Here is a 115,343-nt window from a genome sequence, read left to right on the forward strand (position 1 = left end):
CCTTCCTTAGTACGAGAGGACCGGGAAGGACGCACCGCTGGTGTACCTGTTATCGTGCCAACGGTAGACGCAGGGTAGCCAAGTGCGGAGTGGATAACCGCTGAAAGCATCTAAGTGGGAAGCCCACCTCAAGATGAGTGCTCTCATGGAGTTAATCCAGTAAGGTCACGGGAAGATTACCCGTTGATAGGCATCAGGTGGAAGTGCAGTAATGTATGAAGCCAAGATGTACTAACAGACCGAGGGCTTGACCTCTAACATTGATGTTTCATATAAAGACAAGTTGCTGTGCAGTCTTCAGGGTTCTGTTATGTAAACCCTACGGTTTTTCCTGGTGCTTTTGGCGCGGTGGAACCACACCGATCCCATCCCGAACTCGGAGGTGAAACGCTGCTGCGGCGAAGATACTTGGTGGGTAACTGCCTGGGAAAATAGCTCGGTGCCAGGGTAATAATAAACAGTGAAGCGTCTTTCTGTGCGAACAGGGAGGCGCTTCGCTGTTTTTGGTGTTAGTTTTGTTTAAGGAAGAGCCGGGATTGGGGGATTGGGGGATTTGGGGATTGGGGATTGGGGTACTACAAACCTTGGGGCTAAAGCCCTGCTACGAACCTTTGGGCTAAAGCCCAACTACGAACCTTTGGGCTAAAGCCCAACTACGAACTTTTGGGCTAAAGCCCTAATCAATTTAGCTAGTGCTATATCATATACAAAAAACAAGCAATTCTTGTGTTTCCAGAAGCTTTTCTGCTTCAATACTTACACTTAAAAATATCGCGGTTGCCAACATAAAAGCAAAGGAGAGCCGGTTATGTCTCGTCAGCCAGTCTCTAACGGTGATGTTCAGCAAATGCCTCTTCCCTACGCTGTCCGCAACGAAATCAACCAGCGGCAGAATAACGAGGACAGTTTCCAAATTTTTGCCATCTCTTTGGGGTGGGGGCGAGCGCTCCTTCCTGTATTAGCTGTTGCCGATGGCATGGGCGGACACTCTCACGGGGAGGATGTCAGCCGCGAGGCGCTGCGCAAGATCAGTCTGACTTTATTTGAGCAGCTGAGTGTCGCGCCCTCTCTCAATCAGTTGCAGCCACCGGCACCCCCTGATGCTAAAACTCTATCGGTGGCTCTGCAAACTTCTATAGTGCAAGCTAACGATTATGTCCAGCGGATGGTGGACGTGAATCGCTGGGGGAAAGCCGGCTCGACGGTTGTGGTTGCAGCGATTCTGGAAAACACCGCTGTGGTGGCTAATTTGGGCGACAGCCCCCTGTTTCACTATCGGGCAAAAGATGGGAACCTCACTCAAGTTACGGAAGAGCACACGCTGGCGGGTGCGCTGCTGCGCGCGGGGATAATTTCTCCTGAAATGGCTCGCTCTCACTCTGGGCGCAACCAACTAACATTATACCTCGGCTCCCCCCACCTCCCCCCCGATTTGCCGCCGCGTCAGGTGGCGATCTCACCGGGGGATTTGCTGCTGCTGTGCAGTGATGGCGTCAGCAGCGCTCTCGAATATGAGCAAATTGCCGCCATTCTTGCCGGCTCTGATTTGGAAGAGATGGCAAACCGGCTGCTTGCGGCGTCGCGGGATGCCGGTGAAACTGATAACCAGACGCTTATTTTGTGGCGTCATCCGGAACGGAAAACCCCTGCTGATACAATTGTAGTGCATTCTTATACGACAGTGCAGTAACTTAAGGAAATTTTTAGAAAGTTTTGGGCTAAAGCCCAACTACGAACCTTTTGGGCTGAAGCCCTACTGCGAACCTTTTGGGCTGAAGCCCTACTGCGAACCTTTTGGGCTGAAGCCCAACTGCGAACCTTTTGGGCTGAAGCCCTACTGCGAACGGATGTAATCTATGTCTTTTCCCACTTTACAGCTTATGGTTAGCGGGCGCATTCCCGTTAAAATTGGTGGAGTTTCCCAAGTTGAAATCCTCGAACTTCTCGGCACCGGCAGTTTCGGTTCTGTCTGGAAAGTCGCCGACTGCGCTACTAAAAAAGTTTATGTCCTCAAAGCGATCCAGGGACTCAAACCGGACAGCATTCTGGGCAAACGGGTGCGCTTGGAAGCTGAGGTTTCTATTCCCTCTAAATACATTGTACCGGCAATTGGGCTGCGCGAATGGGACGCCAGCACTTTCCTGATTCTATTCGACTATTATCCGGCTCAATCCCTCGACAAAATCCTGGAAACCGGCACCCTCACCAGCGCCCAGAAACAGACTATCTTCCAGCAAACTCTCCTGGGTGTCTCTGACGCCCACCGCTGCAATATTGTCCACCGCGACCTCAAGCCCTCTAATATTTTAGTGGGCAGCGATGCAAATGTCAAGATTATTGACTTTGGGGTTTCCAAATTTAAGGGCAAAAACTTAACTGTCAGCGGCGAAATTATCGGCACTATCCCTTACATGGCTCCGGAATTGCTGGTGGAAGGCGCAAACATTGCTGATGGGCGGGCTGACATTTATTCTCTCGGACACATCCTTTATGAATTGGCGATGGGACAGCATTTTTGGACGCGCCAAGGCTGGTGCCGGCTCGAAGACTGCGCCGCCTATTTCAACCAAACACCCCGCCCCACTGAGGCAATTGATTCGAGCGATTTTCGCTGCGACTTTTACCCGCAGGCTCATCGCGTGCTGCGGCGTATGGTTAAAATTAACCCTGAGGAAAGGTACGCTTCTGTTGACGAGATTATCTCTGAGTTGGGCTATCTGACTAAATTGCCGGCAATCCCAGAACATCTGCCGCTGCGTTACCCCCTATTGATTGTGGAATCCGGCACGAATAAGGAGGCGCGGACTTTTGTAAATATTGAAGACGGCGGGAGGATGGTTTTCGGGCGGGCGGATATTGCCGGTGCGGATGAAAGTATCAGCCGCCGGCATCTTGAATTCACTCGTTCTGGCAACCGCTACTTCCTGCGAGATGCCGGCAGCAAAAACGGCACTCTGCTGCGGGGCAAACTTCTGGATGACAAGCCGGTGGAAATCTATGACGGCGACAGGATTAAAGTCGGTGATGTGTTTTTGCGATTTGCCCTTTCTTCTCCCTAACTTAACCTGCTGTAGGAACTGGAACTGTAGCAGATTGTAATAACCTCGTTCCCAGGCTCCGCCTGGGAACGATAATTTTGAGGCTCTGCCTCCCCTTCCTAATAAACTATAATAGAGTGGGGGCAGTTTGATTAATCTTCTAACCTGTGCTATAAATATCTCTCAATAACCCGCCCCTACGTTTCCGCAAGGAGGAAAAATCATGAAAAAATGCAGCCACTGTGGGGCAGCCAATATCGACAGCGCTAAGTTTTGCAACGACTGCGGCACTGCCTTACCGGCACCCCTGGCAAAAACGGTTAAAATTCCCCCACCCCTGGAAGCCGGCAGTTTCGCTGAAGCCCTCAAAACTAAAGCCCAAACCTTGGAAAATAAACGCCGGGCAGATATTATGTTTGTGCTCGACTGCACCGGCAGCATGCGCGGCGAAATTGACGCTATCCGCGATGCCATCACCGCCTTTGCTGACAGCATCACCTCTGATGGGGTGCGCTGCCGCGTTGGTTTGATTGAATTTCGCGACAGATTGATTAAAGAAGAACACCGCGCCCTTTCCTTTGATGGCGAACCTTTTACCAGTAACCCCGCCGTTTTTCGCCGCGAAGTTGCCAAACTCACCGCCACCGGCGGCGGCGACGATCCGGAAAGCAGCCTCGATGCTATTATGCTAGCATTGCGCCAGCCCTTCGCTGCCGGCAGCAACAAAGTTATCGTCTTGGTGACAGACGCCCCGCCCCACATCCCCGATAAGGACACCAAAAGTATGGAAGAAGTCTTGCGGGCAATTGACAGTGCCGGTGTGGGGCAATTCTACTGGGTGGGGCGCACTCTAGACGCGAAAAGTCAAGTTTATCTTCAACTCCTGCAAAGCAGGCGGGGTATGGCTTTTGATCTGGGCAAGGGGGATGATTTCCGCAGCCGTGCGGAACATTTTAAGCGGACTTTGATTGCTCTGGGCAAGACAATCTCTACCGCAACCCTCTAAGGCAATCCCCGTTTTACTTTCGTTCCTGGGCTGCTGCCTGGGAACGCAGGTAATGAGGCTCTGCCTCAAAGGATATGACAGTTGAATGTGACAGAAATTTTCCGGCACGACTTGCACAAACAGCGAGACTTGTGTTAGGCTTTGTACAGTGGGAAAGATGCGGGCATATAAGGTCAGAATGGCCCAGGATATTTTCTGAACCGCAGAGGCGCTGCGCAATCGCTGGGGGGAGAGAATAGAACAGAATCCCGGTTTCTTTAAGAAACCGGTATTCTGAATGCCATTCTGAATGCCACAAAACCGGCACCCCCACTTCCCCCACCGGCACACCTGATGTATAATCGCCGTATCGGCGTTAATCGGATACTGCCCATGCGCTGCCTGAACCCAGACTGCTATAAAGACGGAATTGCCCTCAAGGCAGAAGTTTGCCCCAACTGCGGGGTGCATCTGCCCTCCCTGCTGCGCGACGTGCTGCCGAACAGCACCCAGCTGAAATCGGGAACTTATGAAATAGATTACGCTTTGGGGCGAGGCGGATTTGGCATCACTTACCGCGCTCACCACACTCTCCTCGAACAGCTACTGGCTATCAAAGAATTTTACCCCCAAGAGTGTGCAGTTCGCAACGGGAAAACCGGCAGTTTGAGCGTGCCCCGCACCCAAGAAGAAGCTTACCAGCGGGGGAAAGAGCGATTCCTGCGCGAAGGGCGGATTTTGGCGAGGCTAAGTCACCCCAATATTGTGGGGGTGCGGGACTTATTTGAAGAGCGCGGTACGGCTTATCTGGTAATGGAACTTATCGCGGGGAAAACCTTGCGGCAGGAGTTAGACGCGCAACCGGGGAAAAAATTGCCCGCCAGACGAGTTGAGGAAATCATGGGGCAATTGGTGGCAGCTTTGCAAGCGGTTCACGATGCCGGTGTGTACCATCTGGACATCAAACCGGAGAACATCCTGCTGGCACCAGATAGTCGCCCAGTGCTGGTAGACTTTGGGGCGGCGAAACAAGAAAGCGGTGGCAAAAGCACCAAAAGCAGCACTCGCTCTTTTTCCGAAGCTTATGCCCCACCGGAACTAATTGGCGGAAAGCCGGTGGGTGCGGAAAGTGATATCTTTGAACTGGGGATGGTGCTGTACGAAATGCTCACCGGCACCCGCCCCGAACCCGCCTTCAGTCGCGTGCTTATGGGCGATAATTGGAAAGCTGCCGGTTTGGGAGAACCTTGGCAGACTTTGGTAGCGGCGGCGCTAGTTTTGCAGAAAGAAAAACGCCCTTCAAGTGTGCGCAAGTGGTGGGAACAAGCTGGGAAAGGAAAAGTAAGAGGTTTGTCTCTCAGTTCATTCGCCTTCGACACGGTGACAGTAGATGCGCGGGGGCGAGAAACCAACCGCAGTCGCCGGCAAGCTGAATTTTTCCCCCAAGACTTGGGAGGCGGGGTAATCCTGGAAATGGTTTCCATTCCGGGGGGAACTTTTATGATGGGTTCGCCAAATTCGGAAGAAGGGCGATATGACAGTGAAAGTCCGCAACACGGGGTGACAGTGCAGCCCTTTTTTATGGGAAAGTACGCCGTAACTCAGGCGCAGTGGAAAGCTGTCGCAGCTTTGCCCAAGGTAAATCGCGACTTAAATTCAGATCCGTCTCAATTCAAAGGCGCAAACAGGCCGGTGGAATGTGTATCGTGGGAAGATGCGATGGAATTTTGCGCCCGACTGTCCAAAAAGACTGGGCGCGACTACCGTTTACCCAGCGAAGCTGAGTGGGAATACGCCTGTCGCGCCGGCACCACAACGCCTTTCCACTTCGGCGAGACAATTACGACTGATTTGGCTAACTACGACGGCAACTATACCTACGCTTCTGGCCCAAAAGGCAAGTATCGCCAGGAAACAACGAACGTCGGGAGTTTTCCGCCCAACGCTTTTGGTTTGTACGACATGCATGGCAATGTCTGGGAGTGGTGCGCCGATTATTGGCACGAGAATTATGCCGGTGCGCCGGTTAATGGGAGTGTCTGGAATTCTGGCGAAAACGAAGATCGCCGATACCGGTTGCGACGTGGGGGTTCTTGGTACCACAATCCCAGGTATTGCCGTGCGGCTTACCGCGTCAGGGTCGGGCCGGAGTTCAGGAATGGCGTTATCGGGTTCCGCGCGGTCGTTTCTGCTGTCAGGACTTAGTAGCCCTTTACCCTTTTCCCCTTTTGCCCTCTGCCCTTCTTTCCTTTTCCCTCTTCCCTCTCGCGCGAAGCGCGTCGCGATTTTTTTTTAAAAATGGCCTACTATCTTTTTAGCGGACAATGAGCGAATTACCCATTATCCAGAAAACCTATGACTTAGTTAAATGGTATGTCCCGATTCTAAACCGACTCCCACGCCAGTACAAATTTACTGTTGGCGACCGGATGATAATTGGACTTTACGAACTTTTAGAAGGTCTGATAACAGCCCGATACGCCAGAGACAAATTAGCCCAGCTGGAAGTGCTGAACGTAAAAATAGACATCCTGCGCCACCAAACGCGCTTGCTGTTAGATTTTCACGAGATGTCAACTGAAATTGCGCCACTTAATGTGATGTGTGGTGGGTTACGCTACCGCTAACCCACCCTACAGATAGAAGCTTTGCGTAAGTTCAGGTGTCGCCTTCCCCCGCCAATAGGGTTTATATGCCGGCACCTATTCCATTATTCTCAATATAGCACAACTCCAGAAGATTGTGCGATTTTTGGGAAAATTTCTGTCACAATGAAGCGGCACAATTGAGTGGGCAAAGCCGCCCCCAGAGATGCCGGCGCAATCGCTGGCGGGAAAGAATAGAACAGAATCCCGGTTTCTTTAAGAAACCGGGATTCTGAATGCCATTCTGAATGCCAAAACCGGCACCCCCACTTCCCCCACCGGCACAACTGGTGTAAAATTGCCGTATCGGCGTTAATCGGTATGTGCTCATGCGCTGCCTGCACTGCTTAAAAGACGGAATTGCCCTCAAGGCAGAAGTTTGCCCCAACTGCGGGGTGCACCTGCCCACCTTGCTGCGCGACGTGCTGCCCAATAGCACCCAACTGAGAGGGGGAACTTATGAAATAGAATACGCTTTGGGGCGAGGCGGATTTGGCATCACCTACCGCGCTCACCACACGCTTCTGGAACAGATTATCGCTCTCAAAGAATTCTACCCCAAAGATTGGGCAATTCGCAACCCAAGCACCGGCAGTTTGAGTGTGCCCCCCACCCAAGAAGAAACTTACCAGCGCGGGAAAGAGCGATTCCTGCGGGAAGGGCGGATTTTAGCCAAGCTCAGTCACCCGAATGTCGTGGGAGTGCGGGACTTATTTGAAGAGCGCGGTACGGCTTATCTCGTCATGGAACTAATAGCAGGTAAAACCCTGCGGCAGGAATTAGACGCGCAACCGGATAAAAAATTGCCCGCCCGCCGAGTTGCAGAAATAATGGAGCAATTGGTGGCAGCTTTGCAAGCGGTTCACGATGCCGGTGTCTACCATCTCGACATCAAACCGGAAAACATCCTGCTGACACCAGACAGCCGCGCAGTTGTGATAGATTTTGGGGCGGCGAAACAAGCTGCAACCGGCCAAAATAGCAGTGGGAGCACCCGCTCTTTTTCCGAAGCATACGCCGCACCGGAAATTATTGCCAGACAGCCGGTGGGTGCGGAAAGTGATATCTTTGAACTGGGGATGGTGCTGCACGAAATGCTCACCGGCACCCGCCCCGAACCCGCCCTCAGCCGCCTGCTGATGGGCGACAGCTATCACCCTGCCGGATTAGCAGAACCCTGGCAGAATTTAGTAGCGGCGGCGCTAGTTTTGCAGAAAGAAAAACGCCCTTCTAGCGTGCGCCAGTGGTGGGAATCTCTCACCCCCTCACCCCCCAACCCTCTCCCCCAAGAGGAGAGAGAAATTAGTATTCCCCCCACTCCCTTTTTGGCAGAAGCGGGTAAAGGCGGTGAGGGCAAAACATCTGTCGCCCCCTCAGCCCCAACCCCTCTCCCCCCAGAGGAAAAGGGAGGTAAAGGCAAATCACCTTTGCAAATTTTTGAATTCGAGGTAGTGACAGTGAATGCGCGGGGGCGAGAAATCAACCGCAGCTGCCGGCAAGCCGAATTCTTTCCCGAAGACTTGGGAGGCGGGATAATTCTGGAAATGGTGTCAATTCCAGGGGGGAGTTTCCTGATGGGTTCGCCGAATTCTGAGCGAGAGCGATATGACATCGAAAGTCCACAGCACAGAGTCAGCGTGCAACCTTTTTATATGGGCAAATATCCAGTAACTCAGGCGCAGTGGAACGCTGTCGCCTCCTTCCCCAAAGTCAGCCGCGACTTAGATCCCGATCCCTCCCAATTCAAAGGCGAAAATAGGCCGGTGGAATGCGTGTCGTGGCAAGATGCTGCCGAATTTTGCGCCCGACTTTCGCGAAAAACCGGGCGCAACTACCGCTTACCCAGCGAGGCGGAGTGGGAATACGCCTGCCGTGCGGGAACCGCAACGCCTTTTCACTTTGGCGAAACAATTACAGCTGATTTAGCTAACTACGAAAGTAACTACACTTACGCCTCCGCACCGAAAGGCAAATACCGAGAAGAAACAGCGCCGGTGGGGAGTTTTCCGCCGAATGCCTTTGGGTTGTACAACACCCACGGAAATGTCTGGGAGTGGTGCGCCGATCCGTGGCACGATAATTATGCCGGTGCGCCGCCTGATGGGAGTGTTTGGGAAATTGGCGGAAACAAAGATCGGCGGGTGCAGCGTGGCGGTTCTTGGTATAGCAGCCCCAGGGATTGCCGTGCGGCTTCCCGCAACAAATTCGTGCAGCATTTCGGGCGCGACAATGTGGGTTTTCGCGCAGTCGTTTCCTTGGGGAGGACTCCGTAAGTTTTTTTTAATAAACCGCGCCCGTGAGGGATCGCCAAAGAAAGAGAAGTGAGAGGATTTTCCAAATTGTTTAGAACTGCTATAAACCCGCCCCGGCACCACCGGCATCCCCATGCCAGGATTATATATAGCGAGTCTAAATCATTCGGTTAGACCTCTGGCTAGTTGACCAGGTTCCTGGCGATTGAAATCGCGGCTATACAGACAAAGCCCGCCTACGCGGGCTAAGAGTATAGCAAGATTCTCAAAATGTGCGGGTTTTTTTTCGAGGAAAGACGAGAAAGGCGAGAACAAGGGTTCCCAGAAAGCTCCCCTCCCCGTTAACGGGGAGGGGTTGGGGGTGGGGTAAAACCCCCTATCAATTCGCCAACAGTCTCTTGAAATTCACTGCGACAAACGAAGTCCGCCTACCCAACGGGCACGGGCTTCGCCCAACGCGGACTTAAGAGAAGCTTTGCGTAAGTCCTGAATCTTAAAACCCTTGCCTTGCGGGTTTTGTCTGTATGGCTGCGGTTACCCTGCGGGAAGCCGCCAAGGGCGTCTACAACCGCCCAGAGACTGCGGGACACAGCTTAAGTTTACACTAATGATCCCCGTGCCCGCCCTCTTCCGGGATTACCACTCCCCTTGGCCCGACCTTATATGCCGGCACATTTTCCATCATCCCTATCCTAACACAAATCCGGAGAATGCAACTGCCTCTCTCCAAATTTCTGTCCTCCCAACTGTCACATTTTCCGCCAACCTCACCCACCGGCAGGCAGCAGCCACATCCTATTCCTTGCCCTTCACTTCCAGCATAATCACCGAATAGGAAACCAACTCATCAACCCCCAGGAAAATCCCCCCACTCAGCACCAGAAGCATCCCCGACACAAACAAAAAAAGCGGCAACCCATGAACCGCCGCACTGTCAATAGCAAAAAGCAACCCAATCGCAAAAGAAGTCAGCACAAACAAGCCCACAGCCACCGTGCAGCAGATAATCGAATTGCGAACATACCAAGCTCGCCGCAACAGCTTATTCAACTGGTGGTCGATACTCAAGCAGCGAATATCATCATACTGGTCATGGTCAACTCCATTATTAATCTCCCGGATAATTTTGCGCTTCTCCTCATTCAGCGCCCTAATCCTGGTGTAAAGCGAACCTTGCCTAGCATTCAACCCCAAAAAGAACAAGCCATTCGACGAAATCATTACTGCCGGTGCTAGAATAGATTGAATCGCTTGAGTTGCAGTTAAAGCTCCGCTATCCATATTCCTCCTTTCACTAAAATGCCGGCGTGGGAAACCCCACCCCACAACCCCCTCCCCGCATGCGGGGGGAGCAAGAAGAAAGAGTTTTCCTAAGCCTTGCAGTGCGCAGCGCCACAATCCTTCAGCTCGGATTATGTCACTTTTGAATCGGGCATCGAAATCGAAAGCGCCCAGACAATCTTCATAGCCCGCGAAGGCGGGCTTCGTTTGTATAGCCGCGATTTCCAATCGCCTGGAAACTAGCAAAAGTGACATGCTCCCCCTTCCGCTTCGCGTCTTCGCGGTTCATTCCCTCACCAACTCCAAAACCAAATCCGCCAATTCAGCAGTCGCTCCCAGCGGTTCAGCCAGATAGAAACTCACCTCCGGAAACCGCACCCGCAACCCCCCCACAGATTCCCCAATCGCATCTGTAATCCCGCCGGCAAACAGAAAATAGGGCAGAATCCCAACCTGCCGGCACCCCCCAGCCACCAACTCTCGCACGCGCTCCTCCAAACCAAGCCCAGCAGACCAAAACGCCGGCACCGCACCGAGCTGAGCCGCCAATTCCCGCACCGGCTCGTTCGCCCCCGCCCGACTGCTGCCGTGCGACAGTAAAATCCAAGCCTCAGCCGCCCTTTGCTCCATTCGCTCCGCCAGCAAAAATCCCAGTCGCGCATTATACCCCAAGTGAGGCCGCAAGTCAACTGTCACCTGAGAGCCAAGCGCTTGCTGCGCCAGCGCCACCTCTGCCGGTATGTCTTCCATGACGTGAACACCCGGAAGCAGGAACAGCGGGATCAGCTCAACCCGCCTCAACCCCAGAGAGCCGGTGCGCCGCCCAAACCGCACGAGTTGCTCCCACAGCGGTGCCGGTGCGAGTTCAAGCGTGCCGGTGCCCACCACCGGCGGGGGAGCCGGTGTCAAACCCGCCTTCCGCTCGCACAAGAGCGCAGCTAACGTATCGAGAGCCACTTGGGGGCGCGGATCGCGGCTGCCGTGAGCCACCAGAAAATAAGCCGATTGCAATTTCAACAGAGATTTCTTCCAATCAAACCTGCCAAATACGAGTTTGCCTTAACTTAACCTTACTGCAGAAAAATTTTTGTAACGGTTGAAACAGAGTGAGAGATCACTTATAAAGAAAAATTTAAATCACAAGAAACCGGGTTTCTTGAAGAAACCCGGTTTCTGACCCTTCGCGTGAAGTCCTCAGACTTCTCTTAAGTCCGCGCAGGCGGACTTCGTTTGTAAGCCCTTGAATTCCATTCGCCTGGGAGCTTAATGTGACACCAACGAGAGTGAGCCCGCCCTCACTTAAGAGCGGGTGTGCATCGGATCGGCAATATAGCGGAAAGTAGGTTCAGAGTTCCAGGGTCCGCGCTCATCAACCTGACCATTAGAAGACAAATTGAAATACAGATCCACTGTTTCATCGGGCTGGATATTGCCGAACATCGGATCGGTTAGCTTGCCGAGAGAATCCAGCGCCTTCATAAACATCTGCGTGTGGGAAATTTCGCGGGTGAGCAGAAACACCAGAGTGTCTTTCGTCCCCGCATCCGGTGCCAGCTTAACCAATTCTTCATAAGTCTGCCGCGCTCCACCTTCAGCGGCAATATCAGCCCGCAAATCGCGCACAATATGCCCACCTTCATTCAGATACTTCGCTGACCAAGCAATCCCCTGACTGTCCAAAAAATGCGGTCCCATGCCCCGCACCGCAAACAGCGTGCTCCTGAAAGCTTCTGTCTGGTCTACATTCTTCGTGTGAGCTTCGATGAGCCGGCCAACTACTTCTAAATGACTGAACTCCTCAATAGCAATATCTTGCAGCATGTCCCGGATGCCGGCATGCTCGCAGTGGAAAGACTGCACCCAGTATTGCAGCGCTGCAGTCAGTTCGCCGGTGGCTCCCCCAAACTGCTCCAGAAGCAGCTGCGCAAAACGCGGGTTAGGCTCATTGATCTCAATCTTGTGCATCAGCTGTTTTTTGTGCAAAAACACGATTCGCTACCTCTCTAGTATGGGTCAGACGTAAAGCCAGGTAAACCGTCTCAAGAGTTTGCTCCCTGACTTGGGAAAGTTTTACCTGGCTTCAAATTCTTATCGCAAATCCATTGTGTTATTAAGCTTGAAATTGAAACGTCTGCCTCCAGACACAAATAGCAGCACCCACCTCTCTGCTATAAGGTAGAATCGCGCTCGCAGCCTCTCCCAGCAAGCAAACACTAGCGAAGATCGCACTGAGCCAGCCGCGCCGCCATCGCACCGGCATGCCGCCACCACTGCATCCCACCGGCCCAAATCCGCGACGGCAAGTGCCCCGCCGGCGCTTTCAGATTAAATTGCAGCTCCCTTTCAGGGAAAGGAGGATTGTAAGTCAGCCAGCCAACCTGTTCGCAGAACTTCCCGTAATCCTCACCGGCAGCTTTATAAATTCGCGACTGCACGCTGAAGCCAAAGCGACCCGAACTGTATTTCACCCACAGCCGGTCAATTGTCCGCAAATCCTCACAGGGCAAAGCCTCTATCTCATTAGTATAAAGACAGGCGGCGGGTGACTTCCCCAGCATCTTGCACAAAACCGCCCGAGTTTCCCGATCCGCTTCTTTCCACTTCTTTTACACCAGGAAATCCCGCAGTTTAGCATAATTTACTCCCACTTCCGAGACGAGCGCGTCCTGAGATTGAGCTGGTTTAGCCGGCGCGGGAAAAAGCTTTGCCAGCAGGGAATTGGGCTGGTGTGCCGGTGGGGGGGATTGCTGGGTGGCAGCGGTGTGAGCGGCAGCAGGTTTTGCCTGCGGATTCATATCTTTGAGCACCTCAGCTGCCGACGGGTATCGCCGGCTGACCGCATTTTGCAGCAACTTATCCACAACCTTACTTAAGCGAACCCGCCGCGTCTGGGAAGCCAATTCCCCCAAGCCGGTGGTGGGCAAATAATCGCGCCACGCCCAGCGGTCATTTTCCAGATCGTATAAAATAGAAGGAGACAAGCCGGTGAGCAGGTGAATGCAAGTCAGCCCCAAACTGTAGAGGTCACTTGCCGGCACCGCCTTGCCCCGGGTTTGCTCCGGTGCCATATAGTCCGGCGTGCCGATAATCGTGCCGGTTTGCGCCAGAGCGGTATCTGAGAAAAGCTTGGCAATTCCGAAATCGATGAGGACAAATTGACTGCGGTTGGCACCCCCGACATTCGCAGAGGGTGGGGGGGACCGGCGCATAATGTTAGCCGGCTTGATGTCGCGGTGGATCACCTGCCGGTCGTGAACATACTGCAGCACCGGCAGCAAATCCAGCAGCAGATCCCAAATCTGCTGCTCGCTAAACACCCCAGACTGCTTCAATTCCTGGGAGAGAGTCTGCCCCTCAACCCACTCCTGCACCAAATAGAGCCACCCATTTTGCTCAAAGTGCGCCAGCAAAGAAGGGATTTGGGGGTGCTTGCCCAATTCGTCGAGACGCACCGCTTCCTGGTAGAATAGTTCGATAGCTTTCTTAAACTGGCCGGTGCTCCCCTGCTGAAACTGCAGTTGCTTGACAGCGCACTTGGGTTGCGAGGGGATATCTTCATCCACCGCCAGAAAAGTTCTGCCAAAACCGCCTTTGCCAACCAGTCGAATCGGGCGGTAGCGCTCTCTGAGCAAGAGCTGAGATCCGCAGGTGTGGCAAACTCGGACGGCATCTGGATTGAGCGGTTGCTGGCATCCTGGGGCAACGCAGTAACTCATACCAATTTTGGATTTTGGATTTTGGATTTTGGATTGAAAAAGGTGGCAGGAAAGCCTTTCCAGCCCCAGGAAAAAATACTATCTATCCCAACTTGGAATCTGGAGCGCTTGTGCATTTATTTGACATTATACATCTCTATGCTGCGTTCCAGTATATGCCCGTAAACGTTAATTCCCCTCGTTCCCAGCCTCAGGCTGGGAACGCCCTCTGGAGGCTCTGCCTCCTTTCAAGGGAAAAGCAGGTTAAAAGCCTAACAGCTTATTTCTTCCCTGCTTTATAGGTATAAAAACTCTGGAACACTCCCACCGTTTCAAACTGGTAAGTGGGCAGCCCCGACAGCATTGCACTGAACCCAGCGGGCAACAGCCGGCTGACGGACACATCGGTTGTGTAAATGCTGAACACTAGAAAATCTTGCCGCTGGGTGCTGCTTTGGACAATGCGCTGGATATCCGACCGGCCCGCATCCACCGTTGAGGCGCATCCCTCCTGGAGGAAGGGGGCTTTCTGGCAGACATTCTCTTTCACGTACTCGGTCAACTTGTCCACTGCATACTCCTCGTAGGCAGGCTGAGTGGGGTTGGTGAGGGCCATCGCCACCCCCAGCCCACCCAAGGCCACTCCCCCCACCAGCGCAGCAATTGTCAACGGCTTCATAGGCATACCAAACCCGCTCTTTAAGTTAAGGCCACCAGTTTAGTGGCCAGGAGCGGGCATCCCTCCCAGGTTAACCCAAAAAATTTGCTGATTTCAATGGCGAGGGGGTAGACACACACCGGCAGTCGTGCTACATTAGAAAATGTGATGGCGAGCGTAGCCAAGTGGTTAAGGCAGAGGATTGTGGTTCCTCCACCCGTGGGTTCGAGTCCCATCGTTCGCCCTTTATATAGATGTGGCCTGCAGGACAGGCGTCCCGCCGATCAGAGTGCCGGCGCAGGCGAGACTGCCGGTGCCAGCGAGACTGGCGTGCCGGTGCCGGCACGGGGCGGGCGTGCCGGTTATAGTGGCTTCAAATCTTTACAATTAGAATACCTGGGATTCGTTGGCGGCAGCTTGTAAAACAAGACTTGGAGCGAGGAACGCACGCAGGGAACGAAAAATCGTGAATCTGGAAGTAAAAGAAGTATTCGAGAAAGGCGGGCCGGCCATGTGGCCGCTGCTGGCCCTGTCAGTCCTGTCTGTCGCTACAATTATGGAGCGGCTGTGGTTCTGGGCAAACATCGCGCTCAAAGAAAAGGCAATTGTCAATCGAGTGCTGGAAGCGGCTCGTCACGACTGGCGAATGGCCAACGAGCTGGCCAGACAAGCGGACGGGCAGCCCATCGGGCGATTTCTCCACGCGCCGCTGCGGCTGGCCAACCCGGAGCCAGAACTGTTCCGGCTGGCGCTGGAGGCGGCGGCGGACGAGGAGTTGGCCTCGATGCGGCGGGGGGACAAAATCCTGGAAGCAGTAATAGCTCTAGCCCCACTGTTAGGGTTGCTCGGCACTGTTCTGGGGCTGATCAACTCTCTGGGATCTATCCGTCTCGGCGATTTGGGAACCTCTTCGGCGGCTGGGGTGACGCTGGGAATCGGCGAGGCGCTAATCAGTACGGCCACCGGCCTGATTGTGGCCATTACCAGTCTGGCGTTCTACCGGCTGTTTCAGGCGTTTTTGTTCAACCAGGTGAAGATTTTCCGCAGAGCGGGGAATGAATTGGAGCTGCTGTACCGGCAGTTCTGGCCCACGGCGAGGGAGAATGGCACTGTGCTGGAAAAGAGTGACGCCCCCACCGAGCCGGCAGCGCCAATAGAGAATTCTGTCAAGCCGGAAAAAGCGCTCAAGCCGGCAGCGCCACCGGAGGAGCCCAGCGTTTGGGAGGACTCGAAGCCGGTGGAAGCTCCGGACTCGGGGGGCAGCTAGCCGTTTTAATCCCGTTGCCGGGATTCAGCTGGCCAAAAATCATCCGCTCCTACCCCCTGCTGAAATCATTGTCGCATTCATTTGGGCTTCTTTGCACAACGGGGATGCTCCCGTGCTGCCCCACCTGCAGCGCCGGTGAACACATCTGAGAAACCGGGTTCCTTTGGCCAACAGCAAGTGGACCTCACACCAGCGCGAAAGTTTGGCTGCCATTATTGCCAGCCCCCTCTTCCCCCCCATCCCCATAGGGGGCCCCGAGCCCCCCCAGCCCCCTCTCCCACAAGGGGAGAGGGGGAGTAAGAAAACGCTAGAAAACTCCCCCAAGATTGGGCCAACCAGCTGCACCATGAAGATTAACCTGGACTCTCCCGCTGAAGAAGCTCGGATTGAAATCATCCCTTTGATAGATGTAATTTTTTGCATTCTGACGTTTTTCATCCTGGCGGCTTTGCAACTGACGCGCCAGCAGGCGATTACTGTGGATTTGCCGAAGGCCAGCACCGGCCAGCCCCAAGTGCGGCAGATGCTGCTGGTCAGCGTCAGCGCCCAAGGTCAAGTCTACGTGGAACAGACTCAGGTGTTCAGCGCGGATCAGCTAACTCAGGCGGTGCGGGACTATCGCGCCCTGAACCCCACGGGGCTGATGGTGCTGTACGCTTCCAAGGATGCCAAATATAATGATGTGGTGCAGGTGCTCGACAGGATGCGCGAAGTGGGGGGCGACCGCGTTGCCCTGGCCACTCTGCCCGGTGCGGAGGTTAAGCCGGCTAATTCTAATCCTCAGACGCAGGTGATTCCTGGAGTTCCAAATTTGACTTTACCCCCTAGCGCCAGTCCAGCGGCTCCGCTCAATCCCCCGGCTGCTCCTAAGTCGGGGGCGACGTTCGATCCGGCGAAGGTGCTGCCGGCTGTTCCCGGACAAGTGCCCTCCGCCCCCGCGCCCTCCGTTCCCGCGCCGGCAATTCCTGCGCCAGCAATTCCTGCGCCGGCAATTCCTGCGCCGGCAATTCCTGCGCCGGCAATTCCTGCGCCGGCAATTCCTGCGCCGCCTGCCGGTGCCGGTGGGGGTGGGGGGGGTGCGCAGTAGTGCCGGTGTGTGGGAGAATTCCAGCAGCAGTATAGCGCAAAAGTAGTGCTTGCGCTAAAATGTTTTGGGGGGAAAGCATACATGGCTTCCAGACGCGATTTATCGCGTCTCTACAAGAGATGCCAGACGCGATAAATCGCGTCTCTACAAGAGTTAACCATAGTAAATAGGCAAGATGGATAAGCAAGATTTCGAGTTGAGCGAGAAAATTCGCCAGCAATTTGACACCGCTCCTTATCCCAGACAGGGGCTAGACGAATCCCCAAAAGATGACTATAATTTTCTCTATATTCACAACTTGGTGACTCCCTACTATTTAAGAAACAAAAAAATTATAGAAACAGAAGGGAAAGTTATTTTAGATGCCGGTTGTGGCAGTGGCTACAAAGCATTGGCACTGGCAGAAGCCAATCCAGGAGCGAAAATTGTAGGGATTGACCTGTCAGAGCAGTCAGTAAAATTTGCGCGGCAGCGGCTGGAATATCACGGGTTTGAGAATGCAGAATTTTATGCGATGCCAATAGAGTATCTACCGAGCTTAGGCATAGAATTTGACTATATCAACTGCGACGAGGTTCTCTATCTGATGCCGGATTTAGTGGCGGGGTTGCGGGCGCTGAAGTCCGCACTAAAACCAGAGGGAATCATCCGGGGCAATTTGCACAGCTTATATCAGCGGGAATCCTTATTTCGCGCTCAGGAACTTTTCAAAATGATGGGGCTGATGGATGAAAATCCGCGCGAGTTGGAGATGGAGATTGTGCGGGAAACGATGAAAGCCTTGAAAGACGATAGCAAGCTAAAGGCACAAACCTGGAAGCCTAGCTATGAAACCGATGACCAGACGATTCTATCGAATTTTTTATTAGTGGGAGACAGGGGCTATACAGTCCCGCAACTGTTCTCTGTCTTGAGAGCCGCTGACTTGGAGTTTGTCAGTATGGTAAATTGGCGGCAGTGGGAGGTGACAGACCTGTTCAAGGAGCCGGATGATTTGCCGGCGTTCCTGGCCATGAGCTGGCCCGAAATTGCCCTGGAAGACCGGCTGCACATGTATGAGCTGCTGCATCCCATCCACCGCCTGCTTGACTTCTGGTGTGGCCAGCAAAACCAGGCTCAGCCTTTTGTGCCGGTGGAGGAATGGACGGACTCAGACTGGCTGGGGGCGCGGGTGCAGCTGCACCCCCAGCTGAGAAACGCTAAGCAGCGCGAAGACCTGCTCAACTGTGTCGCCAACCAGCGACCCTATGAAATTAGCAAATATGTTCAGACCCCGGCTCTGGCTCCTGTTATGCTAGGGAACAGTATCGCGGCTTGTCTGCTGCCCCTCTGGGAGGGGGCGCAGCCGGTTCCCGCCCTGGTAGAACGCTGGCTCAAGGTTAGGTCGGTGGATGCCGTCACCTTGGAGCCGGTGAGCGAGCAGACGGCTTTCGAGGAGGTCAAGGGGCTGTTGAGCGACCTGGAAGCCTTTCTGTATGTGCTTTTGGAGCGCTCAGCTTGAAGGGGCAAAAAAATTTTGTCTGGGGGTGATATGAAACTGAGCGAAAGTGGGTAAGCTACATTATTTTGGATAAATAGCCATGAGAGCGCTTAAAGACGAGGAAAAAAATTTTTGCCGGTGGTGATATGAAACTGAGCGAGGGTGGGTAAGTTATATCCAGGAGAAAGAAATCGAGCATCCCACACCTCACGGAGACGTTCTATATGAAGACCGAATTTAAGGCCAAGTTCCTGCAACACCTGAACAAGAGAAAAGAGGACAAAGGTTTCACCCTGATTGAACTGCTAGTTGTGGTTATCATCATCGGGATTCTGGCTGCTGTCGCGTTGCCCTCTCTCCTCAGCCAGACGAACAAAGCGAAGCAGGTGGAAGCTAGAAACAACGTTGGTGCCATGAACCGGGCGCAGCAAGCAGTCTATACGGAAAAGGGTTCCTGGGCAACTGATATGACAGGTATGGGCGTTGGCATCAAAACCGACACCACAAATTATAGCTACTCAATCGCCGGACAGAGTCAGGATACCGGCATCGCCCATCTGGCCACAGCTAAGTTGAAAAACCTAAAGCCCTACGCAGGTCTTGTGTGGACTGTAACTGAAAACTCACAAAGTACTACCCGAGCCATCCTGTGTGAGGAACTCCAGCCGGCTACGGGAACTAGTCAAGCGCCAACTATTACTACTTATGCAGATAATAAAACTGACTGTTCAGGTATGTCTGTACTAGGCAAGTAGGGCAGATATGCCACCGGCATCCGTCTGAGGCAATCGCAGTTAATCTGCTGTTGTCTGGAGTGGGTAGTGTATGCTACCCACTCTGTTTATATTCCATCACCCGGCATTTTTATAAGTAATTTTTATGACTTCTGGGAGCAGTGCAACAATTTATGCTAATTGGTTAAAAGAAGCCAATCAATACTTCATCCAAGGAGACTACAGCAAGGCAATTAGCCTCTATGAACAGGCAATTGAGGCTGAACCTGATGTGAAGTCCCATTACTGGCACTTGGGGTTGCTGTTGCTCTTGCAGGGGCAAGAGGCAGAGGCTCACACAACCTGGCTGCTGGGAATGGTGGATGGCGAAGCGGAAGAAGTAGAGGAGTGGACAGGGGAACTCGTACAAGTCCTGCAAACAGAAGCCCAGCGGCGGGAAGCGCTGGAAGATAATTCGGTAGCTTGGCTGATTCGGGGGCATATCCGAGAGCTTCAGCCAGCAGATATTAACAACCTGCTGTATCTGATTGAACTAGCCATCAAGCTGGAAAGATTTACAGCAGATGAGCTAGATGCCTGGAAGTTAATTGAACTGTTGCAGGCAGAGGAACCTGCCAGCGCTGATGCCGATTTGCTACTTCAGGTATTAAAGAATGTTCTAAAATGCGCCCCGCTGCACCCTTCATCTCTGGAATTTGCAGAAGCTTGTCTGCCTTATGTTCACCAACATCGTGATTTTTACAATGTGATGCTCTACGCCGCCGTCGAAGTCGGCCACTCGCTGGGGAGACACACCATTGCAGCATCAATTGTAGAGTTGTGTCTGCGGGTGGATGCCAACCATACAGAAACCTTGCGACATCTCGCTACTTTTTCTCAAAATGCGGCTGACTATGCTAAAGGCATAGAGATGGCTAAACGGTGCTATTCTCTTGTTGAGACGCTGCCAGAGAAAGTTTTTGCAAATCACTTGATCATTCGAGGGCTTCTAGGAGCAGTCGGGTACTGGGAGGACGCCTGTTCTGCTTTGCAGCTGCAAGAATCACTGCTGTTGGAGCTTGTGGCACAAGAGCCGGCAGAACTTCCCCAACCTACGGTGTCTCGCATGCTGACTTCAGTGTACTTTTTCCCCTACTTTCGGGATCAGCCGCAGCAAAACAGACTGATTCAGAATCAGGTAGCGCGGCTTTGCCAGTCTTATTATATAAGTTATGCCAGAGAAGGAGTGGAGTCCTACTATCAGAGACATGTCAACAGGAAAAACAAGGAGACTGGTTCGAGAACGAAACCTTTGAAGATTGGCTATATATCTCATTGCCTAAAAAGCCATTCTGTAGGCTGGCTGGCTCGATGGATATTTCAAGATCATGATAGGGAGCGCTTTCAAGTTCATGCCTATCTTGTCGGGTATGGGGAGACAGGCGACCCCTTGCAAGAATGGTATGTAAATCAGGTTTACAAAGCTCATAAATTAGGAGCTGACAATCAGCAAATAGCTGAGCAAATTTATCAAGATGAGATTGATATTTTAATTGATCTGGACAGTTTGACTCTCGACATTACCTGTGAGGTAATGGCACTAAAACCAGCTCCTGTTCAAGTCACTTGGCTGGGTTGGGATGCGTCGGGACTCCCTGCTATTGATTACTATATTGCAGATCCCTATGTTTTGCCAGAGTCGGCTCAGGATTACTACACGGAAAAAATCTGGCGGTTGCCCCAAACTTATATAGCGGTGAATGGGTTTGAGGTCGGTGTGCCGACGCTGCGGCGCGAGCAGCTGGATATTCCAACTGATGCCGTGGTTTATTATAGCGGTCAGGGGGGCTACAAGCGGCATCGCGATACAGCGCGACTGCAGATGAAAATTCTTAAAGAAGTGCCGAACAGTTACTTCTTGATTAAAGGTAAGGCTGACCAAGAGTCAATTACAAGCTTCTTTATCCAGCTGGCAGAGGAAGAAGGAGTGGATGGGGAGCGCTTGCGATTTCTGCCAAGCGATCCCTCTGAGGCAATTCACCGCGCCAATTTAGGCATTGCGGATGTAGTTCTGGATACCTACCCCTATAACGGCGCTACTACGACTCTGGAAACTCTGTGGATGGGCGTTCCTCTGGTGACGCGGGTGGGACAGCAATTTGCTGCCCGCAACAGTTACACGATGATGGTGAATGCCGGGGTAACGGAAGGGATTGCCTGGACGGATGAAGAATATGTGGAGTGGGGGATTCGCTTGGGGAAAGATCCTGTCCTGCGGCAACAAATTTCCTGGCGATTGCGACAATCGCGGCAAACCTCTCCCCTGTGGAACGCGAAACAATTCACTCGCGAGATGGAGAATGCCTACGAGCAAATGTGGGCGATCTACATGGAAGGGGGTCAATAGTTAAGTAGGGCCGGTTAAAATATTTCAGAAACCCGGTTTCTTAAAAAAACCGGGTTTCTTAACCTCGGACACTCTTTTGGGTTTTTTCTGCCTGCTACTAGGATTTGACCGGCACTTACCTCAGTTCCCAAGCTCCCGTCTCTGACTGAACAGTCCGCTTATCGCTGAGGCTGTTCAAATCACATGAGGGAATAGTTTCAGCTTTCGCTTCCGCGATCGCCTGTTTGTTTTCGCTTTCCAAGACAATTCGAGCGTGGAGGCGGGGCAACAGGGCTTCCCACTGCATTTCACCCAGCTGTCCCACCAGAGAAATTTCTGGCCCATCTGTCACGTCTAAATCTTCCTGCATGAGAAGATTCATGGTAACGCTGGATAAAATGAGATTGGCATCTTCCTCAGAAATGTTGCTGGCATCGACCAGCAGAGTCATGCGACTTTTATCGGGGTGAGTGACAGCCGCCCTGATGACTCCCTCCAATTCCACACCTAGGGACTCTTCGGGCTGTGACCAATCTGGAAAAATGATAAAATTAATGTCGCTCAGCTTAAGAGGAAGGAGAGTCGCTTCAATCAGCGCAGAACTCACCTTTTGAGCCATTGATGACCAGGAAAACTTTTTCGCTTGTTCCAGCCCTGCTGCAATTAGTGAGTTGCGCACCTCTGGCTTTTGGACATCGCACAGGGCATTGGCCATTCCATTAACATCTTCATCACTCACATATAAGGCGGCTTTCCCCGCCACTTCCGGAATTGAGGCATTGGCACAAGTAATCACTGGGCACCCGCAGGACATTGCCTCCAGAACAGGCAGCCCAAAACCTTCGTACTTCGAGGGATACACCAGCGCTACCGCACCGGCATACGCCAATCTCAGTTCCTCATCGCTGAGTTGCAGCATGTGAACAGCAATCCCCGATGTGTGAGCTCTCAACTCGGGTGGCAGCAAACCGCCGCTCCCCGTGCAAACAATCTCAAAGCCATGTTTGGTGGCGAGCTGAGCGAGTCCTTGGAAAAACAAGATAGAGTTTTTGTAACTGCTCCCAACACCAACCCCAAGGAAGTAGGGTTTTGAGATGCCGTACTTTGTTTTAAACCGGCTGATCTCATCCGGGCTGGCTGGCGAGAAAATCTTTTGCACCCCACAGTGGGCTACGGTAACAGATTCCGGAGATATCTCGGGAAAAAACTTTATTAAGTCCCGCGCGGTATTTTCAGAAATTGAAATATACGCAGAGGCGTGACCGATACCGTAATGCTTCTCTCGCCACATGGGCTCTCTGAGGTCAGCGCCCACAATTTCGGGAATCATGTCATACGCCATGAAAACCGACGGCGCTGACAGGGGGGTTGTGTAGTAGGTTGAAATAAATAAGTCAGCCCCCTGTTCGTCGCAAACCTGCTGCAGCATTTCCCGATCCGCCGAGGTGCTGTTATAATCATAAGGAGGCACGAGAAGATACTTGATGCCCGGAACGGCTGGAGCAGTTCCGGCGCGATCGAGAACAACAATATGCTGAGCGAAACTTTTTCCCGCCCATTCTTCAAGCAAGGAGCGCCAGACACGGGCAATGCCGGTTTGATAGAACTGGAAGAATATAGCGTCAATCAGAATGGTGGGAGGCTGTGTCTTAGTTGCTGCCGGCTGGCTCTGTGACTCCTCTGGCTGCACAAAGCGCCAAACATTGCTGCTGGGTTCTTTCTGTGCGATTGGCACTACAGCGCATGACTCCGCCGTGTCAACCATCGTTGCGTCCCCCACCCAGGGAAAATACTCACGCAATAGAACGGGAAATTTAGTCTGCTCCTGCAAAGATGCCCACCAGGATACAGCATTGGCATAACCGTAGTATTGCTCTTTAAATTTCAACTGATCGGGTGTCACATAGGCAAAATGCTGGAAAACCAACCCCTGTTTTTCTGTTTCTTCATGTCGAAAGGGGTTGACTGCTGCCACATCCTGAAACTGGCCATCGGGTAAAGGTTCAGCTAATCTTGGGGGCTCGTGCGACGCCCAGCGCATTCCGGGTTTGAACCTCCAGGTGCGCAACCAGTCTTGTGCGGGATTCTGCGCGTAACAGTTCCGAGTGCTAATAACGAGCTTCTCTCCGACAAAATACCAGCACCAGTAGAAAGCAGCTGTTTTTTCAGGATTGTTGACGAACATCAGTCGCGCTTTACAGATTTGCTCGACTGTCCACAGTTCATCTACATCCACTTGCCAGAGCAAACACTCCTCCTGAATGTTTGCCAGCGGTGCGCTCACCATTTCGCGCTTCCCGTCCCAGAAAACCCCCGCCGGTTTGCGATAAATCGTGACATTTTCTGGATAGAGCTGCGCCAGTTCGTCCAGGTATTCTGTTGTGCCGTCAGTGCTGCGTCCGTTGCGGTGGATTTCATCAGCAATCCGTCCCCCCAGCTGCAAACTCCAGGCGGTATCATGTTTCAAATCTGCTACCCCTTCAACAATATGCCAGTGCCATTTGAAGGGAAGTTGCTTGAATATGTCAATATGGTAGCGGATGAAGGGTTCGCCATTCAGGACAATGGTAAAGAAATGAATGGGAAAGGTAGGAAAAGCAATGTAATTTTCGTAAAAAGAGTCTGAATCTATTGCTTCTTCCCCGATCTCTCCATTTTCAACGATGCGGTGACACTCATAACCATTTTTTAATAAAAACCCAAAAGTTTCTACAGCGCTTCGATTCAACCCCTCTAACATCTTGTGAGATATTTCAAACTGAATAAAGCGAATGGCTTTTCTCTCTAAAAGACCCACCGCCCCCCGCAGAGCATCACTTTCGGCACCTTCAACGTCAAGCTTTAAATAATCTATAAACTGAATATTCTGTTTTTCACAAAAAGAGTCTAGCGTTATGCTTTCCACTATTTCAGTTTTTATAATGGGGACATATTCGCTAGGATTAGCAGGATTCAGCATCTGCGGTTTGCCGATACTATTCCAAGCCGAGTAATCTTCTGGAAATTCATTCAATTCAATTGTTTTATTTTCCGAATAAACGGCTTTTTGGAAAATTTCTACATTTTTACATCCATATTTACCTATCCGCGCTTGGAGTTTCCTGAAAGTATTTGATGCAGGTTCAAACGCATATACTTTTCCAGAACTTCCCACCAACTCACTAAATAATATTGAGTAGTCGCCAATGTTCGCACCTATGTCAAAGACAGTCATCCCGGCTTGGACGATATTTTTGACGAGCAATTGTTCGGATTTTTCCGATGAAAAGTTAAAATTTGCTTCTCTCATATAAGAGTTGTCTCTTTTATTTTCTCTCCTTTTAAAAATTGCATACCCATTCCGAAGCTTTTTATTTTCATTGACCAACTGGTACTTATTGTCTGCTAGCAATTTTTTATATGTGTTGAAGTTTTTAAAGGTATTTATATCGTCAAGAAGAATTAATTTGGCTCCGTATATTTCTTCTAGTTCTGCATTACCAGTAAATTCAGAGCCATCTATAAGCACGACATCAAAAAATACGATGCCATTCTCTTCTTTAATTTTCTTGATTCCATTTCCAACCACTCCAGAGCTTTTTACATATTCAATATCCTGACGCAGCCAACCCAAAACTCTATCCAGTGGGTAGTAGTTTAGATTGCTCCTGGTTGAAGTGTAAAATTTTATTACTTCGCTCTCGTCAGGAAACTTTTCCAAAGATACCGATGAGACATTGTAACACCTCACAAAATCATCAGTGGCGTACCTTTTTTGTAATTCTGTGAAGCGAGCTTTTGAAACCTCCATGCAAAAAAGTGTAGGTTTGTTAGGATTTTTGCAAATGCCTGTTACAAATGCTTCTGTGCTTCCCTCCCCAGAAGACGAGCCGATTTCTAAAATAGTTTTAATATCTTCTTCTCTGGCTATTTTTTGAATGGCCGCGTAAAATTCATCATTTCTTATTTCGGCTGGGATAATGCGGTTGAGTTCAGAATTTGAAAGGTTATCGCTCACAATCGTTCCTCTATCTGTTTTAGCTAATCATTGTTGCGGCAAGGGCATAATTGAATTCGGCTGCACCTGAGCCAAAAACATTTTATCACCCGAGCAGTCAGAATGCAAATTTACCGACTTCTGCAATAGATGAATCCCCTCTTAGGAGCATTCACCTGCAGCCCCACACTCACTCAACTCCCCAAGACTTTCTAATTTTATGGCTGTTGCTTCCTTCTAATTTTTTAGGGCTTTTCCAGGACTGCTAAGATTCCCTGATTAGCAAACTCAGCTCTGCCAGGATAAAGCATTTCTAGAGTTTCCTGAGTCTCTGGGTCAATTGCATCCTCGAACATACCCTCCAGCCTATTCACTAAAAAATAACTTTGATTTATAAACCCTACATAATCTTCTGTAAAAAACCTATTTAATTTATATGAGGCGATTGGTACACATAATAGCTGATTAAATCAGCTGTTTCTTTATCGGTAACACTATACAAATAATCGCACAGTTCCGGCGGTTTCATAAGTAAATGTCCCCAAGGAGGAATGGGAGAATTACTAAACTCAAAGATTTGCCCTTGATTGTCTGTAATGTTCGGTATGTGATGTCCATTTCGGGATCGCCAAATAGGTGCGAAGAGGGAAAATAGTTTCCCTGAAGGCTTCAAACATAAAAACATTTTATCTAGCGCCAAGGGAAACTTATGAATATGTTCAAAAGCTGCAATAGAAAATATTAAATCATATTTCCCATAGTATTCCTCAGGAATATCTTCTATGTTCCCCAGAAAAAAATTGTACTTGTCTGACCTTCTGTTTTTGAAACCTAGCCCAGAAGCGTCCTTAATCTTATAAAGAATTGTGCCTTGGTGAGAAAGCCCACCCACTTCCCTAAGAGCAGCCTCGTAATCAGGCGTTTCTACAGCAGACCAAGAATTAACCTGGAGATAATCAAAAACAAACTCCTCAGGTAAGCTCCCCCCAACTTCCAGAACATCTTTTCCTTCAAATCCAACAAGCTCCTGGCATGCATGAGCGTAGGAAACGTGATAACTCAGGTTGAATTTAGCTTTACACTCTGAAAAGTTAGCTTCGGTTAACCTTTTACTCATCTATTCGCACCTCCTGCACTGGGCGATTCAGGGCGCTCGCCCCCACTCCCCTTCGCCGGCTGCCTCACCCGCTCCAACAGCGCCTTATAATCCTGCCGGCCTGGATACAATTTTACCAACTTCTCCAGCGGTTGAACAGCCCCCTTCGCATCATTCATTTGCAGCCTAACATTCACCAGCCCCTCCAGCGCGGTCTGATTCTCCGGCTCCCGCTCCAGAACCAATTCATAGCCTCGCGCTTGCCCTACCAGGGGCGATTCCGCCACCGGCACTGCTGCCGTTGAAGACTCGCTGCTCGGCTTCAGAGCACTGCTGAAAAGTTTAGCCGTGCCAAACACCACAGATCCACCAAACGACACGATTGATACCACCGCCATAATCCTCTGAAGGCGCTCAATCCGCTTGCGGCGGGATATTTCATACTCTTTCTCAGCCTGAACCATTGCCTATCCCTGCTAATACTGACTTCCCCGACAGCTAGACCTATCTCGCTCTAAACTAAGCTTACCCAACTCCTCAGGAAAAACGATCGCCTTTGCGCAAATAACCGGCTTTTTTCAGAAATATTTAAATCCGTCCTCAGCTGTCGCATCAACCGGCAAGAATAACACAATAAGTTACTCCCTTTCATCATACCACAAACCACCCAATTGCAACCGCAAATGTTCTGGTACACCGGCCACCTCAACCCCACCGGCACCCTGCAACTCCCCGCCGACGATCCCGCACTCCTCTACGGAGCCACCGCATTCACCACCCTGCGCGTCTATCACGCCTCCCTCGACAGCCCCCAAACCAACTGGAATGGCCACTGCCACCGGCTCCAAACCACCCTGCAAACCTTCGGGTGGCAGCAACCCGACTGGCACCGGCTGCGACAGGGCGCAGAAGCCCTCATCCCCACCTGGCCAGTCCTGCGAATCGCCATCTTCCCCGACGGCAGAGAACTCATCACCGGACGCCATCTCCCCCCTGACTTAGGCCACCGGCAGCAGAGCGGAATTCGCGCGTGGCTAGCCGACTCCCCCCAATTTTACCGCACCCTCCCCGCCCACAAAACCGGCAACTACCTCCCCGCCTGGCTCGCTTTGCAAACCGCCCAGCAGCGCGGTGCCCGAGAGGCCATCCTCACAGATGCCGGCGGTAACTGGCTGGAAACCAGCACCGGCAACCTCTGGGGCTGGCGAGACGGCAGTTGGTGGACGCCCCCCCTCGAAGCCGGCATTTTGCCCGGACTGATGCGAGCCCAGCTCACCAGCCGGCTGCCGGTCAAAGAAGAACCCTGGACACCAGACTTGGTAAAAGGATTTGAAGCCCTCGCCTACAGCAACAGTGTGGTCGAAGTCATTCCCATCCACACCATTGATGCCGGCACCGCTGAGCTTACCTACGATCCGCGCCACCCCGCTTTCCTGGAATTGCGCAGGTAGGGCCAACTTCCGTGCCCAGCCGGCTGGAAATATCTCTTAGCCCGCGCAGGCGGGCTTTGTCTGTATAGCGGCAGAATTTATTCTGCCGGATTGCGTTCTTGCCGGCACCGCTCTCGCTCACCTACCACCCATCCCACCCCGCGTTCGGTGGAATTGCGGGCGTAGAGAGCAATTCTTGGCCAGCCCCCTGGAAACATCTCTTAGCCCGCGCAGGCGGGCTTTGTCTGTATAGCGGCAGAATTTATTCTGCCGGATTGGGGTCATACCGGCACCGCTCTCGCTCACCTACCACCCATCCCACCCCGCTTTTCAGGAATTGCGGGCGTAGAGAGCAATTCCTGGGCTGCCGGCTGGAAATCTCTCCCCAGTCAGAGGTTGCCGGCACGCCGCGACCATTAAATTGAAAATAACTCAGGCCAGTGCCTCAGGGCTGGCTTTTCGCCAGCAGGGGTCAATCAGCCAAAAAATTTAGGTTTTCTATTATATCACATCAGGGCGCATCTTATTTTTTAAGCCCTTATAAAAAACGACCAGCTAAATCCACTAGCTGGCCCTCAAAATTTTCTACTTGCGTTGTCGTCTCAACAGGAGGATTGGCCTACTGCGCGTTCCCAAGCGTGCAGCGGGCCGTGAAATCTTAAATCTTTCCTAAATTTCATTGTAACAAAAAACACTAAAAATTTTTCACAATTCTTTATCGCTCCCTTCCATCTGGTTCACGTAGCGCCGGCCTTCTTGGGGACGCCCCCAGAGGATGCGCTCGTGCTTATACACAACCATACCAGGTTTTGCCCCTTTTGGCTTGTAGACGTGCTTCGGTTCAGTATACACCACCGGCACCTGCGCCGCTTCCCGGGCCCGGCTGTAGTGGGCCGTCACGTCAGCGGCAAATTGCAAATCCGCCTCTTCGGGCGCAGCTCCCGCCGGCAAGCGCAGCAGCGCGTGACTGCCGGCAATCTCTTGCGTGTGGAACCACAAATCGTAGTCCCCCGCCATACGAAAACTAAGTATATCATTTTGCCGGTTATTCCGACCCACCAGCAATTCAAATCCGCTCGGCGTCCTGTACCGGTAAAAATCCGTTGCCGGTGCGTCCGTCTGGCTGCGGTATTCCGGATTTTCCAAATACCCCTGGCCAATCAGCTCGTCCCGAATCTCTTCCAACGCCTTCAAATCAGCCGGCTCCCTATAACCCTCCAGCTGGGCAATCTCCATTTCCACCAGCTCCAAATACTCAATTTCCTCCCGCACCTCTGCCAGTAACGGCTCAACAGCCGCGCGGGCCCGTTTCAGCTTTTGGTGCCGGCGGTACAGAGCTTGGGCATTTTGCACAGCATTTTTTTCCGGTTCCAGAGCGATCGCCACCGGCTCCCCCGTTTCAAAATCCGGGAGGGCGATAGATTTCATCCCCGGCTGCCACGCCTGGAGGTTGGCCATCAGCAAGTCCGCCTGCTGCCGGTGCCGGTCTGCCTGATCCGACTGCTGCAAGCGCTCCTGAAACGTGCCAGCCTTCACCTGCAACTTTCCCAAAAGGCTGCTGATTTTCTGACTCAGCTGGTGGCGCAACTGCTTGAATTCCTGCTGGTTCAGCTGCTCAGTGTAGTAGCGGTTGAGCAATTCTCCCACAGTTGGGGGACTGTCATTTTGGATTTTGGATTTTGGATTTTGGATTGGGGAATCTCCCGCAAGACCGAGATCCCCAGCCCCACCGGCACCCCAGCCGATCACCGTGTACCCATCCTCAGCCGGCATCGGTTGAAACTGCTCTTTCTCCAAAGCGTGCAGCCATTCCAGCCACCATGAAAACAGCCGGTGCCAGTCACCGTCGCTCAGGGTATCAACCGGCTGTTGTGGATCGAGACCGGCAGCTCGCACCATCGACTCCACCAGAGAAGAGCTCAAACCGCGATAGCTTTTGAGCAGCTGCCGCCCCAGCTGGCCAGGGATCAGGCTGACTCGCTCCCGCCAGCGGTCAAAGGATTCGCTGGAGCTGGGTATGGGTTCAAGCAGTGCCGGCGGGACTTCGTAGGGCTGGCCGGTTTGAATCGGGCGCACCCTGGACTGCCGGTCGCTGACTTGATGGCCGGCGGTGACGATCAGGTTGTCCTGATTTGCCAGAATCACATTGCTATATTTGCCCATAATTTCCACATACAGGTGCCAGATGGCCTCCTCTCCGGGGCGTCGGGCGAACTGCAAGTCGGCGACGCGCTCCCAAGGGGCAATCGCCTCAATGGCCACCAAAGCCAAGCCGGCCAGCTGGTGGCGCAGCTGCTGGCTGAAGGTAAAGGTATCCGGCGTGCGGGGCGGGGGGCTGCCGGTGCAGAGGCGGGCGGCTTGCGGGTGCCAGGAAATGTCCAGCCAGCCGCGCCGGTCAAGAGTGCGCACGGCGATAGCGATGGTGTGCCGGTCGCGCTGGTAAACCTGTTCCAGACGCGCCGGCAGCCAGGTGGCCCGCAGCTCAGAGCACGCAGCAGTTAAGGTGGTGAAGTCAACCGTTCGCACAGCTTCAAGTGGATAGGATCTGTTTCCATGCTGGCAGATCCGTGGCGCAAGTTGGTAAAAAGCTGAAAAAAAGAGAAAAAATTCTAAAATCTCTCATTTTCTCGCTTTTTAGGCTTGTGAGTCAAGATTTTTGGGGATACCATTGAAAGAGAGTTGTTGTTTGCTCCTCAGAAGGCTAGGCGGTCAGTTTGTCATGGACAGTCAAATTCAGCTGATCAATATCGGTTTTGGCAACATCGTGTCTGCCAACCGAGTCGTGGCCATTGTCAGTCCAGAGTCTGCTCCCATCAAGCGGATCGTCAGCGACGCCAAGGAGCGAGGGCAGCTGATTGACGCCACCTACGGGCGCAGGACGCGAGCGGTAATCATTACCGACTCCAGCCACGTCATCCTTTCGGCCATCCAGCCGGAAACCGTGGCCCATCGCTTCGTGATGAATAAAGACGGCCAAATGGCCGGTTAATAGCAATTTTGGATTTTGGATTTTGGATGCCCGGATGGCCGGATTTTGGATTGAATCAGCCCCAGGAAAAACGGGCAGGCACGCCGGCCCATTGGTGTCAAATTAAGCTGTGTCCCGTAGTCTCTAGGCGGTTGAAACCGCAGCTACACAGACGAAACCCGCCTTCGCGGGTTTCAAGATTCTAGCTATTCTCTTAAGTCCGCGTAGGCGGACTTGGTTTGTGTAGCCGCGATTTCCAATCGCCGGGAGCTTAAGTTGACACCAGTGCACGCCGGCCCTGCCCCTACGGTAACAGGGCCACGGGGGCAGTCTCCGTGTGGCCCCCGCCCTGCGAAGACCGGCTCGGTGTTGCTTCCAACGCCCAGTTGATAGGAAGATGAAAGGAAGAAATTTCAACGTAGCGGGCGCATGAAAACCGGCAAACTGATTGTACTGACTGGGCCAAGTGGCGTGGGGAAGGGAACCCTGTTGCGAGCGCTGCGGCGGCGTCATCCTGAACTGTATCTCTCGGTATCCGTGACGACGCGCTCCCCCCGTGCCGGTGAGATTAACGGCAGACACTATTATTTTATTGACCGGCACCAGTTTGAGCAAATGGTCGCCGCCGGCGAACTGCTGGAGTGGGCGGAGTTTGCCGGCAATTACTACGGAACGCTGCGCCGCCAGGTGGAAACTCACCTGCAGGAAGGGGAGTGGGTGGTGCTGGAAATTGAACTGGAAGGGGCGCGGCAAATTCGCCGGTCGTTTCCAGAAGCGCTGCAAATCTTTCTCCTCCCGCCAACAATGGATGCGTTAGAAACCCGCATCCGCGAGCGGGGTAAGGATTCGGAAGAATCGATGGCGCTCCGACTGCAGCGCGCCAAAGAAGAAATTGCCGCTGCCGGTGAGTTTGACTTCCAGATTGTTAATGATAATTTGGAAAAGGCATTAGAGGAGATTGAAGCGGCGGTATTTGCGCCGGTGAGTTGCTGAATATTGCAGTCAGCAGGGTGCGTTCCCCACAGCGGAACGCACCCAAAGTTGTCTTTCGTCTGCCGGTGCTGCCGGTTGGCGATTGCTTGTGTGATATGAGTGGGGGAGAGAGAGGCGCTAGACCTCTGAACATCGGTGCAGCGGATACCCCTTTTCCCCTTAGAATTTGTAGGAGAACATCTAAATTAGAAAAACATGGCAAAGCTCTCCCCAGAAACTGCCGCTACTATCTGGAGTTTGAAACAGCAGTTGCTGGATATTGTTGATGAGGCAAAAACGGCAGAGTTTGTTCTGTTAGAACGTTTTGGAGAAACGGACAGGACTGTCATGGCTCTGAATGAACTTCAGGATATCGCAGAACAAGCTGCAGCTCGATTCTCCCAACTGTCAAACCTTCAGCTTAGGATTGCCGGCTCACAACCCGCTGTCGCTCCTGACATGCTAAGATTACTGGCAGAGGCGATTGCAACCTTACAAAACCGGGTGCCTGCTTTGCAGCGCAGTATAGAAGAAATTAAACTAGATTGGAGTTTGACATGAGTGAAATGCCGCCCGTGCCCGATCCAGAAAAGGTTAAGCAGACAGTGGCTAACTCCCGTCGCTCGCGCCAGGAGATGGAGTTGGCCGGTTTGCAGCTAGAACTTCTCATGGCTCAGTTAGAGCAAGAGAGTCAACAAAAGCGCATGAAGCAGTTAAACAAAGTGCTGAGTGTGCCTGACACAGAAGCGCAAATTTCGAGCAGAACTTAGCTTTTACCCCGAGTGCAAATGTGGCCGTTCGAGAAAGGTAACTGTCAGCATATCGCGTTTCTCAAATTAGTATGCTACACACAAACGGCTCCTAACGGAGCCGCTACGCTAACGGTAGGGGCGGAAGGGCCCGCCCCTACAAAAATGGCTTTATGGGCCATATTATATCAATCTGAGAACCGCTATATCTCGTTTCTCATTGAACACGGATTTTTAACCGCAAAGACCCCTAGATGCCTTGGCGCTCTTGGCGTCTTGGCGGTTTATTAAAAAATAATTCTCACAAATCAATTCTAACGGCTATATAATCAGCTGTTAGGCTTTTAATCTTCCTGTCTGCCCTTTGGAGGCAGAGCCTCCAGGACAGCGTTTCCAGCCTGAGGCTGGAAACGAGAAATTTCCCTCTAAAGACAGATGCCACCGGCACCCCAAAACTGCAACATAAAACCCGCCCCTGCAACTCATAAATCGCAGAGACGGGCTTTATAAAAACTCGCGGGGCAAAAAGCTCAAATTCTCAATCCGCCCCCACCGGCACTTAGCCGACTAGATTGCCGAAAGTTTGAAACACTCCCGACTGGAAAATCAGATAGAGGATATAAGCGAAAGCCGCACCGCCAATTCCACCGACGAGAAAACCGCCAGAAAATTCGCTCCAGCCTTCATCTGTGCCCAAGCCTTCCGGGGGATTGGGCGTCGTAATTGTCGCCACCGGCTTTTGCACGCCCACACTCCCGTACAGCGACAGGCACAGGGTCAAAATCACCACTAAAATTACAGCTTCAATCAACCCAACCACATCGGCCACCGGAGTGTTGCGGAACTGGCTCGTCCAGGCGAACGGGCCAAATAGCAAATAGCCGTGCGCCATCCCGACTTCTAAACCGCGACGGAAGGGAGACAGCCCTTTCCGGTACGCCGGCAGATTGTTAATCAAAGTCTTGGTGAAATCAGAAGCGCTCACCGGCGTGGCCAAATTGCCAATTTGCGGGTCGCCGGCTGCGGAAACCACTTCCCGATTCCTGGGATCTGCTGTTGCTGCCATGCTTTCTCCGTATTTATATAACGTTGTTGCAATATTTTAAGCTAAAAACCGGTTTCCCTGGCAGAATCTCTCAGAAATTTATAAAACTTAATTTTTCTCCGCCGGCACGGCTTCTCTAATTATGAAACCCGCGATCCGTGCGTGCCCTGCGGTCACGATGGGGGCGCTGGCACCCCCGCACGCGACTGCGCCTCACGACCGCGAGTTTCCGTGCTTCGTCAGGGGTCATATGCCGGCGGGCAAAAACCGCCAGCACCTGACAAATGATCCAGTACAGATGACAGGGGACTGAGCCCTTTACTGCATGGGGTGGAAAAGAAGGTCGGGGTAAAAGCGGTTGATTTCAATCAAAAGCCCAGCTGTGAAGCTCAGCCAAACTGCAGCCAGCACCGGCGCAGAGGAAAGAAAGCGCTGCAAGTCTTTCATGGGGGGATTCTCCTAAAAACGGTTAGCAACTCAAAATGGACTAGCGTGGGGACACGGGGATTTCATCGTCTTTGGCATACAGTTCGCCGCTGAGGGCGTCTTTGACTGCAGCGAGTGGCCAAGCAAAGCCGGTGAGCATTAACCCAACGGCCTTGGGCACATCGATGATGATTTCTTTCTCTTCGGGGTTCTCACCCTTGCGGATATCGATCAGATAGGCCCGACCGACCCAGCCAATCCAGCCAGCAATGTACAGAAACAGAATGCCAGGAATAATAAAGTCTCCCGCATGGCTCCACCGGCCATCAGCAATCAGGTGGGGCAGCCCCTCAGGACCGCACAGCGCTTGCGAGTAGCGCTCAAATCGCTTTTTCCCTGATTCGGGGTCAGCGGTGGTATTGCGAGCGTATTCAGCCCGTTGCTGGAAAGCCGGCGATTCGCTGCACGGCACTAGGCCCGCCACATCTGCCGAGGCGGCTGGGACAGCACAGATCCAAACACTAATGGCCATAATCAGACCCAACAATCGTCGCATCCAATTTTTTCCTTTTGTTACAAAATGTAAATTTTTGTGGACAACCTGCTGAGGTTACTTGTGCAGGCCGGTTGGCGCTGACATGAAAGCAATGATACTCCCCTGCGGCCTCTCAGGAAAGTTTAAGCTACTACAAGTACCTATTTCAAAACATTACCAGCCAATGGCAACGGTTTTAGCAATTGAAACAAGTTGTGACGAAACTGCCGCCGCAATTGTTAAGAATCGTGAAGTCCTCTCCAGCGTCATTGCTTCACAAATTGCAACACACCGGCAGTACGGCGGCGTAGTGCCGGAGGTGGCGTCGCGCCAGCACGTGGAAACCGTCAATGACGCCATTGCCCGAGCCCTGCAAGAGTCCAGCCTCAGCTGGGCCGACATTGATGGCGTCGCCGCCACCTGCGCCCCCGGTCTGGTCGGTGCCCTATTAGTCGGGCTCACCGCCGCCAAAACCCTGGCCACCGTCCGCAACAAACCCTTCCTCGGCGTCCATCACCTAGAAGGCCACATCTACGCCACCTACCTCAGCGAGCCCTCCTTGCAGCCGCCCTTTCTCTGCCTGCTCGTTTCAGGCGGCCACACCAGCTTGATTCATGTCAGAGATTGCGGGATCTACGAAACCCTCGGCCAAACCCGCGATGACGCCGCCGGCGAAGCCTTCGATAAAGTCGCCCGGCTGCTCGGGCTGGGCTATCCGGGGGGGCCGGCCATTGACCGGCTGGCCCAAAGCGGCAATCCCCAAGCCTTTCCCCTGCCCGAAGGCAATATTTCCCTGCCAGCCGGCGGCTATCACCCCTACGACTCCAGTTTTAGCGGCTTGAAAACAGCAGTGCTGCGCCTGGTGCAAAAGCTGCAGCAACAGAGCGACAGCCTGCCGGTGAGCGACATCGCCGCCAGCTTTCAGGACACCGTGGCCCGCTCCCTGACCCGGCGCGCCATTGCCTGCGCCCTGGACTTAGGTCTGGACACCATCGCCGTCGGCGGTGGGGTTGCCGCCAACAGCGGACTGAGAAAGCACCTGCTTTCCACCGCCACCGGCCACAATCTGCGGGTGCTGTTTCCGCCCCTAAAATTCTGCACCGACAACGCCGCCATGATCGCCTGCGCTGCAGCCGATCACCTGAATCGGGGCCACACTTCCCCCCTGACCCTGGGCGGACAGTCCCGGCTGGCCATCACCGGCGTCATGCAGCTTTATAGCAGCAGTCATATTGGTTAGGGCACGGAGGGAGCGCCTGCTCTACGTCGGGACAAGGTAGGATAGGCGATCATTCCGACGAGCGTGTCCGAACCTAAGTGACTATTGCTCTCCCGGTGACGCTCAATCAGGGTGCGGATTTGAGCGGCGACGGCCTCCGGCTGCTCCACGATCGCCTTCCGCCGTCGGGAATTTCAATCACATTGTCCCCATCCCCTGGAAACAGCGGGTGAGAGCTTGCCAGGTGGCGCACATATTTCGGCTCCATCATCGAGTCCCGAGCGCCGGCAATAAAATAAACCGGCTGCTTGACTTTCGAGACAACTTGCGGTATAATGTTAATCTTCTCTTCTGTAGTGGAATCGAGCAGCGCCCCCAAAGCCGCCTCCGGGTGAGGCATAACGAAATCTGCCAGACGCTGCCGGCCCCTAGAGCGCCAACCGGCCAATTCAACAGCGTCGCGACTGAGAAACCCGGTTTCTTAAAGAAACCGGGTTTCTGGGGCGTTCAGCCCCTAAAAACGCCGGCCTAGCAATCTCTGGCGCACGCTTTCGGCAATTTTGTGGCCCAGGTAATCGGGAATCAAGCTCTCGTTCGGGCCCAAGAGATAGAGAATCAAGCGGGTGCGCCCGCGCCAGACGAGCAAGTTGGCGTTCACCACCAGCAAGTCTTCTTGCCAGATGGCGTACATCACCTTGTAGAACAGTCCGGGCTGGTTATCCGCTTCTATCAGCAGCGCCGGCAGGTGGAAGACGGGATCGACGTAGAATTCAGTTTCCACGTCCTCGAGGCCAGCGTCGAGGTTGAATTCCACCGCCAGCATTTCTTCGACTTCAAAGTGCCCCGCCAGAGCCTCCCGAATCGCCCTGCAGACGTTTTCTGCAGTCTTGTCCGTCAGCGCTTTGCCCCCGCGAGACACCACCAGTTTGATAAACACCAGCATCGGCGGGCATATCTGGCCATACAGGCTGAGGCTGTGGATGGTCAGCCCGTAGGCAGCCAGGACGCCAAAAATGTCGCTCAGCAGGAACGACTGGTTGCGGTATGCAAAATGCAGGGCGCTTTTGTTGCCTTCCGGTTTCAGCTCAATCACGGCTTGCCGCTTTTTGTAAAGCTGGTAGGCGAGCTTCAGGTTTTGCAGTTGAATTTCACTGCTGACAAATTGCTCGTAGAACTGGGGAAACGCCCGGTTAAAGCGCTTGAGCAGTTCAAGTGTAGATGATTTTAAACCTGGAGCCATAATCGGGGGGGGAAACTCACTTGCCAGCTCGAATGCACTGGGGAGGACTGCAGCCCAGTTTCTGCTCAATCCGCACTCGCCCAAATCAGCGACGGACATCACTGCCCTTTTTTGATGGAAAGCTCCCTGCTTTTTTGGGGCGCACCGGCACAATCGCTATCCCGCTCTGCCGCACCCGCTTTAAGCGGGTGAAGCAGGCTTCCAGCACCTGCGCCGGCCTCTGGTGATGGACAGTTTTCCAGATGGATAGAGGCGTTTAAGTCTCTGTCAATCTCAAATCCGGACGGTCGCTCTGCTGTAAAGCCCGAGGTCAAGGGGCATTGATTTTTCAGGGTGAGATTGGCAGCATTGAGTGACAGGAAATACTGCCACGAAAGCGATCGTAGCCTTTAAACCGTACCGAGTGGGGGCGCGGCACTAAAAGAGCGTTTCCCCGAACGGTTGAACACCATACTGGCTCCATCCGCTGGACAATTTCTCCATCCAAGGGTCGTGAGGTTTGACGCGGTAAGCCAACAGTTTTTGAGTCCGTTTGCAGATAGCTTCACACAAACATTGTGCGCCTCACGCCACAGCACCTGCCGGCTGTCCCTCGCGTGTTTGGCCCTGGGAGTGGCCTGCTTGCTATTCTGCTTGAGCTTGTTACGAATCGCTTTCAGCGCCACACTCCTTCAAGTCGCTACAATTAGGCCGCATGGCTTGAGCGAGCCGCTCTCACCAATTCTCCTGAACAACAGCCGCACTGACCCCTTTTCCCATTCTAGGGCTGGATGGCTCTCACAGGTTCATAACTTTGGCGGGCCCTCCGAGGTCGCGCCCGGGCTGTCCCGCCACGGCACCCCTGAGCAAAAACACTCAAGTCTGGCGCTCCGGGGGGAATTCAACTGCCAGGGGGCGATGCGAACCGGCGGCCAACAGGTTTAGCGCCACTGTGGACTTTCTGCGGCCCGTATCTGGGAAGGTGCTATTATCTACAGGTGGCGCTAAAGTTTGGTGGCGTGAATCCCTCGGTCGGGACTGACACAAATAAATGCCTGCGGGCTTTTAGGTGCACACAACATCCTGATATAATGTTTTCAATACTACGTGGGGACTCTCGCGTTCCCCTCACCTCTAGAACGCGTCCGTCGCGTCTCTTGACGGTGCGGTAAATTCCCTCTCGCTGAATCAACAGCGGTCTTTTGACAGCACGTGTAGCCTGATTGGCTGCCGTGGTGTGCCGGGAAATAGGGAGCTGCTCTTATGCAGCCCCTACCAGATATTCCCGTCCTCTGCGCCTGAAGAATTCCCCGCGCTTCCCGCCGGGGGCAAGTCTCAATACCTTAAAGTCGCCGGCATGGGTTTTTGGAAAAACTTATTTAGCGGTTCTGACGCCTCTTCTGCCCCCGATGCAGTCCAAACTGAGGATTATGTTGCTGCAGGTGCAGGCGAGCCCGTCCCCCAGATCCTGCGGGATCGCAACGGCAATCCCTTGCGCATTTATTTCACCACCGACCGGGACATTGACCTCTACGAACTCGAAGAACTCTGCGATGCTGTGGGGTGGTCGCGGCGTCCGCTGCGGAAGGTCAGAAAAGCCATTCAGTACAGTTTTCTCGTGGTTTCGATGTGGGAGCAGCGAGGGGCCAAACGCCGTCTGATTGGCTTCGCCCGCGCTACCTCAGACCATGCCTTTAATGCCACCCTCTGGGATGTGGTGGTTCACCCTGACTGTCAGGGCAAAGGCTTGGGCAAGGCGATGATGAAGTTCCTAATCAAGAAACTTCGCAGTGAGGATATCAGCAACATTACGCTGTTCGCCGACCCCCACGTCGTGGATTTTTACCGAAATTTAGGCTTTATGCCTGACCCTGAGGGGATTAAAGGCATGTTTTGGTATCCAGAATAGGGCCAGGGGCTAGCCGTACAGTGCGCAAGGGACGCGCACCGCACTGGCCCGTTTAATGCTTTGGCCACTCGGTAGGGCGCGTCTGGGGTGCCGGACGCGCCGGTGGGGGGACAGCCGGCTGCGCCTCGGGCTGGCGCAACGCTGCCGACTCCTGGTGCAGCTGCTGCCGGCCATTTTGGATCACGCGCATCATTTCGCCCAGCTGCAGCTCGATATTTCTCAGCACCCGATCGGCGTAGTCGTCCGCACCGGCATGAATCTCTTGGCACTCCGCCATCGCCCGCTTCCGCATCTCCTCGATTTCCTGTCCGGCTTGCCGGCGCACCCGCTCAATTTCAGCGATCGTCTCCTCTCGGACTAGCTCGCACTCTTGCTGCACCTGCTGCCGGATTTGCTCCGCTTCCTGCTTGGCCTGCCGGAGCAGCCCCATTTCATCCAGAATCTGAGCGGCTTCCTGCTCAGCTGCCGCCAGGATTTCCTGCGCGTACCGCTCCGCCTGCCCCAGAATTTCCTCTCGGCGGCGCATAATTTCTTCCGCCTCCAGATAAGCTGCGGGCAAGTTCAGGCGCACCAGATCCAGCTGGTCGAGCACAATTTCTTCATCAATGAGAGTGCGTCGCGTCAGCGGGATGCGGGGGCTGTCGAGAATCATCTCCTCGAGCCGGTTGAGCTCCCGCTGGATATCTATGCCTCCGGGTCCACTCGGTCGTGATTCATCCTGAGGGCTGCTTCCTGTGAGGTCGGGATCGATCCGGGATGTGTCCTGGCGTAACATCGGGCAATCTCTAGGGCAACATGTTTGGGGACTAGATGATCGACAGAGCCACCAAATCTGGCGATCTCTTTCACTACACTACTACTTAAGAAACTGTACTCGTTAGAGGTGGCGAGAAAAACTGTCTCTATTTGCTCGTAGAGCGTGTTATTGGTGTGCGCCATCTGTAGCTCCATTTCAAAGTCTGAAAGGACGCGCAGCCCCCTGAGCAGCACTGTAGCTTCTCGCATTCTGGCATAGTTTACCGTCAGCCCTTCAAAACTGTCCACTTCTATGTTGGGCAGGTGTTGCGTGGACAGGCGAATCTGGCTGACGCGCTCAGCTATGGTGAACAGCGGCGTTTTGTTGGGATTGCGCACAACCGCCACGATCACGCTCTCGAACAGCTTGCAGCCACGCTCAATGATGTCGAGGTGACCGAAGGTAATGGGATCGAAGCTGCCCGGATAAATGGCGATCACTCGGTTTGGGGTTGGAGTTGTTGGTGTTCCTGATACATTTTCTCTCTCAGATTACTGCGAAACTGCACGAATACGCTTTCCCCTTGGCTTGCGAGCCAGGCAAGGCGCAGCGATCGTCCGCCCAGGGGCAATGGCTCCCCTTACGCGCCTATAACGGATATAACGGATGCAGGAGCCCTGATTCGGTAGCGGATGTAACGGACGCCCTTTTCTGGCGGGAGCGAGGGCAGGGGGCGTTCTGGCGCTCGGGCAGGCCGCCCGGACAGGCTGGGGCGCTCTCGCCAAAGCTCCGTGCCGGTGCCGGCCCCCCAAATTGTACCACCCTCCGCGCTCCTGCCAAAACACTTCCAGTTTGCCTCTCACGACGGCTGTCTCTGACTGTCCGCAACCGGCACCCCGGGTTTGCTGCCGGTGCGGTGCGCTCTCAAACTCGCCTTACAGGTTTATGCACCCATTTTTCAATATCGCAGACTGGCGCAAGCAAATCAAAAACGCCCTCTCCCGCTGCCTAATTCTCGGAACCGCTGTTTCTGCGCTCTTTTCTCTGACCGGCTATCTGGGCGGCTATCACCTCTATCTTGAACTGACCAGCCATTTCAAATTACAATATCTAGCCACCTGCTGCTTGGCCTTAATTTTCTTTTCTTTTACCCGCAAAAAAGTGTGGTGTCTTGTCAGTCTCTTCTGCATCGCTCTCAATCTTGCTGCCATCGTCCCCTGGTACATCCCCCAGCCCAAGAGTGCCGGCACTCCTGCGGGACTGGAGCTGCGGTTTTTCCTGGCCAATGTCCTGACTTCCAACCGGCGCTATCAGGACGTTCTCTCCCTCATCCAAGAAGAAAAACCTGAGATCGCTGTGTTTTTAGAAGTCAATGAGACTTGGGCAAAAAGACTGGACCCGCTTCGGGATATTCTCCCCTATTCTTTAGTATACCCTCGGGAAGACAATTTTGGAATAGCCCTTTATAGCTCTCTGCCTCTCCAGAACAAGACTGTCCAGCTGTTCCGAAATGAAATTCCCAGTTTGTCTGCCAGTGTCACCTGGCAAGGAAAAGTTATTTCAATTCTCGCCACGCATCCGCTTCCTCCCATCAGTCAAGGCTACTTTGAGTGGCGCAACAGCCAGATCAAAGAACTCAGCCAGTACCTCCAGCAGCTAAAAACCCCAAAGGTTGTGCTTGGAGATTTGAACATGACCGTCTGGTCGCCCTATTATAAAAGCTTTGTCGAAAAAACCAAACTTCACAACAGCCGCACCGGCTTTGGCATCCTGCCCACCTGGCCCGCTCAATCCCCCTTGCTGTTGATTCCGCTGGATCACTGTTTGGTCAGTGAGGGAATTCAAGTGTTGCATACCCGGACAGGTCGGAATGTTGGTTCAGATCACCTGCCGCTGATAACAGATACAGTCATCCTCCAGTAAAATTTTAGCACAATCGCCGGAGCTGTTGCCAGCGGCAAGAACGAGAAAATTGCCGCAACTTTTTCGCAACAGCTTTTCGGCGTCGGCGCAAGATGAAAGGGATGTTTTGGGCCAGTCAGGCTAAAATAGCAGGGAATATTTTTTCCGAAGGTGAGTCCCAGTTATCTATGTCTGCCCAATTCATACAAGGCTTGCTTGACCGCTTGTTTATCCTGCTGGCACTTACAGCTACGCTGCTTTCTCTGACCGGCTACCTGGGAGACGAGCGGGATTTTGCATTGTGCCGACATGGCGGTCAAGGACTGTTCCGTTTGGATCTCTTCCGATAGATCGCTGTTTGGTGAGTCCAGAGATTAAAGTTGTTAAATTTAGGAAATCTAGGAATAAGGAGTCGGAGCTTTTGCCTGTAATTGCACATGCGATCTCCGCTACTAAAGAGCGGGTTTATGATTGTTGTTGGAGCGGTTATACTTGAATTGTGTTAAGGAGTGTTTTAATAAACCGCCATAGACGCGCCAGCGGCTTCCCGCAGGGTAGACGCCAAGATCGCCAAGGAAGAGAGAGAGAATTTAAACTCGGGTTTATATGGTGTATATTTCAGGAAGATTTGGGGGAGCCCCGCCCTACAATTTTTTGCTGTGTGGGGGCGGGGGTGACAGGACAGAGCTGTGTGACTTTAAGTTCGGGTGAGCCGGCACCGGCAACTTTTCTTTGGGGTCGAACGGGCTACTTCAGCACTTTTACAGGTATAAGATAGAGCCAAGGGAGGTGAGAAGCTGTTAGGCTTTTAATTTGCTTGTCTGCCCAAAGGAGGCAGAGCCTCCTGGATATCGTTCCTTTGGCAGTCACTTCGGAACTGCGCACACCGCCACCGATGAAAAATCGCTTCGGGTGGCGGACGATCCAGTAGGGCTAGAGTCCTAGTACGAACCTTTTCAAGTCAGAGCCTGGGAATGGGGGAAAAGAAAAATAAGCCTAATATTCAGAAACCAGGTTTCTTTAATAAACCTGGTTTCTGGACGCCAAACTGTTAGATGTAATTGTGTCTTGTGAGACCGGCATTTGGCTTGTCCTTTCCTGGCGGTGCGGTAAAAAGCCGGCCCTTGTGGGGGTCATAGCGTTACCAGTCAACCTGCGCACGCTCGCGCACCACATGCTCGTACACAACTTCCGTCTGCTTGGCGATTTTTGCCCAGCTGAACCGGAGATCGAGCTCCTCGTAGGCGTTGTCAACGAGCCACTGGGCGTAACCGGGGTTTTTCAAGACTTCCAGAATGCCCCACGCCAGGGACTTGTAATTGTTCGCCCAGGTGACGATGCCGGTTTTGGTGTGGGTGACGACTTCTGGCAAACCGCCGGTGTCGGACACCACCACCGGCACGCGAGCGGCAAAGCTTTCGAGAGCCACAATGCCAAAAGGTTCGTAAAGGCTGGGAAAAACAGCGCAATCCGCCACCGCCTGAAATTTGTTGAGGTCGTCCTCGTACATAAAGCCGGTGAAATAGCACTTGTGCCAAATCCCGATATCCCAGGCGATGCGCTTGAGATGGTCGGTATTCCCCCCGCCAATAATCACAAATTTGACCTTGCCCCCCATTTCCCACAGCACTTTGGGAGCGGCGCTCAGCAGCACCTCGACACCTTTTTCGCGGGTCATCCGACCGACGTAGTAGACAATTTTCTCGTCATCGCCGGCAAACCGGCGGCGGAAGTTCCAAGCGTCAAAATCTTCCCAGCGGGGTTTTTTCTCGGGGCGGATGCCGTTGTAAATCACGTCGATTTTGTCCCAAGGCGTGCCCAATACTCGTGCCACCTCGCGCCGCATGTACTCGGTGCAGACAATCACCCGCCAAGCGTTGTAGGCCAAGTCGCCTTCTTTGCTGTGGATGTAGCGGTGTTCGTCGTTATAGATGCCGTTGTAGCGGCCATATTCCGTAGCGTGGATCGTGGCAATCAGGGGGATCTTGAAGTGGTGCTTGAGCGCCATTGCCGCATCCCCCACCAGCCAGTCATGGGCGTGTATGATATCAAAGGGCCCTTCTTCTAATATCAGCTTGCCCCCGTGACGCCCCATGCTGTCGTTCATCCGAGCCACCCACTCGAAGAAGTTGTGGCTGTGGCCAACCAGGACGCGGTGGACGTGGATGCCATCCACCATTTCATACAGCGGTGCGCGGCCAAACTCCACCGTGATTAAATGGACTTCATGCCCCAGCTTCACTATCTCGGGATATAACTCCGCCACATGGCGGCAAATGCCCCCCACGATTTTTGGAGGAAATTCCCAGCTCAGTACCAATATCTTCATAACCCTCACTCATTACTAGGATTTTTCATAACTTTACATAGCTTCATCAATTTTTATTAGCATATTTTTTCCAGAATGCCACAAAAAAATGGCGGCGCTGCAATTTTCCAGTCCGTGAGGCGGGTCAGGAGTCAGGGGTGACGGGGAGAGCGCGGTTCGGGGGGGTGCGAGAAGCGGATGTAAATTTCATCTTTTTTTAGGATTTCCGCAGCACCTTGACCTGTAGTGCCGGTGAATAACTCAGCCCAGCGATCGCTCGCGCCGGTCCTGTTTTTGTTCAGCTTTAACCCTCTTGCCCGGATCGTTCCCTTTTTCGGGGCTCCCCTCTACAAGAGTTTCCCCGCTTTCCCGCTCCATCACACTGCCGGTCCCTAATTCCCAGACGCTTGGCGGCTAGACTGGCTCTACCTGCCGGCGGAAAGCCTGCCATGCCGCCATAGCAGCCTTGTCGGAGGGGGCTCCCTTGCGCATCAAAATCACCCCATCTTGGAAGCCGACAATGCCATACTCCCCATCACCCGTCACCTGCTCGACTCGCTTCACCATGTCCCGCAATTGCTGGCGGTCAGCTTTGAAGGCGACCTGATACTGCTGCAGCTGCCAGAGGTCTGAGATCGCCCAGTCCACGGCTATCACTTCTCTAGCGTCATTGCGCAGCTGTAAAATCGGAAACCGGACGATTTCCCGCCGGCTTGACAAATGCGGCACAATGTACGTGCTGGCAGAGACGCTGGCACCTGCTGGAATTTGACCCAAAAATGACTGGATGTGAGCCACATGCTGCCACTGCCGGGCCAGCGACACGTACACCCAGGGCTGGTACGAGTCTGGAAACAGGAAATAAAACGTGCGGTTGGGGCTAGAGAGGAGGGTAAACAGCAGCGAAAGGCTCAGGCAAACCGTCCATAACCGCCGAAAAGACGGTTTTTTGAAGATTTCGGGGTGCCGGTGCCACCAGAGAATAGCCCCGTAAAACAGGCCGGGGACGACGGTCATGGCATAGCGAATGTTGATCGACAGGACGGACTCTCCCTTGCCGAGAAACAGTTTGAGCAGGGGGAATCCGGCCAAAGTCCAAGCGGCTGGGGAGACCGCCGGCACAAAGGCTAGGGGCAGCCACTGGCCTAGCAAATAGTTAATCGTGCCAAAGAAGGGCGTCAGCAGTTCTATCACCAGTCGCCAGGGGTTGCTGACGATTCCCCAGATGATTTCCAGGGTGGACGCTTCTGGGCCCTCCGCATACTGGCCAAACCGCTCGATCATGAACCGCCGGGAAATATCTTGCGAGAACAGGGGCATGATGGCGTTGGTGAGAACCAGCATGTAGCCAAAGCTCAGGGTGCAGACCGCTAAACCTGTGCGGGGATAGCGCTTGCTGGCGCTCATATAAACGCCGATGCTAAATAAGATGACACCGGCATCTTCCCGCACGGCTAAAATCAAAATAGCCATCGCCCAGAACAGCCACCACCAGCGTTTTTCCATCGCCAGCAGCAGGCTGAAGGCAAATAGGGGAATCTGGGAGATGTCGTGGAAGTTGGATAAAGTTGGGCCAAGCACCGCATTAGCAGCGTAAAAGCTGATGGCGATTTTGGCGGCAAGCGGCGGATCTAGATACTGTCTGGCTAAGGCGTAGAGCACTAGACCGGCGCTGGTGACTAATGTAACCTGCAGCACAGTCAGTGTTGCCGGTGAGGGAAACAGGGCGTACAGGGGCAGCCACAGCAACAGCGCAGGGGTGAAGTGCTGCCCGAGCCGGTGGTAGAAAACCTCTGGAACTTGGCCGGCGTGGACGACGTTGGTGGACAGGGCAGAAGACAGGGAGCTCTCGAAGAAACGACCGTGAGTGCCGTTCCAAAACACCTGGTTGAAAATGCCCTGGTCGTAGGAGGCGTAGAAGCTATAATATCGGTGCAGCGTAAAAATCAGGCCCAGGACAAAAAACGCCAGCGCCGCACCAACCACCGCGCCCCACGGATTTTTCTGCAAGCGAACAAGCATTACACCACTCACTTTGACATAATGTTAAGACTCTCATGTCCAAGTCAGTGATTCAAGAGGGAGCGTCCCGGTTGTGCGAGCGCAGCCTAAATGAATGCGACAATGATTTCAGCAGGGGGTGGGAGGAGAAGATTTTTGGCCAGCTGAATCCCGGAAACGGGATTGAAACCTTCAACACCCTTTTTCTGAAAAACCCACCCTCTGTAGCCCCCCTTTCCCCCCCATCCCCAGAGGGAGCCCCGAGCCCCCCGCTCCCTCCCCGGCAGTCCGGCACTTTCCCCGGGCCTGAAGCCCTATTTCATCCTTGCGGCAGATGGGCGAGAGGGTTATTTGTGCTGTGTTACTGGGTAAGTTATAAAATAATAAAGAAATAACAAAGGCGCAACTTGCTTATCCCCCACCGGCCTTCCCCACTAGCCGCCTAGCCGGCTAGCTGCTTCTCCCCTGTCCCCCTGGCCCAAAGGGAGCCCCCAGCCCCCCCTACCCCCCCTGCCTCTTACCCCCTACCCGCCTGTCACCGGCAATGGTTGATGAGCTCGCCTTGAAAAAACGCCTCCCCTCTCTACCTCCCTCGCTGGAAAGGGATTGCATGCTAGCAAATCCTGACAAGGTCACTAATTCTGAAGCGCCTCTGCAGCTGTTGCTGTTTGTGGACAAGCGTCCGAGTTCCCGAGAACAAATTCGGCAAATCCGCCGTTACCTGCAAGACGCCAAAACAGACTACCCCTTTGAACTTGAGATTGTCGATGTGGGGGAACAGCCGTATTTAGCCGAACATTTCAAACTGATCGCCACCCCAGCCCTGCTCAAAATCCACCCCGAACCGAGACAAACCCTGGCGGGCAGCAATTTGGTCGCGCAGCTGGAGAGTTGCTGGGGGCGCTGGCAGCGTTCGGCAGCCGATTACTTGCTGCAGTTAAATGCCAAAACTGAGGCGTCACAGCCCCCACCCCCGGAGATTTGCATCAGTTCTATCGCTTACTCGGCAGAAGTGATGCGCCTCTCGGACGAGATTTTTCGCCTCAAGCAGGAAAACGAAGAGCTCCTCGAGCAGCTGCGGTTCAAAGACCGGCTGATTGCCATGCTGGCGCACGAGCTGCGCAATCCCCTCACCGCTGCTTCCCTCGCTCTGGAAACCCTGGAGTCCAACACCGATCCCAACAGCGGACAGAGCCGGCTCACTGCCAAGCTGACGACTCAGTTAATCAAACACGCTCGCACCCAAACCCGCGTGATTGAGCGGATGATCTCCGACATCCTGCAAGCGGAGCGGGGGGCGAGCGCCCAGTTGCGCATTCAACCGCGAGCCCTCAATATAGGAGCGCTCTGTCAGGAGGTTCTCGAACAGTTCAAAGACCGGCTGAGCGCTAAATGCCAGGGGGTGAAAACCGACATCCCTGCGGATCTGCCCCGCGTCTATGCCGATTCAGAGCGGGTGCGCCAAGTGCTGGTGAATCTTTTGGACAATGCCATTAAGTACACCCCTGAGGGGGGCGCGATTCAGGTGTCGGTCCTCCACCGCACAACCCAAAAAGTTCAGGTCAGCGTTTGCGACAACGGTCCGGGCATTCCAGAGGAGAATCAAAAGCACATTTTTGAAGACCACTTCCGCCTCCAGCGGGATGAAATGAAGGAAGGCTATGGAATCGGTCTTTCCCTGTGCCAGCGCATCATCCGCGCTCACCACGGCCAGATTTGGGTGGACTCCGCGCCCTCTCAAGGCAGCTGTTTTCACTTCACGCTGCCGGTGTATCGCCATTAAAAATTAAAAATTATAACTCAAACATGGGGTGCGCAGAGTTTTAAATTTTTAATTTTTCAGTCGGGCGCGCTCCGGTGTTTTGCCTTTAATTCGCACAAAATCATGGGGCGGTCGCTCTCCGAGCGCTCCGGGCCACCCTTACGGGAAGCCTGCTAGCACTGTGGGGAGCGCCGCTCGGTCGGCTCTGCCCCCTTACAGCAACAAGCAGCATTATTAGCCCTAGCAGCCTAGCACCCGACTGCTGCGCCCGCAGTCTAGTCGGTGATTTTCAGCGTCCCCCGCCGCAGGCTGTAAAGTATCCGGGTGACGATGGCGCGCTCCTCTTCGCTGAGGGAACCCTCTAACAGCGCTGCCCTCAGCCGAAAGCAGTTAGTGTCTGTAATGTAGCCTGAGCGCATGCTCTCAGCAAATAATTCTTCGATTGTAGCTCCCCTAAATTGGTTTGTGAACGCTTCTTGGAAGAAATTACCCTGGAATTGCATTCTTGGTGCTGGAACTCAACATTACTTAGCATGGACGATTGCTCTCGAATCTGCGGCGATCGGATACGTTAACCCCTGGTGAGAGTTTGCCAAGAGGCCGGTGACGCAGCCTCTTGACAAATTGCGCTTCTTAGGGTAGGCATCAGGGCGTAACTGCCAATCTAAAATCCCAAATCGAAAATCCGGGCATCTGTCAGGCCGGTCAGGCCGGCTCTTGACAAATCGCGCTTTTTACGGTAAGCATCCGGGCGTGACCGCCAATCTAAAATCCCAAATCTAAAATCCGGGCATCTGTCAGGCCGGTGAGGCCGGCGCTTGACAGACAGTTTTTTTTGGAGTACACATCTTGAAGCGATCCCCACTCTAAAATCCAAGCATCCATGCATCCATGCATCCAAAATCTAAAATCTGCTGACCCGTACCTGCGCCACCGGCTTCCCATCTGAAATAATCCCCCGTGACCGTACCATCTAGAAAAAATGAAAAAAATTTTAGGGCTAGCTGTGCTGGGATTTTTGCTCGCTTGCGCCGGCACTTTGCGCAAAGCCTCTGAAGCTAGGGTAAATGAGCCTTGCTCGGTCGGCTGTGGGCCCGCCTTGAGCCAGACTCTCCCTGACACAAGCGTCTCCAGCGAAACTGCGTCTGCCAGAAAAAGCGCAAAAGATGGCAATTTCCCCTCCCCATCCCCCCATTCCCCCACCGGCACAAGCCAAATCAAAACTCACCGGCAGCATCTCGGTAAATTGGCTCAAGTGCCCGATGTCAGGAGCACAGAAGAAGTGGCGCGTTTCCAGCGCCTCATGCAGCGCGCACAGGCGGAGAAACTCCACGATCGCCCGATGAGCGAAATCTTGCAGGCGCTGGCTGAGCAATTGCTGGGCGCAGAGTACAAAGCGGGATTGCTCGACAAGTCAAACACCGAAACCCTGATTGTCTCCCTGACTCAATTTGACTGCGTGCTGTTTGTCGAAAGCGTGCTGGCGATGGCGCGGGGTGTGGCGGTGCGGGATTATTCCTACGACAGCTTTGTCAGTCGCATTGCTGACCAGCGCTACCGGAATGGCCAAATCAACGGATATTGCAGCCGGCTGCACTATTTTTCCGACTGGATTGTGGACAACGAGAAGCGGGGAACTGTTACCAACATTACGCGCACTCTCGGGGGCGTGCCGCTGAATAAAACGCTGAACTTTATGAGCCGGCACAAAAGCAGCTACCCACAAATGGCCAGCGACAACGCCACTTACCAGTGTATTGTTGGAGCAGAAGCCAAACTCGATGGCCTGAAATTTTATTACATTCCCCAAAGCCAGATTCGCCGCGCCTACACTCAACTGCAACCGGGCGATATTGTTGCCATCGCCACAGAAATTGAAGGCTTGGACGTCACCCACACCGGCCTGGTTTATCGCTCCCCAGACGGCAGCACCGGTCTGATCCACGCTTCCCCCAGTGGGGCGGTAAAAATTTCCCCCGATTTAGAAACCTATGTCGGGAAGGTCGAAAGTTCCACCGGCATTCTTTTGGCTCGACCGGCTGACCCCCGCGCTCTCAACCCCTGATTTGGCGGTGCGGTGAGGGCTCGGCGCTCCCCACTCCCCCGCACAGCCCGCAGGGCAAACGCCGGTCCCCCCAACAGACTGGCTTTCTGCCCTCCCCGCGCCCTCAGATTAGCCTTGATGTAAATTTTGGTAACATTTCCCACGCTCTAGGGTCTAAACCCTATATAATCAGGAGCGGGAAACTCTTTCCTGAACCGGGCCGAATTGATCGGGCTGTGCGACAGGAGAAACCCAAACGCCCAAATACTGACAGTGAATGTTGTGAAGCTGCGCTGGAGAATTGCAGTCATAATGCTGGGTGCTATCCCATTAATCACCTTGGCGATGAGGTCTGTCTGGGCTCAATCAGGAAACTGCCCTCCCATGTCAGTGATCTTTCAGCTGGAAGCAGAATGCCAGAATGGAGATAGCGATTCTTGTGGGGGACTCAGAAGAATTGAGCGCAGCGGCTGCTCTGTATTGGATGCGATGGCGGACAGAATTTTTAATGAACGGCATCCAGAATTGCGAGGCAGAAAAATCAGAGCGGATGAAACCGGGTTGGCGCAGGAATGGTTGAAAATCAGGAGGTGCGAGGCTGTAGTTGACCGCACTTTTTATCAAAGACATCCAGAGCTAAGAGGGAGGAAAATTCGGCATAATGAAACGGCTTTGGCGCGGGAGTGGCAGGAAATCAGGCATAATTATTATGGCTGTCAGTGAAGATTTTGGAGGTTATATTTTGGAGGCAAGGATTCCCCTCGTTCCGGGGCTGAAGGACTCGCCCCTAGCGTTCCGGAACGCGCCCCTGTCGGCGGAGCCGACTTTCCACCAGATGCAGCATGATTAGCCTAACAGCTGAACAGGTTCTTTAGGTGCGATCCTCCGGAACGCACCGGCTTGGGTTAAACAGTAAAATCCCTGAGAAGGGTGAGGGTATGAAACAACTAAACAGCCGAGTAAAATTTGTTACCTTATTTATTGCAACACTTTCACTTTTTTATGTAACTTTTCTGCCGGGGATAGCGCAGGCGCAACTGACAGAGCAATCGAAAGTCTACATTAACGGCATCGGACCGGTGCTCATTGGCATGACTGTTCCCGAAGCGTCAAGAGCAGCCGGTCGCCCGCTAGTTTCCACCGGCGACAGTGGGGGTGGGAGCAGCTGCTTCTACCTGAAGCCGGAAGGCAGTCCGAAGGCTGTCGGGTTAATGGTCACAGACGGTCGAATTTCCAGGATCGATATTTGGAGGGACAGCCGCATCACCACGCTCAGCGGCGCACGGATTGGGGATACGGAAGCCCGAATCAAGGCACTCTATCCGGGGAAAATTCAAGTCAGCCCTCATAAATATGTACAAGGGGGGCACTACCTGACGTTTGTACCGCAAGACCGCTCGGACAGCAACTACCGCCTCGTGTTCGAGACTGACGGCAATCGCGTCACTCAGTACAGATCCGGCAAACTCCCTGAAGTGGAATATGTGGAGGGGTGTGCGTAAGCGGAGGGGAAAATCATTTACAACGGCTACAGATGGCTGGAAGCATTTTGACAGGGTGCGTTACGCTTCGCGTAACGCACTAGTTTTATTGGACAATTTCACTGCGAGAGGATTTGCCAATCCGTGCCGGACTGGGAGAGAGCTCTGCCGGTGCTGATGGAACAGCTCCCCACCGGCTCAACAGACTGTTGAGAAGAACATCTTGCTGAGCGCGGAATCCCTCCAAGTTTTCCCCGCCATTCATAATCGCCACCCAGACAGGGCCTTGCTTCTGAGTGGGCATCGCTCCCGCGATGGAAGCGACACGATTCAAAGTGCCGGTTTTCACCACCGATAGAGTGGGAATTTTGCGCTCCTTCAATACCCCTAAATCCTTGCCGGCAATTGCGAACACATCTGCCACTGTCATATTATACGGCTGCAGGTAGAGCTCTATTGCCTGAAAGATGGCGACGGCGGCGCGGGGGGAAATCCGATTTTCTTCGCCCAAACCGGAACCATTGATCAGCTGGATTTCTGCAGGCGGTACCCCAGTTGCCTCAGCCACTTTTCGCGACACCACTTGAGCGCCGCCGGCAGCGTCTGCCAGCATTTGCGCCATCATGTTGTTGCTGTACATATTCATTTTTTTCAGCAATTCCGCAAGGGGGTACGAATAATGGCGCACGAGAGGCTGCACTGTGTTGGGTGCTGAGGGCATCACTTTCACTGCACCCTGAATTTCTACTGCCGGTCGCGGCGTCCCCGGTGGCAAACTCTTGTACTGGGTTTCCGCTTCCTCAGGCCAAAGTTCACTGTCGATCCCTTGCTTGAGCAAATTTCCTGCGGTCAGCGGATTGGACTCAAAGTTCATGTAAAACTTGCCGGCAATGACCAAATTGCCGGTCACCTGCTTAACGCCCATCTTATTTAAAAGGTTGCCAACGGCGATGGCTTCCTCCCAGACAAAGAAAGGATCTTCACCCCCCTGAATTACCAAGTCACCCCGCAGCACCCCGTTTTGAATCGGGCCGGTTGCCCCAATTTCTGTGACAAATTGGTGGTCGGGGCCGAATGTTTTCAGTGCGGCGAGAGTAGTTGCCGACTTGGTTACGGAAGCCGCAGGCAGCGGAACTGTCCCCTGGTAATCTGCGAGGAAAGTGCTGCCGCTTTGAATCCAGACGCCTTGATTTTCTTTATAAAACCCACCGGCTGCTATGCGGTTTATGAATTTCTGAACTTGGGCGTTAATTTCTGGATCTGGATTGCCAGGAGACAGGAGCAAAGGGGTTTTGAGCTTTTTGGCAGCATCAGCGCTGCTGTCTGCCGGCTGGGAAGAGTCTGGCTGAGCGGATACAGCTGTGACTTTCAGCGAGTCAGAAGGAGAGCAGCTCGCAACAAGTGCTAGCAGCGTTAGGGGGAGCGCTAAAGTGAAACGAAGGGTTTTGGGCATTGCTTTTTTGGGTATTTATTCGGTTCTGGTTGTCGCCCCAATAGCTATGGAGTGAGAAGCTGTCAGTTCCAACCTGTAAAGGTTGGGCGGTTCAGGGGGGCCAGCAGCTTGTTGCGCCGGCACCGGTCCTGGCGTGCCGGTGGCAACCTTTTGCTGAATGTGCCGAACTTGATAAAGTTTCACCGGCAATTCTGAGACTGTCTAAAACTGCTGGAGGTTCAACAAGGGCTGGCACACAAGCTACGAATCCGGTTAGTTTCGGAACATTCCAACTCTGCAAATATACTGGCCTGCTGGAATACAGTCAGCTTTCAGTTCAGGAATTTTTTATAAAAGAATAGCACAATCCGAACTCAACACTAGGGCTTGGCCGCTGCTGCCCCGAGGCCGATCCCGGACGCCTTGCAAATTTCTCTGAATTCTTAGAGTCTTTCTATTTTTATGTTATAATTATGTAATTTTATGAGCTGTCCCTGCTGCCATCCCAGAGGAATTTGCGGGGTGCGCTCTTTGAGGCACCCCGCAGGAGCTGGGGCTAAGCGGCTCCGTAATAGGACGGCTCGTGTTTCAATCCCGTTTCCAAAGATTCGCTGGCCAAAAATCATCCGCTCCTACCCCCTGCTGAAATCATTGTCGCATTCATTTGGGCCGATTTGCACAACGGGGATGCTCCCCGGCTCGTTACCGGGTTTCCATTTAATATTGCAGCCAATGCTAGGCTTCCGATCGGGGGAAACTGGCCGGTCGGCTAGCACGGCTTCGATTGCGGCGCGCAAATCTTTGCCGGTGACGGGCTGGTGATTGCTGGGGCGGCTGTCGTCGAGCGGCCCGCGACAGACCAGGTGCCGGTTGGCGTCGAAGACGAAGAAATCTAGCGTGCAAGCTGTGGTGTAAGCTTTGGCGGTTTCCTGGCTTTCGTCGTAGCACAAGGGGAATGTGTTGCCCAGCTCTTGAGCCATTTCTTTTAGCTTGTCGGGCGCGTCGTCGGGATAGGCGGCGGCGTCGAGCAGCGCTAATGGCGACAATGCCGATATCTTTGCCGGTGTACTCACTGCCAATGCGGGCGAGTTCTGCCTGTAGGTGCTAGACGTTGGGACAGTGCCGGCAGATAAACATCACCAGCAGGGCTTTCTTGCAGGCATTTGTGGCCAGAGAAACGGCCTGTCCGGACACGACCTCGGGCAGCTAGAAATCAGGCGCTGGGATTCCTAGCTCCAACATGGTTGAGGGGGTTGAAGCGTTTCAATCCCGTTTACGGGATTCAGCTGGCCAAAAATCTTCTCCTCCGACCCCCTGCTGAAATCATTATCGCATCCCAGTTGCGCAGAGCAAGCACAACTGGGATGCTCCCGTTAAAGCCACTGTATCAGCTCCTTATTGTTTGCGCAAATCGCGATGCGATTGTCCAGGGCTTCGGCGCTGCCTCTCTCAGGATAGCGGGGGAGCGGCGGCAGCGCAAGGTCGCCCGCCGGCGGGGCTGGATCTCGCCGATCCCCGTTCTGGGTGGCCGGGGCTGAAATCTACCCTGGGGGGGATTCGCGACACAGGCCAGGGCGATTAGATGGAAATTATCTGACCAATACAGAACAAGGCGATTGCCTGACCCACCTATGGTTGATGTCCCTCGCTACGATACCCCTATGCCGGTAGGATTAATGACTCCCGCAACTTTGAGTGTAGGTGCTACCACCGACACGGAACTCATTCATCTGTCTGGTTCCTGCATGTCTGTCAGCCGGGTGGCGGTGGCAATCTCTCAGGCGATTGAGCAAATCGGGGGCACCCTGGTGCGCAGCACCGCCGAAACCGACGGTTTGAACCGGCGTCTTTCCATCGAGCTGGTGCTGCCGGCACTTTCGAGACTGGAAGCCATCCGCACCGCCATCCACTCTGCCGGCGGCATTATCGAAAGGCTTCAGATCGAGTATGGCATCCGCCGGCCCGCCAGGGAACCGAATGCCGGCAGCCCGCCACACCCCCTCAACACCTGGTATGAGTTCCGCCCCAAACCCTGCACCGGCTGCCGGTACTATCATGGCCAATACTATGCCGGCAACTTGCTGGTCTGCGCCATTCATCCCTATGGCCCAGATGGAGACAGCTGCTGCGACCGGCAGGACTTTGAGTTCTAGCGGCTGGGCCGCGCAATTGTTAATAAAGATTATGATATTTACATCTATGTTAATTTTTATATAAACTTATAAAAAATCAGGGAAAACTCGGTGTCTGAGCGGTCGCGTAATGATCTACGATCCCAAAAGAAAGATAAAGAAATTCTATACAGGTGCTTGCAATGAATGCTGACCTGATGACCGCTCCCAGACCCTCCTTTACCAGAGACGAGGTTGTGCAGCGATACGCACAGGGGGCTAGAGATTTTAGCCGGGCCAGCCTGAGCAAAGCCGACCTGAGCCAAACTGACTTGAGTGGGGCATACCTGAGTGGAGCCGGTTTGAGCAAAGCCAACTTGAGCGGGGCCAACCTGAAGGGAGCCAACCTCAGCGGAGCTAGCTTGAGTGGAGCCAACCTGAGTGGAGCCAACCTCAGCGGAGCTATCCTGACTGCGGCGCACCTGAACTGGGCAGACCTGAGCGGAGCCAACCTGGCTGGGGCCATCCTGACAACCGCAGACGTGAGTGGGGCCAACCTCAGTGAAGCGCAGCTGACTGGCAGCCAGCTGAGCCAAACCTACCTGATTGGGACAAATCTCAGAGGAGCTGACCTGAGTCAAGCCAACCTGAGTGGGGCTAGCCTGAGCAAGGCAGACCTGACGGAGGCCAACCTGAAGGGGGCCAACCTGAGCGGGGCGAAGCTGAAGCTGGCGAACCTGAACCGGGCCTCTCTGACTCAGGCCAACCTGACTGGCACAGTCCTGAATTCCGCCAACCTCAGCGAGGCGCACCTGAACGGCGCAACGCTCAGGGAGGCGGATCTGTCGCAAACCAACTTGAGTCGGGCCAATCTGAGCAAGGCCGACTTGAGCAAAACAGACATGACCCGGACTTGCCTGAACCAGGCAAATTTGAGTGGGGTCAACCTGAGTGGGGCGGACTTGAGTGGTGCCAACTTGAGCGGGAAACTCCTGACGGGAGCCAACCTGAGTGGGGCGGACTTGAGTTTGGCTAACCTGAGCGGTGCGTACCTGATTCAAGCCAACTTGAGCCGAGCCAACCTGACGGGAGCCAACCTGAGTGGGTCGCAGATGATTAACACCGACTTGAGTCAAGCCGATTTGAGTGGGGCTAACCTGCACAAAGCCAACGTGGTAAACGCAGAGCGGCACGCAGTCAAGCTGAAGGGAACCACTATGCCGAATGGAAAAATTCACGACTGAGCGGATTTGGGATTTGGGATTTTGGATTTTGGATTTTAGATTTTAGATTTTAGATTTTAGATTTTAGATTTTAGCTTCCTAGCAGCCCTCAGATAGTCGATATTGCAGCAATTTTCCCTGAGCGGCCTGTCTGCCATTGGCCGACCAATTTTACACTCAGGCATTGTGAAGCCAATGGCTGTCTAATGCGCAAATGCTGGCTGCCGTAACATATGTAAATTAATAGGGGGCAGCTCACTCCACAACCCTGAGCAATCCCTTTTGCAAGCCGTCAAACACGCGGGCGATCAGCCGGCGATCTGCTGGGCTGAAGGAATCTTTACAGAGCATGGCCTTCATAAACCGCTGCTGGTCAGCGCGGGTAATTCTGTGACAGGCAAAGATACGATCGACGAGCTGTTCGATGGAACGTTGGGGTGCGGTGACTTGTGCTTGCATCGGACTTCATTAAACTTCTCTCTCTTTACTCTGCCGCATCAAACTAAAGTGTTGGGTGATTTTAATCCGTGGAAAACTGTGATATTTTTAGGGGCTTGAAGTGATGTAAATCACAAGGTAAATGTGATAAAATACAGGGTTTCGAGTGATCCCGGTCACTGCAAGGGGAGCCAATCCTGCGGTTTCCCGCCCCCAAAGCGAGCGCCGGCAATATAGCGGGTTTCTGTTGGATGAAGTACATGTCATAAACCCGGTTTCTTAAAGAAACCGGGTTTTGCCCTCGTTCCCTCGTTCCCAGCCTCAGGCTGGGAACGCCCTCTGGAGGCTCTGCCTCCTTTCAAGGGAAAAGCACGTTAAAAGCCTAACAGCTTATGAGCGCACCTATTTCGGCTGTGTGCTTGCGGCTGCTCAAGATACGGCTCATCCAACTATCAGGAACCTCAAATCCAAAACTCCAGCGGTTGAATTTTGTCGCATTGACGATACAGTGCCAAAATAATTTACTGGGGTCTTGTTCGATTTTAAAAAACCTCACTAACTTCGGCCTTTCAGGCAGAGTAACTAGCTCTTTTGTTTCCGGATTCATGTAGCGGAAAAAGGATTGGCCCTCCCCACCTAATTCCGCAGCGTCAAAATCAATCAGGTACATTCTCCAGCCCGGCTGGTTTTCATTCGTGTGCCAAACCCTGTAAGCCTTAGGGGGATACCACAAGCTTCCTGAAAACCTGATTTCAGCGTCAAAGAACTTTTCCAGACGTTTGACAAGGCTAACTTTCCTCATCAAATACTCTTCATAGAGCGGATGTTCGAGATGAAGATCCAAGTTGATTAAGTGGAAGTGGCGCTGGGTATATTCAGGTTCAGGGAGGGGGAGCTTTGGATTAAAGCAGGGCTCCATAATGTCCGAATACTGCAGCTGGAATTCTGGAGAAGCCGGGGAAAGAGAGGCAAAATTAAAATCGTCCTCTCGGAAGCTCTTTTCATACAGGTTTAGATCCACTGTACTGGGCTTAATCTTCAGTTTGTCCAGCTCTTGAGCTATTTCCTCAAAACCTGGGATTTCGGAAAATTCAAATTCATAGTGGTAGAACTGCGAACCCTTAGGAGAAAAACTCGCTCCAGAGTTTTTTGACGCAACGGGCTGACTGTTATTTGCCCCAACTTCTTTACCACTGTCTGGGACGTAAGAATTAGAGACTTCTGCTATGTCCTCCCGGGTAAAGCAGTAGCCGTACTGGGAGCCAAGCTTGATTAGCTCCTGAGTGCTGGTCATAGCCCGGATCTTCTCTTTTAACTCTTCCGTTTTGAAGATGGCTTGATAGAACTGTACAAAAGCTTCTTTTGACACAGGGGTTCTCCTACAAGTTTTCAGGATTTGTTTCGAGCGGATTTCAAGCATTTGTTGCCCCGGTGGGGCTAAAGCCAAACTACAAAGGGGAGACATTCTGAGAGCTTGTTCATCTCCTAGATGGCGCTAACTTTCCCTAACCTGAGCGCCCTGTGTTCCTTTTTCAACCGCCGTTGATTCTGTCTTGCTTTTGCCGGCCATTGCGGTCCTGAGCGCCAGAGATCGCTCCCTGTAAACCGCTGGATTATCAAAGGCTAAAGACAGATTAATCCGGCAGGATTCCTTGGCTTGATTCAAAAAGCTATAACTGTCCGTTTTGTGAAAAGTTTTGGCATCAAATAGGAGCGCTCGATTGTAGCGATAGCCGACACTCACCGTCTTGCCTCCTGTGCGTTCCTGAACATATTCCTCCGACCAAAGATAGGACAGAGACTCGTAAGATGAGCTATCTGATTCCCGTTTGACATCAAAGAAAACAAGACCGCCGCCAGAGGTGTCCAGGTTATATTCGTCGGGTGTCAGCCAGAGATTTACGGTGACAGAGCCAATATCCGAGTGGATTTTACCAGAAGCATTTTGCGGGTACAGGAGCGCCCAATGTTCCACTAGCTCGCAGTCCGAGAACATCATCGGGAAAGAAGCTTTGAGAGATTCGGCAATCGCAAAGATAGTGGGAATAGCGGGGCCCATATTGTGCGCCAGAGGGTGGCCTGTTGTGTTGTGATAGCGCCACCCTTCATGATGCAGTAACTCTTGATGCAGTTGCTCGCAAACACCAGGAGCGAGGAAGTCGTCCATGACAGCGTAATTGTAGGGCGAAGAAGCTTGATAGGCTTCTAGAACTGATTGCCAGTCCCGCTGAGCGAGCGTCTCTTGACTCACCTTTACTCTCCTTTCTTGAGGTTGAATCGTCCTTTTCAGCTAAATCGGTTTAGAGATTATTTTACCACCGGCGGCGGATCGAGCAGCAGCGGTGAGGGAACGCGCTGCGGATGAGCTAAGCGCAAAAAGTGCGCGCCAATCCCAGCCAGTCCCAGCATTAAACCGGCATACACATCGCTCCCTCCGGCACCGCAAATCCAGCGACGAGCCTTTTCAAAATTGCGCCACTGCGCCTGCGCTTGCACATTGGCTTCCATCTGCAAATAAGGCTCGTCCCTCAGCAGAGCCACCCGCAGCAATAGCTCAGCGTTCCCCGCTTTCCCGTGACACAGCGAATCATTTCCCAATTTGCTGAAATTCCGCAAAGTAGCATTGAGCGCCATGTAAGCATCCCGCAATATCGCGCCGTCAGTTTTCCCCAAAGCCGCCCAACTGGCAATCCGACTCAAACCAATCCCCGCCGCACCGCTGCACCAGGCATTCGCAAAATGCAGCTCATCCGGGTTGCCTGTCATCACTGATTTCCGCAAGTCATACCAATCCCGGTATTGCGAGTCGAATTGCCTCGCTTCATACGCAAAAGCTTGCCGTCCCGCCTCAATATATTCAGGCTGATTCGCGTAACATCCCAGCCTAATTAGCGCCCAACCAATCCCGCCGGCACCGTGAGAAAACCCTGTCAAATTCCCTCGCACTAACTCCGGTGGATTGTGAGGCCAACTCAGCGTGCCGTTCTCGCTCTTTGCGTGCTGCAGTAAGTGTTTAGCGCACTGGTGAGCCACATCAATGCCTTGACCGGCAGTCGCTCCTGCTAAACCCAACATCACCGGAATAATCCCAGCGGCACCAATCAGAATATCGAAGTGCCTGTCCTCACAGATGCGCGGTTTCAGCTCACCCGTCAAGCTCACAGCCAAATCCAGCAGAGCCGGTTTCTCCCAGAGCACAGCCAGGTGCGTCAGCAAGTAAATCAACCCCGCCACACCTTGGTACGCTCCAATCAGTGCGGTATTGCGGTGTTCTATGGCATATTCCAAAGCTCGCTCCGCCACTTGGCGAAATTCTGCCTGCGGTTCAATCGCATCCAAGTAAGCCAAAAATAGGCAGATTCCCGCTGTCCCCTCGTACAGATCGCCACTGATATCCGCGTGGCGTTTCCCCAAAACTGTATATTCATAAGTTTTCCAGGGAGCCTTGCTGCCGGCAGGTTGGAGTAACTCGCACAATTGCCAGCCAATTTGCTTGGCGTAATTCACCGCTGAAGCAATAAAATAGGGGCTGTTAATCTCCTCGGCGGACAAGCTGGCATAGATGTACTGGTTTTGCCGGATGCGGCTCTCTGCCGATAATTTCTCAATCCGCCTGACAGCATTTTCCAAGGGCGACATCGCCAGAGCGTCTGGCAGTGACAGCTGGTAATTATAAACCAACTCATTGCTGCCAGCCGCCTTAGCTGTGAAAATCGGCACATCTAATTGCCACATAGCCGCCACTTCCAGCTCGGCGAGCTGACCGTTCTTGTCCCACTCCCGCCGGTGTTCCAGCAAACTGCTGAAAATCAAATCCACTTCCAGGGGTTCGGCGAGACATTTTGGATGTCGAGCTGAAATCATTAATTTGGTATACGCTTGCGTCCCCCAGTTGATAAAGCGCACCAGTGAGGGCGCGAATAATTCTTTTAGCTCGGTTATGGCTTGAGTGGGGTTTTCTTGAAACCAGTTATAAACCCGGTTGAACCCCCCCACAATAGAGTCTTTATAATCCTGGGGAGTGACCAGCTGACCGCTGTAATAAATGCGATTTGTTGCTTCTCCCTCAACCCGAACGCCAACTTGATGCTCGACCCCCACAGCGAGTGACATGCGGTTCTGGTTAATTTGGGGCACAGCAAAGGTCAGCTCGTATGATTCGCCGCCGCTGTAGGCGCTCAGCTTCATCTCGCTGCCAGCACCGTCCCCACTGGCGCGCGGCCATTCCAGCATGACCGTTTTAAACACGGAATCAAACACTGTATCCAGCATTTTTTCCTGACCGCGCGGCACCACTTCCAAGACGGTTTCGCAGTCGCAGATGAAGGCGTTTCCCCTGGCGACCAGGATGTTTTCATAATGCAGATCGCCACCGCCAAGTGTGTGGAAGATCCCTAAATATCCGCCTAGCTGCCGGTAGAACCTCTCGACTTCCCTCTCGCTCTCCATGTGGTTTTGACCGGCAGGGATAAACTCTGCATAGCCATACCCATCTTTACACAGCACTCTATAAGTCGCAAATTCAACGACTCCCTCTTCAGTCAAAGTTTCCAGCAAGCCTTGCAGCGCCGCTTCCGATTTAATGCAGCGAGGCTTGTAGACGAGAGTTGCCGGTTCGGAATTCCCTAACGCCAGTTCGACGAGGACGACGCTTTTGCCCCCCGCATGGCTGTCAGATTTCCCCAACTTGAACGATTTGATTTCCGCAATTTGCCCGCCCCCAAAGAAAGTGGCACCTATTTCATCCCGATCCGCGGTCAGCCGGCGCACCACTTCTTCTCCAATTTCGCAGACAAAACAGGTGACTTGAGCGAGCCAGCGCCCCAGCACGGGAAACTTGCAATAAAAGCGGTGATAGTCGAGCCGGCTGCCAAAATTCTGTTCCAGGTAAGCAATATAAGCATCTGGCCCTTCAGATTTGGCGATATTGTTTTTAGCGCAGTAAACATTGATATCCGCTTCCAGCGCCCAAGCTAAAGCCATTTCAAAGCGATTGAGCAGGTGAAGCTGAATATCCGCCACCACTTGCGAATTAATTTTGTGGGTGCCGCCGGACAGATTGACAGCCTCGCACACGGCTTGCAACCTTTCGCCGGCCAGCCGCAGGAAGGGCTCGCAAACTTTTGCAAAGTTTCCGTAATAAATCTCGGGTTCGTACCAGCGACTTGCAGAAAACTTCTGTTGCGGCAAGTCTAGTGTTGCCAGCGCTGCTTGATAGACGCTCAGCCACTGGCTGTGGGGTTTGAGAAACTCTAGCTTTTCCGCATCGGACAAGTTCTCCCAATTTAATTCATATAACTTGTACTCGATTAACCGCTTTTCCAGGGTTTCCTTTACCGATATATCTACCGTTCCAGCCTCATAAGACTCTTTGAAGGGCCGCACAGCTAATTTGCCGGCCAATTTCTTCAGGTTCCAGCTATCCAAAGGGCTGAGCTGTGCGGGAAATGCCGCCGGTGCCGATCGCTTTTCTAGCTGTTTTACAATGAGAGTGCGCTCCGACAAGTTGCTAGCGCGACAGGCAATGTCTAAAAAAAGATTATTATCAAGCATTGCGAGCAAATTACAGCTGCCTAAAACTCATCCTAACTGGGCTAGCATCACACGGTTAAATCGTGTGATGCTAGCCTGGAAACATCCTCTCAGGCTATAGCCTAAAATCGGATGTTTGCGCCTAAATTACTTCGTTGTCCCGTCACAGACGATGGTAAAAGGACCGAAGCTACACGTGGCCCGGCACGCTACGGCTATATTTAATTCTCCCAAAGCATCGTCGAGCAACTCGAAGACCGACTGGTCCTGCTTTTCGACTGCTGCCGGCAGCGCGAGTTCCGCACCGGCTGGAATCCCAAAAGCTTCCGGATTGGCTAAAATCTCGTCGCGGAAATCGGCATCAATTGCCGCCTTTTGGAATAACTGTTCGAGGTAAATGACAGACGGTTTTTCGAGAGTAATAGACATCCTCTTTTCTCCAAACTTTTAGTTTTGCTTGTTGCTATTGGGAGTTTTATCAGAGCAAATTTGAAAACTCGGAATTCCCCAGAAACGACTTCTCAGCAAGCGCTGAGACAGTTTATTGCTGCCTGTCCCACCTGGTGGGGCTTTCGCTCCTAGGACTTGGGCTGGACGCTCAGCTTGATATTCAGCTTATCTTGGAGAGCTACAAACTCTTTAAGGGCTGCTGACATATTGTCTGAATCATTTTGCCAGTCCACCAGTTTCTGTTCGTCTTCTGTCAGTCCTCCCTGAGCCAAGAGAGACTCCAACCACGTTTTCAGGCCATCGGCACTTGTATCTGTAATTGGAGCAACTTGGCTTGTGGTCTGGCTTTCAGCCGCCTGTAACGACGCTTCCAGAAACTCCCGCAGCTTGCTTTGGGGCGACAGACACAAAAACATCGTCATCAGCATTTGGATTTGCCGAATCTCGTCAGTGCTTTGAACTTGGGTCATGGCAGTTGCGTTTCCCTACTCACTACGCTTACTAACTTACTGCAGCCAAATCGTAATGACATCTTTTTTGGCAATTTTGTTACAAAACTTAATATTCGCTCATTTTCCAGCGGTGCAGCGGGGCAAACCTATCTAAAGGTTATTGGCGAAAAGACTGCTCTTGGCTTAAGGTAGTAAGTTTGTTTGTGCAATTTTAAGTGGGTAAGGACAAGTGCTTATGGCGGGAAATGTCGCCGGCTCAAGCAGTACGCCTGAACCGAGCGGCTCTACTTGCGGTGGAAAATCCCTTTTTTGGGCACAGCGGCGGGCGCAGGGCGTGGGAAATCGGCTAAACTCCGCGTTCTAGGCTCTTTTTGGCAGCTGAAGGGCTCCAACCAACCCCCACCGCTAATAGCCTCGCCAAGGTCCCACACCTAAATCTTCCTTTAGGAAGATGCCAGTAATGAATAGCTGGAGTTATTGCGTTTTTCATATTAGTTAGGGAATGAGAAACCCGGTTTCATAGAGAAACCGGGTTTCAAAGGGCTGCTTCATCCCACTGAAAACCGCTATATAAGGGCGTTTTTTGTCGCGGCGACAGCAAAGCCGGTTTTCCTGTGGCTGCACGGCTTCACAATTTCTTTATAAACACGCGATTTCAGTCGCTGCCGGTGACTCAGGACTTGGGGATTCAACCGGCTGGCTGAGGGGTGAGGCACTGAGGGGGGGAGAGCCGTAAGGGGCAATGGCCAACAGGAATTCCGCTCCACCGGCGGCGGAAGTCCTGAAAAATTGTTTAATGTTTAATGTCTTGAATCTTTAATATGTAATTCAGGGCAGCCGGCAGGCGTAAGCCTTGGACTGTCAGGCGTGGCAGAGGGCGCTTGCCTCTCCACCCGGACGTGCGCCGCTTGGATCTCCAGGTTGCCGGTGCTCCCCGAAACCTCACCGCTGAGACTGACTTGCGCCCCATCGATCCAGGCGCTGAGTAAAAATCCTCAAGTTTCCGCTGTGTGGCCAGTGTTGCTGGCAAGATCCGCCCCTACAGCGCCACCGGCTTTCTTTGACGCTGCCGGTGGCAGACGCCAGAAACGAGCCGCCCATATTCAGGCCGGCCTTGGGGCCAAAAATTCTCCCGCTGGGGTTGATCGCAAATGAGCACAGATAAGTTAGCCCTGCCCTTGCCTCGCAGCGCCCCATCAACAGGGGAAACCGATCCGCCAGTCACCCGCGTGAACATACTCTCAATCTCCGGGGCGCTGTTATTCAAAACAGTGAGAGAGGTTGCCCCCAACTTGCGTCCCGCCGGCCCCTGGCGGCCACGGAGGGCCGCCCCTACCCGCTCCCTCCCAAAAGCGCGACGGGAGAGGGCCGGGCCAGTCCGCACAGGACAGCACTGCCGGCGCTGCCGAGTTGAGAAGCAACCTTATTCATACTTCAATCCCTCACAGGGACTCACACAAATTAATGCCGCACGCTCTCTATATCATCGCACATTCCCAGACGCTGCAGTGCGTTCCACCGGCTGTTAAAACCGCTCTAACTCAATTTTTCCGCTTGTAGAGTGCCGCCAACTCCCCCCAAATGCGATCGCTAAATGCTACACTCAACTTAATATAAAGTCAATCAGCTCTGCTGTGAGTTGGGCCTCGCCGGCCCCACTTGCTAGCCCTAAACTCAGCCAAAACAGGTGCGACCGATGGGAAATTCTGTAGCCGTAAATACTGACAGCTTTGAAGTCGAAGTCTTCCAAAAGTCTTTTGAGAAGCCGGTGCTGATAGATTTTTACGCCAACTGGTGCGGGCCGTGCCAAATGTTAAAACCGATGCTGGAAAACCTGGCTCGCGAGTGCGACTTAGTTGTGGCTAAAGTGAATACAGATGAAAACCGGCAGCTGGCTCACGATTATGGCGTGGAGGGAATTCCCGATGTGAGATTAATGCATCGGGGCGAGATTATCGACCGATTCGTGGGGGTGCTGCCAGAACCCCAACTGAGACAGTTTTTGGCTCAGCACAACATCAAGTCCGAAATTGAAGATCTCCAGGACTCAATTTTAGCAGACATCGCAGCGGGGAATGCCGCCAAGGCAGAAGAAACGCTGAGATATTTGCTGGACAAGTATCCAGAAAACCGAAAGCTGAGGATAGAAGCAGCTAAATTTTTTATCGATGTCGAGAAACTAGAGGTCGTCGATCAGTTACTGGCCCCGATTCAGGAGGATGATAGAGAATACTTTGCCGAAGCCCGAGCGGTAAAGCAGCTGGCGGCTTTCAAGCAAGAGTCCAAGAACCCAGAACTAAACAGCGAACTGGACAAATTGTTCTGGAAGGCTTCCTGCTGGGCGCTGGAAGGGAACTATAAAGAAGCTTTGGAAGCATTTCTAGAGATTGTCCGGGAAGACAGGAGTTATAAAAACGACGGTGCCAGAAAGGCGATGCTGTCTCTTTTTGACTTGCTGGGGGGCGATCACCCCTTAACGCAAGAGTACAGGAAGCTGCTGGTGATGGCGCTGTACTGACCGGCTGCTGTAGGGTGCGTTTCGCTTGTCCGCACCGCAACAGCCTCTTGGCACAAGTGGCAAACTCCTATAGTTGGGCTACGCTGAACTTGCGAACTTTGGGCTAAAGCCCAACTACGAACCTTTGGGCTACGCTGAACTTGCGAACTTTGGGCTACGCTGAACTTGCGAACTTTTGGGCTAAAGCCCAACTACGAACCTTTGGGCTAAAGCCCAACTACGAACCTTTGGGCTAAAGCCCAACTACGAACTTTGGGCTACGCTGAACTTACGAACTTTGGGCTACGCTGAACTTACGAACTTTGGGCTAAAGCCCAACTACAAACCTTGGGGCTGCGCTGAACTTGCAAACGGGCCACAAAATGGCCGGCAGTGGGGATTGCTCTTATATTCTATGCCCCTCCCCCGCATATCGGACGGTGTTGCCGGTAGGATAAAATAACCAGGCGAACAAAACGTAACAGCGCAGGGAAACTTCGGTGAAAGTCCGGGGCTGTGCGGCAGCTGTGAGCGAGGCTACTCTCGCAAGCCAGAATGCCTGTCTGTTACTTGTCCCCTCGATTTCCCGCCTCGCACGGGAAAGGAATTTAATCTTAATGCCTGATTTGAACACAACTGATTCGACTGGACCCGAATCCCCAACTGTGGAGTTCGAGTCGCTGCAATTGCCGCCCCTGCCGGTACAGCGCCCCCTGCTGCTGATCGGTCACGGAACGCGAGATGCGGAGGGACGTCAGGGCTTATTAGATTTTGCCGCCACCTACAGCGCCTGCGATCCCTCCCGCCCGGTGGTGCCCTGTTTTCTGGAACTCACCGGCCCTACCATTCAGGAAGGCGTAGACCAGTGCGTGGAGCAAGGCTATACGGAAATCTCAGTGCTGCCGGTGCTGCTGTTTGCGGCGCGGCACAATAAGTTTGACGTTACCAATGAGCTAGACAGAGCGCGGCTGCGCCACCCCGGGCTTAAGTTTCACTACGGGCGTCATTTTGGAATTGCGCCGGCAATTGTGGATTTGTGGCGCGACCGGCTTGGCTTTCTCGACACCCCGCAGTGGAGTCGCTCAGAGACTGTGCTGCTGTTTGTCGGGCGCGGTTCCAGCGATCCCGACGCCAATGGCGACGTTTACAAAATGGCCCGCATTCTCTGGGAGGGCAGCGGCTACCAAACTGTGGAAACCTGCTTTATCGGGATTACCCACCCGCGCCTGGAAGAAGGCTTCCGTCGCGCTCGCCTCTACGGGCCAAAGCGAATTATCGTTTTGCCCTATTTTCTGTTCACCGGCGTCTTGGTTAAAAAGATTTTCGACATCACCGCCCAACAGCAAGAGCAGCACCCGGAGATTTCGATGGTGTGCCTGCCAGAAATGGGGATTCAGCCCCAGCTGCTGGCGTTATTGCGGGAGCGGGAAATTGAAACTCAGCTCGGACAGGTGCAGATGAACTGCGAGATGTGCAAATTCCGGCTGGCGGCTGTTGCCGGTGGCGGTAATGGGCACAGTCACGAGCACCACCATCACGGCGAGCACGGAAACGGGCACCACCACCACCATCACCCTCACGGAAGTGGCCACCACCACCATCACGGCGCTCACGAACACTCCCACGCGCCGGCAGATCCCTATGCCGATGTAGGGGAGTACCACCAGCGGATTTGGCAGGTTCCCTAGCCGCCGGTCTGTCAAAAGAAATAGGTCTTTGGGTGCGTGCGCTTTGCGGGCGCACCCTATTAATGTGGGAGTTGAATGGCATCGCAATTAGGGAGCCCGTATCACCTAATTGCGTGTGAAATTAACCCCCAGAGGCGCGTATGGTAAAGAATCTTGAAGCCCTCTTAACAAATCTGAGCTTATCCAAGAAGTTCACTCTCCTGCTGAGTCTGGTTTTCCTGGGAGGGGTGGCTGTGAGTGGCGTGGCTTTGGCGAACATTCTCAATGAGAGGGCTGCGAGTGAAATTACCTCAAAGGCGCTGATTCTGATGGAAACGATAAACGGCGTTCGGGATTACACTAACCTTCAAGTAAAACCGGAATTAACAAGCCGGTTTAAGTCCGAAGAGTTTGTCCCACAAATTGTTCCTTTCTACTCGGCGCGTGAGGTTTTTGAAAATTTTCGCCAATCTCCAGAATACCGGGATTTTTTCTATAAGGCTGCGATGGAAAATCCCTCTAATCTGCGGGATAGAGCCGATAATTTTGAGACAGGCATTCTAGAGCGTTTCCGCCAGCACCCCCAGCTCAAAGAAAGGAGTGGATTTCGCTCCCTTCCGAGCGGTGAGCTTTTCTACGTCGCCCGTCCGATCGTGATTTCTGATGCCAGCTGTTTGGAATGTCACAGCACGCCAGACAGAGCGCCCAAGGGCCAGATTGAGCGTTATGGCTCGGTTCATGGATTTGGGTGGAAACTCAATCAAATCGCCGGCGCTCAGATTATCTCAGTGCCGGCCAGTAAAGTGTTCGAGAGCGCCCGCCAGTCGTTTTTCCTGCTCATGGCGATTGTGGCTGCGGTGTTTGCGGCTGCCATTTTTATGGTAAACTACTGGATGAAACGATATGTTGTCCGCCCCCTGGACCGGATGGCAAAAGTGGCGGAAGACGTGAGTGTCGGCAACATGGATGCTGAGTTTGAGGGGATATCCAGCCACGATGAAGTGGGGAATTTAGCCGCCGCCTTCAGCCGGATGAAAACGAGTTTAGCCATTGCTATGAAAAGGCTGGCTCAGTACCGGAGCGGGCAGGGCGGGTAACAGCTCACTCAAGCAGGCGCTGCCGAAATTCGGAGGCTTGTTGAGAGTTGGGAATTTCTGCGGCTAGCGTTTCAACAAATTGCTGAGGGGATGATTGCGGAACTAGGGTCAGCGTATCTTCGAGGATAAAACTGGCCACAGGCCCAATACAGCGAGCCAGCTCTTGCAGGCACCGCTCTATAAAAGCTGGGTCGAGTGAGGTCAGGCCGGCGGTTTGAGGTGCGGGTGCGGGAGAGGGTTTGAGCGGACTGACAGCAGTCGTCGCATCATCGGGGGCGGCTGCGCCAAGGTACTGACTCACCGCCATTTCGAGCTGGGGTGTAACTCCCGACAGGGCGTCGAGGACTTTTCGGGCTGACTCGTAGCGATCTTGGGGCTTGTCGGCTAGCATTCTGTCGAGAATCTGAGCCAAGCTATCGCTGACCGGCACATAGGAGCGCCATTTCCACTCTAGGGAATACCCGTCTCGCAACAAGTTAGGCCGTTTGCCGGTCAGGAGTACGGCTGCGGTGACAGCCAGCGCATAGAGGTCACTGCAGGGGAAGCACTCACCCATAGTGATTTGCTCCCGTGGGGCGTAGCCAATTTTTCCCACCAGTGAAGCTGGGTGCCGGCTGTGGGCACCGCTGCTGGCGTGAATCTGGGTGATTATCTCCTTAACCACACCAAAATCAATCAGCACCGGCTTCGATTGGTTGTGGGGCAGCATAATGTTATCGGGAGCAATATCTCGGTGAACGATCTTTTGCCGGTGGATATAGTCCAGCACTGGCAGCAAATCCTTCAGCCACTGAATCACTTCCGCTTCCGAAAAAGCTTGCCCTTTATAAAGGCGCTCTTCGAGCAAAGTCGAGTAGGTTTTGCCATCTACATAATCTTGCACGAGGAACAGCCGCTCGTCCTCCTCAAAACAAGCCAGAAGTTTGGGTATTTGTTGGTGATCGATTTTGCGCAAGATATTTGCCTCTCTATAGAACAGCTCGCGAGATTTTTGCAGGACATATGCATCTGTCCCGGTAGGTACAAACTCCTTAAGGACGCAGGGTTCCCTGAACCGATAAGCGTCAAACACCAGGTATGTCCGTCCGAACCCTCCCTTTCCCAGAACTCTCTCAATCTGGTAGCGTTTGCCGATTACAGTGCCTTTTGGTATCTCTGGTGCTGTGCTGGACATGGGTGATTGTGGTGGGTGCTGCGTTGGCTGCTTGCGCAGACGGCGTTGGCTTTCCCGCAGACGCACACCCCCTTTACTGGGGGTGACGGGGGCAGGCGGCTTGCCAGTTGCGCAAAAATATGATAACATTTTAAAAGCTAAAATTATCTGTTGCTTCTAGTTGCCGGCAGTGCTGCTATCGGGGGTGAGAACTGCCGGTTTTTGGCGGACTCTGGCTTCTATGGGCTTGACTTTTTCGACTATTTTAATTAATTCTTCATAGTTGGGGGCCTTAGCATTGGGGATATAACCGGCATCCCCTGCAATATCCGAAGTCGCTTGGCTCATCGCGGTCTTGATTCTCTCCTGTTGCTTTGGCTCTAGATTAGGCGCGAGGAGTACAGCCCCGGTGGGAATCCCCCGACTGGTGTGGGCAATACGAAACTTGGTTTGGCTAAATTCCCCCTGCAGGCGCTCAAACTCATCCTCAGACAGAGCGCCGGCATCGACCGTGCCAGAACTTATCCATTCCAGAACCGTTTTAGGAGTGGGCGCAACGCGCACTTCTGCTAGGGTTAAACCGTACAAGTAATACAGGGGCAGATAATAGCCGGCAGCAGATCCAGGCTCTCCCAAGGCAATGACTTTGCCACGCATATCTGCTAATGTTTGGATGGGGCTATCTTCTCGGACTGCGATCGTGGAGCGTAAATTGATCGTGCCTTGCATGGGAAACAGGGGGATGTACTGCTTTTGAGCGATGGCAATGGCTGCCAAACCGGGGGGAGCAAACACGACAGACCAAACTTGACGCTGAATTTTTTCCTGAGCGTTCAATTCGTTATAGACCGGCTCCACTTCAACGATGCTGTTGGTCTGCTGCGCTAAATAATCCTTAAAGCGTTGATAATCTTCTAGAGAGCGGGAGCCGGTATCATAGCTGACTACACCAACTGTCAACCTTCCGATGGGAGTTGTTTTAATCGGAAAGCATCCTGTCAATAACAACCCGCCCAATAAGAATAACTGCGCTAGCAGCAGCCGGCGTGAAAACATAGGTTTTATGAAGCAACAACTACAGCGTGTGGGACTTTCACCGGACGACCGCCCACACCGCAGGGGGCGGCGCGAGGTTCAGGAGAGGGGGAGAGAGGGGAGCTTCCAAGGCAGCTCTTTGAGCAGTTTCTGTCTGGCAGCGCGCACTACTTTGAAGGAGCGATCTGGCGGAACGCACCCGGCTTCTTTAAGATAGATCATACTTGAGTGAGACGCTCTGTCCCTAACTGCTTAGTTTAGAACCCCGAGCAACGCTATGTCTAAAGAATTTACCGTTGGTAACAGAGTTCGAGTGGTGGCGCTACCGCCTTACGTTAAAACCGCTGAACCGAAACCGATGCTGCGCCCGCCGAATGTGATTCGGATTGGCGAGGAAGGGGTGGTGCTCGACCGGCGACCTGGCGGATACTGGGGCGTCCGCTTTGCCAAAGGAGCTTTCCTGATCGAGAGCCAGTACATCGAGGCGCTAGAGGGATCTTCCGACGCCGCCGGCGCTTAGCGCGCAGGTGTTAGGGATTGGGGATTAGGGATTAGGGGGCAGCGAGGACGGTGAGGGTGCGAACTGAACCGGCGCAAAAGGTGGCGATCGACGGTGAGGTGATTGGCGCTGTGCCGGTGGAAGTTGAGTGCGTTCCAAAGGGTTTAACGGTTCTGCTGCCGGCGGCAGAAACCTGAGGCGATAGGGGGACATATAGCGGTTTTCAGTTGGATGAAGTACGTGCCAGAAACCCGGTTTCTTTAAGAAACCGGGTTTCTCACAGGGAGGCGCTCGCCTCCGTGGTTTGTAGTTCAGCGCAGCCCAAAAGTTTGTAGTTCAGCGCAGCCCAACTATGGGAATCACTCGTTCCCAGGCAGTAGCCTGGGAACGCTCTTCGCTCTGGGCGCGAGAGGACGAGAGCCCCTAACTGATATTTTTTCCGATTAAATGATTTTCACAAATTCCCGACTTTAGACGGGTTTTGTATATATGCTTTCTTCCGGATATTAGTAAATTTACCCTAAGGCGGCACCGCGCCGGTGCGGCAAATCTGCTTTTCGGGGTGAAATTGCCCCTGCCCGTGGCCATCACCGGCACCGGCACCCTGCCACTCCACCCCAAGACCGGGCCATACGGCCATTTTTGGGGGGCGACTGTCCCTAAATTAGATAATTTCCGATTAAATAATTTTCACAAATTCCCGACTTTAGACGGGTTTTGTATATATGCTTTCTTCCGGATATTAAAAAATTACCTCGTTCCGGGGCGGAGCCTCCAGGCGCTCGTTCCCAGGGTCTGCCTGGGAAGGAGAAAAGGGGGTTGGGCGCGCTAAACCTTGCAGCCGACTTGGCGGAGAGATAGGATAGTGGCGGAGGCGTGCTTGGCCACGATGTCTATCTCAGCTGCAGTGTTAAACCGGCCTATGCCAAACCGAATCGAGGCCATTGCCAGCTGTTCCGAGCGCCCCAGCGCTTGCAAGACGTGGGAGGGAGCGGTTTTGGCGGAGGAGCAGGCTGCGCCGGAGGACACCGCCACCACCGGCTGCAATCCCAGCAGCAAAGCTTGCCCATCCACCCCAGCGACGCTGATGTTGAGGTTTCCCGGCAGCCGCTGGGTTGGATGGCCATTGAGAAAAACATCTCCCAAGGCAGACAGATATTCCCAGAGGCGCTGGCGCAACTGGGTGAGGCGCTCTCTCTCGGAGTCCATTTCTGCGAGGGCCAGCTCTACGGCTTTGGCCAGCCCGACAATTTGCGGGGTGCAGAGGGTGCCCGAGCGCATGCCGCGCTCGTGCCCGCCGCCGTGCATCTGGGGGGCGAGGCGGACTCTGGGGTTGCGCCGGCGGACATAGAGGGCACCGACGCCTTTGGGCGCATAAATCTTGTGGCCGGTCAGGGAGAGCAAGTCAATGTTCATCGCGCCGACATCCAGGGGGATTTTGCCGAGCGCTTGGGCGGCGTCGCTGTGGAAGAGGGCGTTTCGCCGGCGGCAGATGGCCCCAATTTCTGCTAGGGGCTGGATTGCGCCGATTTCGTTATTCGCCGCCATCACGGAAACCAGAATCGTGTCGGGGCGGAAAGCGAGCTCCAGTTCGGCTAAATCCAGCAGCCCGTCAGTGCCGGCAGGCAGGTAAGTCACCTCAAATCCCAGGCTTTCCAAGTACCGGCACGGGTCAAGCACGGCACTGTGTTCCGTCTGAACAGTGATGATGTGACGCCCCTGGCTGAAATACGCCTCAGCCACACCTTTGATAGCCAGATTGTTCGCCTCTGTCGCGCCGCTTGTGAAAACTATTTCTTCGGGTGTGGCGCTGATGGCGTCTGCGAGGGCTGCCCGGGCTTGTTTGATGGCGGCTTCTGCTTCCCAGCCGTACTGGTGGTTGATGCTGGCGGGGTTGCCGAAGCGATCGGTGAAGTAGGGCGTCATGGCGGCGATCACCTGCGGATCGACGGGGGTTGTGGCGTGGCTGTCGAGGTAGATGGGTTTGTGTGACATGGCGGGCTTTTGACGGTGGGCTGCCCAATGCCTGCTGCTGTAAGGGCGGAGGTGGTTTGATTCTAACCCGTTTTTGCTCCACCGTAAAGGTGGGTTTACAAAAAACCTCCGTTATGGCATAAATAGCACAGGCAATTCCTGCCCCAAGTGGGATGAACCCTCGCACAAAGCTTTGCTAGATCATAGATATCTCTCTAGAAACTGGCCCCTACGAATACCCCCCTTTCAACGGGTGCCACCCCTCCCCAAGCCGGGCGCGAGGTTGTTGACAGTTGAAGGGGGAAAAGGTATAATAGACGAGGGGATCTAAGGGGACAGGTGCTGGGGATTCAGGCGGCTGAGAATTTCGGCGTCTCGCTGAAATAGTAAGGGCGCACAGAGGGAGAGCTGTTTGTCTGGACGCTGAGGAGTTTCGGGATTTGGCGGTCTTTGACTTGATAAGTTTTGCATTAGCCACCCCCACCCTGCTGGCGGGTCAGGGAATAGCGCAGTTTCAGGAGCAATGGGAAACTGCGGGTGAGGCCAGCAGGCTGTCGTGTTTTGAGGGGTTTGGGCAGTGAAGGGTGATGCAGGATCTCCTGCGCTTCAGCAACTTGTACCGCGTATTTGATAGAATTGCCCTGCAATATCTGAGAACATGAAATCCGCACGAACGGCAATCGCGCTCGGCAGCAATCTAGGCGATTCCCGCGCTATTTTGGAGGCTGCCCTGGAAACTCTCGCCCAAACTCCGGGAATTACTGTAGAGAGTCGATCGAGCTGGTATCAAACGGTGGCGGTGGGGCCGGCGCAACCGGATTATATCAATGGCTGCGCTTTGCTGCGCGTCAATGTCCTGCCGCAGGAACTGTTAGAAACGCTGCTGGAAATTGAAGCTAAGTTTGGTCGGGTGCGCCAAGAGCGCTGGGGTGCGAGAACTCTGGATCTGGATTTGTTGCTGTTTGACGATTTAATAGTAGACACACCGGCACTGCAGCTGCCTCACCCGCGCCTGAGGGAGCGAGCATTTGTACTTATGCCCCTGGCTGAGATTGCTCCGGATTGGAGCGAGCCGGCATGCGGGGAAACGATCCGGACGCTCCTAGAAGCGGTAGACTGTTCAGGAGTGCGCCGGCTGAGCCAGTGAGTCTGGCCGGTCGGGCGCTCTCGCCTGGGTACGGCTTAGCAACAGGGAATTTTGCGTATTAATGCGCTTTAGCACATGCAGCTTTGAGCAAGTTAACGGGGGAGTGAAATGGGGGGTAGATTTGCAGTATGATTGTCTGAACCTGAATGCGCGAATTTACTTATGCCAGTTGGACAAGAACCCCCGACCGTGTTGAAACAGCGACTGTCCTACCGAGGACGAAAATTTGGCTTTGAAGTCACCACCCTGCGTTTGCCCAACGGTGCGGAGGGCGACTGGGAGTGCGTGCGCCACCCGGGGGGCGCTCTGGCTGTGCCGGTGACACCGGAAGGAAAATTGATACTATTGAGACAGTATCGCTTTGCCGCGCAGGGGCGTTTGCTGGAGTTCCCCGCCGGCACGCTGGAACCGAACGAAGATCCAGCCGGGACGATTCAGCGCGAAATTGAGGAAGAAACGGGCTATCGCGCTCACAAGTGGAGAAAACTGGGAGAATTTTTCCTGGCTCCGGGCTATTCAGATGAAATCATATACGCCTTTCTGGCGGAGGATTTGGAGCGCCTGGATACGCCTCCGAGCCAGGATGCTGATGAGGATATAGAAACGGTTTTGCTGACTCCAGAAGAACTGGAGTCAGCTATCCTTGCCGGAGAGCCGGTGGACGCCAAATCGATTTCTAGCTTTTTCCTAGCCCGTCCGTTCTTGAAATCCTAATGCTTTACGCAAGGAGGAAGGGTATGATGTTCGCACGTCAGTTCTGTTTAGTTGCGACTGCAATTATTTCGGGAACAAGCTTTGTTACTGACGTGGCTTTCAAGGAGGTTCGCGCTCGGTCGATCCCCTCGGACGAGTCCAAACCCGTGAAACAGACAAAAGTGGGCCAGAATAGGATAATCAACCAGCTGAGCAGTGAAAAATACCGGTGCTCTACGGACATTGCGGGGAGCCCGGGGGCTTACACGGTGGCGTTTGAGATAGTGCCGGCAGAGGCTTACAATAAGGAATTGCCGATTAGTGCCGAGGTTCTGTCGCCCGCACAGAGCGCGAAAAATTCCCGGGTGACAGCTCGCTTTGTAGAGCAAGGACAGACCGGCAAATTCTTTGAAGGGGATTACCAGGGACAGGTCCTGCAAATTGTGGTTTACTCTATGGGCAGTTTGGGTGTGTACTTAGATGGGAACGGGGGAAGGACTGAGTGCAGGAAGCTCTCTACTTGAGAAAAAATAGCGGATAGAGGGCTTGAGCTGCCGGTGGGAGAGGCAGGCAGCGAGTGCCGGCGGGGAAGCTAGTTGACGCGCCGAGGATTCAGCAGTATAATAATCACAGGAGCAGCGCTAAGCGCTACGAGAGTGCCGGTCTTGCCATACCGGAAACCGGGTTTCTTTATAAAATCAAGGGGATTCGGGCCTTCTAGCTCAAAGAAAGCCGGTTTCTTACCGCTGCAGAAGAATGCAGGGCTGGCTCTCAAGAACAGTTCTAATGGAGCTGTGAAAGTTTTTTTGAAGAAACCGCCCCCGTGAAGGAGCGCCAAGGGAAGAAAGGAATGAGGATTTCACAACTCCTTGAGAGCTGCTGTAGCAGAGGACCAATATTAACAGCGGTGAGATTATGTTGCTAGAATTGGCGGTTGGGGATGCTTACGGTGCCGGCTTTGAATATGCCGGCGCGGAGATGGTTTTGCAGTATAATAATCTCAGCAGATATGTGAGGCACCCCCGCCACCGGCTCACACCGGGCTCCTACACGGACGACACGCAAATGAGTCTGGCAATTGCGGAAACTATTGTGGCGGGGGAACCGTGGGTGCCAGAGGTTTTGGCTCGCCGGTTTGTGGGAACTTTCAAGCGCGATCCGAGAGAGGGTTATGCCAGCCGGTTTTATCAGTTTTTGCTAAAAGTTAGGAATGGGGAGGAGTTCCTCGAACAGATGCAGCCAGACAGCGATAAAAGTGGGGCGTCGATGCGTGTGGTGCCGGTGGGTGTTTTCCCCACGGTTGAGCGGGTGATTGAGGCGGCGACGGTTCAGGCGGCGCTGACGCACAACACGCCGGATGGAATTAATGCGGCTCGAACGGCTGCTTTGATGTCGCATTACTTTATTTACCGGCTGGGTGCGAAAAGCGATCTGGGAGAGTTCCTGGAAACTCATGTTCCGGGATATCCGTGGTCGCAGCCGTGGCAGGGTGAGGTAAGATCGAAAGGCTGGATGAGTGTGCGGGCGGCAATTACTGCTGTGATGCGCAACGACAGCTTGAGCGAACTCCTGAGGGATTGCATTGCTTTCACCGGGGATGTGGATACGGTGGCGGCGATTGCGCTTGCTGGCGGTTCTTGCAGTGAGGAGATTGCCCAGGATCTCCCCCACCATCTGATCGAAGGGTTAGAAAATGGTTCGTATGGCAGGGATTATATCATAGAGCTAGACCGGCAGCTGATGAGTGGGGTGAAAAAATAGCAGGGAGAGCTTTTCTGTTTTATTATTGTATGAAATGCTTGGGCGCTGGGGCTCTGTTGGGCTAAAGCCCAACTACAAACCTGTTTAATGTTTGGATGCAATGCTTGGGCGCTGGAACTCTGTTGGGCTAAAGCCCAACTACAAACCTGTTTAATGTTTGGATGCAATGCTTGGGCGCTGGAGTTCTGTTGGGCTAAAGCCCAACTACAAACCTGTTTAATGTTTGGATGCAATGCTTGGGCGCTGGGGCTCTGTTGGGCTAAAGCCCAACTACAAACCTGTTTAATGTTTGGATGCAATGCTTGGGCGCTGGAACTCTGTTGGGCTAAAGCCCAATTACAAACCGTAATAATAACGCTAGGAAATGTCTGATATAATTTTGTTCTGGCACCGGCGCGATTTGCGCCTTTCTGACAATGTGGGGCTGGCTGCAGCCCGAGATAAAACCCCGAAAGTGGCAGGCGTTTTCTGCCTCGATCCCAATATCCTCAACCGCGACGATGTAGCACCGGCACGACTCAAGTATATGGCTGGCTGTTTGCAGCATTTGCAGCAGCGCTATGCCGAAGTTGGCGGGAAGCTGTTAATAGTGCAAGGAGATCCCCTCCAAACCATTCCCGCACTGGCAGCTGCCCTCAGCGCTAAAGCGGTATACTGGAATTTAGACATCGAACCTTATTCCCGAGAGCGCGACAAATCAGTCAGCGAAGCGCTGCGAGCTAAAGGCATTGCTGCCGAAACTTTTTGGGACCAGCTGCTGCACGCACCGGCAGAAATTCGCACGGGTTCCGGATTTCCTTACACCGTCTACACCCCCTTCTGGAAAAACTGGATCGCCAAACCCAAATCGCAACCCGCTCCCGAGCTGCAACATGCCGAATCGCTGACAGAAAAAGAACTGCAAGCGGCGCTCAATGCCGGTGCCGGTGAGCTTCCCTGGAAGGATTTAGGAAAAATATGGGAAAACCCGCTGCTGCTGGAACCAGGAGAGAGCGCGGCGCAAGAAAAGCTGGAAGAATTCTGCTACCGCGCCATTTTTGACTACCAAGAACAGCGCAATTTTCCTGCAGCTCCCGGCACTTCTATGCTGAGCGCCGCCCTCAAATTTGGGGCGATTGGCATCCGCACGGTTTGGGCGGCGGCGAAGGGCGCTTTAGAGCAGTGCCGCAGCGATGAAACCCTCGCCGGCGTTCAAACTTGGCAGCAGGAATTGGCGTGGCGGGAGTTCTACCAGCACGCCATGTATCACTTCCCAGAATTAGCCTCTGGCTCCTATCGCGAGCCTTTCAAAAACTTTCCTTGGGATAATAAAGAAGATCACTTCCAAGCGTGGTGTGAGGGCAAGACCGGCTACCCGATGGTTGACGCTGCCATGCGCCAGCTGAATGAAACCGGCTGGATGCACAACCGCTGCCGCATGATTGTCGCCAGTTTCCTCACAAAAGACCTAATTATTAACTGGCAGTGGGGAGAAAAATACTTCATGCAAAAGCTGGTTGACGGGGATTTAGCGGCGAACAATGGCGGCTGGCAGTGGAGCGCTTCCAGCGGCATGGACCCGAAACCGCTGCGGATTTTTAATCCGGCAACTCAAGCGCAGAAATTCGACCCCGAGGGGGAATATATCCGGCAGTGGCTGCCAGAACTCGGCAGTTTGGATGCGGAAGCTCTGGTGACGGGCAAAATTTCCGCTGGCGAGCGGGAGGGTTGCGGCTATCCAGCACCGATTGTGGATCACAACCAGCAGCAGCGCCGGTTTAAGGCGCTTTACCAGCAGCTGAAAGGCGGCAGTATTTAGCTGTTGGCTGCCGGCAGACGATTTTGGATTTTGGATGCGTGGATTTTGGATTTTGGATTGAACAAACGGCAGCAGTAGGGTGCGTTCCGCTTTGCGGAACGCACCCTACTTTAGCGGGTGTGGGGTTCCGCACCGGCACGCCTTATAGCAATAAACAGTCAGTTTAGGACACGCTCGATACGAAGTATAGACGTAGGGCAGGCGCTCCCTCCGTGCCCTGAAGATCTCTGGGACAGGCGTCTCGCCTGTCCTACGTCCTAACCTAACTGCCTACTGCTATAATACTCAGGAAACATTACCTATTCCAAAAGGCATAGAGCCGGTCTAGAGTTTTAAGTTTGTTGAATATTCCTAAAGGATATTGTTGAAAGCAGAAACTTGCCTCGAAAATCAGTTACAATTACAGCAAACCTCTTGAAACGGAGAGCGTTATGGCTGACTCTAGCAACAAGGTAAAACACCACACCGATGAGAGTGTGAGTGACATCATCATAGTCTCCATGCTAGTATTGTTTGCGTTTACTTCCGTCATCCTCGTAGGTATTTTTTAGCAGGCTAGCGTGGAACTAAACCAGATTCCGGGGGCGGGTGAGAACATTTACTTGCCCCCGCCTTGTATTTAAACAAAAGTTGCGCAGTATGGGCTTTAGCCCAAAAGTTCGCAAGTTCAGCGTAGCCCCCAATGGCCACCGGCACGGCGACTGCCCTTTGGCGAGAGTGGGAGTAACGAAATGTGACTTCTGGTGAAGTTGCGCAAGCACTAGCTTGGAGAACCCTGAGGGTGGTAGAGTCCATTTAGCTGCCACGCGATCGCCGGCAGTATGAATTGACTTAAAAGAGGGTATCGTGAAGGTTTTGGTTGTTGGCAATGGGGGTCGAGAGCACGCCCTCGCTTGGAAACTCTTGCAATCTCCGAAAATTGAGCGGGTGTTTGTGGTTCCGGGAAATGGGGGCACTGCGGCGATGGAGCGCTGCCAGAATTTGCCGCTGAGCGCTGATGATTTCGACGGGATTAAACAAGCGGCGCTGGAGCATGGTGTGGGCCTTGTGGTGGTTGGCCCGGAACTGCCGCTGGCTAGGGGTCTAGCCGACTATCTCCAGCAGCAGAATTTGACTGTGTTTGGCCCAACGCAAGCGGGGGCTCAGATTGAGTCGAGTAAGGCTTGGGCCAAGGGTCTGATGCAGGAAGCTGGGATTCCGACGGCTAGGTCTGCTGTGTTTACCGATGACCACCCGGAGGCGGCTCTCGCCTATGTGGCGCAGGAGGGGGCACCGATTGTGGTCAAGGCGGATGGGCTGGCTGCAGGAAAGGGGGTGACGGTAGCTCACACGGTTGAGGAGGCGCAGGCGGCGATTGAGGCGTCGTTTGGTGGCCAGTTCGGCATAGCCGGCGAGTGCCTGGTGATTGAAGAGTGCCTGACGGGGCAAGAGGTGTCGGTTTTGGCGCTGACGGATGGCCTTTCGGTGCGGCCTTTGCTGCCGGCGCAGGACCACAAAGCGATTCGTGAGGGGGATACGGGGCCAAATACGGGGGGTATGGGGGTCTACGCACCGGCACCGATTTTGACGCCTGAGCTGATGGAGCGGGTTCAGCGGGAGGTTCTCGAACCGGTGGTGGCGGTTTTGCGAGAGCGCAAGATTGACTACCGGGGGGTGCTGTATGCCGGTTTGATGGTGTCACCGGCAGGTGATATTAAGGTGCTGGAATTTAACTGCCGGTTTGGCGATCCGGAAACGCAAGCGATTTTGCCGCTGCTGGAAACGCCTCTGGAGGATTTGATGCTGGCGTGCGCGAACCAGACGCTGGCTGAACAGCCGCCGGTGCGCTGGAAACCGGGGGCGTGCGCTTGTGTGGTGATGGCTGCCGGTGGCTATCCTGGGGATTACCAAAAGGGTGACACGATCGCCGGCATTGAGCGAGCTGAGGCTGCCGGTGCGGTGGTGTTTCACGCCGGCACCCGTCTCAAGGAGGGAGAGCTGCTGACGGATGGGGGTCGGGTTTTGGGCGTCACCGCCACCGGCGATACGTTTGACGACGCCTTTGCCCGCGCCTACGCGGCGGTGGACTGCATTGAGTTTGAGGGCCGGTATTTCCGGCGGGATATCGGCCACCGGGTGCGCCGGGGCGGATTGTAAATTTTTGTTAAGCGGGATGGGGGGTGTGAGCCTACACGTGCTAGATTAGTTTCATGTAGATGCACCCTGATGGACACGCCCACTTGTTGGGCGTTTTTTGTTTTTCGGGGGGTGGGGGGATTTGCCTCGTTCCCAGGCTCTGCCTGGAAAAGGTTCGTAGTTGGGCTTTAGCCCCTGTCCCCGGTAGGGCTAAAGCCCAACTACAAACCTCTTGATAAAAGTTTAAGAAATTATAATAGGTTGCCGGTGAAGCGAGGCAATGCTCTAAGCTAGAATAGTAAGTTAAATGTTTCTTTATAGCAGTTATGGCGCGTGGGTGCTTGCCGATTCTGTGCTGCCGGTGGAAAGGTAGGGGTAGGGTGCGTTCCCTAAGAGGGAACGCACCCTACTACGAGTTACTGACTTTACTACCAAACAAGTAACTATGACTCAGAATAGGACTCACATCTCTCGCCGGCACTTCCTGCAATTCGCAACGGCTACTCTAGCTACCCTGGGACTTCACCCCCTGGTCTTGCAACGACAAGCCCAACGCTACGGTCAAGTTTTGGCCCAAAATACGCCGCGCAAACTGGCGTTACTGGTTGGCATTAACAGCTATCCCTCCCCCCGCGCCCTCAAAGGCTGTGTCAATGATACAGAGTTGCAGCGAGAGTTGCTGATCTACCGTTTCGGCTTTAACCCGAAAGATATTTACACCTTGCTGGATGAAAAAGCAACTCGCGACGGCATTTTAACGGCTTTTGAAGAGCATTTAATCAAACAAGCCAAACCGGGAGATGTGGTCGTTTACCACTATTCCGGACACGGTTCCCGCATTTTTGACCCCGACCCGATTTTCAGGGAGGTGGGTAACCCGAAACAGCTGAATGGCACTTTCGTTCCCGTGGATGGGACTCTGCCGGTGGGATATCCCGAAAAGGGAGGGCCGGTTAAAGATATTATGGGACATACCCTATTTTTGCTGATGTCCGCCCTGCAAACCGAAAATGTCACCGCTGTCTTGGATAGCTGTCATTCCGGCGGGGCGACGCGAGATGTGCGAGTTCGCTCTCGCGATGGGGGCCAAAATGTCTCAGTTTCTCCTGAGGAAAAAAGCTATCAGCAACAGTGGCTGTCTCGATTAAATATGTCGCACGAGCAATTTGTTCAAGGCTATCGCACAGGGGTGGCCAAAGGAGCGGTATTAGCGGCGAGCGCTCCGAACCAACAGGCGCGGGAACTTAAGATTAATGGCTTGGAATGTGGGATATTTAGTTATTCGCTAACTCATTATCTCTGGCGGGAAGATACCAACATCGACCGGATATTTAAGAAGATAGCCCCCGAACTTACAGACGACTTGAATCAAACCCCCCGCTATGAAGTCAAAGTGGGAAGCGGGTATCAACTGCAAAGCCCGTATTTTATTGAGAATCCCAATTCTCCCGCCCAAGCGGTTGTCACGCAGGTGAGTGGCAGTAACGCTCAGTTGTGGTTGGGGGGGGCTGATTTGCGAAAGGTGAAAGCGGGAACTGTATTTACTGCTGTTAACGGGACGGGACAGGTGAGAGTTGCTGTCCGGGAGGGGATAGTTGCGCAAGCTAATGTTGAGAAAGCGGTAACAGTAGGAACGCCCTTGCGTTTGATGACTTAAGAGACTGTTTCTAAACAAAAGTGAAGCTGCCAGAAACCGGGGGCGGCCACGGGGGGCATTGGTGTCAATTTAAGCTGTGTCCCGCAGCCTCTGGGCGGTTGAAACCGCAGCTACACAGACAAAACCCGCCTGCGCGGGTTTTAAGATTCTAGCTCTTCTCTTAAGTCCGCGTAGGCGGACTTGGTTTGTGTAGCCGCGATTTCAATCGCCGGGAGCTTAAGTTGACACCAATGCCACGGGGGGCCGCCCCTACATTTGCAAAAGAAACCCGGTTTCTCATACCCTGGTGTCCTTAACAATTCTTTAGAAACAGTCTCTAAATGGTGGTTTTCCAAATGTTAATCTGAGAGGGAATTAAAATGACTCGGCAAGAAATGCGTCAAGAAATCCTTGATCCATCTGAATTTGATAGGGCAATGGCAGCTTATCAAGTGATTAGCGAGAAGTATAAAAATGCCTTACGGGAATTAGCCCAATGAATGAACCATTATGGATTTCTGAAGAAATTGTTCGGGCCATCCATCAGGATCAAATTCAGCAGCATGGTGTCTTAGGAGGGTGAAGTTAATGGAAGTCGAGGGAATGGGTAAAAAATTGAAACAAAAAACAAGTCAGGACAAATTGGTTTTGGCGTTCCTCCAGGGAGTTTCCCTGTCAGGAGTTATCATGGGGGCGTTGCTGTCGGAGTCAGGGCTGGCCACACCCAACCCCTCAGAAACCGGGTTTGTTCAGAAAGCCGGTTCCTTGGGAGAATCCCGTTTTTGCAGAGACGCCCTGGCGATTGAAATCGCGGCTATACAAACAAAGCCCGCCTGCGCGGGCTTTCATGAACCTGTATCCCCTCTCACTTCCTGGAAAGAGGCGGATAAAATCTCTCTAGCCGGCACCCTTTCAGCCGGAATAGAAAAGTGGGATGCTACCGGTTCCTTCTCCCATCAAAGCAGCATCATCGCCCAAACTAGCAGCAGTCCAGAAGCGGATAGACTGTTGCAAGAGGGAGTGCAACTCTTTAAGCAAGGAACAGCAGAGTCATTACGGGCAGCTTTGGAAAAGTGGGAAGCCGCCCGCCAACTCTATCGCGCCGCCGGGGATAAAGGAAATGAAGCCGTCACGCTGGTCGGTATGGGCAGCATTAATGACGACCTGGGAGAAAAGCGGAAGGCATTAGAATTCTACAACCAAGCTTTGCCCCTATTACGGGCTGTGGGGGATAGAGGGGGGGAAGCCACAACCCTCACCAATATTGGCCTTGTGTACTCCTCCCTGGGGGAAAAGCAGAAGGCATTGGAATTCTACAATCAAGCTTTGCCCCTAGTTCGGGCTGTGGGGGATAGAGGGGGGGAAGCCGCGACTCTCAACAATATTGGCCTTGTGTACAACTCCCTGGGAGAAAAGCAGAAAGCATTGGAATTCCTCAACCAAGCCTTGCCCCTAAGACGGGCTGTGGGGGATAGACAGGGGGAAGCCACAACTCTCAACAATATTGGCGGTGTGTATTCCTCTCTGGGAGAAAAGCAGAAGGCATTGGAATTCTTCAACCAAGCCTTGCCCCTAAAACGGGCTGTGGGAGATAGAGGGGGGGAAGCCACAACCCTCAACAATATTGGCTTTGTGTACAACTCCCTGGGAGAAAAGCAGAAAGCATTGGAATTCTACAACCAAGCCTTGCCCCTAACACGGGCAGTGGGGGATAGAGGGGGGGAAGCCACAACCCTCAACAATATTGGCGGTGTGTACGAATCCCTGGGAGAAAAGCAGAAGGCATTGGAATTCTACAACCAAGCCTTGCCCCTATTACGGGCTGTGGGGGATAGAGGGGGGGAAGCCGCGACTCTCAACAATATTGGCTTTGTGTACAACTCTCTAGGAGAAAAGCAGAAAGCATTGGAATTCTACAACCAAGCCTTGCCCCTATTACGGGCTGTGGGGGATAGACGGGGGGAAGCCATGACTCTCAATAATATTGGCGGTGTGTACTCCTCCCTGGGAGAAAAGCAGAAGGCATTGAAATTCCTCAACCAAGCCTTGCCCCTAACACGGGCAGTGGGGGATAGAGGGGGGGAAGCCGGGACTCTCAACAATATTGGCCGTATGTACGACTCCCTGGGAGAAAAGCAGAAGGCATTGGAATTTTACAACCAAGCTTTGCCCCTATTTCGGGCAGTTGGGGATAGACAGGGGGAAGCCACAACCCTCAGCAATTTCGCCTACCTCCGGCGCAACCAAGGCAACCTCACCGAAGCCCTGACTGACATAGAAGCTGCCATTGCCATTATCGAAGACCTCCGCACCAAAATCGGTTCTCAAGAACTCCGTCAATCCTACTTTGCCACTGTCCAAAATTATTACCAGTTCTACATTGACCTGTTAATGCAACTGCATCAACAAAACCCCTCCCAAGGCTACGATGCCAAAGCCCTCCACGCCAGCGAACGCAGCCGCGCCCGAAGTCTCCTGGAACTCCTCACGGAAGCCGGTGCGAATATCCGTCAAGGGGTTGACCCACAACTCTTACAGCAGGAACAGAACTTACAGCAGCGACTCAACGCCGTAGAAAATCAACGATATCAACTCACCAAGGGTCAATACACCCAAGAACAGGTCGATGAACTCAAGGCCCAATCTGACTCCTTACTCAATCAATTCAAGGAACTGCAAGCCAAAATTCGCGTCACCAGTCCCCGCTACGCTAACCTGAAATATCCCGACCCGCTGAATTTAGAACAAATCCAACAGCAAGTCCTGGATGAGGATACCCTCCTGTTAGAATATTCCCTGGGGGAAGACCGCAGTTATCTCTGGGCTGTGACTAAAAACAGTATCGCCAGCTATGTCCTGCCCAAACAAAGTGAAATAGAAGCCGCCGCCGAATCTTTCCGAGAAGCTGTTACTAAGGATAGCAAGGCATCTGTGGAGAGTGGACTTCCCCTCAGCCAGATGTTGCTGACGCCTGTGGCGTCTCAACTGGGGAAGAAACGCTTATTAATTGTTGGGGATGGGGTCTTGCAATATGTTCCCTTTGCCGCCTTACCGATTCCCTTTTCTCCCACTGCGCCGCTTGTAGTGCAGAATGAAATTGTCACCCTGCCTTCGGCTTCAACAATTGCCATTCAGCGCCAGCAGCTGCAAAATCGCTCTCCTGTGCCTAAAACCGTGGCTGTGCTGGCTGACCCGGTTTTCGATAAAGATGACCCTCGCCTGACTAAAACCCCACCCCAAGAAAGTCCTGAAACCCTCAACAATTCAGCCCTAACGCGGGCGACCCGAAATTTAGGCTTGGGGCAAAGTGGCCCAGAATTTTCTCGTCTGGAATATACCCGCACCGAAGCCCAGAAAATTCTGGCTTTAGTTCCCGAAAGCCAGCGGTTACAAGCTTTGGACTTTAATGCCTCTCTCCCGCAAGCGACTGACCGGAATTTATCGCAATATCAGATTGTTCATTTGGCCACGCACGGGGTACTCGATCCTGTCAATCCCGAACTGTCGGGAGTGGTGCTATCCCTGTTGAATGAACAAGGACAGCCCGAAGATGGGTTTTTGCGTCTCCACGATATTTTCAACTTGAATTTACCGGCGGAACTGGTAGTTTTGAGCGCCTGTAAAACCGGCTTGGGCAAACAGGTGAGAGGAGAGGGGTTAGTGGGCTTGACAAGGGGGTTTATGTATGCGGGGGCGCGGCGGGTGGTGGTATCTTTATGGAGTGTGAACGATGTGGCGACTTCGGAAGTCATGGCTAAATTTTACCAGAAGATGCTGAATCAGGGGAAAAATCCGATTCAAGCTTTGAGGGAGGCGCAGTTAGAGATGTTCCATTCCGGACAGTGGCAGTCTCCTTATTATTGGGCGGCGTTTACAGTGCAGGGGGATTGGCGGTAAGCGCTGATTGCAAAAGAAACCGGGTTTCTGCATCAGCTATAAGCTGTCAGCAGCAGCGCTTCTGAACTGTCGGGCGTGTTGCTTTCACCGGCACACGAAAAGGGATATCTTGTAGATAGCTTAGCCTAACATGCCGGTGGCGCTCATTGCCGCAACCGGCATCTCTCCCCGGCTGCCGGCCACCTTATATGCCGGCACATTTTCCCACACTACCAAGATAGCGCAAGCTGCCGGTTTCTGTCAACCCCCAATGCAAGAAAATTTTCAGACTTTCTCCCTCTCTTCCCTTGGCGCTCTTGGCGTCTTGGCGGTTCATTTAATACCCGCTTGCCTACAAAGATTATAGATTCCCCCCTGAGTGCCGGTGGGCTTACCAACATCTCTCCCCGGCTGCCGGCGACCTTATATGCCGGCACATTTTCCCACACTACCAAGATAGCGCAAGATGCCGGTTTCTGTCAACCCCTTTCCGATAAAATTTCGCTGTTTGCCCAGAAAACCGGTTTCTTTAAGAATAAGGGTTTCTGAAATTTACACGAATGATTTAGACCGGCTATATAATAGAGTTAAGATGCTCGCCGGCCTGAATATGACTGCCATTGTACCCACACCCCAACAAACCGAAATCTTCTACCCCAGTGCGGATGGTGAACCCGTGGCCGAAACCTATGACAACTTATATGCATTACTGACAGTCCTAGAAGTCCTCAAACAATACCTAGCGGGGCGTCAGGCGACTGTTCTGGGCAACCAGTTTATTTACTACTCGCAAGGCTTCCCCAAAGTCCGAGTAGCCCCCGACGTGATGGTGATTTTTGATGTCGCCCCCGGAGGGCGGGACAATTACAAAATTTGGGAGGAAGGACAAGTGCCGGCAGTCATCTTTGAGATGACATCCAAGGGCACTGAAGAACAGGATAGAGTTTCAAAAAAAGACCTGTACGAGCAATTAGAGGTCAAGGAATACTGGTTATTTGACCCCAAAGGCGAGTGGATCGCAGAAAAATTGCGGGGCTATCGCCTGCGGGGAGAAACTTACGAACCCATTACAGACAGTCGCAGTGAACCCTTGCAACTGCGTTTAGCCGTGGAGGACAAACTGATTGGCTTTTACCGGGAGGATACCGGCGAGAAATTGCTGGTTCCTTCCGAACTGGCGGAGGCGCTGCGCCAGGAAAGTCTCGCGCGACAGGAGGCGGAGGAACGCGCCGAGCAGGAGCGCCAGCGGCGGGAAGAAATGGAAGCTCTTCTCGCTCGCTACCGGCAAAACTTTGGCGAGTTACCGGAGTGAAAAGGGCGCTTTTCGCAGCGCTTTGGCCTTGTCCATTACGCCCAGAACCCCGGTTTCTTTAAGAAACCGGGGTTCTGAAATTTACACGAATGATCCAGACGCTCGGGCTGAATGTAAATTTTTATGAAGAGGGGTGGCGGGTTGCACCCCTCAACAGCTAGGCTGGGAGCAGATGCACCCTGATGGACACGCCCACTGGTTGGGCGTTTTTTGTTTTCGGCGTGTGGCTCCGGGCGAAAGGGCAGGGGTGGGCTTAGATTGGGGGAGAGAGAAATTTCGCGCTTCGGTTGTGGCGTGAGCGTCAATGCCGCAGGGGAAGAGCAGACGAGAGCTCGCCGCCTGAGTTCCCAGAAGACGGGGGATTTACAAAGACTTTACGGTAACGTAAATTTTTGGGAAAGATTGATGGGTTATACCCCTCGGGGGCTATACTGAGAATATATAGATGCACCCTGATGGACACGCCCATTTGCTGGGCGTTTTTTGTTTTCGGCCTTCTGTGGGGGAGGTGTCCGCCGCGCCGGCACAGGGGGCTGCCGGCTTTCGGGACGGGGCGCTCGGGTTGGCAACCCGGTACGGTATCGTGAAGATATCCAAACTAAATGACTCGGCGACCATGAATCACCCGTTCCACTCTGATGATGATGGCCCATTTGGTTTGAACCCCGAGTACGACAGCTTGGGGGGAAAGCTGCGCACATTTCACAACGGTTTCGACAGCAGCATTCGCGCCATCTTGCGCGACTGCCTGTACCGGATAATTGAAGAGGAGGACTCTGTCACACTGCAAATACTCTGTCCCAATCAAGCCATACTGAAACGCCTCTCTCAAAAGAAAGGAAGGATTCGTTTCTTCGTTATGGATATCTGGCGCGGCAAAATCAACTGGGTGGGACTTTGCCTGAACAAAGATGGAGAGTTTAGCCAGGTGGTTACGGTGGACTGCACTCGCGGTCAATATTATTATTGAGCGCCAGATCGAACAGCTGAGCAATCACATCCTTTCACGCTTCTTCCTCCCGCACCACCGTCAGGCGGGAGGGGGAGAAGAGGAGTGGGAGTGCCGCTGCAACAACTGCCGGTAAGTTTCCTGCAGTTCCGCATTTGCCAGAATCAGTTCCACTCGCACCTTGGCGCACCCGTGAGGGCGGTTCTCGGCAATCGCTTCTAGAAATCGGCTGGCACTTTCAGGAGAGTCAAATTCCCCGGTTACCGTGGGAGTGGGAGAGGCGATTTCACCCGCCTGCGTGCCGGTGACTTCTGCTTCTCCTAAATCAATTTCTGCTAGCTGTTTGTGCTGGGGGCTGATTTGCTCTACAATCAGTTTCTCTCGCCGGACTGGAACCTCTACCATCCGGGTTTCGATTTCTTTGCGGACAATAACTTCGCCGATTTTCTGCTTGCTCCGATCGACAACCAGCCGCTCTTCTAGCAAGCGAATTTCCATGTGGGCTGCATCCTCTTTCCGCTCTGCAAAATCGGGCTCTAGATTGCTCCCCGCCGGCAATTGAGTTTCCCGCTCCCGCCGGTGCTCCTCGCTCTCGGCAAATTCTTCCGGCAGGGGGATGTATTCAGGCAGATCCTCGATCTGTTCCGAGGTGAGGTTTACAAACAGCGATTGAGTCCCATATTCAATTCTTTGAATGAGCTTGCTATTTAAAATAAACTGCCGGAAGCCGGCTCTCTCGTCTGGCTGAGATACAATTAAATTTAGCTGGCCTGGCGGGGCGACAGTTAAATCCTTTACGGTGCCCACCGGCTCTCCTCGCTCGTCCCGAACGACCAAATTGAGCAGCTGACTTTTCAACTGGTCAAGATGGCCGGCAAGACGAGCGTTTTGTTTTAAAGGTTCAGCCCTTCTGGCAGAGACTTCCTCGCTCATTATTCGCTCCTTTGGTAAGCTGTTAGGCTTTTAAGCTGCTTTTCCGCTGAAAGGAGGCTCTGCCTCCTGATTGGGTTCCCAGGCGGAGCCTGGGAACGAGAGAAGTTGAGATAGACAGTATTTTTTGCGGAGGGATAAAACCCCTTGATGCCCGTATTTTCAATCCAAAATCCAAAATCTAAAATCCAAAATGGTTTGCGCCCCACCGCCGGCGTCCTTCTAAGGTGCGCTCCCTAAAAGGAGGGAGCGCAGCTTCTACCCACTTGAGATAGAGAGGATTTTTGATTCTGGCGGAAAAGGCTTTACTGCCGTTTGTTCAATCCCAAATCCCAAATTGGCAGGTGGGAACCGGCAGCTGCTTTGCCTAGCGGTTGTGCTCCACAACCGGATTCCCCTCAGTGTTAACGTCTAGCACTTCTCGGCGAACCTCGTCGGAGGCGGTAGCCGTCTCCCGATCGACTTCTTTGCGGACGCTCACTTCTTCCCGAACAAAGGCTTCTTTGTGAATGTCAGCCTTTTCTTCATAAACTTCAATTCGCGCCACTTCCCCTTCTTGGAAAGCCTCGCCCTCAGCAGCGACTCGACCTGCGTCGGTTGGAGTTGTCCGCTCAATCACCACGCGCTCTTTTTCCACCGGCACGCCAGCATAGGCTGTTGTGGTTTCAACCCGCTTCCCAACCGCAACCTCACCGGTTTTTTCGCGGTTCTTGTTAGCGATCAGCCGCTCTTCGTACAGCGTCAGCGGTTGGTGCTCCTGTTCGTTCATTTGGTAGAGCGCCGCATCTCGGTCGTAGCTGTAGGTGTTGCTGTCGTAGGTTCCTGCACCCGTCGCGGTGCCGGCAGCTGTTGGCGTGCGGTAAACCCCCCGCACCCGCTCTTCATAATCGTAATCCACCGTCATGTCTTCGCGGTACTCGGGCAAGGATTCCGCTTGCTGTTTGCTCGTCAAGTCGGTGGCGTACACGCGCCGCGCCTGATAGTCGATGCGGCTCGATCCGACCGGCAGCAGCACTTTCTTGCCGAAAATCCAGAAGCCGGTGTCAATAACCAGATACCGGAAACGACCGGTATCATCAACTAGAATATCGTAAACCGTGCCAATCTTCTCGTCTGTCGAGCCGGCATAGACATCCATCCCTTTGATGTCGCGATCTCCTAAAATTTCCTCCTGGTAGTTGGGATAGTAGTCTGCAATTTTTAGAAGAGCCATGCTTTATTCTCCCACTGAACCTACATTTCCCACGGTAAAATATTCTCCGCCGGCACTGCATCTCCCCAGAGGCAGATTTCCCCCACTCCCCCTCTAAACCTGCCGAAGTATGCGCTATCGCTTCCGGTTAATCCCCCCCTAAAAACAGGTCTTTTCTTAATTCATTAAATCGCCATCATCTGTAGAGTGCGCTTGCGCCATCTCAGGAAACAGCGCCCGTGCCTAGCCGCACCCCGGGCCTGTCAAGACCTTACTGCCGCCTTTTTAATCCCCAAATCCCAAATCCCAAATCCCAAATCCCAAATCGCCTTGGCAGGAAACAGCGCACGGTTTTCGCCTCATATCCAGTTGGGACAGACAGCAGCTTACTCCCCCGGATTAAAATCCTTTATTGCTACTGTTCCAAAACCGGCCCTCCCGCACTGGGGTTAAGCGTCTCACTCATCATTTCATTGCCCTCACACGGGTGTTGAAATTGCGGGTAAAACTCGGCCCATTCCAGACCTCACTCATCCTGCGGCCAATCAGTTTTGACTTCTAATTCTTCTCGCCGCAAGGTAGCTTCTATGTCAACGGTGTGGCGCTCAATTTGTTTCTTGACGGTCACGACTTCCCGCACAAAAATTTGTTTGCAAATGTCGGTTATTTCTTCGCAGACTTTTATGCGCACGACTTCTCCTGAGCGAAAGGCAGCTCCGCCATCATAAATGAATCTGCCGGCGTCAGCTAGAGCCCTGCGCTCAATCACAATTCGCTCTTTTTCCACCGGCACTGAAACCCGTACCGTTTCGGTTTCAACCCGCTTGCCGATCTCCACCACACCCATCTCGCGGCGGTATTTATTAGCCACCAGCCGCTCTGAGTGCAGCGCCAGAGTGTGATGTTCCGGCGCGTTTCCTTCGCCGGGGGGTGTGCCGGTTTCGGTGGTGCCAGTCGGTGCCGTTTCAGCGGTGTCAGCGGGGGCGATCATGGCTCCCCAAACGCGCTTTTCGCCATCGTAATCAACGGTAATTCCATCGGCGTAGTCCGGCAATTCTTGCACTTGCTTTTTATTCAGAATATTGAGAGCGTAGACGCGCCGGGCGCGACAGTCGAGCCGGCAAGAGGCGACGGGCAGCAATATTTTTTTGGGGACACCCCAGAAGCTTGTATCAGCAACCAGATACCGGAAACGACCGGTCAGGTCCACGACATCATCCCAGACGGTGCCAATTTTCTCATCGGTTCTGCCGGCGAACACATCAAAGCCGAGGATCTCGTCTCCCCCTAAAACTTGCTGCCGGTAGTTGGGATAAAAGTCTTTGAGTTTGATGAGAGGCATTCTCCTACCACCTGTACATTTATCTACCTACAAATTCTAAGGATTTGCCGGCTCTGAGCTATCTCCCCAGAGACTGATTTAGCGGGAAGAGTTTTGCAGAGCTTTCTTGCGCCCCACCGGCGCGGCGCTGAGTGGGCTTGCGACAGGTCCCGCGCTCCCGCCAGGAGCGCCAGCCAGCAACCACAGGCTTACTCCTGCGGGCGAGCGTCATATTATAGCGTTTCTCATATTAGTGAGGCACTCAGAAACCCGGTTTCTTAAAGAAACCGGGTGTCTGGGCTATAGTTCATACCACTGAGAGACACGCTATATCTGGCTGTACGATTGCTGTGCGGCAGAATTCATGCTGCCGCTAGACAGACTTTCGCCCGCCTGCGCCGGCGAATTGTTATTTAAAATAATTCAGCCGATTAGCTCTCATATCCCTGCTCGTTGCAAAGACAGGCGCTCGCGCTCCCTCTGCAAGCTGGGGGCGGTGTCAGGGTGAGCGCCACTCCAAGGGCGCGAGCTGCAAGGGCGAGGGAACCCCGCCCCTGCAAACAATTGCTACAGCTGGCTGGGTATTGTTCTAAACTTCTCTGCCGATCCGAGCGAGTAATCGTCCAGAGTGAAATCAGCAAAGGGTCTGTTTTCTAACCGAGAGCGCAGGGCTTCATCCAGCAACACCCCCTCGGATTTTTTCCGAACCCCCACAATTATAATACTTCTCTGGTATGAGGTTAAGTCCCCGCCGGCCTGGCAGTCGTCCCGCACAAACTGACCCAGATTTAACAAGCGATAGCCTTTGACGCTCCCCACCTTGCTAAATAATTTTTTCGCTAACAGCTGTATTTGCTTGGCTCGCTCCAAAGCCCGCCGCTCCTCAACCGAGCGCTCCCCCTCGCAGGAAGCAGTGCCAATCGAAATAATCTCGGAAGGATTTTCCATGATCTTCTGGATGCCTTCTTGTTCGAGGTTGGCCCTTAAGTCATCAACCGTGATAACTTTATCGTTATATTGAATTTGATAGTAGCTGCCAAAGCTCCACTTATATTCTACCGACAGGACAGCCACGCTAAATTCGGCAGTCCTGCCTTTGCTGTCCCTGCCTTCTTGATAGGGGAAGAAATCCACTTTACCTTTTCTTTGTGGGGGCTGGCCCGGGCGAGGGGGACGCTTGAAAGCAATGGCGCAGTTCTCAGACGACAAGCCTAGCAAGCAGGCAACTTGTGGGCCGGCCAAAGTTAGGGCAGCCAGGCCCAGTAATGGCAGAATCACCAAAATAAACACCACCAGGGGAAATTTGTTTGGCCGCGAAGTTGCCGGCGGCGAGGCAGTATTTTTCAGCTTATCACCCAGATAGGCCAAAAATGCCAGCAGCACCGCAGCAGCCACCGCCAGAGGAAATTGATTTTGCTCAGAACTCGCCACCGGCAGCGTTTGAGTGCCGGTTTCAGTGCCGCCGGACCCGCCGGCTGGAATCAGAGTCCCATCCAGCTGAGCTTCCACCTCCCGCAATCGCTGCAAAATCTCCCGGGCGCTGGCGGGGCGCTCCCGCACGTCCCGCGCCATCAGCCAATCGATAACATTCAGCAGCAACGGCGAGACTTCAGCGGCAAACCTTTGCCAGTTGAGGGCGTCACTGTAGGAATCGTACATCTCCAAAGGCTGCCGGGCTGTTAGCAAAAAGACAAAAGTGCGCCCCAGAGAAAAGAAATCCGATTGCGGCACCGCTTGACCGTTAATTTGTTCCGGCGCGCTGTAGCCTCGCGACTCAATTGAGGTGATGGGGTGTCCCGCGCCGCGTTTGGCCAAGTAGGTCACGGTCATTTCTCTGGCGGTGCCAAAGTCAATCAGCACCAGCTGCCCAGAGGGTGCGATCATGATGTTCGATGGCTTAATATCCCGGTGCAAATACTGCTTGCTGTGCACCAGCTGCAAAATCTCTGCCAGCTGTTTTAACCAGGCGATGGCTTGCGCTTGCGAGATGGGCTGATTGCCCCGCTGCCGCACCCACTCGTCTAAATTCCAACCCTCAATTTTTTCCATGACAGTGCAGTGCAGCGGCTGGCCGTTCCGGCTTTGATACTGGAAGTAGCCATCGACTTTGGGGATGCCCGGATGATTCAGCTCTCCCAACACCTCGGCTTCTTGCTGGAACAGTTCTACTGCTTTGTCGCTGCTGTTGAGTTCCTCTTTGAGGACTTTGAGGATTTTGGGCGTGTCGCCTTCGCAGGCTTCATAGATTTTGCCAAAGCCGGTTTTATCGCTCAGCAGGCGCAGGACGCGATAGCGTTCTTGGAGCACCAGGTTAGAGCCGCAACTCTGACAGAAGCGGTTGCTCTGGTTCTCTGGGTGGTCTGGTCTGGGACAGGTGGGGTTGACGCACAGGCTCATAGATGGTAATAGAAGAGGTTTATTTGTAGTATAAGGGCAGGGCGTGGGGCATGGGAAATGCCTTGTGCGGCGAACTGCTGTTCGCCCCTGCGGAGAAAATAATAAGTTTTGCTTATCCCCCGAATGCCGGGACCGGCCCCTTGACATTTTCTCCCAGATGTGATAATAACTCAAAAACAGAGAATTTCCTACAGAACTTGCGCAAGTTCTCTCACCGGCTGTTATGCCGGCACTGCAATTGAGAGGAAATTAATCACGTCTCGCGAGCCGGCTGTTCCCTTGCAAGTCCAAGAGATGCCGGTCGTCCCACCTAATCATAGACGTGCCGCCGGTGGCGCACTCTGCTGATTTCGACAGTGCGCGTGCCGTCATCAATCGTGTAAATCACTCGGTAATCGCCAATCCGAATTCGCCAACCGTTTTCTGCTGCATTTAACTTGAGACAGCCAACTGGACGTGGCTCACTTGCTAGGGCCATAATTTTCGCAAAAATTCGGGTGCTGGTTTCAAGCGGAAGTAACTTTAGTTCCTTTTGGGCTGAAGGTTTAAAAACAATCAAGTAATCAGGCACTTAACTTCCCCCGCTCCATCAGATCGCGTTCAACTTCCTCAAAGGGTATCCCCGGCTCATCTTTCCTTAACTCAATTGTTAGGGCGTCATAGATATCTTCCCAAAGCTCGCCGTGTTCCTCGAAATCAAGCAGCAGCGCAATTTTTTGCCCCCCCTCATCAATTAAAAACTGGAATTCGTTCCGCTCGCCGTATTCCTCTAAAACCGCTGCCCAAAATGCACTGTGCTCTTTCAAGTCCACAAGTGCGGCGGTTTTCTTGCCTTGACAGTCGGTAAAAAATTGGACTCCCCGCATGGTTGGCGCTTCTCCCCTATCAGTGAGGTGTGTCTATTATATTTTAGGCGAAAAGCTCCGCACCGGCAGCCCCTCGCTTGCGGGCGGAACCGGCAGGTTTTGAGCTCCCTCGCGCACACCGGCAGGAGTATAGTTGTAAATATGCCTGATAATTCTTGGTTAACCCTATTGCAACAGCACCGCGCCATAGCGGTGATCCGCGCCCCGGAGATGGAACTCGCCCGCAAAATGGCTCTGGCAGTTGCCGCCGGCGGGATGCGCTTGATTGAGATTACTTGGAATACCTCTGGCGCTGCTCAGCTGATTGCCCAACTGCGCCAGGAGTTGCCTGAGTCTGCCGTTGGCACCGGCACGCTGCTCACCCCAGCGCAGCTCAAGGATGCCACCGCTGCCGGTGCCCAGTTCCTCTTCACCCCCCACACTGACCCCGCTATGATTCTGGCGGCCACTGCTGCCGGCGTGCCGGTTGTGCCCGGTGCCCTCTCTCCCACGGAAATTGTCACCGCTTGGCACGCGGGTGCCGGTGCTGTTAAGGTGTTTCCCATCTCAGCGGTTGGAGGTGCCGGCTACATCAAAAGCTTGCAAGGCCCCATAGGCCACATCCCCCTGATTCCCACCGGCGGCGTCACTCTGGAAAATGCCCGGGAGTTTATCGATGCCGGTGCCGCCGCCGTCGGTCTTGCCGGCGAGCTCTTCCCCCCGCCCCTGGTGGCCGCCGGCAGCTGGGATGCGATCGCCTCCCGGGCGCAGCACCTCCTGCAGCGCTTGCAGAGTGCCTGAGCCCGATTTATAATTGCTAATTGTTAATTTTTAAGTCTGGGGGGGTGGCCCGCAGAGGGGCGCTTTAAGATCGATCCGGCAACACAGTGTTTTTTTAAAAGAAGACGCGAAGGCTGCCTTATAAAAGCGTGCGGAGAATTTAATTTAGCTGATAAACACAAACTGTACAAACAGATGGGTTATGATAGAGAGAAATTCGACTGCAGGTTTCCGAAGTCAGGGAACTTGCCTGTGTAGCTAAATTCTAGAAAAAACAGCAGACAACAGTACAATTTTCAAGCTCCAGGAGGTCGTACACTGTGAACAGCGCGATAAACTCTTCTTGGTGGCGTCGCTCCGGCACGTTCTGGGCTGGTGCGTCGCTAATTCTTTCTACTTTGTGTGTTTGGGCTACCCCATTACTAGCGGAACCGACGAATGCGGACGCTCAGCACAACAAAATCGCCTATAGAATTCTGGCGCTGCAAGAATCGACTCAGCGCTGGATTGAAATTGACCTGTCCAAACAGCGCTTAGTGGCCTGGGAAGGCGACAAAATTGCTTACGCGGTTGTGATTTCCACCGGCAAAGACGGCACCCCCACGCCCACCGGCACGTTTGCCGTTCAATCCAAGCACCGGGTTGCCCGCATGCAAGGGGAGGATTACGACGTTCCAGACGTACCTTTTACCATGTATTATGATGGGAGCTACGCCATTCACGGCGCTTACTGGCACAACAAATTTGGCACGCCAGTCAGCCACGGATGCACCAACGTGGCGGTGAATCACGCTGAGTGGCTGTATAACTGGGCCTCCGTCGGCACGCCGGTGATCGTGCACGATTAAGTGGAGTAGAAACCGGCTTTCTTGAAGAAACCCGGTTTCTTGAAGAAACCGGGTTTCTGGAGTTTTTGCCTAACTGAGCTGAACCACCGGCTGGTTCTCCAGCAGGGTGTTATTCGTCAGCAAATCTTCGACAGTAATTCGCAGGAAGCGCTGGGCGTCCACCTGAAACATAACTTTAATGCGGTCGCTCCCCGGATACCCCGGTGGCGTTAACTTAGCAATACTGCGAGCACCCTCTCTGTCATTGAGGGGCTGCACCGCAGTTTGGTTGCCCGACAGCTGGCGGGTGACAAGACGATCCCCATCAAAGTAGACTTCTGTCGCGCCGGTTTCCGCACCCAACTCGCCCAGAATTAATTCAATGCTGGGCTGATTTTCCAGCGAAGCCCCCAGCATTAATTCCACCGGCTCGCCCATCGGATAGGACTGGCCCGCCTTAATTATCGGATGCCAGCTGTGGCAATTGTCGCGCCGGTTCCAGTAGCGAATGCCGTAACTGTGGTAGAGAAAATCCTTAACCTCAATGCCCTGACTCAGCTGGAGCGCCCCTTGAGCGATTGCTTCAAACGGTTTCTCGCAGCGAATTTTGCTCGGCTCAAAATACTGCCGCACCCAAGACTGAACAGCGGGGATTTGCGAGGTGCCGCCCACTAGCAATACAGCATCAATGTCGGAACCTTCTATCCCCTGCCGGCGGGCTTGCTGCAGCACCCCGGTCATGGCATTGTCGAGATTATCAAAGAATTGCTGCTCTTTGAGGATTTCTTCAAATTGAGCGCGGTCGAGCCCTAACTCGTAACTTTCAAACGTTTCATCGCTGAAGTAAACCTCATTCGCTTGCCGCTGCAAAGACAGCTGAATTTTTAAGCGCTCTGCCAAGCGTGCGGTGAGGGGAGTTTTGGCTAGCCCTTGCGCCGTAGCGAAGTAATCGACCAGCCAGTTATCAATATCCGTTCCGCCCAAATTCAGGCCGGCTTTTGCCAGCACGCGGGCGGTTTTTGGCTTCTGGGCGGAAGATTCAGCCAGCATTTTATCGCCCCACTTGAGAAGGAAGCCGAGGGGTTTTTTGCCGGCGGTGCCGGTGCCGGCATCCAGGCGCACCAGAGAGAGGTCAAGGGTGCCGCCCCCGAAGTCTATCACGAGCAAGAGCTGCCGGTCAGCCAGCCCGTAGCCCAAAGCAGCAGCGGTGGGCTCATCCAGCATCCGCACCTGCTCCACCGGCAGCGCCTGACAGACTTGCCCCAACCAGTTGCGGTAAGCTTCAAAGCTGTCCACCGGCACCGTCAGCACCAGAGACTGGCCCACATCTGGCCAAGTAGTTTTGAGACTGCCGATAATCTGGGTGAGGAACCACTCCCCCACCCGCTCGAACGTCACGATTTGGCCATCGAGTTCCGGCAGAAATCCCTGGATGCCGGTGCCAATTCCCCGCTTGAAACTGCGGAAGAAGCGGGGGTCAGTTTTCACGTCGCAGCCCCTGTCGCGCACTTGCTGGCCAACTAAGACCTGGCTGCGGGCGGCGTCCTCAACGTACAGCAAGCTGGGAATCAGGGGGGGATTCTGCATAAGCTGCGCCGTCAAACCGGGAAGTTTCAGCGTTTCTGGCTGTCCGGCGGCTGGGTTCCAGCGAGCGATTGCGGTGTTGCTAGTGCCAAAATCAATTGCGATAGTCATTCGTCAGAGCTCCCGGCGTCGAGTCTGTAATCCGGCCTCATCACTAGCTTATTATTGAGCGCAAACAACCGCAATCATCAGCGTCACTTCCCCTCTCCCACACTCTCTTTGGGCCTATTCACCACAGCGATGCCACCGTTCCAGTGGTTTCTTTTCGCACCGGAAACCGCCACCCCTGAACTCATTCATTTAAACTATTTCCAGCCCCAGAGCCACCCATCGCCCGAACCATCACAAAAGGAACCCCAAGCCCCACCAGAAGATTCAGCGCCAGCCAGGTTTGGGAAGCAGAATGAGTCCAGCCATAAATCACAAACCCACTTTTCGTAGAAGAGAGCAGCGCGTCCCAGATTAAGTGAGCTGACATCCCTACAGACAGACCGATTCCCCCATCGCGCAGCCATCTCCACCAGCGGAGACTGTTCGAGTTCAGTTTAGCCCGCCTCATCCCCCACAAGCTGGCAATTAGCAGTACAATAGGAATCAAAGCCGAATGAAATGTAGCGCTGCGGTGGATGAGAAATCTCAGCCGCGTCCAGTTATATAAAGGAATATCCCAATCGGGCACTGCCATGTAGAAAAATTGGTCTGATAAAATAGGGATGTGGAGCCGGCGGAAGAAAAATAGCCCACTGGCTCCCCAAATCAGCATCAGTGCGAACAAGATGGGATTAATCCGGCGCACCCCTATGAAGGCGTGGCGTTCCAGCAGACCCCAAAAGCTGGCACCAATCGCCAGCCCAACGGCAAAGTGCGCGAGTTTATCGACAAATGAAGGTAGAGTCACCGTTAATTTTTCCCCCTAATTCATCTGTGACTCCACTATAAACCAACTTTCTCAAAACAGGGAAAGCCTGTGACTAATCTTTACAAATTGTTGGGTTTGAAGCCCCGTAAAAGTGCTGCCCAAAGCTGAAATGAGCGCTGGGGCGATCTCACAATTGAGAAGGCTGACTGCGCTGCCGGCGGGGCGCTGTCCAGAAGGGCTTCCAACTCGGCAACAGCTGCCGGTGGCGTCTGCTGCCGCGCCGTCCAGTCGGCAAAATCCACCGGCACCTCCCACTCGGCGATTGCCGCCAGTGGCATCCCAGCCCTTTCTCCCGCCGCTTGCCACTCGGAAATCATCCAGTCCCGGCTGTGGGAGGGGTCGCGCAGCAATTCTATCCGGTTGATAAATTCTGCCATTGCCGCGTCTTCCGGAGAAATAATATCTGTTACGAGGAATTGCCCGCCCGGTTTGAGCACCCGGAGGATTTCTGTAAGTGCCGGCGTCAGGTCGGGGAAGTGATGGGCGACATACCGGCACGCCACAATATCGAACTGGCTGTCTGCAAACGGAAGTTGAGTCGCGCCGGCTTCCTGGAAGCGCACATTAGCAATCCCTCGCGCTGCAGCTTGCTGGGTGGCAACGGCTCGCATTCCCGGGCTGAGGTCGATGCCGGTGACTTCGCGGACGTGGGGCGCGAAGGCCAAAGCGGTGTGACCGGCACCGCACCCGACATCGAGGACAGTCATGTCAGGTGCCGGTGAGCCGGTTTGCACCATCAGCCCCAAGTCGTGCCCCTTGGCAAATATTGGCGACGTGGCATAAGCCCCCGCCGCCCGGTTAAATTGCTCTCGGACTGTTTCAGAGTGTTCCATTTTTGTATAGCATTAGCCACATTGGTTAGGACATTAGACTTTGAGGCATGGCGCACGCCGTACCTACGCATATACCTCGCAGGACGTAGGACAGGCGTCTCGCCTGTCCTAATGTCCGAAACTAACTGTCGATTGGTATAATTCCTGGAGCGAAAATCGGCGTCGCACATTTGTGGTAAAAAGTTTATCCGGCAATTGTGCAGCGAAAATGTTTCAGCCTTCATCCGTGCTCCCCACACCCTCATTAAAACTTGGCCAGATGCGGTCGCAGAAAAACAGCGTCCCAGAGGCCACGCACAGGGGAACCGCTAGGAGATTGAGCAGCGGAACGCTCACCAAACCCAAACAAACCAGAGCAAAACTGCCACTCGCCGGCAAACTGCCGCGTATTGCCCGCAGCTTCTCCCGAAAAGGCAGACGCCGGCGCTCCAGAGGCGCGTCCAGAAAGTCAATACAGACGAGCGTTGCCGCCAGCGCCACACCGCCGGCAGAAGAGATCGCAGTCCCCACTCCCGGCACGAAATTCAGCAGCAGCAGCGGCACACCCACCTTAACCGCCAGCCCCAGTTTATTGAGCTCGTGCGCCAGCGCTCGCCCAATATCGCGGAGAATTGTAGCCGCAGTTTGCGGTTCCGCTACCGGCAGCTTGCCGGTGCGCAGCAGCTCCAGCTGTTCCGAAAGCTGGCCATAAAACGGCGCGCCCAGGATCACCCCGAATTGCACCAGCAAAAAGCCGGTGGCGACGAGCAGCAGCAGCACCAGCACCACCCGCAGCAGCCATCCCAGCCCAGCATCCAGCCAATCCAGCACCGAAAGCCAAGACAGCCAAGCCGGCAAATTAGCAACCCAGGCGTCTGTTTTGGCGTCCAAACCGGCAATCAGGGCGTTAACCCCTCGCAAACCGGGAAATAGCAATCCTGCATACAGCCCAATACCGGCAGCCAGGTTCACCAAAATAGGAACCAGCACGTAGCCCCAAAGGCGCGGCGTGCGAACTAGCAAAAAAAGCGCTCGCAACGGATAAGTCGCACCGGCGATCAGTCCCACCGGTGCGTGAATCAGATTAGGCATTGGTCTTGACTGCTGTTCTGCCGAAATACCTAACTCATTATACCCCCTATCGATAACACTTCTAAATAATTTGTGCGCTCCCCTCTCTCCTTTCTTTACTTGGCGAACAGGCGCGTCTTGGCGGTTCATAAAAAAATAATTTTCATCCCTCAACCCTAAACTTCTCGCTCCCAGAACCGGCCTGGGAACGAGAGCTTTTCCCCAAAACTACTCGCCAACAGATCCTTTCCCGAAGAATTTCGGCGGTTCTGCCAGAGTGTAAACTTGGGTTTCGGCTGCGATCGCCTGCCGCAAGTGCAGGGGCAGCTGCAATATCCCCAGCAGCGTCGTGCCGTCCAGCATGCGGAACCCGCCGGTGGTTTTCTCAGCGAGCAGCTGGTTGACGGTTTCGGGATCGGGCCGGCTGTCGATGGCTTGAGCGGAGCCGAGGACAAACCCCCAGGGCATCCCGTAGCTGGGGGTGTAGCTGGTGTAGGATGTGACACTTGGGAAAACCGCACTCACCGTCCGCACCAAGCGGGCGTGCAGGGTCAGTTCCGCTGGGCTGACCGGCCCGGCTTGGAGCACGAAAAATCCAGAGGGCGACAGCACGCGGCGGGCTTTCTCGAAATACTCTTTGGTAAACAGCTGGAATGATGGCCCGGACTCGATGGGGTCGGACAGGTCGGAAATGACGATATCCCACTGCTCGCTGGTGGTGTCCAAGAAATCCAGGGCGTCCCCGATCACCAGTTCGAGGCGGGGGTCGTCGAAGACATTCTGGTGCATTTCAGGCAGGTGTTCGCGGCAGGCTTCCACGACATCGCCGTCAATGTCAACCATCGCTACTTTCTCAACGCTTTTCCAGCGCAGCGCTTCCCGAACTGTGGCCCCCTCGCCGCCGCCGAGGATGAGAACTTTTCGGGGGCTACCGTGAAAAATCATGGCTGGGTGTACCAGGGGTTCGTGGTACAGGAACTCGTCGCCGGTGCAGGACTGCCACTTGCCATCGAGCACGAGCCCTTTGCCGTAAGCGCCGGTTTCTACGATGTACATTTCCTGATACTGGGTTTTTTTGTATGCCAGGACTTGCGTCACGCCGTGAACGTAGATGTCCCAAGGGGTGATGTACTCGCTCACCCAGAGATCGGCCCGAACTTCGCTACCTGCCATAAAACACCCTCCTTTCCCCTAAATTGACAAACTCCATATTGTACCGCATTCACGGGGGGATATTGTTGCTGCCGGTGCGGTGAATTTGCCGATTTTACAGTGACTCCAGGCGGATTCGATATCAGTTGAGAGAGAATGGGGGCTGGAAAGCGTTATAGGGAAAGGGATGCGGTACAGCCAACTGGGCTCTAGCGAGCTGCGCGTTTCTGAGATATGCCTCGGGACGATGACTTTCGGGCAGCAGAATACGATTGAGGAGGCGCACCGGCAGCTGGACTGCGCGGTTGCCTTTGGGGTGAATTTCATCGATGCGGCGGAAATTTATCCAGTGCCGCCACGGGAAGAAACTCAGGGGCGAACGGAGGAATATATCGGTAAGTGGCTGGTTAAACAGCAGCGGGACAAGCTGGTTGTGGCCACGAAAGTTGCCGGTCCGGCGCGCAGTATGGCTTGGATTCGGGGCAAGGACAGGAAAATCGACCGGCGCAATGTGGGAGAGGCGGTGAGCCAGAGTCTCCGCCGGCTGCAGACGGATTATATCGATCTGTACCAGATCCACTGGCCCGACCGTTATGTCCCTAGCTTTGGCCAAACGATTTATGACCCAGCTCAGGAGCGGGATACGGTGCCGGTGGCGGAACAGCTGGCGGTGTTTGGGGATTTGATAAAAGCTGGCAAGATTCGCTATCTGGGGCTGAGCAATGAGACGCCTTGGGGGGTGTGCGAGTTTTGCCAGCAGGCGGAGCTGCTGGGCCTGCCGAAAGTGGTGTCTGTACAGAATGCTTACAATTTACTGAATCGGGTGTTTGAGGTGGGGATGGCGGAAGCGTGCCGGCGGGAGGGTTTGGGAGTGCTGGCCTACAGTCCGCTGGGGTTTGGCACGCTCACCGGCAAGTACCTGCAAGGGCAGCCGGATATGGCGCGGATGAGTTTATTTGCCAATTTTGGCCTCCGGTATCGAAAGCCGAATGTGCCTGAGGCGGTGGCGGCGTATGTGGGAGTTGCCGGCAAGTACGGGCTCGGACCGGCTCAGATGGCGCTGGCGTTTGTGCGCGAGCGCACTTTTGTCACGAGTACGATTGTCGGGGCGACGAGTCTTGAGCAGCTGCAGGAAAATCTGGCCAGTGTTGAGGTGGTGCTGGACAAGGAAATTTTGGCGGAGCTGGATGCGGTGCACGCGCGATATCCCAATCCGGCTCCATAAGGCGTTTGCCCGCTCGGGGGTTTGACCATCAGGGTGGGTGGCACTGTAGCGACCTTGCTTTTGGCTCACAGATAATCAAGGAGGACTGCCCCACGTTTTCCCCAACCCTCCGCCACTTCACGGGGCGGGGATCTGTTGCAGGGACAGTGGGTGACTTTCCGAAAACAAAAAACGCCCATCGCTGGGCGTGTCCATCAGGGTGCATCTACATGTTTTCAGTATAGCGGGGGTGAGGGGTAATAGCCTACACCCCGCTACAAAAATTTACAATTCGAGCCGGCAGGCTAGAAAAGGTTTGTAGTTGGGCTAAAGCCCAACCAGCGTGGCCGAAAACAAAAAACGCCCATCGCTGGGCGTGTCCATCAGGGTGCATCTACATGTTTTTACTCTAGCAGGGGTGAGGGGTGTCTGCCTACACCTCTATAAAAAAATTTACAATTCGAGCCGGCAGGCTAGAAAAGGTTTGTAGTTGGGCTAAAGCCCAACCAGCGTGGCCGAAAACAAAAAACGCCCTTGCGGGGCGTGTCCATCAGGGTGCATCTACATGTTTTTACTCTAGCAGGGGTGGGGGGTGTCTGCCTACACCTCTATAGAAAAATTTACAATTCGAGCTGGTGGGAGCGTTTGTAGTTGGGCTTTAGCCCAACCGGCGTGGCCGAAAACAAAAAACGCCCATCGCTGGGCGTGTCCATCAGGGTGCATCTACAATGTTTTTACTCTAGCAGGGGTGGGGGGTGTCTGCCTACACCCCTATAGAAAAATTTACAATTCGAGCCGGTGGGCGGATGGAGCCGGGGTGCCGGTGCGCTCAAGGAATGCGCCCGACCTGTTGCAGGTGCCATTCCAGCAGCACCGCCCGACATTGCAGGCAAGTGGTCCAGCAGGGCGCGAACACCGGCTCCTGTGGCGGGGTAGGTTGCGCCGGTGCAGCCGGCGGGTATGGCGGCTGTGGGGTGGAGTTCTGCGACAAAGCCGTAGAGTTTTTGGTTGGAGAAGGAGCTATTGACAGCCCAGCCTATCGTGTTGAGCGGGGTGAGGTGGCAGATGGCACTGGTTTCGACACCCAGCTCCCGCTGCAGGATCGTCGGCACCGCTGTTTCCGGGGTTTGGCCAGGAGGCACGCGCCCGCCGGCAAAGTCGAGCGTTGCTTGGCCCAGTCCGGGCCGGTAAGTTGGGGGCGGCAATATTAGGTTGCCGTTTTGCAGGGTTAAGATGACGGCTGAATCGGCTTTTTCTACGCGCCAGTATTCTAAGATTCGCCCCCGGTTGTCTTGGAGATGCTCTCCGATTAAGGTTAGCCAGGGGGAGCGGATTTCGACGAATTTGTCTAGGGTTTGCCAGCCGTTTTCGGATGAGTTCATTTGGGGATTGAGCTGTTTCTATTTTGGGGTTATATTAGCTCTGTCTGGAGAGCCGGCGCACAAAGCTATGCCGGTGGGTTCCGCACACCGGCTCTCCACCTGGATGCCTAGATTCCAGGCGACTGTACGCGAAGCGTTCCCGTAGGGTAGGCGCGGCTATACAGACTTTCGCCCGCCTGCGCGGGCTTTATATATACCGGCTCTCCGCCTGGATGCCCCGAAGGATAGGGTGCGTTCCCTCAAGGGAGTGCCCCTGTGATGGAGCAGTGTCAATGGGGAACGCACCCCACCTCTTGACTGAACTATTGACAAAGCTATAAGCTGTGACAAAATGGGTATTGCCCACCTAAGTCGTTACCAGCTTGCCGCGCAGCAGGACTGTATGGCTACCGATCCGACTAAAGTTAGCCCAGAAGAAATCGCTCAGTATCGTCAGCAACTGGCTGCTTATCCAGAAGCTCTGGATGCCCTTGATTTAATTGAAGAAAATGAGGGGGATTTAAAACAGGCAGCTAGTTTGTTAGCGCTAGAGTCTGGAGCAACAGTCTCCAAAGCAGTCCCGAATATTCTAGACGAATTCGCCCAGAAATGCCGCTCTGTCATTTGTGATGAACTCTTCATCAATGAGTTAATGACGGGAGTGCTAAGTGCTGGAGTCGGAATTTTGGCATCGAGTGGCCAGATCCCAGCAGCCCTAGCAACTCCAGTCGTTATCTATTTAGCAAAAATCGGAGTCAGAAAATGGTGCGAGTCTAACAAGTAATATCATATCCGCTTGCATGGGTTGTGTATACATAGCCTTGTAGGGGCGGGTTCTGCCAAGATATTTCTGGCACAGAGCAGAATATGAATAAACCCGCCCCTACCCCCTCCGCACAACAACGGTGCTAGCGGATATGATATAATATTGTGTCCTGTCGCATCGCTATTATTTGCATTAAGGCAGGAGGCGGGGGAACCCCGCTTCTAGAAGCCCGCCTATTTTTATAATAGATTACCCGTGCGTCCGAACAGGATATCAATATTAGATCCCAGCAGCTGTAAAAGCAGCCCAGTCAAACGGGCTAGCGAAAGGATGAGGGCTGGGGCTATTGATTCGCTTGCTAGCGCCTGTTAAAAATGCCTTTTTTGACCGGGGTTTTCCTTGGAATATTTCCTCGATTTGTGGCAGGATTTTCTCCAACATTTTTTGGCCCTCCTCACGGGTGAGATTGCGCAGCCAAATCTGGGCTTGATTGAGAGCGAGAGCCACATCACCTTCCTGCAATTCTTGGTAATTTCTCAGCGTTTCTCTCAGGTTTTCATAGAATTTAATCAGTAAGAAGGCGGTAGAGACTTGATCCACTGTCCACAGGGTGCAAACCACACTGGGACTGCCGGCATACAGAAAGCCGCTGGGTAAACCAATGTACTCATCGCTGGTATTGTCGAAATCAATCAATCCAGTTTCGCAAGCAGAAAGCGTGAGCAGGCGGCACTGTGCTAAATTAAGTGTGAAGATGGTATCTAAGGTAAGGCACTTGTTTAGGTCAAGCACTGTACCGTCAGACAAAGGTAGATGGTATTCTGAATCGAGTGTAGCTGGTGGGGGGTTGAGATCGGCACCTGCCGGGATTAGGGCAGATTTCCGGGGATTGGCAAAGTTAAAGTAGCCGTGACAGCTGAAGTGGACGCAGTGAGCGGCGTTGAGGGAATCCTTACTGATAGCTTCTTTGGTAGCCTTTGATTGTTCGAGGACATCAGCTGATTCAAAGTAGGTTTTGATAACTGCAACTTCCAGATCGGCGTAGTCCAGGTCTTTAGTGGGATTTTGGACAGCAAAGAGATCAGTAAAGTTGGGGCGCTCTCGCTTCTGGACAAGTTGCAAAAGCTGGCAGCTAGGGGCGTAGCTCACACCTCTGGGGAAGCGAGCGAATAAGCTGGATTCCCCTTGCACCGGCAAGGCATGAAGCGGGAACAAATGTAAAGCACGGTGGGGAATCAGTATTAACCTGTCGCACGCTGTTGGAATTTTGTCAAGGATGCCGTCAATATGCAGGATATTGGCCAGCAAATGCAGGCGTGTGGTCAGGCGGCGCTGCCAATGGGATTTGTGCGTGCTGTATGCCCTAAAATACCCATTTGCCCAATTCTCCAATTTTTTCAGGTCTTTAGGCTCAGAGGTAACAACGATGGGCGACTGGGTTTCGCTGGTGAAGATGAAGGTGAGCAGTTTGTCGCCTGTAATGTACCACTGGACAACAGCGGTGCAGTCATCTAGAGTGTTCCGGAATCGGTCAAACTGGAAGCCATCACCGATGGGCAGGTAGCGGTCTTGCAATTCGTTGCGCTGCTGTCGCAACTGCTGGAGATGCTGGGCTAGGGCAGTAGGGTTTTCGGCTGTGGCATTTTGGAGTTGGTACTGACCGCTGGCAATTTCATCTCGGAGTTGTTCCAGTTGCTGGGCAACTTCTGGGGGGAAAAGGCTGTGGATGTCGCGACTGAGAATAAGTTCCACCAAGTTGCGGGTTTTGCTGCGCTCTACATATTCGATGGCTTTGGTGTCGTTATCCAGTTTCAGGCACACTTCTACCATGCCTCGATAAAGCTCATTCCACTCTTCGGCTAATTTTTGCTTGTCCTCTTCTCGTCCAGAGCCGGTAATAATCTCGCCGCGCAGGGATTCTACCGTGTCAATACTTGACTTAAAGGCAGTATAGGCATTTTCAAACTGTCTGCCGTCTTGGTAGGCAAGACCGAGGTTGAATGAGGTTTCGGCATGGTTTTGGGGAAACCGTTCGCAAGTGTCTTCCTGCAGCGCCTGTTTATAGTAGTGAATCGCCAGCTTGATATTCTTTGCCCTCTCCCCCCGGATGCGATTACTGTAGGCATTGCCCAGATTGTTTTGGGTTATTGCCCAATCTTCGGGAAACCGCTGGCGGGTGCGTTCCAGCAGCGCTTGTTGATAGCAGTATATCGCTTGCTCGATATTCTCTGCCCTCTCCCCCCGGATGCGGTCACTGTAGGCAAAACCCAGATTGTTTTGCGTCTTTGCCCACTGTTCGGGAAACCGCTGGTGGGTGTATTCCAGCAGCGCTTGTTGATAGCAGTCTATCGCTTGCTCGATATTCTCTGCCTTCTCCCACCGAATGCGGTTCCTGTAGGCAAGACCCAGATTGTTTTGCGTCATTGCCCAATCTTCGGGAAACCGCTCGCGAGTATATTCTGTCAGCGCTTGTTGATGGCACTCAATCGCCAGCTCGATATTCTCTGCCCTCTCCCCCCGGATGCGGTAACAGTAGGCAGTGCCCAGATTGTTTTGCGTCATTGCCCATTCCACTGGATAGGTTTCGCGAGGAAAGACGCTGGCAACAACCTTATAGCCGGCAATGGCAATCTCCAAATTAACCCCCCGGTTGCCTAGTGGGAAATCCTTAATCCGGTTGCTGAAATTGACAATATCTGCCGCCATGCTTCTGGCGCGTCTGGGTTCTTCTCTCGGCAGAGTCTGCGCAGCCCACGCTTGCAATACCCAAACCAAGTTCTCATCCAGGTTGTCCAGGTTCCGCTGCAACAGGGGGTAAACCACTCGCCGATCTCCCTTGCTATCTAAGGTTGCCTGCAGCACCTCCATCAAAAATCTCAACCTCGCCTGTCGCGCATCTTCCGTCATCCCCTGCTCCTCTCCTGCCCCCGCCACACCCGATAATGGGGGTGGGGTGGAGGAGTCGCCCATTTTGCCACTCAGTTGGGCGACCAGTTCTTGCAAAGCATTCAAAGCTTCTGGATTGCCCCCCTCTGCCATCTGAGACATTACCATCGCGCCGATATCCACCGCAATCTGGCGCAGAAAGTTGGCTATTTTCCCGTTGCCTCGTGCTTCCTGTATCTCTGCCAGCTGTGCCACTGTCCGCACTAATCCCTCGTCCAGCAGGTCTGGGTTTGCTGCCAATATCTTTGGTTCCTCGCCGCTGGGGCAATCCAGCAGCGCTTTCATGAGTTGCAAATAGGCTTGGAGGCGCTGTTCGTCCATAGCTCCACTCTGGGGGTGACATTCCTATTATATAACCCAAATTGCTACCTGCAAGCCCAAGTATTCAGATCCCCCCAAACCCCCCTTAAAAAGGGGGGCTTTGAGAATTCCCCCCCTTTTGTAGGGGCGGGTCCCTGTGCCACTGGTGTCAACTTAAGCTCTTGGCGATTGAAATCGCGGCTATACAAACCAAGTCCGCCTACGCGGACTTAAGAGAATAGCTACAATCTTAAAACCCTTGCCTTGCGGGTTTTGTCTGTATAGCTGCGGTTTCAACCGCCGGGAGACTATGGGACACAGCTTAAGTTGACACCAATAGTCCCCGTGCCCGCCCCGGCTAGGGGGGGATCTCACCTAACTAAAAAAGGGGGGCTTTGAGAATTCCCCCCCTTTTTGTAGGGGCGGTGCCCCTGTGCCCGCCCCGCCCCGGCTAGGGGGGATAGATTCTAACTCACTCGCAGGTAGCAACTTGAGTTATTTTTATCTGCCGGTGACTGAACTTGCCCCTTTTCCTCCTTTTTCCGCAACGAGGAATAGCGAGGAATCCCACAAAAATCCTACCCCAGCACCTCATCCACCGTAAAACTCACATCAGCAAACGCCCCCACCACGGCACTTTCTCCCCGCCGGCACTTGAGCACCTCCCCGTACCCCTCCCCCGAAGGATGCCGGTGTACTTCCACACATCCCTCATTAATATCCACCAGCCAAACTTCCGGAATTACCGCTTCCGCATAGAGCGGAATTTTCACCAGCCGGTCTGCTTCCACCGTGTCCGCCACTTCCACTATCAGGAAAATATCCCCTGGTTTTGGATGCCCAGATTCATAGAAATCTTCGCGAGGTTGCAGCAGGGTCAAATCAGGTTGGGGTTGAGATTCCTCGCTTAGTTCTACTGGATCTTGAGCGCCAACTATCGCTCGTTCGCCTAGCCGTTGAGAGAACAATCTAATCAACCGCTTTACACAAGCCGCGTGACGCCGGCCAATTGGTGACATTTTAACAATCTCTCCTTTTATAAGTTCTACCCTGTCATCTTTTGTGAGAATCCCCGCTTCAACCATCTGCCGATACTCTCGCACAGTGAACAGCCGTCTGAGCAACTGAACAGACATGATAACCTCCCTAACCTCAGGCTATTCCATTTCCTCCTATTATACTCTAATAAGGGGGAAGTTGTAAGATATTAGTCCATTATTTTTTGGAATTTGTTGCTGCCGGTGTTGTCTCCCGCATACCCTTTCTAGGGCGAAACCTGGAAGGGTTAAATCTCTTGCGGTTTGAATCGGCTTGTGGTATAAACGGAGGCAGAGCCTCCAGAGTAACGTTCCCAGGCTCCGCCTGGGAACGAGGGAAAACCTGGCATATTTTGAGAGTCTCTCTCTACTCTTAGCCCGCGCAGGCGGGCTTCGTCTGTATAGCCGCGATTTCCAATCGCCTGGAACCTGGCTAATCGCCGAGTAACTAGCTTGATAACTAGCAGAAACGAGGGTAAAATTTTGGGCTAAAGTCCAACTACGAACCTTTTGGGCTAAAGCCCAACTACGAACCTTTGGGCTGAAGCCCAACTACGAACCTTTTGGGCTAAAGCCCTACTACGAACCTTTTGGGCTGAAGCCCAACTACGAACTTTTGGGCTAAAGCCCAACTACGAACCTTTTGGGCTAAAGCCCAACTACGAACAACCGGCACAAAGACTAACCTAGCGCCTCATCCACCCGGATATTCAGATCGGGATACGCCCCCAAATAAATCCGCTCACCGCGCACATATCTCCGCCCCTTCCTGTACCCCCGCTTCTCCGAAGGTTGCCAGTAAACTTCTACGCATTTGTTTTTCATATTCACCAGCCAGACTTCAGGAATGCCGATAGTTCCATAAAGGGGAATTTTCGTGTAACGCTCAGCTTCAACCGTCGTGTCAGCCACTTCCACTACCAGCAAAATCCCCTGCGGTTTCAGCTCGCCGGCTGTTACAAACTCTGCCCGAGGGATAAGAAACGTCAAGTCCGGATGCGCTTGATATCTCTCACTGAATTTTACCGTCTGCTGACAGGCAACCAGAAGTTGCCCGCCTACCTTTTCCGCAAATAATCCAACCAACCGCTTCACACAGGCATCGTGGCGATCGCTATTGGAGAAAATTGGTTTGTAAACTTCTCCTCGCTTTTCTGCAAGCTTTCTGCAAAAATCATCTACCGAGGTGTACTGCAGCGCCCCTCTCACATTAATAATCATCGCAACCTCCGCATTGGCTAGCCCTACAGATTATACCAATTTGATTTAATTGTGCAACAGATGTTTCTTCCTCCCCCCTTTTTAAGGGGGGCTGGGGGGGCTCTGAACTGTTTGATGACAGATAGGTAAAAATGTCCCGCTCCCAGCTGATAGCCAAAAACCCGGTTTCTTTAATAACCCGGCTTCTTAATACTTATATCACATTTCCGCCAAATTCATCTGCCCGCGATAGCCGGTGACAATCCGCGAACCGTCTTTTAGAATGTGAATCTCCATCTGGTCACTCGCCCAAGTGATTTTATCATTAAATGCCGGATTGAACACGTGCACCCGCTGGTTGCGAGAAGACACCGGCGAATCCGGGGAATTAATTGCCAGCGACTCGACATAAGGACCATCTATCAGAATGTCCAGCTCGGCTAACAGCTCCTGCGCTCCCGCCGGCGCATTCTCCCCTTGCAGTTCCTTGAGCGTAAATCCGCTAAAAGACATCACGCTAAAACCGGCAGCTTTCAGTATCCGCGCCAGTTGCGCCAGTGCCGGGGCCTGCCAAAATGGCTCACCCCCAGAAAACGTCACCCCTTCATTGCGGGGATTGCTCAAAATCTGCTCCGCCAGCTGTTCCACCGGCACCAGCTGATTGATCTCAAATGCCCAAGAAGCCGTATTGAAACACCCCCCACACTCGCGAGCGCACCCCTGCACCCACACCACCGCACGGCACCCAGGGCCATTCACCTCAGACTCATCTACATAGCCCATAATATTCAAATATCCGGCGGGAATCTCCACCTGCCACGGCGATACATTTGCTGCCTTGCTTGTCATCTTTTTTCTCCCTTCAAGTGTAAATTTGAAAACTCCTTACATCCGGTTGATTACTTTTAATCCTTTCTGGCAATCAGCCAAAGCAATCAACCGGAAATCATCCTAAGCTCACGCCGGAGCGCAGCGCACAGGGATGCCGGTGGCGCGTTCAATCTCACCGGCAAACTCCTGCAGCGCACCGGCACTGACGCACTTGAGCACCTGCACCGCATAGGGGCGCGCTTCAGGGCTGTGATTTCCCCGCGCATCCAGCTCGTGCTTGAGCGGTTTGGGGCGCGTCGGCGTGTTCAGCTGAATTTCTGCCGGCGCTAAAGACTGCACCCAGCGGATGTATTCCGCTCGCTCCAGAGCATCCCAATTTGTAAGAATCATCGTTTGAATCCCCAGCTTCCCCCGATAGCTGGAGCGAAATTCCTGCAAACCGGCCCAGATATCTTCCAGCTGAATTCCCCCGACAGGCCGGTTCACCCGCCGCAGCTTGTCCGCAGACACCGCATCGATCTTAACCGCCACTTTATCAGCCAGTGCCAGCGCCGCCCGCACTTGTGGATCGCCCAGTAAAGTGCCATTTGTCAAAACCACCGTTTGCCGTGCCGTAAGTTCTTTGATGCCGGCAAGAATCTCCCCCAAATTTAACGCCAGAGTCGGCTCCCCACTGCCGCTGACGGTGATAGCGTCCACATCCCAAGGGGCGAACGGTTGCAAATCTTCCAGGATTTGCGCCGTCGGGATAAACACTTGACGCGCTCCCGTCTTCAACTCAATTTCCCCCAGCTGGCAGTAGGCGCAGTTAAAGGAACACGCAGACACCGGCCCAATCGGGTCAACCCCAAGCGAGCGCCCGTAGCGCCAAGACTTGACCGGTCCGTAAACCGAAGCAAACTTTGTTTCAATCACAGTCACCCTCCTTAACCTTCAATCTTAAACCTCAAACCCCTCAGCTTCACCCCCGCCTCTTCTAGCGCTCAGCCCGTCAATTTTTTCGTATTTACGGTTACGTTTTAAGCCTTCTGCGGCGTGCTGCCGGCAGAACTTGCCTGCTTGCCTACCTGCCGGCCAGTTCTGGGCCACGATTCCTGCGCCCCGCTTTTGTTAAAGTAGGTTACAAATATTGAAGTTTTGTGTCATAATATTAATTTTTATGTCTCGCTTTGTGCCGCCAACAACAGGATAGCACAGAGGTGACAGAATCGGAAAGCTTTTTAAGCTTAATTAAAGGTGACATTAAAAAATACTAAATTTGGTGGGAATTCTACGGAAAACCTTTTATCCTAAAAGTAGCCGCGACTGCCAATCCTTTTAGAAGGGATTGCTATGGCGGGCTATTTGGGCTACCTCACAGCAGAAGAAGGCTGCCGCATAAAGTCGGGTTTTCTTCTCTTAGAGAGGGCACGCTTTGCCGGAAACACGACCCACACTTCACGGAACGCCCTTCCTGCAGAGGCAGAGAGAGCGAGTAATCCGCAAGGAAGAATCCCATCTGTCTGTAAAGGATTGGCAGTCTGGCAAAGGATAAATAGCGCTGACTGGCTAGCGATCTATCAATTTAAACAGTCATTCAAAACAAATAAAAGCCAGTCAGGGAAGGTGATAGAGGGGCGAAGTCACCCGCTCCCGCCTTTTGGGGGCGCACCTTCCAACCGTACCGTTTAGCGACAGGATAAATTCGCTATGAGTACCGCAATTCAACGCAGACCAGAACTAGACGTAGGGGGCGCGTGGGAGCGCTTCTGTAACTGGATTACCAGTACCGACAACCGGATTTACATCGGCTGGTTTGGCGTGCTGGCGATTCCGACGCTTCTAGCCGCTTCCATCTGTTTCATCATTGCCTTCATTGCCGCACCGGCAGTAGATATGGAAGGGATTCGCGAGCCGGTGGCCGGCTCCTTAATCAGCGGCAACAACATCATCACAGCTGCCGTCGTGCCCACCTCCGCCGCCATTGGCTTGCATTTTTATCCAATTTGGGACGCCGCCTCTGTTGACGAATGGCTGTATAACGGCGGTCCGTACCAGCTAATCGTCCTGCACTTCCTGATAGGGGTGTGGTGCTATTTGGGGATGATGTGGGAGCTCAGCTACCGGTTGGGCATGCGCCCCTGGATATCCCTAGCCTTTTCCGCGCCTGCGGGTGCGGCGACCGCTGTCTTGCTAGTGTACCCCATCGGTCAGGGCAGCTTTTCTGAAGGGCTGCCCCTGGGAATCTCCGGCACCTTCCACTTTATGTTAGGCTTCCAGGCAGACCACAACATCCTCATGCACCCCTTCCACATGCTGGGCGTTGCTGGGGTGTTTGGCGGTGCCTTGCTCAGCTCGCTGCACGGCTCCCTAGCCACCTCAACGGTGATTCGCAAGACGAGCGACACAGAATCCGCCAATGCCGGGTACAAGTTTGGCCAGCGCGAGCGCACCTACAACCTGCTAGCCGGTCACTACGGCTATTTAGGCCGGCTGCTGGTCCCACCCCTGGGGATGCGCAACGAGCGCTCTATGAACTTCCTCCTGGCGGCTGTGCCCACCATCGGCATCTGGTTTGCCACTGCCGGCGTGTGCAGCATGTCCTTCAACCTGAATGGATTTAACTTCAACCACTCGATTCTCGACGGTGCCGGTCACCCCATCCACACTGACGCAGATATCCTCAACCGGGCCAACCTGGGAATCCAAGTCATGCACGAGCCAAACGCCCACATATTCCCGGAGGTCCTGTCTTCTGCTCAGACAGTGCCGGTGACTCTTGCAGGTTAGCTTTAGCGCATTGAATTTACACTATCCATCGCTACCGGCTCGTTCGGGGGCGGGCGCGCTTTCCCGCCCCTACAGGCTGGTAACGCCAAGCAAGCCAGCTCTGTTTCCTTCCAATAGATAGGCAAATTATAGCAGCAGTCATATTGGGAACGGACATCAGTGGCCTGAGAATAAAAGGCGTAGGGCAGGCGTCTCGCCTGCCCTCTCAATCTAATGTCCGCGCCCTAACTGGCTGCTGCTATAAAAGCAAAACAGCTTAGCTTTGGCCAGCCCGAGTGCCGGCAGCCCGGTATCATGCATTTAATTCGCAGCATATTGTCTTTATTTTCGCAACCAGCATGATTTTTTTGAAAGCAATTGGGAGGCAGAGCTTCCTTCCAGACAAAGCAGATTAAAAGCACAACAGCATATCCGGGCCGGTGGCACCGATTTTATATCGCTACAGGGGCGGGGCACACCCAGACTATTTGCGACACAGCTAAAGGTTGCGATCTACCCGCCCCCGCCCTACCGCCAGCGATGCCAAGGGACATCGCACAAGCCTGCAGGGCCAAGACAGCCTAAATTTAAACCAGCGTTCCGGTTTCCGGAGCGCTTTTTTTGTAGTTTTTATAATTTCCCACTTCCCGAAGGCGAACTTATCGGAGAGAATTTGCCTGGTTAAACAACTACTGCCGCCACCAAAAGTGGCGTAAGGAGTGAGGAGACAGTATATGACAGATCGAGACCTGTTGTTGTTTGGGAGGCAGCAGCGAACCGCGATCGCGCTGATTGCCGTCTTTGGCCTGTATGACATTTGCAGCCGCTTGCCTTCGCTGCAAGCTTTCGCGCAGGGGATACCCTCACCGGCAAGCGAAGTCAACTGGCAGGACCTGGCAGCCCCACTGCTAGCCGGCATCAAGTCAGTGAGCGAGCCCAAACTGGAAGTATCCTTGACCGGCAGCGCCAATAATCCCTCGCCGCCAGAGGTTGCGCCACCCCCGCTCT

102 protein-coding genes, 1 tRNA gene, 1 rRNA gene and 1 pseudogene (1 of these 105 cut by a window edge) are annotated in these 115,343 nt (G+C 53.5%); 50 read left to right on the forward strand and 55 right to left on the reverse strand.

Annotated features, from left to right (window positions below; translation table 11 throughout):
• The first annotated feature begins 330 nt into the window (after window positions 1-330).
• The 6 genes from rrf to avd all read left to right on the forward strand — a co-directional run bounded on the left by rrf (window position 331) and on the right by avd (window position 6,650).
• Window positions 331-448, forward strand: a 5S ribosomal RNA gene (gene rrf, locus OSC10802_RS0120715).
• Between the two features lie 360 nt (window positions 449-808).
• Window positions 809-1,690, forward strand: a complete 882-nt coding sequence (locus OSC10802_RS0120720) for a PP2C family protein-serine/threonine phosphatase (protein ID WP_017718681.1) — start codon at window positions 809-811, stop codon at window positions 1,688-1,690.
• Window positions 1,691-1,856: 166 nt separating this feature from the next.
• Window positions 1,857-3,059: an FHA domain-containing serine/threonine-protein kinase gene (locus OSC10802_RS0120725; RefSeq protein ID WP_017718682.1), complete on the forward strand. Its 1,203-nt coding sequence runs from the start codon at window positions 1,857-1,859 to the stop codon at window positions 3,057-3,059.
• 202 nt (window positions 3,060-3,261) lie between these two features.
• Window positions 3,262-4,044: a VWA domain-containing protein gene (locus tag OSC10802_RS0120730; protein WP_017718683.1), complete on the forward strand. Its 783-nt coding sequence runs from the start codon at window positions 3,262-3,264 to the stop codon at window positions 4,042-4,044.
• Between the two features lie 372 nt (window positions 4,045-4,416).
• Window positions 4,417-6,228: a bifunctional serine/threonine-protein kinase/formylglycine-generating enzyme family protein gene (locus OSC10802_RS0120735; RefSeq protein WP_044171284.1), complete on the forward strand. Its 1,812-nt coding sequence runs from the start codon at window positions 4,417-4,419 to the stop codon at window positions 6,226-6,228.
• Between the two features lie 119 nt (window positions 6,229-6,347).
• Complete coding sequence (gene avd, locus OSC10802_RS0120740; RefSeq protein WP_017718685.1) at window positions 6,348-6,650, forward strand: diversity-generating retroelement protein Avd; 303 nt, start codon at window positions 6,348-6,350, stop codon at window positions 6,648-6,650.
• Between the two features lie 139 nt (window positions 6,651-6,789).
• Here avd and OSC10802_RS0120745 read toward each other — a convergent pair whose 3' ends face one another.
• Window positions 6,790-6,999 carry a hypothetical protein gene (locus OSC10802_RS0120745; protein WP_155968144.1) on the reverse strand — a complete coding sequence of 70 codons (210 nt, stop codon included), beginning with the start codon at window positions 6,997-6,999 and terminating at the stop codon, window positions 6,790-6,792.
• Between OSC10802_RS0120745 and OSC10802_RS0120750 the strand changes: the two genes are divergently transcribed.
• Window positions 6,998-8,941 carry a bifunctional serine/threonine-protein kinase/formylglycine-generating enzyme family protein gene (locus OSC10802_RS0120750; RefSeq protein WP_017718687.1) on the forward strand — a complete coding sequence of 648 codons (1,944 nt, stop codon included), beginning with the start codon at window positions 6,998-7,000 and terminating at the stop codon, window positions 8,939-8,941. The two genes, OSC10802_RS0120745 and OSC10802_RS0120750, sit on opposite strands and share 2 nt — an antisense overlap.
• A gap of 774 nt (window positions 8,942-9,715) precedes the next feature.
• Here OSC10802_RS0120750 and OSC10802_RS0120755 read toward each other — a convergent pair.
• The 6 genes and pseudogenes from OSC10802_RS0120755 to OSC10802_RS0120780 form a co-directional block, all read right to left on the reverse strand.
• Window positions 9,716-10,201 carry a DUF2721 domain-containing protein gene (locus OSC10802_RS0120755; RefSeq protein WP_017718688.1) on the reverse strand — a complete coding sequence of 162 codons (486 nt, stop codon included), beginning with the start codon at window positions 10,199-10,201 and terminating at the stop codon, window positions 9,716-9,718.
• Between the two features lie 285 nt (window positions 10,202-10,486).
• A complete protein-coding gene (locus OSC10802_RS0120760; protein WP_017718690.1) occupies window positions 10,487-11,218 on the reverse strand; it encodes a sirohydrochlorin chelatase in 732 nt (243 codons plus the stop codon).
• A gap of 282 nt (window positions 11,219-11,500) precedes the next feature.
• Window positions 11,501-12,190, reverse strand: coding sequence for a manganese catalase family protein (locus tag OSC10802_RS0120765; RefSeq protein ID WP_017718691.1), 690 nt, complete (start codon window positions 12,188-12,190; stop codon window positions 11,501-11,503).
• A 224-nt stretch (window positions 12,191-12,414) separates the two neighbouring features.
• Window positions 12,415-12,795, reverse strand: a pseudogene (locus tag OSC10802_RS56610) (GUN4 domain-containing protein); the annotation flags it as partial.
• A 12-nt stretch (window positions 12,796-12,807) separates the two neighbouring features.
• A complete protein-coding gene (locus tag OSC10802_RS41060; RefSeq protein ID WP_017718693.1) occupies window positions 12,808-13,917 on the reverse strand; it encodes a protein kinase domain-containing protein in 1,110 nt (369 codons plus the stop codon).
• A gap of 259 nt (window positions 13,918-14,176) precedes the next feature.
• Window positions 14,177-14,575 (reverse strand): DUF4359 domain-containing protein, encoded by a 399-nt coding sequence (locus OSC10802_RS0120780; protein ID WP_017718695.1) that lies wholly within the window; start codon window positions 14,573-14,575, stop codon window positions 14,177-14,179.
• A gap of 150 nt (window positions 14,576-14,725) precedes the next feature.
• Here OSC10802_RS0120780 and OSC10802_RS0120785 point away from each other — a divergent pair.
• From OSC10802_RS0120785 to OSC10802_RS0120815, 7 genes are all read left to right on the forward strand, one after another.
• A tRNA-His gene (locus tag OSC10802_RS0120785) sits at window positions 14,726-14,798 on the forward strand.
• Complete coding sequence (locus OSC10802_RS50495) at window positions 14,774-14,977, forward strand: hypothetical protein (RefSeq protein WP_155968145.1); 204 nt, start codon at window positions 14,774-14,776, stop codon at window positions 14,975-14,977. The genes OSC10802_RS0120785 and OSC10802_RS50495 overlap by 25 nt, the downstream gene beginning before the upstream one ends.
• An 88-nt stretch (window positions 14,978-15,065) precedes the next feature.
• On the forward strand, window positions 15,066-15,821 hold the full coding sequence (locus OSC10802_RS0120790; RefSeq protein WP_369797126.1) for a MotA/TolQ/ExbB proton channel family protein: 756 nt from the start codon (window positions 15,066-15,068) through the stop codon (window positions 15,819-15,821).
• Between the two features lie 346 nt (window positions 15,822-16,167).
• Window positions 16,168-16,908 (forward strand): ExbD/TolR family protein, encoded by a 741-nt coding sequence (locus OSC10802_RS41065; RefSeq protein WP_071593387.1) that lies wholly within the window; start codon window positions 16,168-16,170, stop codon window positions 16,906-16,908.
• Window positions 16,909-17,083: 175 nt separating this feature from the next.
• On the forward strand, window positions 17,084-18,409 hold the full coding sequence (locus OSC10802_RS0120805; protein WP_017718698.1) for a class I SAM-dependent methyltransferase: 1,326 nt from the start codon (window positions 17,084-17,086) through the stop codon (window positions 18,407-18,409).
• Between the two features lie 203 nt (window positions 18,410-18,612).
• A complete protein-coding gene (locus OSC10802_RS0120810; RefSeq protein WP_017718699.1) occupies window positions 18,613-19,143 on the forward strand; it encodes a type IV pilin-like G/H family protein in 531 nt (176 codons plus the stop codon).
• A gap of 124 nt (window positions 19,144-19,267) precedes the next feature.
• Window positions 19,268-21,508, forward strand: a complete 2,241-nt coding sequence (locus OSC10802_RS0120815) for an O-linked N-acetylglucosamine transferase, SPINDLY family protein (RefSeq protein WP_017718700.1) — start codon at window positions 19,268-19,270, stop codon at window positions 21,506-21,508.
• 115 nt (window positions 21,509-21,623) lie between these two features.
• On the opposite strand, the gene OSC10802_RS0120820 is transcribed toward OSC10802_RS0120815, so the two are convergent.
• The 4 genes from OSC10802_RS0120820 to OSC10802_RS0120835 all read right to left on the reverse strand — a co-directional run bounded on the left by OSC10802_RS0120820 (window position 21,624) and on the right by OSC10802_RS0120835 (window position 27,023).
• Window positions 21,624-25,484, reverse strand: coding sequence for an FkbM family methyltransferase (locus OSC10802_RS0120820; RefSeq protein ID WP_017718701.1), 3,861 nt, complete (start codon window positions 25,482-25,484; stop codon window positions 21,624-21,626).
• A 224-nt stretch (window positions 25,485-25,708) separates the two neighbouring features.
• Window positions 25,709-25,837, reverse strand: a complete 129-nt coding sequence (locus tag OSC10802_RS55760) for a hypothetical protein (protein WP_255349158.1) — start codon at window positions 25,835-25,837, stop codon at window positions 25,709-25,711.
• A gap of 53 nt (window positions 25,838-25,890) precedes the next feature.
• Window positions 25,891-26,580, reverse strand: a complete 690-nt coding sequence (locus OSC10802_RS0120830) for a methyltransferase domain-containing protein (RefSeq protein ID WP_017718703.1) — start codon at window positions 26,578-26,580, stop codon at window positions 25,891-25,893.
• Window positions 26,577-27,023 (reverse strand): tetratricopeptide repeat protein, encoded by a 447-nt coding sequence (locus tag OSC10802_RS0120835; protein ID WP_017718704.1) that lies wholly within the window; start codon window positions 27,021-27,023, stop codon window positions 26,577-26,579. The genes OSC10802_RS0120830 and OSC10802_RS0120835 overlap by 4 nt, the downstream gene beginning before the upstream one ends.
• A 219-nt stretch (window positions 27,024-27,242) precedes the next feature.
• Between OSC10802_RS0120835 and OSC10802_RS0120840 the strand changes: the two genes are divergently transcribed.
• Window positions 27,243-28,010 carry an aminotransferase class IV gene (locus OSC10802_RS0120840; protein ID WP_017718705.1) on the forward strand — a complete coding sequence of 256 codons (768 nt, stop codon included), beginning with the start codon at window positions 27,243-27,245 and terminating at the stop codon, window positions 28,008-28,010.
• Between the two features lie 241 nt (window positions 28,011-28,251).
• Here the strand turns inward: OSC10802_RS0120840 and OSC10802_RS50500 are convergent, their stop codons facing one another.
• Both OSC10802_RS50500 and OSC10802_RS0120845 read right to left on the reverse strand, forming a co-directional pair.
• Window positions 28,252-28,395, reverse strand: a complete 144-nt coding sequence (locus OSC10802_RS50500) for a hypothetical protein (RefSeq protein ID WP_155968146.1) — start codon at window positions 28,393-28,395, stop codon at window positions 28,252-28,254.
• A gap of 299 nt (window positions 28,396-28,694) precedes the next feature.
• A complete protein-coding gene (locus tag OSC10802_RS0120845; protein WP_017718706.1) occupies window positions 28,695-30,515 on the reverse strand; it encodes an Rqc2 family fibronectin-binding protein in 1,821 nt (606 codons plus the stop codon).
• 193 nt (window positions 30,516-30,708) lie between these two features.
• Here OSC10802_RS0120845 and remA point away from each other — a divergent pair, with 193 nt between their 5' ends.
• The 4 genes from remA (at window position 30,709) to OSC10802_RS0120865 (ending at window position 32,699) form a co-directional block, all read left to right on the forward strand.
• Window positions 30,709-30,978: an extracellular matrix/biofilm regulator RemA gene (gene remA / locus OSC10802_RS0120850; RefSeq protein ID WP_017718707.1), complete on the forward strand. Its 270-nt coding sequence runs from the start codon at window positions 30,709-30,711 to the stop codon at window positions 30,976-30,978.
• A gap of 408 nt (window positions 30,979-31,386) precedes the next feature.
• Window positions 31,387-31,950: a guanylate kinase gene (gmk, locus tag OSC10802_RS0120855; protein ID WP_017718708.1), complete on the forward strand. Its 564-nt coding sequence runs from the start codon at window positions 31,387-31,389 to the stop codon at window positions 31,948-31,950.
• Window positions 31,951-32,145: 195 nt separating this feature from the next.
• Entirely contained in the window at window positions 32,146-32,490 is a 345-nt protein-coding gene (locus OSC10802_RS0120860) for a hypothetical protein (RefSeq protein WP_017718709.1), read from the forward strand.
• Window positions 32,487-32,699: a hypothetical protein gene (locus tag OSC10802_RS0120865; RefSeq protein WP_017718710.1), complete on the forward strand. Its 213-nt coding sequence runs from the start codon at window positions 32,487-32,489 to the stop codon at window positions 32,697-32,699. The genes OSC10802_RS0120860 and OSC10802_RS0120865 overlap by 4 nt, the downstream gene beginning before the upstream one ends.
• Window positions 32,700-33,237: 538 nt before the next feature.
• Here the strand turns inward: OSC10802_RS0120865 and OSC10802_RS0120875 are convergent.
• The 3 genes from OSC10802_RS0120875 to OSC10802_RS0120885 all read right to left on the reverse strand — a co-directional run bounded on the left by OSC10802_RS0120875 (window position 33,238) and on the right by OSC10802_RS0120885 (window position 34,705).
• On the reverse strand, window positions 33,238-33,744 hold the full coding sequence (locus tag OSC10802_RS0120875) for a photosystem I reaction center subunit XI (RefSeq protein ID WP_017718712.1): 507 nt from the start codon (window positions 33,742-33,744) through the stop codon (window positions 33,238-33,240).
• Between the two features lie 297 nt (window positions 33,745-34,041).
• Window positions 34,042-34,170 carry a photosystem I reaction center subunit IX gene (psaJ, locus tag OSC10802_RS0120880; protein WP_017718713.1) on the reverse strand — a complete coding sequence of 43 codons (129 nt, stop codon included), beginning with the start codon at window positions 34,168-34,170 and terminating at the stop codon, window positions 34,042-34,044.
• A gap of 40 nt (window positions 34,171-34,210) precedes the next feature.
• Window positions 34,211-34,705: a photosystem I reaction center subunit III gene (locus OSC10802_RS0120885; RefSeq protein ID WP_026098675.1), complete on the reverse strand. Its 495-nt coding sequence runs from the start codon at window positions 34,703-34,705 to the stop codon at window positions 34,211-34,213.
• A gap of 163 nt (window positions 34,706-34,868) precedes the next feature.
• Between OSC10802_RS0120885 and tsaD the strand changes: the two genes are divergently transcribed.
• Window positions 34,869-35,924 carry a tRNA (adenosine(37)-N6)-threonylcarbamoyltransferase complex transferase subunit TsaD gene (gene tsaD / locus OSC10802_RS0120890; protein ID WP_017718715.1) on the forward strand — a complete coding sequence of 352 codons (1,056 nt, stop codon included), beginning with the start codon at window positions 34,869-34,871 and terminating at the stop codon, window positions 35,922-35,924.
• 106 nt (window positions 35,925-36,030) lie between these two features.
• Here tsaD and OSC10802_RS0120895 read toward each other — a convergent pair whose 3' ends face one another.
• The 3 genes from OSC10802_RS0120895 to OSC10802_RS50505 all read right to left on the reverse strand — a co-directional run bounded on the left by OSC10802_RS0120895 (window position 36,031) and on the right by OSC10802_RS50505 (window position 37,457).
• The gene (locus OSC10802_RS0120895; RefSeq protein WP_026098676.1) at window positions 36,031-36,303 is read right to left on the reverse strand and encodes a hypothetical protein; all 273 of its coding nucleotides are present in this window, start codon (window positions 36,301-36,303) and stop codon (window positions 36,031-36,033) included.
• A 114-nt stretch (window positions 36,304-36,417) separates the two neighbouring features.
• On the reverse strand, window positions 36,418-37,143 hold the full coding sequence (locus OSC10802_RS0120900; protein WP_026098677.1) for an ACT domain-containing protein: 726 nt from the start codon (window positions 37,141-37,143) through the stop codon (window positions 36,418-36,420).
• Between the two features lie 98 nt (window positions 37,144-37,241).
• Window positions 37,242-37,457 carry a hypothetical protein gene (locus OSC10802_RS50505; protein ID WP_017718717.1) on the reverse strand — a complete coding sequence of 72 codons (216 nt, stop codon included), beginning with the start codon at window positions 37,455-37,457 and terminating at the stop codon, window positions 37,242-37,244.
• A gap of 1,022 nt (window positions 37,458-38,479) precedes the next feature.
• Between OSC10802_RS50505 and OSC10802_RS0120910 the strand changes: the two genes are divergently transcribed.
• Complete coding sequence (locus OSC10802_RS0120910) at window positions 38,480-39,031, forward strand: GNAT family N-acetyltransferase (RefSeq protein WP_017718718.1); 552 nt, start codon at window positions 38,480-38,482, stop codon at window positions 39,029-39,031.
• 52 nt (window positions 39,032-39,083) lie between these two features.
• Here OSC10802_RS0120910 and OSC10802_RS0120915 read toward each other — a convergent pair whose 3' ends face one another.
• Window positions 39,084-39,806: a hypothetical protein gene (locus OSC10802_RS0120915; RefSeq protein WP_044170177.1), complete on the reverse strand. Its 723-nt coding sequence runs from the start codon at window positions 39,804-39,806 to the stop codon at window positions 39,084-39,086.
• Window positions 39,716-40,267, reverse strand: coding sequence for a pantetheine-phosphate adenylyltransferase (gene coaD, locus OSC10802_RS0120920; RefSeq protein ID WP_017718720.1), 552 nt, complete (start codon window positions 40,265-40,267; stop codon window positions 39,716-39,718). The genes OSC10802_RS0120915 and coaD overlap by 91 nt, the downstream gene beginning before the upstream one ends.
• A gap of 352 nt (window positions 40,268-40,619) precedes the next feature.
• Here coaD and OSC10802_RS0120925 point away from each other — a divergent pair, with 352 nt between their 5' ends.
• Window positions 40,620-41,690, forward strand: a complete 1,071-nt coding sequence (locus tag OSC10802_RS0120925; RefSeq protein WP_155968148.1) for an endonuclease/exonuclease/phosphatase family protein — start codon at window positions 40,620-40,622, stop codon at window positions 41,688-41,690.
• A gap of 167 nt (window positions 41,691-41,857) precedes the next feature.
• The gene (locus tag OSC10802_RS0120930; protein ID WP_155968150.1) at window positions 41,858-42,019 is read left to right on the forward strand and encodes a hypothetical protein; all 162 of its coding nucleotides are present in this window, start codon (window positions 41,858-41,860) and stop codon (window positions 42,017-42,019) included.
• Between the two features lie 791 nt (window positions 42,020-42,810).
• Here OSC10802_RS0120930 and OSC10802_RS0120935 read toward each other — a convergent pair.
• Complete coding sequence (locus OSC10802_RS0120935) at window positions 42,811-43,998, reverse strand: glycosyltransferase family 4 protein (RefSeq protein ID WP_017718723.1); 1,188 nt, start codon at window positions 43,996-43,998, stop codon at window positions 42,811-42,813.
• Window positions 43,999-44,391: 393 nt separating this feature from the next.
• Complete coding sequence (locus OSC10802_RS0120945; RefSeq protein WP_017718725.1) at window positions 44,392-45,999, reverse strand: DUF2079 domain-containing protein; 1,608 nt, start codon at window positions 45,997-45,999, stop codon at window positions 44,392-44,394.
• Window positions 46,000-46,588: 589 nt separating this feature from the next.
• On the opposite strand from OSC10802_RS0120945, the gene OSC10802_RS0120955 reads away from it, so the two are divergent.
• Window positions 46,589-47,761 carry a histidine kinase gene (locus OSC10802_RS0120955; RefSeq protein ID WP_017718727.1) on the forward strand — a complete coding sequence of 391 codons (1,173 nt, stop codon included), beginning with the start codon at window positions 46,589-46,591 and terminating at the stop codon, window positions 47,759-47,761.
• A 254-nt stretch (window positions 47,762-48,015) separates the two neighbouring features.
• Here OSC10802_RS0120955 and OSC10802_RS41070 read toward each other — a convergent pair whose 3' ends face one another.
• Window positions 48,016-48,243, reverse strand: coding sequence for a hypothetical protein (locus tag OSC10802_RS41070; RefSeq protein WP_017718728.1), 228 nt, complete (start codon window positions 48,241-48,243; stop codon window positions 48,016-48,018).
• 479 nt (window positions 48,244-48,722) lie between these two features.
• Between OSC10802_RS41070 and OSC10802_RS0120970 the strand changes: the two genes are divergently transcribed.
• The 4 genes from OSC10802_RS0120970 to OSC10802_RS0120985 all read left to right on the forward strand — a co-directional run bounded on the left by OSC10802_RS0120970 (window position 48,723) and on the right by OSC10802_RS0120985 (window position 51,286).
• Window positions 48,723-49,805 carry an N-acetylmuramoyl-L-alanine amidase-like domain-containing protein gene (locus OSC10802_RS0120970; RefSeq protein ID WP_017718730.1) on the forward strand — a complete coding sequence of 361 codons (1,083 nt, stop codon included), beginning with the start codon at window positions 48,723-48,725 and terminating at the stop codon, window positions 49,803-49,805.
• A gap of 363 nt (window positions 49,806-50,168) precedes the next feature.
• Window positions 50,169-50,507 carry a hypothetical protein gene (locus OSC10802_RS0120975; RefSeq protein WP_026098679.1) on the forward strand — a complete coding sequence of 113 codons (339 nt, stop codon included), beginning with the start codon at window positions 50,169-50,171 and terminating at the stop codon, window positions 50,505-50,507.
• Window positions 50,494-50,634: a hypothetical protein gene (locus OSC10802_RS50510; protein WP_155968152.1), complete on the forward strand. Its 141-nt coding sequence runs from the start codon at window positions 50,494-50,496 to the stop codon at window positions 50,632-50,634. Before OSC10802_RS0120975 ends, OSC10802_RS50510 begins: the two co-directional genes overlap by 14 nt.
• A gap of 88 nt (window positions 50,635-50,722) precedes the next feature.
• Window positions 50,723-51,286 (forward strand): hypothetical protein, encoded by a 564-nt coding sequence (locus OSC10802_RS0120985; RefSeq protein WP_017718733.1) that lies wholly within the window; start codon window positions 50,723-50,725, stop codon window positions 51,284-51,286.
• Between the two features lie 85 nt (window positions 51,287-51,371).
• Here OSC10802_RS0120985 and OSC10802_RS0120990 read toward each other — a convergent pair whose 3' ends face one another.
• The 3 genes from OSC10802_RS0120990 to OSC10802_RS41075 form a co-directional block, all read right to left on the reverse strand.
• Entirely contained in the window at window positions 51,372-52,718 is a 1,347-nt protein-coding gene (locus OSC10802_RS0120990) for a D-alanyl-D-alanine carboxypeptidase (protein WP_017718734.1), read from the reverse strand.
• Window positions 52,719-52,733: 15 nt separating this feature from the next.
• Window positions 52,734-52,901 (reverse strand): hypothetical protein, encoded by a 168-nt coding sequence (locus OSC10802_RS50515; protein WP_017718735.1) that lies wholly within the window; start codon window positions 52,899-52,901, stop codon window positions 52,734-52,736.
• 428 nt (window positions 52,902-53,329) lie between these two features.
• Window positions 53,330-53,776 (reverse strand): thioredoxin domain-containing protein, encoded by a 447-nt coding sequence (locus OSC10802_RS41075; RefSeq protein ID WP_369797093.1) that lies wholly within the window; start codon window positions 53,774-53,776, stop codon window positions 53,330-53,332.
• 537 nt (window positions 53,777-54,313) lie between these two features.
• Between OSC10802_RS41075 and OSC10802_RS0121010 the strand changes: the two genes are divergently transcribed.
• Both OSC10802_RS0121010 and OSC10802_RS0121015 read left to right on the forward strand, forming a co-directional pair.
• Window positions 54,314-54,850 (forward strand): hypothetical protein, encoded by a 537-nt coding sequence (locus OSC10802_RS0121010; protein WP_155968154.1) that lies wholly within the window; start codon window positions 54,314-54,316, stop codon window positions 54,848-54,850.
• A gap of 161 nt (window positions 54,851-55,011) precedes the next feature.
• Window positions 55,012-56,052 carry a pentapeptide repeat-containing protein gene (locus tag OSC10802_RS0121015; protein WP_017718739.1) on the forward strand — a complete coding sequence of 347 codons (1,041 nt, stop codon included), beginning with the start codon at window positions 55,012-55,014 and terminating at the stop codon, window positions 56,050-56,052.
• A gap of 234 nt (window positions 56,053-56,286) precedes the next feature.
• Here OSC10802_RS0121015 and OSC10802_RS0121020 read toward each other — a convergent pair whose 3' ends face one another.
• From OSC10802_RS0121020 to OSC10802_RS0121055, 7 genes are all read right to left on the reverse strand, one after another.
• Window positions 56,287-56,490, reverse strand: a complete 204-nt coding sequence (locus tag OSC10802_RS0121020) for a hypothetical protein (protein WP_017718740.1) — start codon at window positions 56,488-56,490, stop codon at window positions 56,287-56,289.
• A 361-nt stretch (window positions 56,491-56,851) separates the two neighbouring features.
• On the reverse strand, window positions 56,852-57,838 hold the full coding sequence (locus OSC10802_RS0121025) for a Nif11-like leader peptide family natural product precursor (protein WP_017718741.1): 987 nt from the start codon (window positions 57,836-57,838) through the stop codon (window positions 56,852-56,854).
• Between the two features lie 126 nt (window positions 57,839-57,964).
• Window positions 57,965-58,720, reverse strand: a complete 756-nt coding sequence (locus OSC10802_RS0121030; RefSeq protein WP_017718742.1) for a hypothetical protein — start codon at window positions 58,718-58,720, stop codon at window positions 57,965-57,967.
• Between the two features lie 56 nt (window positions 58,721-58,776).
• Window positions 58,777-62,022 carry a type 2 lanthipeptide synthetase LanM family protein gene (locus OSC10802_RS0121035; RefSeq protein ID WP_017718743.1) on the reverse strand — a complete coding sequence of 1,082 codons (3,246 nt, stop codon included), beginning with the start codon at window positions 62,020-62,022 and terminating at the stop codon, window positions 58,777-58,779.
• Window positions 62,023-62,148: 126 nt separating this feature from the next.
• Window positions 62,149-62,430: a cinnamycin family lantibiotic gene (locus OSC10802_RS0121040; RefSeq protein WP_017718744.1), complete on the reverse strand. Its 282-nt coding sequence runs from the start codon at window positions 62,428-62,430 to the stop codon at window positions 62,149-62,151.
• Window positions 62,431-62,579: 149 nt separating this feature from the next.
• Window positions 62,580-62,921 carry a DurN family substrate-assisted peptide maturase gene (locus OSC10802_RS0121045; RefSeq protein ID WP_017718745.1) on the reverse strand — a complete coding sequence of 114 codons (342 nt, stop codon included), beginning with the start codon at window positions 62,919-62,921 and terminating at the stop codon, window positions 62,580-62,582.
• Between the two features lie 1,021 nt (window positions 62,922-63,942).
• A complete protein-coding gene (locus tag OSC10802_RS0121055) occupies window positions 63,943-64,170 on the reverse strand; it encodes a hypothetical protein (protein WP_155968158.1) in 228 nt (75 codons plus the stop codon).
• Between the two features lie 429 nt (window positions 64,171-64,599).
• Here OSC10802_RS0121055 and OSC10802_RS0121060 point away from each other — a divergent pair, with 429 nt between their 5' ends.
• The 3 genes from OSC10802_RS0121060 to OSC10802_RS0121070 all read left to right on the forward strand — a co-directional run bounded on the left by OSC10802_RS0121060 (window position 64,600) and on the right by OSC10802_RS0121070 (window position 68,164).
• Window positions 64,600-65,421 carry a tetratricopeptide repeat protein gene (locus OSC10802_RS0121060; RefSeq protein WP_017718748.1) on the forward strand — a complete coding sequence of 274 codons (822 nt, stop codon included), beginning with the start codon at window positions 64,600-64,602 and terminating at the stop codon, window positions 65,419-65,421.
• A 596-nt stretch (window positions 65,422-66,017) separates the two neighbouring features.
• On the forward strand, window positions 66,018-67,088 hold the full coding sequence (locus OSC10802_RS0121065) for a sirohydrochlorin chelatase (RefSeq protein ID WP_017718749.1): 1,071 nt from the start codon (window positions 66,018-66,020) through the stop codon (window positions 67,086-67,088).
• A 140-nt stretch (window positions 67,089-67,228) separates the two neighbouring features.
• A complete protein-coding gene (locus OSC10802_RS0121070) occupies window positions 67,229-68,164 on the forward strand; it encodes a Tll0287-like and HAMP domain-containing protein (RefSeq protein ID WP_017718750.1) in 936 nt (311 codons plus the stop codon).
• Between the two features lie 4 nt (window positions 68,165-68,168).
• On the opposite strand, the gene OSC10802_RS0121075 is transcribed toward OSC10802_RS0121070, so the two are convergent.
• Complete coding sequence (locus OSC10802_RS0121075; RefSeq protein WP_017718751.1) at window positions 68,169-69,338, reverse strand: serine/threonine-protein kinase; 1,170 nt, start codon at window positions 69,336-69,338, stop codon at window positions 68,169-68,171.
• A 156-nt stretch (window positions 69,339-69,494) separates the two neighbouring features.
• Window positions 69,495-70,277: a phosphate/phosphite/phosphonate ABC transporter substrate-binding protein gene (locus OSC10802_RS0121080; protein WP_232731719.1), complete on the reverse strand. Its 783-nt coding sequence runs from the start codon at window positions 70,275-70,277 to the stop codon at window positions 69,495-69,497.
• 352 nt (window positions 70,278-70,629) lie between these two features.
• Here OSC10802_RS0121080 and sipA point away from each other — a divergent pair, with 352 nt between their 5' ends.
• The gene (gene sipA, locus OSC10802_RS0121090; protein ID WP_026098681.1) at window positions 70,630-70,872 is read left to right on the forward strand and encodes a regulatory protein SipA; all 243 of its coding nucleotides are present in this window, start codon (window positions 70,630-70,632) and stop codon (window positions 70,870-70,872) included.
• Window positions 70,873-71,679: 807 nt separating this feature from the next.
• On the opposite strand, the gene OSC10802_RS0121105 is transcribed toward sipA, so the two are convergent.
• Window positions 71,680-72,846, reverse strand: a complete 1,167-nt coding sequence (locus OSC10802_RS0121105; RefSeq protein ID WP_017718757.1) for a cysteine desulfurase family protein — start codon at window positions 72,844-72,846, stop codon at window positions 71,680-71,682.
• Between the two features lie 306 nt (window positions 72,847-73,152).
• Entirely contained in the window at window positions 73,153-73,296 is a 144-nt protein-coding gene (locus OSC10802_RS50520; protein WP_155968160.1) for a hypothetical protein, read from the reverse strand.
• Between the two features lie 187 nt (window positions 73,297-73,483).
• Here OSC10802_RS50520 and folK point away from each other — a divergent pair, with 187 nt between their 5' ends.
• From folK to OSC10802_RS41080, 10 genes are all read left to right on the forward strand, one after another.
• Window positions 73,484-73,972, forward strand: a complete 489-nt coding sequence (gene folK / locus OSC10802_RS0121115; RefSeq protein ID WP_017718759.1) for a 2-amino-4-hydroxy-6-hydroxymethyldihydropteridine diphosphokinase — start codon at window positions 73,484-73,486, stop codon at window positions 73,970-73,972.
• 162 nt (window positions 73,973-74,134) lie between these two features.
• Window positions 74,135-74,686 carry an NUDIX hydrolase gene (locus tag OSC10802_RS0121120; RefSeq protein ID WP_017718760.1) on the forward strand — a complete coding sequence of 184 codons (552 nt, stop codon included), beginning with the start codon at window positions 74,135-74,137 and terminating at the stop codon, window positions 74,684-74,686.
• Window positions 74,687-74,709: 23 nt separating this feature from the next.
• A complete protein-coding gene (locus OSC10802_RS0121125) occupies window positions 74,710-75,189 on the forward strand; it encodes a hypothetical protein (protein ID WP_155968162.1) in 480 nt (159 codons plus the stop codon).
• Between the two features lie 391 nt (window positions 75,190-75,580).
• The gene (locus OSC10802_RS0121135; RefSeq protein WP_017718763.1) at window positions 75,581-76,426 is read left to right on the forward strand and encodes an ADP-ribosylglycohydrolase family protein; all 846 of its coding nucleotides are present in this window, start codon (window positions 75,581-75,583) and stop codon (window positions 76,424-76,426) included.
• 364 nt (window positions 76,427-76,790) lie between these two features.
• The gene (locus OSC10802_RS0121140) at window positions 76,791-78,224 is read left to right on the forward strand and encodes an FAD-binding domain-containing protein (protein WP_017718764.1); all 1,434 of its coding nucleotides are present in this window, start codon (window positions 76,791-76,793) and stop codon (window positions 78,222-78,224) included.
• A gap of 846 nt (window positions 78,225-79,070) precedes the next feature.
• Window positions 79,071-80,360, forward strand: a complete 1,290-nt coding sequence (purD, locus tag OSC10802_RS0121150) for a phosphoribosylamine--glycine ligase (protein ID WP_017718766.1) — start codon at window positions 79,071-79,073, stop codon at window positions 80,358-80,360.
• 424 nt (window positions 80,361-80,784) lie between these two features.
• Complete coding sequence (locus OSC10802_RS0121155; protein WP_017718767.1) at window positions 80,785-81,996, forward strand: caspase family protein; 1,212 nt, start codon at window positions 80,785-80,787, stop codon at window positions 81,994-81,996.
• Window positions 81,997-82,563: 567 nt separating this feature from the next.
• The gene (locus OSC10802_RS0121165) at window positions 82,564-85,872 is read left to right on the forward strand and encodes a CHAT domain-containing protein (protein ID WP_017718769.1); all 3,309 of its coding nucleotides are present in this window, start codon (window positions 82,564-82,566) and stop codon (window positions 85,870-85,872) included.
• 589 nt (window positions 85,873-86,461) lie between these two features.
• Window positions 86,462-87,163 carry a Uma2 family endonuclease gene (locus OSC10802_RS0121175; protein ID WP_026098683.1) on the forward strand — a complete coding sequence of 234 codons (702 nt, stop codon included), beginning with the start codon at window positions 86,462-86,464 and terminating at the stop codon, window positions 87,161-87,163.
• Between the two features lie 445 nt (window positions 87,164-87,608).
• On the forward strand, window positions 87,609-88,133 hold the full coding sequence (locus tag OSC10802_RS41080; RefSeq protein WP_017718772.1) for a hypothetical protein: 525 nt from the start codon (window positions 87,609-87,611) through the stop codon (window positions 88,131-88,133).
• Between the two features lie 60 nt (window positions 88,134-88,193).
• On the opposite strand, the gene OSC10802_RS54700 is transcribed toward OSC10802_RS41080, so the two are convergent.
• The 6 genes from OSC10802_RS54700 to OSC10802_RS41085 all read right to left on the reverse strand — a co-directional run bounded on the left by OSC10802_RS54700 (window position 88,194) and on the right by OSC10802_RS41085 (window position 94,818).
• Window positions 88,194-89,045 carry a DUF2382 domain-containing protein gene (locus tag OSC10802_RS54700; RefSeq protein WP_017718773.1) on the reverse strand — a complete coding sequence of 284 codons (852 nt, stop codon included), beginning with the start codon at window positions 89,043-89,045 and terminating at the stop codon, window positions 88,194-88,196.
• Between the two features lie 364 nt (window positions 89,046-89,409).
• Window positions 89,410-90,255: a DUF2382 domain-containing protein gene (locus OSC10802_RS0121200; RefSeq protein ID WP_017718775.1), complete on the reverse strand. Its 846-nt coding sequence runs from the start codon at window positions 90,253-90,255 to the stop codon at window positions 89,410-89,412.
• A 505-nt stretch (window positions 90,256-90,760) separates the two neighbouring features.
• Window positions 90,761-91,576, reverse strand: coding sequence for a DUF2382 domain-containing protein (locus OSC10802_RS0121205; RefSeq protein ID WP_017718776.1), 816 nt, complete (start codon window positions 91,574-91,576; stop codon window positions 90,761-90,763).
• 546 nt (window positions 91,577-92,122) lie between these two features.
• Entirely contained in the window at window positions 92,123-93,952 is a 1,830-nt protein-coding gene (locus OSC10802_RS0121215; RefSeq protein WP_017718778.1) for a serine/threonine protein kinase, read from the reverse strand.
• 310 nt (window positions 93,953-94,262) lie between these two features.
• On the reverse strand, window positions 94,263-94,523 hold the full coding sequence (locus OSC10802_RS0121220) for a type II toxin-antitoxin system RelE family toxin (RefSeq protein ID WP_017718779.1): 261 nt from the start codon (window positions 94,521-94,523) through the stop codon (window positions 94,263-94,265).
• Window positions 94,516-94,818 (reverse strand): hypothetical protein, encoded by a 303-nt coding sequence (locus OSC10802_RS41085; RefSeq protein ID WP_017718780.1) that lies wholly within the window; start codon window positions 94,816-94,818, stop codon window positions 94,516-94,518. Before OSC10802_RS41085 ends, OSC10802_RS0121220 begins: the two co-directional genes overlap by 8 nt.
• A gap of 141 nt (window positions 94,819-94,959) precedes the next feature.
• Here OSC10802_RS41085 and OSC10802_RS0121230 point away from each other — a divergent pair, with 141 nt between their 5' ends.
• Both OSC10802_RS0121230 and OSC10802_RS0121235 read left to right on the forward strand, forming a co-directional pair.
• Window positions 94,960-95,598 (forward strand): bifunctional 4-hydroxy-2-oxoglutarate aldolase/2-dehydro-3-deoxy-phosphogluconate aldolase, encoded by a 639-nt coding sequence (locus OSC10802_RS0121230; protein ID WP_017718781.1) that lies wholly within the window; start codon window positions 94,960-94,962, stop codon window positions 95,596-95,598.
• A gap of 299 nt (window positions 95,599-95,897) precedes the next feature.
• On the forward strand, window positions 95,898-96,425 hold the full coding sequence (locus OSC10802_RS0121235; protein ID WP_017718782.1) for a L,D-transpeptidase: 528 nt from the start codon (window positions 95,898-95,900) through the stop codon (window positions 96,423-96,425).
• Between the two features lie 69 nt (window positions 96,426-96,494).
• Here the strand turns inward: OSC10802_RS0121235 and OSC10802_RS0121240 are convergent, their stop codons facing one another.
• The 5 genes from OSC10802_RS0121240 to OSC10802_RS0121260 form a co-directional block, all read right to left on the reverse strand.
• Complete coding sequence (locus OSC10802_RS0121240; RefSeq protein ID WP_017718783.1) at window positions 96,495-98,099, reverse strand: Hsp70 family protein; 1,605 nt, start codon at window positions 98,097-98,099, stop codon at window positions 96,495-96,497.
• Between the two features lie 181 nt (window positions 98,100-98,280).
• Window positions 98,281-98,886, reverse strand: coding sequence for a hypothetical protein (locus tag OSC10802_RS0121245; RefSeq protein ID WP_017718784.1), 606 nt, complete (start codon window positions 98,884-98,886; stop codon window positions 98,281-98,283).
• An 80-nt stretch (window positions 98,887-98,966) separates the two neighbouring features.
• Window positions 98,967-99,740 (reverse strand): class I SAM-dependent methyltransferase, encoded by a 774-nt coding sequence (locus OSC10802_RS0121250; protein ID WP_017718785.1) that lies wholly within the window; start codon window positions 99,738-99,740, stop codon window positions 98,967-98,969.
• 213 nt (window positions 99,741-99,953) lie between these two features.
• Window positions 99,954-100,811 carry an EI24 domain-containing protein gene (locus tag OSC10802_RS0121255; protein WP_017718786.1) on the reverse strand — a complete coding sequence of 286 codons (858 nt, stop codon included), beginning with the start codon at window positions 100,809-100,811 and terminating at the stop codon, window positions 99,954-99,956.
• 207 nt (window positions 100,812-101,018) lie between these two features.
• The gene (locus OSC10802_RS0121260) at window positions 101,019-101,963 is read right to left on the reverse strand and encodes a fused MFS/spermidine synthase (RefSeq protein ID WP_017718787.1); all 945 of its coding nucleotides are present in this window, start codon (window positions 101,961-101,963) and stop codon (window positions 101,019-101,021) included.
• A gap of 166 nt (window positions 101,964-102,129) precedes the next feature.
• Between OSC10802_RS0121260 and OSC10802_RS0121265 the strand changes: the two genes are divergently transcribed.
• Window positions 102,130-103,167, forward strand: coding sequence for an NADP(H)-dependent aldo-keto reductase (locus tag OSC10802_RS0121265; RefSeq protein ID WP_017718788.1), 1,038 nt, complete (start codon window positions 102,130-102,132; stop codon window positions 103,165-103,167).
• A gap of 713 nt (window positions 103,168-103,880) precedes the next feature.
• Here the strand turns inward: OSC10802_RS0121265 and OSC10802_RS41090 are convergent.
• Complete coding sequence (locus tag OSC10802_RS41090) at window positions 103,881-104,528, reverse strand: NUDIX hydrolase (RefSeq protein WP_232731720.1); 648 nt, start codon at window positions 104,526-104,528, stop codon at window positions 103,881-103,883.
• 331 nt (window positions 104,529-104,859) lie between these two features.
• Between OSC10802_RS41090 and OSC10802_RS0121275 the strand changes: the two genes are divergently transcribed.
• On the forward strand, window positions 104,860-105,291 hold the full coding sequence (locus OSC10802_RS0121275; RefSeq protein WP_017718790.1) for a hypothetical protein: 432 nt from the start codon (window positions 104,860-104,862) through the stop codon (window positions 105,289-105,291).
• A 261-nt stretch (window positions 105,292-105,552) separates the two neighbouring features.
• Here OSC10802_RS0121275 and OSC10802_RS0121280 read toward each other — a convergent pair whose 3' ends face one another.
• The 5 genes from OSC10802_RS0121280 to OSC10802_RS0121300 all read right to left on the reverse strand — a co-directional run bounded on the left by OSC10802_RS0121280 (window position 105,553) and on the right by OSC10802_RS0121300 (window position 112,508).
• Window positions 105,553-108,540, reverse strand: a complete 2,988-nt coding sequence (locus OSC10802_RS0121280; RefSeq protein WP_017718791.1) for a CHAT domain-containing protein — start codon at window positions 108,538-108,540, stop codon at window positions 105,553-105,555.
• A 557-nt stretch (window positions 108,541-109,097) separates the two neighbouring features.
• A complete protein-coding gene (locus OSC10802_RS0121285) occupies window positions 109,098-109,655 on the reverse strand; it encodes a Uma2 family endonuclease (RefSeq protein WP_017718792.1) in 558 nt (185 codons plus the stop codon).
• 582 nt (window positions 109,656-110,237) lie between these two features.
• Window positions 110,238-110,777: a Uma2 family endonuclease gene (locus OSC10802_RS41095; protein ID WP_017718793.1), complete on the reverse strand. Its 540-nt coding sequence runs from the start codon at window positions 110,775-110,777 to the stop codon at window positions 110,238-110,240.
• 198 nt (window positions 110,778-110,975) lie between these two features.
• On the reverse strand, window positions 110,976-111,605 hold the full coding sequence (locus tag OSC10802_RS0121295; RefSeq protein WP_017718794.1) for a 4Fe-4S single cluster domain-containing protein: 630 nt from the start codon (window positions 111,603-111,605) through the stop codon (window positions 110,976-110,978).
• A 108-nt stretch (window positions 111,606-111,713) separates the two neighbouring features.
• The gene (locus tag OSC10802_RS0121300) at window positions 111,714-112,508 is read right to left on the reverse strand and encodes a radical SAM protein (protein ID WP_017718795.1); all 795 of its coding nucleotides are present in this window, start codon (window positions 112,506-112,508) and stop codon (window positions 111,714-111,716) included.
• A 768-nt stretch (window positions 112,509-113,276) separates the two neighbouring features.
• Here OSC10802_RS0121300 and OSC10802_RS0121305 point away from each other — a divergent pair.
• Both OSC10802_RS0121305 and OSC10802_RS41100 read left to right on the forward strand, forming a co-directional pair.
• A complete protein-coding gene (locus OSC10802_RS0121305; protein WP_017718796.1) occupies window positions 113,277-114,356 on the forward strand; it encodes a photosystem II reaction center subunit D1 in 1,080 nt (359 codons plus the stop codon).
• A 713-nt stretch (window positions 114,357-115,069) separates the two neighbouring features.
• A protein-coding gene (locus OSC10802_RS41100; protein ID WP_017718798.1) for a polysaccharide deacetylase family protein crosses the window boundary here: on the forward strand, window positions 115,070-115,343 show its 5' portion. The gene runs 710 nt beyond the window's last position; only the first 274 of its 984 coding nucleotides appear in the window; the start codon lies at window positions 115,070-115,072; its stop codon lies beyond the right edge, outside the window.

It is taken from the genome of Kamptonema formosum PCC 10802, from assembly GCF_000332335.1.
Classification (GTDB): domain Bacteria; phylum Cyanobacteriota; class Cyanobacteriia; order Cyanobacteriales; family Oscillatoriaceae; genus Oscillatoria.

Coding starts and splice junctions, on each gene's coding strand:
- OSC10802_RS0121200 (WP_017718775.1), bottom strand. CDS start 90,255: ATGGCTCTTCTAAAAATTGCAGACTACTATCCCAACTACCAGGAGGAA.
- OSC10802_RS0120990 (WP_017718734.1), bottom strand. CDS start 52,718: ATGCCCAAAACCCTTCGTTTCACTTTAGCGCTCCCCCTAACGCTGCTA.
- OSC10802_RS0120790 (WP_369797126.1), top strand. CDS start 15,066: ATGTGGCCGCTGCTGGCCCTGTCAGTCCTGTCTGTCGCTACAATTATG.
- OSC10802_RS0121295 (WP_017718794.1), bottom strand. CDS start 111,605: ATGACAAGCAAGGCAGCAAATGTATCGCCGTGGCAGGTGGAGATTCCC.
- sipA (WP_026098681.1), top strand. CDS start 70,630: ATGTCTAAAGAATTTACCGTTGGTAACAGAGTTCGAGTGGTGGCGCTA.
- OSC10802_RS0121275 (WP_017718790.1), top strand. CDS start 104,860: ATGGGTATTGCCCACCTAAGTCGTTACCAGCTTGCCGCGCAGCAGGAC.
- OSC10802_RS0121070 (WP_017718750.1), top strand. CDS start 67,229: ATGGTAAAGAATCTTGAAGCCCTCTTAACAAATCTGAGCTTATCCAAG.
- OSC10802_RS0120935 (WP_017718723.1), bottom strand. CDS start 43,998: ATGAAGATATTGGTACTGAGCTGGGAATTTCCTCCAAAAATCGTGGGG.
- OSC10802_RS0121250 (WP_017718785.1), bottom strand. CDS start 99,740: ATGGAACACTCTGAAACAGTCCGAGAGCAATTTAACCGGGCGGCGGGG.
- remA (WP_017718707.1), top strand. CDS start 30,709: ATGGACAGTCAAATTCAGCTGATCAATATCGGTTTTGGCAACATCGTG.
- OSC10802_RS0121015 (WP_017718739.1), top strand. CDS start 55,012: ATGAATGCTGACCTGATGACCGCTCCCAGACCCTCCTTTACCAGAGAC.
- OSC10802_RS0120945 (WP_017718725.1), bottom strand. CDS start 45,999: ATGCTTGTTCGCTTGCAGAAAAATCCGTGGGGCGCGGTGGTTGGTGCG.
- OSC10802_RS0121205 (WP_017718776.1), bottom strand. CDS start 91,576: ATGCCTCTCATCAAACTCAAAGACTTTTATCCCAACTACCGGCAGCAA.
- OSC10802_RS0121065 (WP_017718749.1), top strand. CDS start 66,018: ATGCCTGATTTGAACACAACTGATTCGACTGGACCCGAATCCCCAACT.
- OSC10802_RS0120860 (WP_017718709.1), top strand. CDS start 32,146: ATGGCAAAGCTCTCCCCAGAAACTGCCGCTACTATCTGGAGTTTGAAA.
- OSC10802_RS0120750 (WP_017718687.1), top strand. CDS start 6,998: ATGCGCTGCCTGCACTGCTTAAAAGACGGAATTGCCCTCAAGGCAGAA.
- OSC10802_RS0120915 (WP_044170177.1), bottom strand. CDS start 39,806: ATGTTACGCCAGGACACATCCCGGATCGATCCCGACCTCACAGGAAGC.
- OSC10802_RS0121040 (WP_017718744.1), bottom strand. CDS start 62,430: ATGTCTATTACTCTCGAAAAACCGTCTGTCATTTACCTCGAACAGTTA.
- OSC10802_RS41065 (WP_071593387.1), top strand. CDS start 16,168: ATGAAGATTAACCTGGACTCTCCCGCTGAAGAAGCTCGGATTGAAATC.
- OSC10802_RS0120720 (WP_017718681.1), top strand. CDS start 809: ATGTCTCGTCAGCCAGTCTCTAACGGTGATGTTCAGCAAATGCCTCTT.
- OSC10802_RS0121140 (WP_017718764.1), top strand. CDS start 76,791: ATGTCTGATATAATTTTGTTCTGGCACCGGCGCGATTTGCGCCTTTCT.
- OSC10802_RS0120810 (WP_017718699.1), top strand. CDS start 18,613: ATGAAGACCGAATTTAAGGCCAAGTTCCTGCAACACCTGAACAAGAGA.
- OSC10802_RS0120865 (WP_017718710.1), top strand. CDS start 32,487: ATGAGTGAAATGCCGCCCGTGCCCGATCCAGAAAAGGTTAAGCAGACA.
- OSC10802_RS0120885 (WP_026098675.1), bottom strand. CDS start 34,705: ATGCGACGATTGTTGGGTCTGATTATGGCCATTAGTGTTTGGATCTGT.
- OSC10802_RS41080 (WP_017718772.1), top strand. CDS start 87,609: ATGCACCCTGATGGACACGCCCATTTGCTGGGCGTTTTTTGTTTTCGG.
- OSC10802_RS0120875 (WP_017718712.1), bottom strand. CDS start 33,744: ATGGCAGCAACAGCAGATCCCAGGAATCGGGAAGTGGTTTCCGCAGCC.
- psaJ (WP_017718713.1), bottom strand. CDS start 34,170: ATGAAAGACTTGCAGCGCTTTCTTTCCTCTGCGCCGGTGCTGGCTGCA.
- tsaD (WP_017718715.1), top strand. CDS start 34,869: ATGGCAACGGTTTTAGCAATTGAAACAAGTTGTGACGAAACTGCCGCC.
- OSC10802_RS0121280 (WP_017718791.1), bottom strand. CDS start 108,540: ATGGACGAACAGCGCCTCCAAGCCTATTTGCAACTCATGAAAGCGCTG.
- OSC10802_RS0120955 (WP_017718727.1), top strand. CDS start 46,589: ATGCTAGCAAATCCTGACAAGGTCACTAATTCTGAAGCGCCTCTGCAG.
- OSC10802_RS0121265 (WP_017718788.1), top strand. CDS start 102,130: ATGCGGTACAGCCAACTGGGCTCTAGCGAGCTGCGCGTTTCTGAGATA.
- OSC10802_RS0121155 (WP_017718767.1), top strand. CDS start 80,785: ATGACTCAGAATAGGACTCACATCTCTCGCCGGCACTTCCTGCAATTC.
- OSC10802_RS0120900 (WP_026098677.1), bottom strand. CDS start 37,143: ATGGCTCCAGGTTTAAAATCATCTACACTTGAACTGCTCAAGCGCTTT.
- OSC10802_RS0120725 (WP_017718682.1), top strand. CDS start 1,857: ATGTCTTTTCCCACTTTACAGCTTATGGTTAGCGGGCGCATTCCCGTT.
- OSC10802_RS50510 (WP_155968152.1), top strand. CDS start 50,494: ATGGCTGTCAGTGAAGATTTTGGAGGTTATATTTTGGAGGCAAGGATT.
- OSC10802_RS0121230 (WP_017718781.1), top strand. CDS start 94,960: ATGCCTGATAATTCTTGGTTAACCCTATTGCAACAGCACCGCGCCATA.
- avd (WP_017718685.1), top strand. CDS start 6,348: ATGAGCGAATTACCCATTATCCAGAAAACCTATGACTTAGTTAAATGG.
- OSC10802_RS54700 (WP_017718773.1), bottom strand. CDS start 89,045: ATGAGCGAGGAAGTCTCTGCCAGAAGGGCTGAACCTTTAAAACAAAAC.
- OSC10802_RS0120910 (WP_017718718.1), top strand. CDS start 38,480: ATGGGTTTTTGGAAAAACTTATTTAGCGGTTCTGACGCCTCTTCTGCC.
- OSC10802_RS0121285 (WP_017718792.1), bottom strand. CDS start 109,655: ATGTCTGTTCAGTTGCTCAGACGGCTGTTCACTGTGCGAGAGTATCGG.
- OSC10802_RS0120840 (WP_017718705.1), top strand. CDS start 27,243: ATGTTCTGGTACACCGGCCACCTCAACCCCACCGGCACCCTGCAACTC.
- gmk (WP_017718708.1), top strand. CDS start 31,387: ATGAAAACCGGCAAACTGATTGTACTGACTGGGCCAAGTGGCGTGGGG.
- OSC10802_RS0121305 (WP_017718796.1), top strand. CDS start 113,277: ATGAGTACCGCAATTCAACGCAGACCAGAACTAGACGTAGGGGGCGCG.
- OSC10802_RS0121255 (WP_017718786.1), bottom strand. CDS start 100,811: ATGCCTAATCTGATTCACGCACCGGTGGGACTGATCGCCGGTGCGACT.
- OSC10802_RS0121135 (WP_017718763.1), top strand. CDS start 75,581: ATGTTGCTAGAATTGGCGGTTGGGGATGCTTACGGTGCCGGCTTTGAA.
- OSC10802_RS41090 (WP_232731720.1), bottom strand. CDS start 104,528: ATGAACTCATCCGAAAACGGCTGGCAAACCCTAGACAAATTCGTCGAA.
- OSC10802_RS0121020 (WP_017718740.1), bottom strand. CDS start 56,490: ATGCAAGCACAAGTCACCGCACCCCAACGTTCCATCGAACAGCTCGTC.
- OSC10802_RS0120930 (WP_155968150.1), top strand. CDS start 41,858: ATGTCTGCCCAATTCATACAAGGCTTGCTTGACCGCTTGTTTATCCTG.
- folK (WP_017718759.1), top strand. CDS start 73,484: ATGAAATCCGCACGAACGGCAATCGCGCTCGGCAGCAATCTAGGCGAT.
- OSC10802_RS0121260 (WP_017718787.1), bottom strand. CDS start 101,963: ATGGCAGGTAGCGAAGTTCGGGCCGATCTCTGGGTGAGCGAGTACATC.
- OSC10802_RS0121120 (WP_017718760.1), top strand. CDS start 74,135: ATGCCAGTTGGACAAGAACCCCCGACCGTGTTGAAACAGCGACTGTCC.
- OSC10802_RS0121045 (WP_017718745.1), bottom strand. CDS start 62,921: ATGACCCAAGTTCAAAGCACTGACGAGATTCGGCAAATCCAAATGCTG.
- OSC10802_RS0120735 (WP_044171284.1), top strand. CDS start 4,417: ATGCGCTGCCTGAACCCAGACTGCTATAAAGACGGAATTGCCCTCAAG.
- OSC10802_RS0121125 (WP_155968162.1), top strand. CDS start 74,710: ATGATGTTCGCACGTCAGTTCTGTTTAGTTGCGACTGCAATTATTTCG.
- OSC10802_RS41095 (WP_017718793.1), bottom strand. CDS start 110,777: ATGATTATTAATGTGAGAGGGGCGCTGCAGTACACCTCGGTAGATGAT.
- OSC10802_RS0120970 (WP_017718730.1), top strand. CDS start 48,723: ATGAAAAAAATTTTAGGGCTAGCTGTGCTGGGATTTTTGCTCGCTTGC.
- OSC10802_RS0121060 (WP_017718748.1), top strand. CDS start 64,600: ATGGGAAATTCTGTAGCCGTAAATACTGACAGCTTTGAAGTCGAAGTC.
- OSC10802_RS0120975 (WP_026098679.1), top strand. CDS start 50,169: ATGTCAGTGATCTTTCAGCTGGAAGCAGAATGCCAGAATGGAGATAGC.
- OSC10802_RS0121105 (WP_017718757.1), bottom strand. CDS start 72,846: ATGTCACACAAACCCATCTACCTCGACAGCCACGCCACAACCCCCGTC.
- OSC10802_RS41060 (WP_017718693.1), bottom strand. CDS start 13,917: ATGAGTTACTGCGTTGCCCCAGGATGCCAGCAACCGCTCAATCCAGAT.
- OSC10802_RS0120755 (WP_017718688.1), bottom strand. CDS start 10,201: ATGGATAGCGGAGCTTTAACTGCAACTCAAGCGATTCAATCTATTCTA.
- OSC10802_RS0120780 (WP_017718695.1), bottom strand. CDS start 14,575: ATGAAGCCGTTGACAATTGCTGCGCTGGTGGGGGGAGTGGCCTTGGGT.
- OSC10802_RS0120830 (WP_017718703.1), bottom strand. CDS start 26,580: ATGAGTAAAAGGTTAACCGAAGCTAACTTTTCAGAGTGTAAAGCTAAA.
- OSC10802_RS0120730 (WP_017718683.1), top strand. CDS start 3,262: ATGAAAAAATGCAGCCACTGTGGGGCAGCCAATATCGACAGCGCTAAG.
- OSC10802_RS0120745 (WP_155968144.1), bottom strand. CDS start 6,999: ATGAGCACATACCGATTAACGCCGATACGGCAATTTTACACCAGTTGT.
- OSC10802_RS0120835 (WP_017718704.1), bottom strand. CDS start 27,023: ATGGTTCAGGCTGAGAAAGAGTATGAAATATCCCGCCGCAAGCGGATT.
- OSC10802_RS41085 (WP_017718780.1), bottom strand. CDS start 94,818: ATGCGGGGAGTCCAATTTTTTACCGACTGTCAAGGCAAGAAAACCGCC.
- OSC10802_RS0120805 (WP_017718698.1), top strand. CDS start 17,084: ATGGATAAGCAAGATTTCGAGTTGAGCGAGAAAATTCGCCAGCAATTT.
- OSC10802_RS0121215 (WP_017718778.1), bottom strand. CDS start 93,952: ATGAGCCTGTGCGTCAACCCCACCTGTCCCAGACCAGACCACCCAGAG.
- OSC10802_RS0121175 (WP_026098683.1), top strand. CDS start 86,462: ATGACTGCCATTGTACCCACACCCCAACAAACCGAAATCTTCTACCCC.
- OSC10802_RS50520 (WP_155968160.1), bottom strand. CDS start 73,296: ATGCAAAACTTATCAAGTCAAAGACCGCCAAATCCCGAAACTCCTCAG.
- OSC10802_RS0120985 (WP_017718733.1), top strand. CDS start 50,723: ATGAAACAACTAAACAGCCGAGTAAAATTTGTTACCTTATTTATTGCA.
- OSC10802_RS41070 (WP_017718728.1), bottom strand. CDS start 48,243: ATGCAATTCCAGGGTAATTTCTTCCAAGAAGCGTTCACAAACCAATTT.
- OSC10802_RS0121240 (WP_017718783.1), bottom strand. CDS start 98,099: ATGACTATCGCAATTGATTTTGGCACTAGCAACACCGCAATCGCTCGC.
- OSC10802_RS0120895 (WP_026098676.1), bottom strand. CDS start 36,303: ATGCCTCACCCGGAGGCGGCTTTGGGGGCGCTGCTCGATTCCACTACA.
- OSC10802_RS0121035 (WP_017718743.1), bottom strand. CDS start 62,022: ATGCTTGATAATAATCTTTTTTTAGACATTGCCTGTCGCGCTAGCAAC.
- OSC10802_RS0120815 (WP_017718700.1), top strand. CDS start 19,268: ATGACTTCTGGGAGCAGTGCAACAATTTATGCTAATTGGTTAAAAGAA.
- OSC10802_RS0121165 (WP_017718769.1), top strand. CDS start 82,564: ATGGAAGTCGAGGGAATGGGTAAAAAATTGAAACAAAAAACAAGTCAG.
- OSC10802_RS0121075 (WP_017718751.1), bottom strand. CDS start 69,338: ATGTCCAGCACAGCACCAGAGATACCAAAAGGCACTGTAATCGGCAAA.